The 115,343-nt window shown below is 72.5% G+C and carries 92 protein-coding genes and 1 tRNA gene (2 of these 93 only partly in view); 47 read left to right on the forward strand and 46 right to left on the reverse strand.

Features of this window, described 5'->3' with window-relative positions:
• The 5 genes from ACG83_RS02585 to ACG83_RS02605 form a co-directional block, all read right to left on the reverse strand.
• Positions 1–475 carry the 5' portion of an alpha/beta fold hydrolase gene (locus ACG83_RS02585; protein ID WP_054564535.1) on the reverse strand. 512 nt of this gene lie to the left of the window's left edge, so only the first 475 of its 987 coding nucleotides appear in the window; it begins with the start codon at positions 473–475; its stop codon lies beyond the left edge, outside the window.
• Between the two features lie 136 nt (positions 476–611).
• The gene (locus ACG83_RS02590; RefSeq protein ID WP_054564536.1) at positions 612–956 is read right to left on the reverse strand and encodes an acyl carrier protein; all 345 of its coding nucleotides are present in this window, start codon (positions 954–956) and stop codon (positions 612–614) included.
• Positions 953–6,502, reverse strand: coding sequence for a type I polyketide synthase (locus ACG83_RS02595; protein WP_083472981.1), 5,550 nt, complete (start codon positions 6,500–6,502; stop codon positions 953–955). Before ACG83_RS02595 ends, ACG83_RS02590 begins: the two co-directional genes overlap by 4 nt.
• On the reverse strand, positions 6,495–14,927 hold the full coding sequence (locus tag ACG83_RS02600; RefSeq protein ID WP_063792968.1) for a type I polyketide synthase: 8,433 nt from the start codon (positions 14,925–14,927) through the stop codon (positions 6,495–6,497). The genes ACG83_RS02595 and ACG83_RS02600 overlap by 8 nt, the downstream gene beginning before the upstream one ends.
• Before the next feature lie 2,203 nt (positions 14,928–17,130).
• Positions 17,131–18,102, reverse strand: coding sequence for a LuxR C-terminal-related transcriptional regulator (locus ACG83_RS02605; RefSeq protein WP_369812845.1), 972 nt, complete (start codon positions 18,100–18,102; stop codon positions 17,131–17,133).
• A gap of 521 nt (positions 18,103–18,623) precedes the next feature.
• On the opposite strand from ACG83_RS02605, the gene ACG83_RS45215 reads away from it, so the two are divergent.
• On the forward strand, positions 18,624–19,094 hold the full coding sequence (locus ACG83_RS45215; protein ID WP_054564538.1) for a DUF6458 family protein: 471 nt from the start codon (positions 18,624–18,626) through the stop codon (positions 19,092–19,094).
• 52 nt (positions 19,095–19,146) lie between these two features.
• Here ACG83_RS45215 and ACG83_RS02615 read toward each other — a convergent pair whose 3' ends face one another.
• The 3 genes from ACG83_RS02615 to ACG83_RS02625 form a co-directional block, all read right to left on the reverse strand.
• Positions 19,147–23,271 carry a LuxR C-terminal-related transcriptional regulator gene (locus tag ACG83_RS02615; RefSeq protein ID WP_054565366.1) on the reverse strand — a complete coding sequence of 1,375 codons (4,125 nt, stop codon included), beginning with the start codon at positions 23,269–23,271 and terminating at the stop codon, positions 19,147–19,149.
• 210 nt (positions 23,272–23,481) lie between these two features.
• Complete coding sequence (locus tag ACG83_RS02620; protein WP_054564539.1) at positions 23,482–23,781, reverse strand: DUF4193 family protein; 300 nt, start codon at positions 23,779–23,781, stop codon at positions 23,482–23,484.
• A gap of 548 nt (positions 23,782–24,329) precedes the next feature.
• Entirely contained in the window at positions 24,330–24,707 is a 378-nt protein-coding gene (locus ACG83_RS02625) for a co-chaperone GroES (protein WP_054564540.1), read from the reverse strand.
• Between the two features lie 395 nt (positions 24,708–25,102).
• On the opposite strand from ACG83_RS02625, the gene ACG83_RS02630 reads away from it, so the two are divergent.
• The 6 genes from ACG83_RS02630 (at position 25,103) to ACG83_RS02655 (ending at position 32,694) form a co-directional block, all read left to right on the forward strand.
• Positions 25,103–25,792, forward strand: coding sequence for a hypothetical protein (locus ACG83_RS02630; RefSeq protein WP_054564541.1), 690 nt, complete (start codon positions 25,103–25,105; stop codon positions 25,790–25,792).
• Positions 25,793–26,347: 555 nt separating this feature from the next.
• Positions 26,348–28,516, forward strand: a complete 2,169-nt coding sequence (locus ACG83_RS02635) for a hypothetical protein (RefSeq protein WP_152991241.1) — start codon at positions 26,348–26,350, stop codon at positions 28,514–28,516.
• 259 nt (positions 28,517–28,775) lie between these two features.
• Positions 28,776–29,204 carry an ATP-binding protein gene (locus ACG83_RS02640; RefSeq protein WP_054564543.1) on the forward strand — a complete coding sequence of 143 codons (429 nt, stop codon included), beginning with the start codon at positions 28,776–28,778 and terminating at the stop codon, positions 29,202–29,204.
• A 318-nt stretch (positions 29,205–29,522) separates the two neighbouring features.
• A complete protein-coding gene (locus ACG83_RS02645; RefSeq protein ID WP_054564544.1) occupies positions 29,523–30,530 on the forward strand; it encodes a tellurite resistance TerB family protein in 1,008 nt (335 codons plus the stop codon).
• 67 nt (positions 30,531–30,597) lie between these two features.
• On the forward strand, positions 30,598–31,110 hold the full coding sequence (locus ACG83_RS02650) for an NUDIX domain-containing protein (protein ID WP_054564545.1): 513 nt from the start codon (positions 30,598–30,600) through the stop codon (positions 31,108–31,110).
• A 315-nt stretch (positions 31,111–31,425) separates the two neighbouring features.
• Positions 31,426–32,694, forward strand: a complete 1,269-nt coding sequence (locus ACG83_RS02655) for a YbhN family protein (RefSeq protein ID WP_054564546.1) — start codon at positions 31,426–31,428, stop codon at positions 32,692–32,694.
• Positions 32,695–32,951: 257 nt separating this feature from the next.
• Here the strand turns inward: ACG83_RS02655 and ACG83_RS02660 are convergent, their stop codons facing one another.
• Together ACG83_RS02660 and ACG83_RS02665 are read right to left on the reverse strand one after the other, a co-directional pair.
• Complete coding sequence (locus ACG83_RS02660) at positions 32,952–33,581, reverse strand: histidine phosphatase family protein (RefSeq protein ID WP_054564547.1); 630 nt, start codon at positions 33,579–33,581, stop codon at positions 32,952–32,954.
• A 56-nt stretch (positions 33,582–33,637) separates the two neighbouring features.
• Positions 33,638–34,018, reverse strand: coding sequence for a DUF3618 domain-containing protein (locus ACG83_RS02665; protein WP_054564548.1), 381 nt, complete (start codon positions 34,016–34,018; stop codon positions 33,638–33,640).
• 409 nt (positions 34,019–34,427) lie between these two features.
• Here ACG83_RS02665 and ACG83_RS02670 point away from each other — a divergent pair, with 409 nt between their 5' ends.
• From ACG83_RS02670 to bcp, 5 genes are all read left to right on the forward strand, one after another.
• The gene (locus ACG83_RS02670) at positions 34,428–35,318 is read left to right on the forward strand and encodes a hypothetical protein (RefSeq protein WP_054564549.1); all 891 of its coding nucleotides are present in this window, start codon (positions 34,428–34,430) and stop codon (positions 35,316–35,318) included.
• A gap of 231 nt (positions 35,319–35,549) precedes the next feature.
• Positions 35,550–36,527 (forward strand): SCO family protein, encoded by a 978-nt coding sequence (locus ACG83_RS02675; RefSeq protein WP_054564550.1) that lies wholly within the window; start codon positions 35,550–35,552, stop codon positions 36,525–36,527.
• Positions 36,524–37,066, forward strand: a complete 543-nt coding sequence (locus ACG83_RS02680; RefSeq protein WP_054564551.1) for a MauE/DoxX family redox-associated membrane protein — start codon at positions 36,524–36,526, stop codon at positions 37,064–37,066. The genes ACG83_RS02675 and ACG83_RS02680 overlap by 4 nt, the downstream gene beginning before the upstream one ends.
• Complete coding sequence (locus tag ACG83_RS02685) at positions 37,066–37,869, forward strand: thioredoxin domain-containing protein (protein WP_083472982.1); 804 nt, start codon at positions 37,066–37,068, stop codon at positions 37,867–37,869. The genes ACG83_RS02680 and ACG83_RS02685 overlap by 1 nt, the downstream gene beginning before the upstream one ends.
• Before the next feature lie 347 nt (positions 37,870–38,216).
• Entirely contained in the window at positions 38,217–38,705 is a 489-nt protein-coding gene (gene bcp / locus ACG83_RS02690) for a thioredoxin-dependent thiol peroxidase (protein WP_054564552.1), read from the forward strand.
• Positions 38,706–38,883: 178 nt separating this feature from the next.
• Here bcp and ACG83_RS02695 read toward each other — a convergent pair whose 3' ends face one another.
• Entirely contained in the window at positions 38,884–39,270 is a 387-nt protein-coding gene (locus tag ACG83_RS02695) for a hypothetical protein (RefSeq protein WP_054564553.1), read from the reverse strand.
• 256 nt (positions 39,271–39,526) lie between these two features.
• Here ACG83_RS02695 and ACG83_RS02700 point away from each other — a divergent pair.
• A tRNA-Leu gene (locus ACG83_RS02700) sits at positions 39,527–39,607 on the forward strand.
• Between the two features lie 529 nt (positions 39,608–40,136).
• Here the strand turns inward: ACG83_RS02700 and ACG83_RS02705 are convergent.
• The 3 genes from ACG83_RS02705 to ACG83_RS02715 form a co-directional block, all read right to left on the reverse strand.
• A complete protein-coding gene (locus ACG83_RS02705; RefSeq protein ID WP_235497539.1) occupies positions 40,137–41,282 on the reverse strand; it encodes an RCC1 repeat- and reductase domain-containing protein in 1,146 nt (381 codons plus the stop codon).
• Positions 41,283–41,517: 235 nt separating this feature from the next.
• Positions 41,518–43,425, reverse strand: a complete 1,908-nt coding sequence (locus ACG83_RS02710; RefSeq protein ID WP_235497541.1) for a polysaccharide deacetylase family protein — start codon at positions 43,423–43,425, stop codon at positions 41,518–41,520.
• Between the two features lie 228 nt (positions 43,426–43,653).
• A complete protein-coding gene (locus tag ACG83_RS02715) occupies positions 43,654–44,106 on the reverse strand; it encodes a deaminase (RefSeq protein ID WP_054564556.1) in 453 nt (150 codons plus the stop codon).
• Positions 44,107–44,251: 145 nt separating this feature from the next.
• On the opposite strand from ACG83_RS02715, the gene ACG83_RS02720 reads away from it, so the two are divergent.
• Both ACG83_RS02720 and ACG83_RS02725 read left to right on the forward strand, forming a co-directional pair.
• Positions 44,252–45,373 carry a CaiB/BaiF CoA-transferase family protein gene (locus ACG83_RS02720; protein ID WP_054564557.1) on the forward strand — a complete coding sequence of 374 codons (1,122 nt, stop codon included), beginning with the start codon at positions 44,252–44,254 and terminating at the stop codon, positions 45,371–45,373.
• A gap of 1,103 nt (positions 45,374–46,476) precedes the next feature.
• Complete coding sequence (locus tag ACG83_RS02725; RefSeq protein WP_235497543.1) at positions 46,477–47,793, forward strand: transcriptional regulator; 1,317 nt, start codon at positions 46,477–46,479, stop codon at positions 47,791–47,793.
• Positions 47,794–47,832: 39 nt separating this feature from the next.
• On the opposite strand, the gene ACG83_RS43825 is transcribed toward ACG83_RS02725, so the two are convergent.
• Complete coding sequence (locus tag ACG83_RS43825) at positions 47,833–48,432, reverse strand: hypothetical protein (protein ID WP_054564559.1); 600 nt, start codon at positions 48,430–48,432, stop codon at positions 47,833–47,835.
• 694 nt (positions 48,433–49,126) lie between these two features.
• Here ACG83_RS43825 and murI point away from each other — a divergent pair.
• From murI to rdgB, 4 genes are read left to right on the forward strand one after another with little or no spacing between them, the layout of a single operon-like run.
• Complete coding sequence (murI, locus tag ACG83_RS02735; RefSeq protein WP_054564560.1) at positions 49,127–49,975, forward strand: glutamate racemase; 849 nt, start codon at positions 49,127–49,129, stop codon at positions 49,973–49,975.
• A complete protein-coding gene (locus ACG83_RS02740) occupies positions 49,972–50,718 on the forward strand; it encodes an MBL fold metallo-hydrolase (protein WP_054564561.1) in 747 nt (248 codons plus the stop codon). Before murI ends, ACG83_RS02740 begins: the two co-directional genes overlap by 4 nt.
• Positions 50,719–50,765: 47 nt before the next feature.
• Positions 50,766–51,536, forward strand: coding sequence for a ribonuclease PH (gene rph, locus ACG83_RS02745; protein ID WP_054564562.1), 771 nt, complete (start codon positions 50,766–50,768; stop codon positions 51,534–51,536).
• A complete protein-coding gene (gene rdgB / locus ACG83_RS02750; protein WP_054564563.1) occupies positions 51,533–52,177 on the forward strand; it encodes an RdgB/HAM1 family non-canonical purine NTP pyrophosphatase in 645 nt (214 codons plus the stop codon). The genes rph and rdgB overlap by 4 nt, the downstream gene beginning before the upstream one ends.
• A 163-nt stretch (positions 52,178–52,340) precedes the next feature.
• On the opposite strand, the gene ACG83_RS02755 is transcribed toward rdgB, so the two are convergent.
• The 7 genes from ACG83_RS02755 to ACG83_RS02785 form a co-directional block, all read right to left on the reverse strand.
• On the reverse strand, positions 52,341–53,288 hold the full coding sequence (locus ACG83_RS02755; RefSeq protein WP_054564564.1) for a PLP-dependent cysteine synthase family protein: 948 nt from the start codon (positions 53,286–53,288) through the stop codon (positions 52,341–52,343).
• Between the two features lie 23 nt (positions 53,289–53,311).
• The gene (locus ACG83_RS02760; protein ID WP_054564565.1) at positions 53,312–53,683 is read right to left on the reverse strand and encodes a MoaD/ThiS family protein; all 372 of its coding nucleotides are present in this window, start codon (positions 53,681–53,683) and stop codon (positions 53,312–53,314) included.
• 201 nt (positions 53,684–53,884) lie between these two features.
• Positions 53,885–54,289, reverse strand: a complete 405-nt coding sequence (locus ACG83_RS02765; protein WP_054564566.1) for a Mov34/MPN/PAD-1 family protein — start codon at positions 54,287–54,289, stop codon at positions 53,885–53,887.
• A 234-nt stretch (positions 54,290–54,523) separates the two neighbouring features.
• A complete protein-coding gene (locus ACG83_RS02770; RefSeq protein WP_035953419.1) occupies positions 54,524–55,063 on the reverse strand; it encodes a DUF2017 domain-containing protein in 540 nt (179 codons plus the stop codon).
• 230 nt (positions 55,064–55,293) lie between these two features.
• Positions 55,294–55,584 carry an ATP-dependent Clp protease adapter ClpS gene (gene clpS / locus ACG83_RS02775; protein WP_054564567.1) on the reverse strand — a complete coding sequence of 97 codons (291 nt, stop codon included), beginning with the start codon at positions 55,582–55,584 and terminating at the stop codon, positions 55,294–55,296.
• 148 nt (positions 55,585–55,732) lie between these two features.
• Entirely contained in the window at positions 55,733–56,467 is a 735-nt protein-coding gene (locus ACG83_RS02780) for an NUDIX domain-containing protein (protein WP_054564568.1), read from the reverse strand.
• A gap of 186 nt (positions 56,468–56,653) precedes the next feature.
• On the reverse strand, positions 56,654–58,072 hold the full coding sequence (locus tag ACG83_RS02785) for a nicotinate phosphoribosyltransferase (RefSeq protein ID WP_054564569.1): 1,419 nt from the start codon (positions 58,070–58,072) through the stop codon (positions 56,654–56,656).
• 441 nt (positions 58,073–58,513) lie between these two features.
• Here ACG83_RS02785 and ACG83_RS02790 point away from each other — a divergent pair, with 441 nt between their 5' ends.
• From ACG83_RS02790 to ACG83_RS02825, 8 genes are all read left to right on the forward strand, one after another.
• Entirely contained in the window at positions 58,514–58,708 is a 195-nt protein-coding gene (locus ACG83_RS02790) for a hypothetical protein (protein WP_035953415.1), read from the forward strand.
• A gap of 274 nt (positions 58,709–58,982) precedes the next feature.
• The gene (locus ACG83_RS02795; RefSeq protein WP_054564570.1) at positions 58,983–60,455 is read left to right on the forward strand and encodes a helix-turn-helix domain-containing protein; all 1,473 of its coding nucleotides are present in this window, start codon (positions 58,983–58,985) and stop codon (positions 60,453–60,455) included.
• A gap of 10 nt (positions 60,456–60,465) precedes the next feature.
• Positions 60,466–61,455, forward strand: a complete 990-nt coding sequence (locus ACG83_RS02800; protein ID WP_054564571.1) for an NAD-dependent epimerase/dehydratase family protein — start codon at positions 60,466–60,468, stop codon at positions 61,453–61,455.
• A gap of 160 nt (positions 61,456–61,615) precedes the next feature.
• A complete protein-coding gene (locus tag ACG83_RS02805) occupies positions 61,616–62,050 on the forward strand; it encodes a hypothetical protein (protein WP_054564572.1) in 435 nt (144 codons plus the stop codon).
• Positions 62,051–62,435: 385 nt separating this feature from the next.
• A complete protein-coding gene (locus ACG83_RS02810; RefSeq protein WP_054564573.1) occupies positions 62,436–62,900 on the forward strand; it encodes a hypothetical protein in 465 nt (154 codons plus the stop codon).
• 89 nt (positions 62,901–62,989) lie between these two features.
• Positions 62,990–65,248 carry an ABC transporter permease gene (locus tag ACG83_RS02815; protein WP_054564574.1) on the forward strand — a complete coding sequence of 753 codons (2,259 nt, stop codon included), beginning with the start codon at positions 62,990–62,992 and terminating at the stop codon, positions 65,246–65,248.
• Positions 65,248–66,126: an ABC transporter ATP-binding protein gene (locus tag ACG83_RS02820; protein ID WP_054564575.1), complete on the forward strand. Its 879-nt coding sequence runs from the start codon at positions 65,248–65,250 to the stop codon at positions 66,124–66,126. The genes ACG83_RS02815 and ACG83_RS02820 overlap by 1 nt, the downstream gene beginning before the upstream one ends.
• A gap of 74 nt (positions 66,127–66,200) precedes the next feature.
• Positions 66,201–66,896 (forward strand): ABC transporter ATP-binding protein, encoded by a 696-nt coding sequence (locus ACG83_RS02825; protein ID WP_054565368.1) that lies wholly within the window; start codon positions 66,201–66,203, stop codon positions 66,894–66,896.
• 298 nt (positions 66,897–67,194) lie between these two features.
• On the opposite strand, the gene ACG83_RS02830 is transcribed toward ACG83_RS02825, so the two are convergent.
• Together ACG83_RS02830 and ACG83_RS02835 are read right to left on the reverse strand one after the other, a co-directional pair.
• Positions 67,195–68,538, reverse strand: a complete 1,344-nt coding sequence (locus tag ACG83_RS02830) for an ABC transporter substrate-binding protein (RefSeq protein WP_054564576.1) — start codon at positions 68,536–68,538, stop codon at positions 67,195–67,197.
• Positions 68,539–68,654: 116 nt separating this feature from the next.
• Positions 68,655–70,013: a hypothetical protein gene (locus ACG83_RS02835; protein WP_054564577.1), complete on the reverse strand. Its 1,359-nt coding sequence runs from the start codon at positions 70,011–70,013 to the stop codon at positions 68,655–68,657.
• A gap of 218 nt (positions 70,014–70,231) precedes the next feature.
• On the opposite strand from ACG83_RS02835, the gene ACG83_RS02840 reads away from it, so the two are divergent.
• Positions 70,232–70,696: a hypothetical protein gene (locus ACG83_RS02840; RefSeq protein WP_054564578.1), complete on the forward strand. Its 465-nt coding sequence runs from the start codon at positions 70,232–70,234 to the stop codon at positions 70,694–70,696.
• Positions 70,697–70,909: 213 nt separating this feature from the next.
• On the forward strand, positions 70,910–71,629 hold the full coding sequence (locus ACG83_RS02845) for an ABC transporter ATP-binding protein (protein ID WP_054565369.1): 720 nt from the start codon (positions 70,910–70,912) through the stop codon (positions 71,627–71,629).
• 27 nt (positions 71,630–71,656) lie between these two features.
• Here the strand turns inward: ACG83_RS02845 and speB are convergent, their stop codons facing one another.
• Positions 71,657–72,730 (reverse strand): agmatinase, encoded by a 1,074-nt coding sequence (speB, locus tag ACG83_RS02850; RefSeq protein WP_054564579.1) that lies wholly within the window; start codon positions 72,728–72,730, stop codon positions 71,657–71,659.
• A 91-nt stretch (positions 72,731–72,821) separates the two neighbouring features.
• Positions 72,822–73,715, reverse strand: a complete 894-nt coding sequence (locus ACG83_RS02855; RefSeq protein WP_054565370.1) for an RNA methyltransferase — start codon at positions 73,713–73,715, stop codon at positions 72,822–72,824.
• Positions 73,716–73,853: 138 nt separating this feature from the next.
• Here ACG83_RS02855 and ACG83_RS02860 point away from each other — a divergent pair, with 138 nt between their 5' ends.
• Complete coding sequence (locus ACG83_RS02860; RefSeq protein WP_054565371.1) at positions 73,854–75,230, forward strand: 8-oxoguanine deaminase; 1,377 nt, start codon at positions 73,854–73,856, stop codon at positions 75,228–75,230.
• 481 nt (positions 75,231–75,711) lie between these two features.
• Positions 75,712–77,001, forward strand: a complete 1,290-nt coding sequence (locus ACG83_RS02865; protein ID WP_369812846.1) for an aldolase/citrate lyase family protein — start codon at positions 75,712–75,714, stop codon at positions 76,999–77,001.
• Between the two features lie 282 nt (positions 77,002–77,283).
• On the opposite strand, the gene uraH is transcribed toward ACG83_RS02865, so the two are convergent.
• The 6 genes from uraH to ACG83_RS02895 form a co-directional block, all read right to left on the reverse strand.
• Positions 77,284–77,610 carry a hydroxyisourate hydrolase gene (uraH, locus tag ACG83_RS02870; RefSeq protein WP_054564580.1) on the reverse strand — a complete coding sequence of 109 codons (327 nt, stop codon included), beginning with the start codon at positions 77,608–77,610 and terminating at the stop codon, positions 77,284–77,286.
• Positions 77,611–77,701: 91 nt separating this feature from the next.
• Positions 77,702–79,264, reverse strand: coding sequence for an allantoicase (locus ACG83_RS02875; protein WP_054564581.1), 1,563 nt, complete (start codon positions 79,262–79,264; stop codon positions 77,702–77,704).
• Positions 79,265–79,324: 60 nt separating this feature from the next.
• Entirely contained in the window at positions 79,325–80,767 is a 1,443-nt protein-coding gene (gene allB, locus ACG83_RS02880) for an allantoinase AllB (protein WP_054564582.1), read from the reverse strand.
• The gene (gene pucD, locus ACG83_RS02885) at positions 80,764–83,259 is read right to left on the reverse strand and encodes a xanthine dehydrogenase subunit D (RefSeq protein WP_083473060.1); all 2,496 of its coding nucleotides are present in this window, start codon (positions 83,257–83,259) and stop codon (positions 80,764–80,766) included. The genes allB and pucD overlap by 4 nt, the downstream gene beginning before the upstream one ends.
• Positions 83,256–83,864: a (2Fe-2S)-binding protein gene (locus tag ACG83_RS02890; protein WP_369812847.1), complete on the reverse strand. Its 609-nt coding sequence runs from the start codon at positions 83,862–83,864 to the stop codon at positions 83,256–83,258. The genes pucD and ACG83_RS02890 overlap by 4 nt, the downstream gene beginning before the upstream one ends.
• Entirely contained in the window at positions 83,861–84,751 is an 891-nt protein-coding gene (locus tag ACG83_RS02895; RefSeq protein WP_054564583.1) for a xanthine dehydrogenase family protein subunit M, read from the reverse strand. The genes ACG83_RS02890 and ACG83_RS02895 overlap by 4 nt, the downstream gene beginning before the upstream one ends.
• Positions 84,752–85,105: 354 nt before the next feature.
• Between ACG83_RS02895 and ACG83_RS02900 the strand changes: the two genes are divergently transcribed.
• On the forward strand, positions 85,106–86,476 hold the full coding sequence (locus ACG83_RS02900; protein ID WP_054564584.1) for an ATP-binding protein: 1,371 nt from the start codon (positions 85,106–85,108) through the stop codon (positions 86,474–86,476).
• Between the two features lie 13 nt (positions 86,477–86,489).
• On the opposite strand, the gene ACG83_RS02905 is transcribed toward ACG83_RS02900, so the two are convergent.
• The 5 genes from ACG83_RS02905 to ACG83_RS02925 all read right to left on the reverse strand — a co-directional run bounded on the left by ACG83_RS02905 (position 86,490) and on the right by ACG83_RS02925 (position 92,850).
• Complete coding sequence (locus ACG83_RS02905) at positions 86,490–88,571, reverse strand: adenine deaminase C-terminal domain-containing protein (RefSeq protein WP_054564585.1); 2,082 nt, start codon at positions 88,569–88,571, stop codon at positions 86,490–86,492.
• Positions 88,572–88,986: 415 nt separating this feature from the next.
• Positions 88,987–89,898 (reverse strand): ABC transporter permease, encoded by a 912-nt coding sequence (locus ACG83_RS02910; protein ID WP_054564586.1) that lies wholly within the window; start codon positions 89,896–89,898, stop codon positions 88,987–88,989.
• The gene (locus tag ACG83_RS02915) at positions 89,895–90,641 is read right to left on the reverse strand and encodes an ABC transporter permease (protein WP_054565374.1); all 747 of its coding nucleotides are present in this window, start codon (positions 90,639–90,641) and stop codon (positions 89,895–89,897) included. The genes ACG83_RS02910 and ACG83_RS02915 overlap by 4 nt, the downstream gene beginning before the upstream one ends.
• 272 nt (positions 90,642–90,913) lie before the next feature.
• Complete coding sequence (locus ACG83_RS02920; protein WP_063793006.1) at positions 90,914–91,753, reverse strand: ABC transporter ATP-binding protein; 840 nt, start codon at positions 91,751–91,753, stop codon at positions 90,914–90,916.
• Positions 91,754–91,764: 11 nt separating this feature from the next.
• A complete protein-coding gene (locus ACG83_RS02925) occupies positions 91,765–92,850 on the reverse strand; it encodes an ABC transporter substrate-binding protein (RefSeq protein WP_198955632.1) in 1,086 nt (361 codons plus the stop codon).
• Between the two features lie 414 nt (positions 92,851–93,264).
• On the opposite strand from ACG83_RS02925, the gene ACG83_RS02930 reads away from it, so the two are divergent.
• The 4 genes from ACG83_RS02930 to ACG83_RS02945 all read left to right on the forward strand — a co-directional run bounded on the left by ACG83_RS02930 (position 93,265) and on the right by ACG83_RS02945 (position 96,219).
• Positions 93,265–93,567 carry an urease subunit gamma gene (locus ACG83_RS02930; RefSeq protein ID WP_035952877.1) on the forward strand — a complete coding sequence of 101 codons (303 nt, stop codon included), beginning with the start codon at positions 93,265–93,267 and terminating at the stop codon, positions 93,565–93,567.
• Positions 93,564–93,923 (forward strand): urease subunit beta, encoded by a 360-nt coding sequence (locus ACG83_RS02935; RefSeq protein ID WP_054564588.1) that lies wholly within the window; start codon positions 93,564–93,566, stop codon positions 93,921–93,923. The genes ACG83_RS02930 and ACG83_RS02935 overlap by 4 nt, the downstream gene beginning before the upstream one ends.
• Complete coding sequence (locus ACG83_RS02940) at positions 93,920–95,647, forward strand: urease subunit alpha (protein WP_054564589.1); 1,728 nt, start codon at positions 93,920–93,922, stop codon at positions 95,645–95,647. The genes ACG83_RS02935 and ACG83_RS02940 overlap by 4 nt, the downstream gene beginning before the upstream one ends.
• A gap of 227 nt (positions 95,648–95,874) precedes the next feature.
• The gene (locus ACG83_RS02945; RefSeq protein ID WP_054565376.1) at positions 95,875–96,219 is read left to right on the forward strand and encodes a cell division protein SepF; all 345 of its coding nucleotides are present in this window, start codon (positions 95,875–95,877) and stop codon (positions 96,217–96,219) included.
• On the opposite strand, the gene ACG83_RS02950 is transcribed toward ACG83_RS02945, so the two are convergent.
• The gene (locus tag ACG83_RS02950; RefSeq protein ID WP_083472987.1) at positions 96,200–97,204 is read right to left on the reverse strand and encodes a phytanoyl-CoA dioxygenase family protein; all 1,005 of its coding nucleotides are present in this window, start codon (positions 97,202–97,204) and stop codon (positions 96,200–96,202) included. The genes ACG83_RS02945 and ACG83_RS02950 overlap by 20 nt on opposite strands.
• Positions 97,205–97,638: 434 nt before the next feature.
• Positions 97,639–99,219 (reverse strand): transposase, encoded by a 1,581-nt coding sequence (locus ACG83_RS02955; RefSeq protein WP_054564590.1) that lies wholly within the window; start codon positions 99,217–99,219, stop codon positions 97,639–97,641.
• A gap of 568 nt (positions 99,220–99,787) precedes the next feature.
• Between ACG83_RS02955 and ACG83_RS02960 the strand changes: the two genes are divergently transcribed.
• The gene (locus ACG83_RS02960) at positions 99,788–100,615 is read left to right on the forward strand and encodes an urease accessory protein UreF (RefSeq protein ID WP_054564591.1); all 828 of its coding nucleotides are present in this window, start codon (positions 99,788–99,790) and stop codon (positions 100,613–100,615) included.
• An 11-nt stretch (positions 100,616–100,626) separates the two neighbouring features.
• Here ACG83_RS02960 and ACG83_RS02965 read toward each other — a convergent pair whose 3' ends face one another.
• Positions 100,627–100,839, reverse strand: coding sequence for a hypothetical protein (locus ACG83_RS02965; RefSeq protein ID WP_152991242.1), 213 nt, complete (start codon positions 100,837–100,839; stop codon positions 100,627–100,629).
• 295 nt (positions 100,840–101,134) lie between these two features.
• Here ACG83_RS02965 and ureG point away from each other — a divergent pair, with 295 nt between their 5' ends.
• Positions 101,135–101,899: an urease accessory protein UreG gene (gene ureG / locus ACG83_RS02970; RefSeq protein ID WP_054564593.1), complete on the forward strand. Its 765-nt coding sequence runs from the start codon at positions 101,135–101,137 to the stop codon at positions 101,897–101,899.
• A gap of 64 nt (positions 101,900–101,963) precedes the next feature.
• Positions 101,964–102,854 (forward strand): urease accessory protein UreD, encoded by an 891-nt coding sequence (locus ACG83_RS02975; RefSeq protein WP_054564594.1) that lies wholly within the window; start codon positions 101,964–101,966, stop codon positions 102,852–102,854.
• 106 nt (positions 102,855–102,960) lie between these two features.
• Here the strand turns inward: ACG83_RS02975 and ACG83_RS02980 are convergent, their stop codons facing one another.
• The 3 genes from ACG83_RS02980 to ACG83_RS02990 form a co-directional block, all read right to left on the reverse strand.
• Positions 102,961–103,623, reverse strand: a complete 663-nt coding sequence (locus tag ACG83_RS02980) for a response regulator transcription factor (RefSeq protein ID WP_054564595.1) — start codon at positions 103,621–103,623, stop codon at positions 102,961–102,963.
• A 1-nt stretch (position 103,624) separates the two neighbouring features.
• Positions 103,625–105,076, reverse strand: a complete 1,452-nt coding sequence (locus ACG83_RS02985; protein WP_235497545.1) for a cell wall metabolism sensor histidine kinase WalK — start codon at positions 105,074–105,076, stop codon at positions 103,625–103,627.
• Between the two features lie 121 nt (positions 105,077–105,197).
• Positions 105,198–105,743 carry a hypothetical protein gene (locus tag ACG83_RS02990; RefSeq protein ID WP_152991243.1) on the reverse strand — a complete coding sequence of 182 codons (546 nt, stop codon included), beginning with the start codon at positions 105,741–105,743 and terminating at the stop codon, positions 105,198–105,200.
• A 204-nt stretch (positions 105,744–105,947) separates the two neighbouring features.
• Here ACG83_RS02990 and ACG83_RS02995 point away from each other — a divergent pair, with 204 nt between their 5' ends.
• Positions 105,948–106,646: a hypothetical protein gene (locus ACG83_RS02995; RefSeq protein WP_054564598.1), complete on the forward strand. Its 699-nt coding sequence runs from the start codon at positions 105,948–105,950 to the stop codon at positions 106,644–106,646.
• Between the two features lie 236 nt (positions 106,647–106,882).
• Complete coding sequence (locus ACG83_RS03000; protein WP_235497546.1) at positions 106,883–107,452, forward strand: class F sortase; 570 nt, start codon at positions 106,883–106,885, stop codon at positions 107,450–107,452.
• A 14-nt stretch (positions 107,453–107,466) separates the two neighbouring features.
• On the opposite strand, the gene ACG83_RS03005 is transcribed toward ACG83_RS03000, so the two are convergent.
• Entirely contained in the window at positions 107,467–108,939 is a 1,473-nt protein-coding gene (locus ACG83_RS03005) for a glycosyltransferase (protein WP_054564599.1), read from the reverse strand.
• A gap of 403 nt (positions 108,940–109,342) precedes the next feature.
• On the opposite strand from ACG83_RS03005, the gene ACG83_RS03010 reads away from it, so the two are divergent.
• Together ACG83_RS03010 and ACG83_RS03015 are read left to right on the forward strand one after the other, a co-directional pair.
• Positions 109,343–110,944 carry an MDR family MFS transporter gene (locus tag ACG83_RS03010; RefSeq protein ID WP_054564600.1) on the forward strand — a complete coding sequence of 534 codons (1,602 nt, stop codon included), beginning with the start codon at positions 109,343–109,345 and terminating at the stop codon, positions 110,942–110,944.
• A gap of 7 nt (positions 110,945–110,951) precedes the next feature.
• Positions 110,952–111,620 carry a TetR/AcrR family transcriptional regulator gene (locus tag ACG83_RS03015; protein ID WP_054564601.1) on the forward strand — a complete coding sequence of 223 codons (669 nt, stop codon included), beginning with the start codon at positions 110,952–110,954 and terminating at the stop codon, positions 111,618–111,620.
• An 84-nt stretch (positions 111,621–111,704) separates the two neighbouring features.
• Here the strand turns inward: ACG83_RS03015 and ACG83_RS03020 are convergent, their stop codons facing one another.
• Entirely contained in the window at positions 111,705–112,370 is a 666-nt protein-coding gene (locus ACG83_RS03020) for a TetR/AcrR family transcriptional regulator (protein ID WP_054564602.1), read from the reverse strand.
• 152 nt (positions 112,371–112,522) lie between these two features.
• On the opposite strand from ACG83_RS03020, the gene ACG83_RS03025 reads away from it, so the two are divergent.
• From ACG83_RS03025 to ACG83_RS03040, 4 genes are read left to right on the forward strand one after another with little or no spacing between them, the layout of a single operon-like run.
• Positions 112,523–113,230: a hypothetical protein gene (locus ACG83_RS03025; RefSeq protein ID WP_054564603.1), complete on the forward strand. Its 708-nt coding sequence runs from the start codon at positions 112,523–112,525 to the stop codon at positions 113,228–113,230.
• Positions 113,227–114,003 (forward strand): hypothetical protein, encoded by a 777-nt coding sequence (locus ACG83_RS03030; protein ID WP_054564604.1) that lies wholly within the window; start codon positions 113,227–113,229, stop codon positions 114,001–114,003. The genes ACG83_RS03025 and ACG83_RS03030 overlap by 4 nt, the downstream gene beginning before the upstream one ends.
• Positions 114,000–114,587 carry a cytochrome c oxidase subunit 3 gene (locus tag ACG83_RS03035; RefSeq protein ID WP_054564605.1) on the forward strand — a complete coding sequence of 196 codons (588 nt, stop codon included), beginning with the start codon at positions 114,000–114,002 and terminating at the stop codon, positions 114,585–114,587. The genes ACG83_RS03030 and ACG83_RS03035 overlap by 4 nt, the downstream gene beginning before the upstream one ends.
• A gap of 3 nt (positions 114,588–114,590) precedes the next feature.
• Positions 114,591–114,884, forward strand: a complete 294-nt coding sequence (locus tag ACG83_RS03040; RefSeq protein ID WP_054564606.1) for a cytochrome C oxidase subunit IV family protein — start codon at positions 114,591–114,593, stop codon at positions 114,882–114,884.
• Between the two features lie 130 nt (positions 114,885–115,014).
• On the opposite strand, the gene hpnH is transcribed toward ACG83_RS03040, so the two are convergent.
• Positions 115,015–115,343 carry the final stretch of an adenosyl-hopene transferase HpnH gene (gene hpnH / locus ACG83_RS03045; RefSeq protein WP_054564607.1) on the reverse strand. It continues 679 nt past the right edge of the window, so 329 of the gene's 1,008 nt are visible here — the last part of the coding sequence; its start codon lies beyond the right edge, outside the window — the gene reads right to left on this strand; it ends in the stop codon at positions 115,015–115,017.

The raw sequence follows: 115,343 nt of genomic DNA on the forward strand, positions 1-115,343 counted from the left end.
AGTACTCGACCTCGTCGTCGGTGACCGCCGCGAGCACCTGGGTCAGCGAGCGGGCCATCTCCTCGCCGAGCCCCTCGATGAGGAAGGGCGGCTCGACGAGCGTCAGGCTCGCGACCCGGTCGGGGTTCGCCAGACCGAACGCGAGGGTCAGCGTCGCGCCGTAGCTGTTGCCGACGATGTGGACCGGCCGATCCACATCGAGCTCGTCCAGCAGGGCCGAAAGGTCCGCCAGCGAGTCGGCCATGGTGTAGCCGGTCGGCGTCCGTTCGCTGCGGCCGTGGCCACGCAGGTCGTAGCAGATCACGTCGCACCCCGCGCCGGCCAGGCAGTTGCCCAGCGCGAAGTAGAAACTGGAGATGTTGTCCACTACCATGCCGTGCACCATGACGACGACCGGCGAGTCCGTGCCGGCCCCGCTCTTCGGTCCCAACCGCTGCACATGCAGACGAACGCCGTTGGCGACGATCTCAGCCACGCGCCTTCTCCCTAGCTTCGTTCACAGAGGTTGCCTACGCGGTCCGCTCGGGACCCACACGAGATGAGATTTCGGCCCGGTGCCACCGGACCGCGGAGCGCTACCGGGCTGCCGAGTGGTACCGGGCCGCCGAGTCCTACCGGGCCGCTGACGGTGCGGCGTCGTGGGCGCTGTCGACGATGAAGTCGACGACCTCCCCGACCTTCATGTTGATCACCTGGTCGACGTCCATCTCCGACAGGAAGCCGACGAAGTCGACGTGCTCCCCGTAGGTCTCCCTCAGCCGGTCGGCGAAGGTGACGAACTCGATGCTCTCGAGCTCCAGGTCCTCGTTGAACGAGGTGCCCATCTCGATCGACATGTCGACGATGTACTCCTCGCCGATCACGTCCCGCAGGATCGCCGCCACCTCGGAGAGCACACGTTCCGCGCTGGCCGTCTGGTCCGCGCTCGCGGTGGCGGTCGGCTGGTCGGTGGTCATCGCTGTCTCTGCTCCTTCTGTTGTTGGGGTCGCGGGTCGGCGAACCGCTCCGCTCCGGCCCTCGCCGCCTGTCCGGCCTGCTCGCCCTGTCCGGTCCGTTCGAGCTGTTCGAGCTGTTCGGCCGGTGGGATCTGTCCGGTCCGCTGGAGCTGTGGCGAGGTCCACGCCACGACATAGTTGCCCAGGTAGCCCCCGGCCTGAGCAACCAGCCGGTCGGCAGGCTCGAGATCCGTCCGCGGCCGCCCGGTGGTGTCCATGGTGCGCAGCGCGACCCAGCGCGGCCCGTCAGCGTCACCCCGGCCGCCCGAGATCCGCGCCGACGCAGCCGCGAGGACCGGAATCCGCAGCGGCGCCGGAAGTCCGGGCCGCTCACCCGGCTCGCCGACGGGACGAACCACCACCCCACCGGGACCGTGCGTCACCCCGGCGGCCACCGGCCGGCCGCCCTGAACCGGTCGGCCGACGACGAACCGCCGGGGATCGCCGGCCGGTCCGCTCCCGTCCGGCTTCACCGCCGCGCCCGCCGTCGTCACGCCCGCCGTCGTCACGCCCGCCGTCGTCACGCCCGCCGTCGTCACGCCCGACATCGCCGCGACTGCGCCCGCGTCCGCCGTCGTCGCCTTCGCCGCCGCCTCCTTCGCCGCCGCGAACCGGGCGAACCACACCGCCCGGGTGTCCGGGTCGTCCCCGGCCAGCTCGTCGAGCAGGCGCAGCTCCGGCTCGGCGAGCACGACCGCCTCCGCGGCCCGGTCCCGCCGTTCCACCCGGCCCAGCCCGATGCCCAGGCCTACCCCGGCAGTCGCGTTCCGGCCTACGCCTACATCTACGCCGACGTCCACGCCCGACCCGCGCTCCGGAGCCCCGTCCGCCACGATCGCGACCGCGATCTCCGGACGGTGCGCGGCGCTGACCGCCGGTCGGTGCAACGTGGGCAGCTCGGGCCGGGCCGGTACCGCGGCCACCACTGGCTGGCCCGACGCCTGGTTCGACACGCCGACCTCGATCGGCCAGACCTCGCCGGCCCCGCGCTCCCACCAGTGCCGGCGCACCGCGTCCTTGACCGCGATACGTCCCAGCAGCCAGGAGCGCGCCGCGAGCGGGTTGTGCCGCGCCAGCTGCTCGCGCTCGGCCGCGTCGAGGTAGTGGCGCAGCGACAGCTCCCGGGAGGCCGGATCCCGCCAGTGCTCCGTCACGACCAGCCAGCCGTCCGCGGTGGACTGGCCCTGCGTGTTGGCCTCCGGCGCCATCGCCATCGACCACAGGACGTCGTCCTCGGTGAAACGCCGGTCGGTCCAGCCGCGCACGTGTGCCCACAGACGGCCGTCGGTGTGGCGCAGCTCCATGTCCGCGGTCGCGGAGCGGTCGGTGACCTCCCGGATCCGCCCCAGGTAGGTCAGCTCCGCCCCGGTGCCCGGCTGCGGGCCGAAGAAGCGGATCGACGCCACCGACGCGGGGAAGAGCAGCCAGTCCGACGGGAGGTACTGCATTCCCCAGTAGCCGAAGAACTGGCCGGCGTTGTCGAGCAACGCGCCGCTGGCGTGCGTCACCCGCAGCCGGCCCCGCAGGCCGGTCGGCGCCAGCCCGTCGACGGACTCGATGCCCTGGTAGCCGGGGCCGTGGAACAGCAGCCGATCGTCGTAGATGGCTCGGCCGGAATGCGGCGAGGAGGCCTCGCCGGGGATCACCACCTCGCCCGCCGCCCCCGCGCACGGGGCGAACCCGGTGGAGACGTCGGTCGTCGCGGGCGGTGCCGGGTGGTTCGCGGCGAAGACCACGGTCGCCCGGGTGTAGCCGACCACGTCGACCCTGATCTCGTCCAGCGTGAGCGGGGTGCAGATGATGGTCACCTGCACCGGCGGTTCGATCGCGAGCCAACGGGTGGCGCGGACGTCCTTCACCTCGACCACGACCCGGCCCGGACGCAGCGCGGCGGCCTCCGCGATGATCATCTCGAGCACGCCCGTCAGCGGCACGACCGGGAACAGGTCGGACGGATCGGGCCAGCCCGGCGGCTGCCGGTAGAAGCAGTGGTCGATCACCTCGGGCATCGTCGCCAGCGAGAGCTCGCGGCGCACGGTGTGACGACCGTCGGGTCCGACCGCCACCGGAGCCGACGCGGCCACCGGAGCCGCCGACGCGGCCGGGGCGGACAGCCCGGTCGCGGGTGCCGGGGTGGCCGGGGTCGGTCGCTGGCTGCCCGCCCAGCGGTCCGTGACGGTGGACAGCGCTGCGGAGGTGTCCGCGATCGCGGCGCCCAGTTCAGCCAACACCGGGTGCCCGCCAGTGGCGGGAGCCCCGGTGGTCACCGGGCGGGGGCCGGCGGCGGGCGCCGTGCTCGCCGGACCCGCCGCGCTCGCCGGACCCGTCGCGCCCGCAGGCTGGACGCGGCTCGCCGCGGCGGCCGGCCGCACCCGCGACGCGACCATCGCTGCCGACAGGTCCGGTGCGTCCGGCCCGAGCCGGACCAGCGGGGTTCCGAGCTTCAGGCGCACCTCGCGGGCGGACCGCGACGCGGACACCGCCCTCGCCGGCTGACGGGGACCGCCGCCCGCCCTGTCAGCCGCAGCCGCAGCCGCGGCCGGGGACGCATCCGCAGACGCGGCTGCGGATGCGGGTGCGGGTGCGCGGGCGGGAGCTGAGGTCGCGGGCAGGTCGCCCGTCGCCGGCCTGGCCCGGCAGGGCAGCAGGTCCAGGCGCGGCGCGGCGCCCTCCGCCCACAGCGCCACGGCGACCCGCCGGAGCTGGTCCAGACCGGACCGCTTGGTCGTGTTCGTCACCAGCGACGCATGCTCGTCGCCCGGGCCGCTCAGGGTGTCGTCCACGAAACCGGCGACGCTGCCCATCCCGACCTGGACGAACACGCGGACGCCCGCGCCGTGCAGACTCCGCGCCAGCTCTCTGAACCGCACCGGCTCAAGCAGATGCCGGACAGCGAGCTCCCGGATGTCTGCGTGTTCGGGTGGATACGGAGCCACAGTAGTAGCCGACCATACCGGCACATTCGGGGTGCGCAGGGGGGTGGCAAACAGCCCATCACGCAGCCGCGCGAGGTGCGGACGCAGGAACGGCGAGTGGAAGCCGGAGCGGAAGGGCAGCGTCTGCCCCAGCACGCCCCGCGCACGCAGCCGGGCCAGCGCGGTGTCCACACTTTCGACCCGCCCACAGATGATCGACTGGTGCGGGCAGTTGTCGTGGGAGACGACGATGTCGGGCAGGTCCGCGATCACCTCGGCGGCGACGTCCGCGCCGCAGCCCAGTGCGCCGAACACGACCCCGGGCACCTCCACCGACGCCGGGTCGAAGGCACCGATGAAGTCGTCGGCGTAGTCCTCGGGGATCAGGCCGGCGGAGATCATGGCGTTCCACTCGCCCACGCTGTGCCCACCGACCAGGTCGGGAAGCACGCCGAGGGTGCGCAGAGCCTGGTCGAGGACCCGGCCGACCTGCACGCTGGCGACGCCGTGCAGCCCGAGATCCGTGGTGTCGCCGAGCGCCGGGCGAGACAGCCCGAAGTGATCACAGACGTCGTCGATCCGCGGGGTGAACTTGTCCTCCAGCCCACAGAAGAGAAACGCCAGCCGCGGCGCCGGTGCCGTGGTCGCCGCCGGGGCTCCGGGAGCGGCTGCGGCCGGAGCTGCGGCTGTGGCTGTGGCTGTGGCTGTCCCCGCCTCGGCGAGCAGTGGCGCGGAGGTGAACCAGAGGTCGTTGCGGCCCCGCCACGCGGTTCCACGGGCCGCCACGGTGCGAGCGAGGGCGAGGCGCCGCGGCGTCGGCGCCACCAGCGCCAGCCGGACCGGCCCGCCGGTCGGGGCCTGGGCCGCGTCGTCCCGGCCGAGCAGCACGGCGTCGGGCACGGAGAGCTGTTCGACGATCTCCGCCACCGACGAGCCCGCGAGCAGCAGCACCGGCTCGGCGGCCGGGTCGGCGACCAGAGCCGCGCCCGTCCAGGCCGCGCCGACACCCGCGGCGGCGGCCGCACGGGCCCCAGCGCCGGCCCCAGCGCCGGCCGCGGCGCCGACGCGACCGCCGCCGCCGCCGACGGGGTCGACCGCGCCCACGTGGTCGTCCAGGCACTCCTCGATGACGACGTGGGCGTTCACACCTCCGAAGCCGAAGGCGTTCACACCGGCGCGGCGCGGCGTCGCGCCCACCGGCTCCCACGGGACCGCCGTGGGCACCGGTGCGAACCGGCTGCCCTCGAACAGCGGATGGGGCTCCTCGCAGTGCAGGGTCGGCGGCAGGGTGCGGTGATGCAGCGCGAGCACGGCCTTGATCAGCCCGGCCATACCGGCCGCGGGCATCGCATGACCGATCATCGACTTCACCGAGCCGAGGCCGACCGGACCGGCGCCGGCCGCGTCGTCGCCGAAGACCTTCGTCAGCGTCGCGAGCTCCGCGCCGTCCCCGGCCGGGGTCGCGGTGCCGTGTGCCTCGATCAGGCCCACCGCACCGGGCCGCGCCGGGTCGAGGCCGGCGTCCGCCCAGGCTCGTTCGATCGCCAGGATCTGCCCGGAGGACGCGGGAGCCATCAGGCTCGCGGTGCGTCCGTCGCTGGACGAGCCGGCGCCGCGCAGCACCGCGTAGACCCGGTCTCCGTTCGCCCGGGCGTCGGCGAGCCGCTTGAGGACGATCATGCCGACGCCCTCGCCCATCAGGACGCCGTCGGCCCGGCGGTCGAACGGACGGATCCGCTGCGTCGGCGAGAGCGCGCGCAGCAGGGTGAACAGGCTCCAGAAGGAGACCTCGTGCACGAGGTGCACACCGCCGACGATCATCGCGCCGGCCCGGCCGCTCGTCAGCTCCCGCATCGCGGTGTCGACCGCGATCAGGGAGGAGGCGCAGGCCGCGTCGACCGTGTACGCCGGGCCGTGCAGGTCGAGGCGGTTCGCGATGCGCGACGCCGCCAGGTTGGGCACCAGGCCGATGGACGCCTCGGGCCGCTGCGGGCCCAGCCGGGCCAGGAACGCGTCGACCACCTCGTCCACGGCGGATTCCGGGACGTCCGGCAGCACCTCGCGCAGCGTCGTCGCGAGCTGGTGGGACGTCCGGACCCGCTGCTCCAGGCGGGCGACCCCGGGCCCGACGTACCCGCCGCGGCCGACCACGACGCCGACACGGCCGGTGTCCCCGAGTGCCTCGACACCGCCGGCGTCGTCCATGGCCTCGGCGGCGAGCCGCAGGGCGAGCAGCTGGTCGGGCTCCGCCCAGTCCACCGAGACCGGGACGATGCCGAAGCGCGCCGGGTCGAACGTGGCGAAGTCATCCACGAACCCGCCGCGGCGGCAGTAGAAACCGCCGCCGTCGGGACGCCGGTCACCGCGATCACCGGGACCACCGCGGTCGGGTTCCGCCGCGTAGTACTCGTCGAGGTCCCAGCGGCCGGGCGGGACGTCGCGGATCGCGTCGACCCCGCCGACGATGTTGTTCCAGTACGTGCCCAGGTCGCCCGCGCCGGGGAACAGCGCGGACATCCCGACCACGGCGATCTCGTGCCCGCCGCCCCCGCGATCGGGCAGCGGGCGGCCGGGCGTCGAACGCTCAGGCATGGGACGACGACCCCGCGGACGACGATCCGGCGGACGACGGCCGGGAGGTGAAGGATGCGGCGTCGCCGCACATCTGCACGACCTGGACGGGCGCGCCCGGGACCGGCTCGCGCAGCTCCCTGAGCAGCGCGGCGACCCCCTCGTCAGGATCGATCAGGCCGATGCCGCGGCGGGCGTACTCCCGCGCCAGCTCCTCGGAGACCATGCCGCGACCGGCCGCGGCGCCGGCCTCGACTCCCCACGGGCCCCAGTCGACGCTGACGACGCGGCCGGTCAGACGCGCCGAGGCCCGGTGGGCGAGCACGTCGAGGGCGTCGTTGGCAGCGGCGTAGTCGACCTGCCCGCGGTTGCCGAACACCCCGGCGACGCTGCCGAAGAGCACCACGAAGCCCACATCCGGCCGCAGGGCGTCCAGCAGCGCGCCCGCGCCGTCGACCTTCGTGCGGAACACCCGGTCGAAGGACTCCGGCGTCTTGCTCCTCAGCAGTCGATCCTCCAGGACGCCGGCCCCGTGCACCACGCCGTCGAGGCGGCCGTGGCGGGCGTACACGTCGGCGACGACCGCCGCGACTGCCGCGCCGTCGCGCACATCCACCGCGTGATAGCGCACGGACGAGGCGGCCTCACCCAGCGCTGCCAGCGTCGCGCGGATCTCCCGCTCCGCCAGGATGCGTCCGATCCGCTTCTCGATCTCCGCCGGCCTGCGCACACCGGTCTCGATCAACGCCCGGCGCAACGCCGGGGCGTCCAGGGCGGCCACCGTCGCCGGGTCCTCGGGTCCGTCCGGGATCGGCGTGCGACCCACCAGCTCGACCGCGCAGCCGGTGGCCCGCGCCAGCGCCAGGGCGGTGCGGGCGGTGATGCCGCGCGCGCCGCCGGTGAGCAGCACCACTCCGGAGGCGTCCAGCCCCGCCGGACCCGCCGCGCCGCGGCCGTCGGGCGCCAGCTCCACCGCTCGCAGCTCCGGCGTGATCCGGATGTTCTCCCGATAGCCGACGACAACCGGCGCCGCCGGGTCGAACATCTCGGCCAGCAGCCGCTCCGCGATCCGGCGCGGCGCCGCCTTCGGATGGACATCGACCAGCCTGACCTCGGTGTCCGGCAGCTCATGCGCGAGCGTCCGGACCAGGCCGGCCAGGCCGACGCCCGGCGCCAGCTCGGCGTCGTCGCCGCCACGGCCGAGATCCCCGCCGAGGCCCGTCACCACGAACAGGCGCCGCGGCCCGGCAAGCGCAGCCGCCCGCAGGGCTCCGAACGCCTCCGGAAGGCCACTGCCCACGCTGGCCGGCGAACCCGCCGACGCGACCCAGAACAGGCCGTCCGCACCGGGCTCGGCCTCAAGCTGTGCCACCGCCTCCGCGTTGTCCGCCGAGACGATGCGGACCTGGGCTCCGGCCTGCTCCAGCAGGGAGGACAACGCCAGCCCGATGCCGAGGTCACCCTCGACGACGACGAACCGCGTGCCGGCCAGCGACGAGGCCCGGCCCGCCGCCACGAGCGCGTCCCAGGAGGGGACAGCCGGCAGCGTGACATGGTCGATCACGAATCGCCGCAGCGGGATCCGCGTCACGGGGAGGGCCTCGCCCGCGGCCCGTGCCGTTGGTGCGGTCAGCGTGGCCGGTGCGGCCGGTGTCACTGGCACGGCCGGTGCGGTGACGCGGGCGGCGAACGTCGGATCCGTGGCGCCCCGCGGAGCGGACAGCACACCCCAGCTCTCCGGGGCCAGCGACGCCTGCGCCGTGCGGCCGGCAAGCTCCGCCGGTGACGGCACCGGCACCGAGGCCGACGTCACGGGCGCTCCGTCCAGGACCGCGACGCCCGCGCGCCCGCTGCGGGAGACGGGGGCAAGGGCCGAGGCCGGCGCGGCCGTGGACGCCCGCCCGGCGCCGGCACCCACGGAGACGGGAGCCGGCCGCGCGATCCCGCCGCCGGGCCGGTCGCCGCCGCCCTGCTCGGGCAGCCCCAGCGACCCACCGAACTCCGCGGAACCGCCGGTGCGGCCGGCCGAGACGGGCACAGCACCCGCCCGGCCAGCTCCCGCTCGGCCGGTGTTCCCCGGGCCGGTGCCCGCTGGTCCCGATCCCGTCGGGGCGGAGCCCGCGGAGCCCGCGGAGCCGGAAAGCGTTGGGCCGGAGCCCGCGCCGCCGCCTTCGGAGCCACCCGCAGCCCCGCGCTCGACGATCCAGGAGGCAATGCCCCGAACCGTCTTCACCGCCGCCAACTCCTCCACCACCGACTCATCCACCTCGGACAAACCGGAACCCGCACCACCAGCACCCACACCCGGCAGACCCACCCGCCCGGCAAGCTCCCCGAGAATCTCCGTCCGCTTGATCGAATCAATCGACAGATCAGCCTCAAGATCCAGATCAGGCTCCAGCATCTCCACCGGATAACCCGTCAACTCCGCGATCACCCCGACCACCGACTCGGTCACCACCTCCAGCGACAACCCCGGCACCACCACCGGGACGTCCACCGAAGCCGGAACCGCGGCAGCCGCAACGGTCGCCTCGGCGGGCACCGCGACCAGCGGCGGCACCGCCGGCACGGCAACCTCAGGAGCAGCAGGCATCTCGGGCGCAGCAGGCACCACCGGGGCAGCCGGGTAGGTGGTCAGCGCTCCGTTGTGGTGCCCGTTCGGCCCCGACGACAGCTGCGTCACGCCGTTCGGCACCGGCACCGGCACCGGCACCGGCACAGGCTCGAGCGCAGGCGCAGCCATCGGCACCGACATCGGCACCGCAGCGGTCGCCGGTGTCGGTGCCTGCCGGGCCGCGCCGAGGTAGGTCAGCAGGACATCCCGCTGGGCGGCCACGAGGTCGCGACCGGTCCGCAGGAACTCCAGCATGATCGTGTCGGCCGGGCCCGCCGCGGGCAGCGGCGCCGGGCTGGCGGCCGGAGCCGGGCCGGCCGGCACCGCTGTACCCGCCGGCAGCGCCGGGTAGGCCGCGGGGTCAGGGCCGGGGTGGCGACCGGCGGACGCGGGACCCGCCCCGTTCGCACCAGCACTCCCCGATGGGTGGCCGGGCAGCTGCCCGTCGAACGTCCGAAGATCGCTCATTGGAGAACCTCCCACCGTGTCACCGGGCCTCGCACCCAGCTGTTCAGGATCATGTCGAGGCGCCGGGACGTCGCCACCGGCCCCGGTCACCACTGCCGCGCCGTTGAGCGCCGCCGCTCCATTGGGCACAGCCGCCCCGTTGAGCACCGCCGGCCCGGCCGGCGTGGCTTCCCCGTCCGGTGCCTGTGCGGTGGCGCTGATCCGCCGGGCGGGCAGCAGGCCGCCCGGCAGATGGCCGCCGTCGCTGGTCCGCACGTAGGCACCGTCGATCAGCCAGCCGGGGCGCCGCGGCATCGCGCCGGGGGCGACCACCCGGGTGTCCCGGCCGACGAACAGCGGGGACGGGTCGACATCCGCGCCCGCGACCGCGAGCTCGGCCACCGCGAGCAGCAGCCGTCGCAGGCCGGGCTCGCCGGCGGCGTCGGTCGCCACGACCCGGTGCGGCCGCCCGGCGAGGATCTTGCCGGCGAGCTGGGAGAGCACCCGGCCCGGGCCGACCTCGACGAAGACACGCACACCGGCCGCGTACATGGCCTCGATCTGCTCCACGAAGCGCACCGGGGCGGCGAGCTGGCCGGCCAGCGCCGCGCGGATCTCCGCCGGGGCCTGCGGGTAGGGCCCGGCGGTCATGTTGGACCACACCGGGATCACGCCAGCGCCGACTTCGGTACCGGCGAGCTCGGTGGCCAGCCCGTCCGCGGCAGCGGCCACCACCGGGCTGTGGAAGGCGCACGCGACCGGGATTCGCCGCGACGACAGACCGGCGTTCTTCAACAGTTCCACCGCGGCGTCGATCGCCGCGGTCGGACCCGAGATCACGGTCTGGCGCGGAGCGTTCTGGTTCGCGAGCGCGACGCCCGCGACGGTTCCGTCGGCCGCGGGCGCGCCGAGCACCGCGCGGATCTGCTCCGCTGTCGCGGAGACCGCGGCCATGGTTCCGGGATCGTCCCCGGCTGCCGCGAGAATCGCCTCCGCCCGGGCCCGGCTGAGCCGGACGAGATCGCGCCGGTCGAACACCCCGGCAGCGCACAGCGCCGCCAGCTCTCCGTACGAGTGGCCGGCAACATGATCGGGACGGATCCGCAGGCCACCGAGAAGATCGTAGATGGCGAGGTCGGCGAGCCCGAGGGCCGGCTGGGCGGACCGCGTGTCGGTCAGGGCCGCGGACTGCGCCGCTCGTTCGGCGTCGGAGAAGGCGGCCGGTGGGAACATCGTCGCGGCCACGTCCGGGGCTAGCTCCAGCAGGGACCGCAGCCGCGGGAAGGCCACAAAGAGGTCCGCAAGCATGCCCGGCCGCTGACTGCCCTGCCCGGGGAACAGGAACGCCAGGCTCCCCGCACCGCCCGCACCGCCACCGCCACCGGCGGCACCGCCACCGAGCACAGTCGCGTGATCATCACCGTCACGGACGAACAGGCCGGAGCGGGGCGCGGAGCGCGGGTCACGAGCCCGTTCGATCGCCGCCGGCAGATCATCGAGGTCGTCGACGACGAAGGCGATCTGAACCGCTCCCCCGGCCTCCTCGCACACGGTGCGGGCGAAGTCGCGCAGCCGGAAGGGACGGCCGGCGTCCTCGTTGGCCCGCACCTGGGCCGCGAGGGTGTCCAGGCGCCGCAGTGCGCCGGCCCGGTCGCGGGCACGCACCAGGAACAGTTCGGCCGACCAGCGGTCAAGGCCGTGCGCGGGCTCCGGTGCCTTGTCGTAGGCCGACACGACGACATGGAAGTTCGTCCCGCCGAACCCGAAGGCGGACAGGCCGGCATGCCGCCGCGCCGGTGGGGCGACCCAGGGGCGGGCCTCGTCATCGAAGTAGAACGGGCTGCTGTCGCGGTCCCAGTAGGGGTTCGGCTCGTCCACGTGCAAGGTCGGCGGGCGGACGCCGGTCTCCACCGCGCGCGCGACCTTGACCAGCCCCGCGAGGCCCGCCGCGCACTTCGTGTGGCCGATCTGGGACTTCACCGAGCCGACCGCGCACTGGCCCGTCTCGGCGCCGTGCTCGGTGAAGACCTCGGTGAGCGTCGCGAGCTCCGTCCGGTCGCCGACGACGGTCCCGGTCGCGTGCGCCTCCAGCACCCCGACCTCGGACGGCGAGATGCCCGCCCACGAGTAGGCCCGTTCCAGCGCGAGCACCTGCCCGGCCTTGCGCGGAGCGGTCAGGCCGAGCGCACGCCCGTCGGAGGAACCGGCGACCGACCGGATGACGGCACGGATCCGGTCGCCGTCGCGCTGGGCGTCCGCGAGCCGCTTGAGCACCACCACGGCGACGCCCTCACCAAGGCTTGTGCCGTCGGCGCCGGCGGCGAAGCTCCGGCACCGCCCGCCCGGGGACAGCGCGTGCACCGACGCGAAGAGCAGGAAGTCGTGCACGGCCGAATGTGTGTCGACACCGCCGCACAGCACCAGGTCGGACGAACCGGCCGTGAGCTCCTTGCAGGCCGCGTCCAGGGCGGCCAGGGAGGAGGCGCAGGCGGCGTCCACGGTGAAGTTGAGACCGCCGAGATCGAGCCGGTTCGCCACCCGGCCGGCGATGACATTTGCCAGCAGGCCGGGAAAGGAATCCTCGTCGAGCTCGGGAAGAATCTCCTCGAGCTCGGCCGGCAGCTCCCCGACCCAGGCCCGGTGCGCGGACCGGAACCCATAGGCGGTGGAGAGATCCGAGCCGGACTCCGCGCCGAACACCACCGACGCCCGGCGCCGGTCGAAGGGCCGATCGTCATAGCCGGCATCGCGCAGCGCCCGGGATGCGACCTCCAGTGCGAGCAGCTGGCCCGGGTCGATGCTGCGCAGTGACCGCGGCGGAATCCCGTACGCCAGGGCGTCGAAGGGAATCCGCGGCAGAAAGCCACCCCATTTGGACGGGGTCCGCCGCCCGGCATCCTTCACCACGGAGTCGGGGTCGTAGTAGAGGTCGACGTCCCAGCGCTCGGCCGGCACCTCGGTTATCGCGTCGACCCCGTCGACCACATTGGCCCAGTAGTCCTTTTCGTCGGCGGCACTCGGGAACACCGCGGACATGCCGACGATCGCGATATCGATGGGGCGCGCGGACTCGCGCACGGAAGCGACGGAACGCGCGGCACGCGCCGCCTGTCCGCCGGCATCGGCAGCGTCAGCGGCCTCAGCGGCGGCACCGGCCTCAGCGGCGGCGGCACCGGCAACGTTCGCGCCGGTACCGCCGGTCTCGGCGTCGGCGGGCTGTGCCGGGGTCGGGACGACGGGGACCGCGAGCTCGCCGGCCCGAGCCGAAAGCCGGGCCATGGCCTCGTCGGTCACCTCGGCGTGCAGCCGGCCGATCGTCGTCCGGGCCGACCGCAGCGCCGAGACCTGACCGATCATGAACATGCCCTCGGCGGCCTGTTCGCTCGCGCCGACCGCGACCAGCTCGCCGCCCTCGCGCCGGACACCGCGGCTCGCGATGCGCAGCCGGCCGAGGTTGAGCTGCTCCAGCTCGGCCCACATCTGCTTGCGTGGCACCCCGGCGGCGGTCAGCTCGTCACGGCGGCGCAGGAACTCACGCACATAACCGGACTCCACACAGCGCGTGGCGTGGCCCGGTGAGGTCTCCAGCAGGACCGTGCGGGACGCGGCGATCGCCGCCTCCTGGAAGCCGGGCATGATCGCGCCGTCCTCGACGGCCTCCTCGGTGAACAGATACGCGGTCCCCATCAGGACACCGATCTGGGCACCGCGCTCGACCAGCGGCGCGGCCGCCGCGGCGACCATCGCCGCCGAAGTGGCGTCGTGGATGCCACCGGCGAACAGGATGTGGACGTCCCCGAGGCTCTCCGGCCCGTCCTGCGCACGCCGGGCGAACGCCAGCAGGCCGCTGATCTGCGCCTCCCAGAGCGGGAAGCTCGCCCGCGGCCCGACATGGCCGCCACATTCGCGCCCTTCGAAGACGAACTTGCGCGCGCCGTCCGCCAGGAACCGCTCCAGCAGGCCAGGCGACGGAACATGCAGGAAGGTGTCAATGCCCGCCGCCTCCAGTGGCGCCGACTGGGCCGGACGTCCACCCGCGATCAGCGCACACGGTGGGCGAACCGCGTGCACCGCGTCGAGCTGCGCGGCCCGGACCTCGGGCGGGGCGAACCCGAGGATGCCCACGCCCCACGGCAGGTCACCCAGCAGGTCGGCCGTCTCGGTCAGCAGCGCGCGGGCCTCCGGCCCGCTCATCAGCGCAAGCGCCAGGAACGGCAGCCCACCGGCGCTCGCGACGGAGTGCGCGAACTGCGCGCGGTCGCTGACCCGGGTCATCGGCCCCTGTGCGACCGGGTGGCGAAGGCCCCGGGCCGCGGCGAAGGCCGATCCCGACGCCAGCGGGCGGTGGCGGGCCGCGGCAGCCAGCGAGGAGCGGATCGAGGCCCGCACCGCGCCGACCACAGCACTCGCCGACACGTGCCGATCGGCCAGTTCGGCGGCGAAGGCGCCGTCCTGGCCGATCGGCAGCAGCTGGGTCCGCAGATCACGCCCGCCGAGCCGCGACGCGACGGATCCGGCCGCTGCCGACCGGCCGGCGGTGAGCGCGCCGTCCGAGGCCCGTTCGCCGCCGGTGTCGCGGAAGTCCAGTGCTGGCTCGTCTGCCGACGAGCCGTCCTGGCTGCTCCCGGCCCAGCCCACCAGCGCGGCGACGGGCAGGTCGGGCCGGATGTACACCCGATGTCCGTCGATCAGGGCCGTCTCGCTGCCGTCCATCGCGCGGACAGCCTTCGCCACCTCGGCCGGAAGCTCGACCTCACGCACGAGCGCGAGCTGCGAGTCGAGGACGACCCCGGCCGCACCGCCGGCGACCGCAGCGGCCGCGGTCGCCGGACCGATTCCACCGGCGGCCCACACAGGGGCAACAGTCCCGTCCCGCCGCGTCGCGTTCGCGGCGTTCAGATGCTGTAGCAGAGTGAACGTCGTGAGGTCACCGACCCGCCCCCCGGCCTCGTTACCACGGGCGACCAGGCCATCAGCACCGTCGGCGAGCGCACGCAGTGCGTCCTGGACGGAGAGAACCTCGACCAGCACCCGCCGCCCACCTCGGGCGGCCTCGGCGACACTCCAGGGCGCGTCCACACCGAGCAGCACCGTGTCGACCACGGCGGCCAGGTCACCGGCGAGGTCGCCGACGACCAACGGGCATCCCTGTGCGACCCGCACGCCGAACGGCGCCGAGGACCACGCCGCCGTCGCGGCCAGCGCCTCACGACCGCGGCCGGCGTCAAGGCCGAGATCGAGAACTCCCAGCGCCCCGCAGTGCCCGACCGCGGCGATCAGGTGCGGCGCGGGTTCACCGAACGGGCTGATGACGACGACCAGATCTCGGTCGCCGCGCCGCGCCTGCGCGGGTCGGGCGTGCGCACTCGCTGCGCTGCTCATCGGTGACTCCTCCTGGCCTGGGACCGCCGCACGCGGCGACTACCGGGTTCGGCTGCTGTCAGCGGGGGGCGAAAGCGGTCGGCATGCTGACGCCGGATTCGGGTGGCTACAACCGGCCGGCGGCGGAGAGCCGTGGATGATGTCGTCATGGCCGGGCTGCCACGGATCCGCACGCCTCGCGCTGCTTCAGGCTTGGTGCCGGCGGGGCGATCGGCGTATCGAACAGATGCGGCTCCAGGTGGGGTAGAACGGCGACAACCGAGACGGACGCAATACCGTCAGCGACGATTGGGTCGCGGCGACGCCCCAACCCAATCAGTTGGCCCCTGGCAACGAACGTGCGCGAAATACTAGCCCGCACGTCCTGCTTCCCCGCACCTAGGTGCCGCCACGAAACGATCCCGTGATCCGGCCGGTCACCTGCCTGTCCGGTGTAGGCCATCGGTGGTTCGCCGCCGGTCCGGGCGCGCCGCCACTCCCCCGCGGGCGCGGTGACGGCGGTCACGGACGCATCGTGCGAAGGCACGTTGTTCACCGCGGCGACATAGTCCAGGTGTCGACAGCAGATCCATTTACAACGGACTCGCGACTGATTTCCGGTGCTAACACGGGTTGAAACCTGGCTCTGGTACGGCGCGCCAGATCCGCGATCGAACCCGGCAGGAGAAACCGCACTGGCTTTCTTCGGTCGGGCAACGCACGTGTGACAGCAGACCGCACGGTTTCCCCACGACATGGCATTCATCCAGGTGTTCCTCCGGTCCGTGCCGGAACAGCGGCCCGACGTCCGCCATGAACGGACGGGCGCGCTGACAGCGGACTCGTCTCTTCTGCCCTCCGAACCTGCCGCGCTATGGCCCGTTCAACCTAGTCACTCTTCGGGCACAGCCGCAAGCACAGGCACGGCAGTTTTCCGTCGATGCACCCGGCAACCTCAGCACTGGATCGACAAATGCCCTGTTCAATGCACTGCGGCACCGCGGCCGAAACCAGGATCCGGGTCGCGAGCAGCGATGCTCCGTGCTCTCCGTGAGCATGCGAAACACTAGTCACCGCACCGTTTGGACCACCCGAAGTAACTACACCGTCGTTCACGAGATGCCCGGCGGACAGATCGGGACAGCTCTCACCCGCGGATCAGGGGCGGCTGCGGTGGATGCCGTGGCAAGGGCATTGACGGCGGGCACCGCGGGACTCGTCGGGGCGGTGAGCACTCGTCAGGGCGGCGGCACCACGAAGCGAGAACCCAGGCCGATGCGAGTTCCGCGCTCCCTGGCATGCGGGCCCGGCTGCAGGGGGCAGCGGCGACCACGGTGTCACCCAGCAGGGAGAGGCGGTCATCTCCCGCCGGAACAGCGGACAGGCAGCCCGGCTCCGGCAACCGTGGCCAGGGGGTCACAACCCGCCACGAGACCGCTTCAAGTCGCAATCGACCATGCTGTCGGCCGCACCCTGCCGGCGACGGTAGCTACCCGCCAACGGTGGGACAAGTACGCCTGGGACCTGACCATGCCGAGTGGCCCGATGGACCCCAGACGCGGGGGGACGACAGCTATACCCAACGGACGACCAATCTACCCGGTTCCCTGGCCGACGGCGGCGGCCGACCGGGCGCCGCATCCGGTGCGCCGGGACGGCCCCGGCGCTGGCCGCGCAGGCCGCCGCGCCGGGCCCGGATGCGGTACGGGCCCGGCGCGGCGAGTGCGTGCACGCAGGTATCTGGACGGTCGGCCGCGGCCGACCGGGCGAAGCCGGACCGTGGGCTGGTCCGTATCGCGGTTCCGGTCAGGCGGGCGGAACCGGCCGGTGCGGAGCTGTCCGAGGTGGAGCTGTCCGAGGCGGAGCTATCCGGGGCGCGACCGGACGGTGTCGTCCGGGCCGTGCTGTGCCGGGGCGCGGGTCAGGCGTCTGTCTGGCTGACGTCCGAAGCAGACGGTGCTGGATGCGGACGGTGCTGGATGCGGACGGGTGCAGCTGGAACACGTACTGCTGGAACACGTACTGGCGGAACATGTCCCGGTGGGCCAGGACAGATGGGACGGCTGCCGGTCGGGACGGCGGGGCGACTCCGACGGACAGACAGCGCTGGCTGGCTGCAGGCAGGAACCCGTGCCGGCCGGGGCACGGCCGGGCAGGCGATGCCGGCCATGCGAGCAGCGCCGACGCAGGTGCGGTACCGGAGCGAACCGGACCAGGGCCCTGACTACAACCGGGGCAGCCCCGGAGCCGGCATCGAGCCCATCTCACGCTGCCAGGCGAGGGCGAGCTGGGTGCGGTTCGAGCAGCCCGTCGCCACCAGCGCATGCGTCAGGTGGTGCTTCACGGTGTCGATGCTGATGCAGAGCGCCTCGGCGACCTGCCGGTTCGACTGGCCCTCCGCGACCAGGCGCACGACATCGCGCTCACGGGCGGACAGCTTCGCCGTCACGGCCGGGCCGGGGTTCACGCGGATGTAGAAGCGCAGCAGGTTGCCCAGGTGGCGGGCCAGCACCGCGCCGACAGCCCGGTCCCGCGGGCCGAACGCGCCGGGGCGGGGGTCGAGCAGCGAGACCACGGCGCCGACGCCACTGTTACCGGCGAGCCTGATCAGCAGCTTCGCGTGGATGCCGTGGGCGCGCAGGAAGCGCTCGAGCCGCAGCCGCACCTCGGGACGGTCGGGCACGCCGATCTCGTCCAGGGTGACGAGCCCGCGCTCCCACATGAGCCGCAGGCTCTCCGGGTCGTTGAAGACCTCCAGGCTGCGGTAGCGCTCCAGGAACGGCCCTGCCATCCGCAGCGCGAGGCCACGGCCGGTCGGGCGGGCGTCCTGGAAGGTCGCCTGCGGGGAGGAGCCCAGGAAGAAGGCGGAGTGGCGGTAGCCGAGGTGACGGGCCATGCCGTCCAGGGCGGCCTCACGGAACGCCGGGAGCGAGGCGGCGCGCTCGCAGTCCTCGACGACACGCAGCACGCCGCGCAGCTCCGCCGCGCCCAGGGCCAGGTCACGCGGCACCTGGGGGCCGCGGGCGGGGACCGCCGGCGCCCGGGCGGGAAGCCCCGCCGCGACCGCGCCGGGACGAGTCCGCGCCGCGGGGTGGCCCACCGCAGACGTCGCGGTGATCGGCGCGTGCCGCGTGGCGGGTGCCCGGTGCGGCGCGGGAACGCCGGACGGCCGGGCAACCCCCGCTGATGTGTCCATCGTCACGGCGAGCCGGCCAGTGGCCGGACGAGCGCTGGGGCTACCATCGGGATTGCTGAGCATTCGGTCAGTCACACATGCCTCCGGGGGCAGACCGACACCAGGTCACTGGCCGGTAGTCGCGAATCAGCCGGCGTATTTCCGGCCAAGCTGGACATGTTCGGCAAGCCTAGGGCCGCGACTACCCAGATGCCAGCCTGCGACACCTACTTTCTGGCGCCTGATAAGCCTGACTGGCTTATCTGACTATTGAATCTCAGCTCATGCGCCGTTTACCCGCCAGCCATCGTCAATTGTGACCGCGCCGACACGGCGCGTAACGACAACGACAGGACTCCGCCACCCAAAGGTGCCAGCAACGGCCCTCGAATTGGCCCGGACCGACCACCACCTCCACCTTCGACCACGGGCGTGTAAACGGTCGACACGGAGGGTAGTTTTCTTACCGGTAGCATCTAACTGCTCACATCAAGTCACCAGCCAGGCGTGTGCCGTGAGCACGCCGCTGCGAGGTGAGGCATGTGACGACCGGATTCTCGATCTTCCTGCTCGCCGCCGGGGCGATCCTGCGCTTCGCGTTGTCCTACCGGTTGAACGGCGTCGACCTGCATGCGCTCGGATCGATCATCATGGCCACCGGCGCCGCCACCCTGTTCGTCTGCTTCATCCGGGACCTGCGCACGGCTCGCCGTCGAAGGCCGGCCCCGGTCGCGCGGACGCTGCCCCTGGGCACGCTGATTCCCCCGGAAGATGGCACCGCCGAGTGGAACTGGCCCGCCGCGGAATCCGCGCGGAGCGCCGATCCCGGTGGCCCCGGATTTCGTCTCGCCGACGATGGCACGTCCTCCTGGCACACCCCCCGTCCGGGGATCCCCCGGCCCTGGGAGGACACCGGCCACCCCGGCTACGCCGCCGGCGCCTGCCCAGGGGACGGCGCCGACGACTGGCCCGAAGGTGGTGGCACCTCCGACACGTGGTCGCACCAGCGTTGACCGCACCGGCCGGCGGTCACACCGCGCCGGATGGTCAGAGCAGGCCGGGCGGTCAGAGCAGATGCAGGGCGCGGGCACGGTGGACGGCGTCCCTGCGCCGGGCGACGTCCAGCTTGCGGTAGATGCTCTTGAGGTGCGTCTTGACGGTGTTCACCGAAACGAACATCTCCGCCGCGATCTCCGCGGTGGTGAGCATCGTCGGCAGGTAGCTCAGCACCGCCAGCTCACGCTCGCTGAGCAGATCAGCGGAACCCGCGGAACCAACGCGCGCCGCCCGCCGAGGGTCCCTGCCGGGCCCGCCAGCTCCGGTATCGGTGCCCGCGGTGTCGGGACCGACGTGGACCGACCCGACGCGGTTGGGCACCCCCGCGGCTCCCTGGAAGGCGGCCGGGTTCCGCAGGCCGCCAGCGGCAGCTGTCGCCGCCGACGACGACACACGATCGTCGTCCCAGTACGCCGAGGCTCCCCGGGAGGCCGGGTCCGCGAGCGGCCTGGTCGGCGCGGGCACCACCACCTCGACGGGGCCCGCGACGCCAGCCGGGCCCCACTGGCCGGTCTCGCCGCCAAACCCTGCCTCGCCGCCCCGTCCCGCCTCGCCGTCACCGCCGATCGCAGTGCCCCGGCCGGCCTGGCCGCTCCGGCCCGTGACGCCTCGGGTTCCCTGACGTGGCCAGCCCGGCCCCGCACCGTTCGCGGCCCCTTCGACCCCTTCGACCCCTGAGGCCCCTGCGGGCCCTTCCGGCACGGAGCCGGCGGCCGCGGAGCGCGGTGGTTCCAGTTCCGACGGCCCCACCGTGCCACCACCCGCCGCCTCGCGTGCCTGCGCGTGTCGCGCGGCTGGCATGCGCGAGGCGGGCAGCCCGGGCACCGGCAACCGCAGCGCGCGCCGCCGCTCGGCGGCTCGCAGGCCCGGAAGCCGAGCGGACGGCGTCCCCCTCGACGCCGCGCTGCGGTCGAGAGCCGCGACGAACTCGGGGTGGCTGTCCGCCAGCTCGGGATGAGCGGCCATCAGGCCCAACAGCTCGTCCCCGGCCTCCACGAACGGCGCGACCATCCCCTCGTCCACGGCGAGCGCCATGGCCCGCGCGAGCAGCCCACCGGCTCTGGCGTGGTCGTCACGGCGGGCGGCCGCGACTGCCCCGAGCACGCAGGCCGCCACCAGGCCCGCGCCGCCGTCGTCGGCCCGCAGCAGGGGCGCGAGCACCTCCTCCGCCGACGGCACGTCAGCACAGGCCAGGGCCGAACGCGCGAGGGAGAGCAGGACCTGCGGGTCCGTCGCCGTGCGGTCACCGGCACGCAGCAGTGAACGACGGGCCGCCTCCGGGGCGCCGGTCGCGACGAGCAGGTCCGCCTCCGCCGCCCGGCGCGCGGCCGCGCCCAGCGGCGGGGTGGGGCCGGAGCCGGCAGCGGCGAGCATGCGCCGCGCCGCACGCACCTCGTCGGCTGATCCGTGCAGGAGTCGCAGCCGGGTTTCGCACACTGTCGCGATCTCGACGAGGAACCCGGGGCTCGCAGGCGTGATCGCCCTGCGTGCCGCGGCGAGGCTGCGCTCGGCCTCGACCAGGTCGACGCGCTGCAGATGCACCATCGCGGCGGCGAGGTGGGCCTCGGGCAGACCGGGAACGGTCTGCTGCGCCGAGGCGGGCGTGGCGGCGGGCGTGTCCCGGCCCGCGGCGGCGCCTTCCACCCGAGTGATCACCAGACGTAGCTGGCTCTCGGCCTGCCGCAGCCGGCCGCGCAGCGCATACTGCAGCGCCAACGCCCCCAGGCAGGACGTCTCCACCCCGGCAAGTCCCGCCCGGCGGGCGGTCGCGGCGCCATCGTGCAGCACACTGGCGGCCACCGAGAGCCGGCCGAGCCACAGCTCACCCCGACCGCGGGCGCACAGAGCAACCGCCCGAACACCCTCGTCCATCCGCCGGGCCGGCCGGGGCTGGCTCCTGCGCGGCTCGGCCCGCGGGCCGTTCACGTCGGCCCGCGGACCACCCGGACCGCCTGGACCGCCCGGACCACCCGGACCGCCTGGACCGCCTGGACCGCCTGGACCGCCAACTGTTCCCGGCACCGAGCCGGCCGGCGCAGCTGACACAGCTGCCGCAGCTGCCGCGGTCAGCTGAGTCTGCGACCCGCCCCCAGCCCCGGACGCGCCGGCACGCAGCAACCTCCGGGCGGCCACGATCATTTCCGTGGGCTCTCCGGCCAGCTCGGCCCGATACAGCTCCACGACGTCGATGCGTTCGACCAGCGTCCTACGGCGAGACACGTCGTGGCGCGCCGGGCTCACCGGCAGCCCCGCGCGGGCTGACGACAGGCTCGCGGCACCCGCCTCCAGCCGACCCGAGCGCAGGTGGGCGACCGCCAGCACCAGGTCGCATTCGGGCGACAGCCCGGACGCCCCCGCCGGCACCTCGGCCACCAGCTCGCTCAGGTCGGGCTCGCCCCCGAACAGGATGTCCACCAGCGCCGAACCGTCGACGAGCAGACAGGCCAGGTACCACCAGTCACCGGCGCGCAGCGCATGGCGGGCCGCGTCGGAGGTGCTGTCGTTGGCCGCGAACCACAGGGCCGCACGCAGGTTGAGCTCACGCGGATCCTCGTCCGGGTCGCGCAGCAGCAACCCGTGCAGCATCAGCGCGAACATCCGGTTGTAGCGGTACCAGTCCCAGGCCAGGCCGGCGGATGACCTCGCCTCCGCCGCGGCGACCGGCGACGGCGCGGCAGGCTCCAGCGGTACGAGGAATCCGCCGGTACGGGCGAACTCGCGCAGCAGGTGGACCGCACCCCGCCACGTCGACGCCGGCCCCGGCGTCGGGGCGGCCGCCGCGACGGCGGTACCGCCGGGTGCCGGCGCGCCCGCCTCCCGGTACTCCGGCACACCCGCCGGAGCGCTCCGGGCGTCGATGGCGGCGACGGCCGCGGCGAGCGGGCCGGTGAGCCGTTCCAACACGCTGGTCCGGAGCAGGAACCGACGCACTGGCTCCGCGTAGTCCGCCAGGACCTCGGCCTGCAGGTAGTCGGCGATGGCGGCCCGCGGCCCGCGGGCCGGATCAAGCTCCGGCGGCAGCAGCGGCCTGCCGGATGGCAACGTGCCCTGGCCGGGGTCTTCCGCGCCGGTCACGCCGACCGCGCCGACCGCGCCGACCGCGCCGGCACCAGCCACAGCGCCGCCGACACCAGCCGCGGTATCGGCGGAACCGGCCGCGGCCTCGGCCTCGCCGGCAACAGCATCAGCCTCACCGGCCACAGCATCAGCAGCGTCGGCAGCGCGGGCCGCGGCGAGCCGCAGGCCCACCGCCCAGCCTTCGGTCCGCTTCCACAGGGCCGCGATGGCGGGCTCGCTGACCCGCAGGCCGTGGGCGGCGAGCAACGCCGCCGTCTCGTCCCTGGTGAAGGCGAGGTCCGCCGCGCCGATCTCGGTGACGGTGCCCTCGGCCCGCAGGCGGTGGACACGCAGGACCGGCTGTCGCCCGGCGAGAACCAGGCGCAGGTGCCCCGCGCCCTCGCCCACCAGGAGTTCGAGCCCGGCGATGTCCGCCGGTTCGTGAACCAGATGGGCGTCGTCGAGGATCAGCACGGCCGGCACCGGGAGCTGGGCGAGCTGGTTGACCAGCTCCCGCTGGAACCACTCGGGGTTCGTCCCGGCGGATTCGGCTTCCAGGCGTTCGAGCCGCTCCGGGCACGGCAACGCCGCGTCACGGCGCAGTCCGCGCAGGATCTGCGACCACAGCGACACGGGTGACACGGGTGACGCGGGCGACACGGGCGGCACCGGTGCCCGGCCGGCGGGCATGGAGGAGCGACGACGTCCGATGACAGGGTCGACGCGCAGCCACACGACGGGGTGCGGTGAGCGGCCCGACCGGGCCCAGTCCGCCAGCAGCACCGTCTTGCCGGTGCCGGCGGGAGCGCACACGGCCGTCAGTGGGCCGTCGACCGCCAGGTCAAGGCGTTTCAGCAGCCTGGGCCTGGACACGAGCGGAACAGCCGGCCGGGGTGGGAACACGCGGGCGCCGAGCGCGGGCAGTCCCCCGCCCGCAGGCGTCAGCGGCGGCCTCGGCGCCGCCGCGTCCGCATCGACGGCGGCACTGTCCACACTGTCCACATCAATGGCGGCCCGTCCGGGACCGGCAGCCACCGGACCACCCGGACAGACCTCCGCCTCCCACGCCTCGACCATGTGATCACCCCCGCTCACCATGCCAAGGGTAGTGGTACAGCCACCCTCCGCATTCAGCAACCAGTGAGGCGGTGTCGCCCGCGAGACGGCGGGCCCAGGCGGTCACAGGGGCGTGCGATATCCGGACGGACGCGGACGGTTCCAGAAGCGCCTGGCAGGTGCGCTCTTCTCCGGAACCGTCCGCTCAGCGTCGCGGACCCGCGATCGGTGTCAGGCGGCGCAGTCGGCGCAGACCGTCCGTCGCGGGTCGGCAAGCTGGCTGCGGTGCTGCACGAGAAAGCAGCTGGTGCAGGTGAACTCGTCAGCCTGCCGTGGGAGCACGCGCAGCGAGAGCTCCTCGTCCCGGACGTCGGCGTCCGGAAGATCCAGCTCAGCCTCCAGCGCGTCCATGTCGTCGCCGAGGTCGGCGGCCGCGCCGGCGCGCTGGGCCTTCAACGTCTCCAGGCTCTGTTCCTGGAGCTCATCCTCCTCGACATCCGCGCTCCGCCGAGCGTCGAAGTCACGAGCCATGCCTCTCCTTACCTTTCCTCGTCCTCACAGACCGCGGCCTGTCGACACCGGCATCGATCCGGACCACAGGATCGAGCAAGCACCGTACCTGAACGGCATCGGCTGATCACAATAAGCAGTGGCTCTGGCCAGAGAAGTGGGCGCCAAGCAGATGTCCGCATTCCCCATGCCCCGGAGCCGGTACCCACGGCCACCAGTTCGGAACGCGGATCTCCAAAGCCGCCCGAAGGATACGGGCCAAAGAGTCGCCAGACCAAGCAGGGGCGCTTCGGCGCGGTGTCACTCCCGCCACATCCGGATCTGGATGGGTTGCGCCACGGCCCGTGATGCCCCACCTCGACGCCATGATCGGACGTCGATCGGACCGCCGCGGCGGACGACATCGAGGTGGCGCGGACCACTCTTCGGTGGTGTCGACGGCTCGGATGTGTCAGCACGCGTCGGCACGCCGACACCCGCGAACTGGGCGATCACGGTGACGGACGGCCGGCGACAGCGACCGGGGACAGCGGCCCGACGAAGGTCGCGCCGGCCGGAGCCCCCCCGGGTCAGAGGTAGAGGCCGGTCAATCCGTCGTCGAGACGTTCCGCGGCGACCGCGTGGACGTCCCGTTCCCGCATCAGGATGTAGGTCGTGGAGTGCAGCTCCACCTCGGCCCGATCCTCGGGGTCGTAAAGCACCCGGTCACCGACCTGGATCGTGCGCACGACCGTGCCGATCGCGACCACGTCGGCCCACGCCAGCCGCTTGCCCATCTGCGCGGTCGCGGGGATGACGATGCCCGCCTTCGAACGCCGGTCCGCGGAATCCTCCCGGGGCCGCACCAACACACGGTCGTGCAGCAGCCGGATCGGCAGGGATCCACTCGTCGCGTCGATGCCGACCGCACCCCCGACACCGTCGACATCGCCGGAAACTACGCTCACAGGCTCGGACCCTACCCGCCCGCGGCAGCATCGCCGACCGGATGTAGCCGATTGCCCCACTGCATGCCACCGGGGCCCCCGCACCCAGCCGTCGCGCCCGGACTGTCGCGCCCACCAGAAATGCCGGGGCGGATCCGACAGCGCCCGCCAGCAGGGCCGCAGCAGATCCCCCAAACAACCACAGACACCCCACCAGCCACCACAGACCTACCAACCAGCCCGGATGAGGAAAGGCACCTCAACGCGGTATAAGCTGCCGCCCATCGTCATCCGGGCCCGCACGGCCGGGTGCCGCCAGGCGCGCCGGGGGGGATGCCCGGCACCCAGCAGAAGCGTCCGCGTCGGAAGCCAGGTCAGCCGATCGACACGCACGAGCCAAGGGATGGGGCAAACCAATGGCGCTGAGAATCAGTGTGGACCTCGAGGGGCTGCGCTGGGCCGACCTCTTCCGGTTCGTCGATCTCGCGAGAAGCGGCGGCATCGGTCCGGACGACCAGGTCGACGTCATCACCTACGGCAGCGACCCGATGTCGGTGAGCCTTTCCGCCCGGATCTATCCGGCGTCGGACGGTTTCCTGTCCAGCGAGCAGCCCGAGCTCGGGCCCGGTGACGGCCTGCGCGGCGCGGCACCGCTGTCCATCGCCCCCGGCAGCGGCTCGTCCGGCGGTTTCGGCTACGACGGATCCGCCGACCGCTCCGCGTCGTCCAACGGCAACCACTACCCCTCGTTCGACAACGGCGCCGACCGCTCCGCCTCCGCGGCAGGCAACCTTCCCGCGTACGGACCGCCCGGCTACGACAGCCAGCTGGAGCGGGGCACACCGCCTCCGCCGCCGCCCCCGCCGCCCCCGCCCTCCGGTGGATCGCACTACCCGGCCTTCGACGCCCCGACCGATCGGCTCGCAGGCCAGAGCAACGGCCAGTTCGCCGGTTTCGAGCCTGTGTTCGACCGTTCGCAGGGTGCGAAGGAGCCCGGTGGCGCGGGCGGGGTCGAAAGCCCGTACATCGAGGAGTTCGCGCGTCTCCAGGAAGGCCTGATGCGTCAGGTCCGCCGCGACGGTGAAGTCCGCCCCGACCGGACCTGACCTGACGCCTGACCGAGCAGTGGGGTCAGTGGGCGGGTCCGCGTAACCGGCCGCCCCGCGCCGCCGGACGCACCGGCGCCGGCAGCGCACCTGATGGCCGGCAGCCGCCCCTTGGCCCGCGTGCCCAGCTGGCCCGCGTGCCCAGCTGACCCGCGTGCCCAGCTGACCCGCGTGCCCAGCCCACCGCAGGCCGGCTGACGAACCTGCCTGGCACCTTCGGGTAACCGGCGCCACATGCACCATTCACATGGAGGCCGACCGCGCACGGGCCGGACCGCCCACATATGCCCTGACTAGGGATATTTCGGTGGAATCGGCGGCTCGTGGCACCCATGGCGGCCCACCCGTGCCACCGGGACGCACTCCGCGCCAGGGCATCGGGTGAGCGCATGGAACTTTCGCTCCACGATTGTCAGCGCTGCGTGGCGACGAAAGCACACTGCACATTCAATCGCTTCCGACTTCGTACGCAGATGGTGATGACAACGTCACCAGTTACCCGCTGTGGCGGTGCCGCCCGCACGTATCCGCCCGCAATGGTGCATGCTGCCTTCGATGGAGGACCCGCGCGTAGTCGACGTCGAGCAGTACCACGGTCAGTTGCGCTCGGAACTCGAGATGATCGCGAACGGACCGGTACTGGCCGGACCGCGGATCGTCGAACACATCAATTCGCTGATCGCCTTGATTGGCCTCCATCAACCGAACGAGTTCGACCTGTGCCTGGGCTGTGACCGGCTCTGGCCCTGCGCCACCGTCGTCGCGATCACCGGCGAGCTCGAGACCACCGAGGACGAAGTACCGCCCCGTCCCCTGCCGGTGCCGACCGCATCCCGTACCGGCCCCGGCGAGGTTCGAGGCACGGCGCCGGCCGGGCGCCCGGCCGGCGGCCAGCCTCAGGCCCCGGACCGCATGCCCACCCCGCCCCCGCCTGTCGATACCGGCGCCATACCGCACTTCGACACCGGTTCCATGCCACGCCCAGGCACCGGTGCCATGCCGGCCCCCGCCGCCGCCAGAGACGGCTCCCCGGCCCCAGGCGGCCCTGGCGGACCGGCACGCAGACCTGTCTTCGGCGATCCGCTGGCCGGGATCCGGCGTCCGGGAGCGGGCGAGGCCCAGCCGGCGCAGGCCCAGCCCCAGCCCCAGCCGGCGCAGCCTCAGGCCCATCCCGGGGCGCCCCAGCCGGGCCAGCCCCGGCTCCAGCCGCCCGGACAGCCCGCGCCCGGGCGCCCGCCGATGGGTGTCCCGGAGCCGGAGCGGCGATCCGGGCCGTCGCTCTTCCAGCCCGCGGCCGCCCAGTTCACCGATGGCGGCCTCGGGCAGCAGCACTCCATGCCTCCACATGGGTCGGACGTCGCCAGGGATCCGCGTGAGCGTCAGGCTCCCGGCGGGCCGCCGCCGGCGCCGTTCCCGCGGCCGGCCGCGGCGTCCTACGATCGCCCCGCCGCCGGCCCGCCCGCCGGGCCGATGGGCCAGCCCGTTCCCCCGGGTCAGCTGCCTGAGCCCGCACGCCCAGTGCAGTCCGGGCAGCCGCCCTGGGTCGGGCCGCCGGTGCCCGCAGGGCCGCCCACCCACGCCGGCCAGCCCACCTACACAGGTCAACCCGGCCAGCCAGGCCGGGACGGATACCCGGACCGCAACAGCTATCCGGACCGCAACGGTCAGCCGTTCGCGCGCCCGGCCGCCGCGGCAGGCGCTGGCCGTCCGAGCGGCCCCGTTCCGACCCGGCCGAACCCGGCGGGTCCGACCGCGGACGGCCAGATCCCGACCGGGCAGATCCACACTGGGCAGGTCCACACTGGGCAGGTCCCGACCGGGCGGTTCGCGCCCGGGCAGGTCCCGACGGGCCCCGTCCCCAACGGCCACTTCTCGAACGGGCAGGTTCCGAACGGGCAGGCCTTCACCGGCCCGGTACCCACCGGGCAGATCCCCCGCGGACCGGTCCCTGCCGGCCAGGCTCCCACCGGGCAGTTCCCGACCGGGCAGGTCCATACCGGGCAGATCCCGACCGGGCCCGACGCCCGCGGGCCGGAGCACCGGCAGCCGCCGGCCGCGATGCCGCCTGCCCCGGCACGTCCAGGTACGCCCGAGCCGCAGCGGCCACCCGCCGCCGCCAGGAATCCGAGGGCGGCAGCGGGTGGCGGCGACCGGGTGTCCGTACCTACGTCCCGGCCAGCACCGCCGATCTCCGGCCCGGTCGAGATGACGGCGGCGAGCATCGCGGCCGCGCGGGCCGCCGAAATGGCCCGAGCCGCCGCGGCGGCGGCTGCGGCCGGACCACAGGCTCTCCGGCCCCCGGACAACGTTCGCGGTGCTGATCGGGGAGCTCGCCCACCCGGGGGGCGGCTGGCCCCGGAACGGGGCCGGCACGCGGGTCCGGAACAGCCGCGCCCGCAGGGGTCGCCGTGGAGCAGCCAGGCCACCGAGCAGCGCCGTCCCATCTCTGTTGACGACTCGTGGGCCGGGACGGGCCGCGATCCGGCCCCTCGCCTCGGCCCGGGCGGACCTGGCGGTGCCGGGCAGCCCGGCGCCAGCCTCGGGCCCGACGTCGCGGGACCGACGGTCGGCGGCGGAGGGCCACCGGTGCCGCGGACGGGGCCAGCCACGGCCGGCCCGGGCGGCCAGGGCGGCGCTCAACCGACGAACGCCGAGCTCGAGGCGGTCGCGCGCGCCTGGCTCGCCCGCAAGGACTCCGTGCTGGACGGCATCGATGTGATCTGAGTCAGCAGGACGGGCACCGACGAGTTCAGGTTCTCGTCGCCGGCGACCTCGTACCAGGAGGACACGGCGAGTCCTCCACGCAGCCGGGCCGAGACCAGGCCAGGCTGTGCCTGTCCGAGGACACGGCAGCGCCTGTCCGGGATGTGCCGCTGCATGCCGGGGGAGGTTTGAGGTCTCTCCCCGGGTGGGAGGAACGCGACGCCGGCCCCGCCGTGGCGCCGCTGGCAGGCGAGGATGGACGAAGCCCGGAGGGTGATGTGTGGCCGAAGCGCTGACCGCAGGCTTCGACCTGCACGCTGATCCACGGGCGGCTGGGCGGGCCCGTGCGCTGGTCGCCGATCTTCTCGCGGCGTGGGGTTGCTCGACCGCCTCTGAAGTCGCGAAGCTGCTGGTCAGCGAGGTCGTCACCAACGCTGTCCGGTTCGTCGGGGCCCGTGAGGTGCTCCGGCTCACCGTCGAGTGCGGCTCCGGCCTCATCCGGGTCTCCGTGAGCGACGGCAGCCCGCTCCGACCGGTGCTCAGAGCCGCCCAGGATGACGACGAGTCCGGCCGCGGCATGCAGCTCGTGAGCGCCCTCGCGGAGCGGTGGGGCGTCGTCGACGACCCGCCGTCGATTGGTTGCGGCAAACAGGTGTGGTTCGAGCTGGCGGCGAGCGACTCGGCCGCGATCGCCTGTCACGTGCACTGAGCCGTAGACGCACTGAGCCCGTAGACGCACTGAGCCGTCCCGGCCGTCCTGGGCCGCGACGGACGTCTCGAGCCGTTCCGGGCTCGCTGGACCGTCCCGGGTGTGCCGAGCCGTCCCGGCGAAACGTCGACGCAGGTCGGATCACCCAGTCGGGCGCCGCGTGTTCGCATGGTGATCGCGGCATTCACAACTGCGACTGCGCGCTACCAACTCCTCGCCATGAGTCAGCCAGAATGCGGCATATTTCTCCGTAAGCGGTAGATGATGGTTCGCATACCAGCATCCAGGTGACGACACGACGTCACGATGGGGGGCGGTATGCCGCTGCAGACGCAAGTCGTCGTGGACATCGCTTTGCTCGTCGAACTCGACGACGGACTTGTGGTCCGTGCGTCCGATGACGGCACGCTCCGCTTCCCGGGATGCATTCCAGGCCCGGGAGAATCGGCGCTGGCCGCCGCCGGCCGACTGTTGCGTGCAATGCTGCCGGAGCAGGCCCCGGCCCGGCCAGCCGCGGCCAGACCACCGCTCTCCACCCCGGCCGACACCGCCGACGCGGCGGAAACGGGGGACGTGTCCGGCATCCTGCGGTTCGCGGGCTGCGTCGAGCACACCGACCACGTCAGCCCGGAGCATCGCCGCAAGGTCCTGACGGTGCTCTACGCCGTCGCTCCCGACCCGGCGCACTACCGCGACCAGGATGATCTTCTTCCGGACCTGTTCCTGCTTCGGCCGCACGAGATCGAGTCCCAGGCCACCCTCGCGACGGTCCAGCCGACCGCGGTCGTGCGCGCGGCGCTGGTCTGGTGGTCCGAGCAGTGGGCCTCCTGGCGTGGCCACGCCGTCGAGGACGCGGAGCCGTGGTGGACGATGCTGCGCAAGTCGGTGCGCACCCTGCGCGCTCAGCTCACAGCCCGCAGTGATGTCCTGCAGGGCGAGGCCTTCCGCGACGCCGCGGTGGCCATCTGCGCACTGGTCGCGGTCGCGGACGGCCGGGTGGACCCGGCGGAGCGCGACGCGATGATCCAGTCCATCCACAGCGAGCCTGTGCTTGCCGCCTACCCTCGCGCCGAGCTGGAACAGATTTTCGACCAACATGTGGCGCGGCTGCGCCTCGATCTCGCGGAAGGCCGCCGAGTGGCACTGAACGAGATCGGCAAGGTGCGCGGTGATTCCACCCGCTCGTGGGCGGTGCTCCACTTCGGGGCTGTCGTCGGCCGCGCCGACGGCTACTTCGATCCGGACGAACGCCGGGTCGTCCAGGAGGCCGCAGAGGTGCTGGGCCTGAGCGCAGGCCGGCTCGCCGTCCAGGCGGTCGAGGAATGAGCCTTCTCCACCGTCGACTCCGGCCTGCGGCGCCCCTGACCGTGCATCGTGAGATGGAAAAGGCTCAATGAACCCGCCTCGCCCCGCCCGCACCCAGGGCCACCCGGGGGCGACACCCGAGCCGACGCTGCGTGCCCGGGTCTTCCTGACCCTCGGCAACCGCGTCGTCGTCGCGAACCACCGCGGCCAGCCGTGGTTCTTCCTCCTCGGTGAGCACGTCGCCCCGGGTGAGGGCGTCGAGCAGGTCCTGCACCGGGTGCTGCGGCGCACGGCCGGATTCGAGGTGCGTGCCCTGGACTTCGTCGGCGGCATGGAGCGCCACGGAACCGGTCGCGGGACCGGCCACGAGGCCGCCCACGAGATCGATGTCCTCTTCGCGGGTGCCGTGCCCCGGTACGCCGAGTTCGGCAGCCGCGTCAACGAGGTCGACCTGGTCACCGTCGAGCGGTCCGATCTTCACCGGGTCGAGTTCCGTCCCGCGTACGTCGGCGACGTGATCAGCTCGTGGCTGGCCGACCGCGTACCGCGGTGGTACACCGACGGGGGGTCCACGCGGCCCCCGACCGTGGCGACTTCCTGAGTCCTCGGTCACCCAGGCGGGCCGCCGTAACAGACGCTTGGCGGGGCAGTCGCGGCCATCCAACCGTCATCTCCCGGGTACTTCACACCCAGCGGACCACCACGTCACAGTGAGTTTGGAACGCCCCGTCGCGGTGCAGGACTGCCTGGAGCGGGGTGGAGTCGCGGACAGCGGATCCACCCCACCCCAACCCGCTGTCGGTGATGGTGCGGAGGTAGTCGGCACGAGGAGCATTCAGCCGTCGTTCAGGCACGCGACATAGCGTGAACCCGAACTTCCGGACCGGAGGGGGTAGACATCGAGATCCCGGTCGCGATGAACGCCGACAACACGGCGGCCGCGCCGCGCGTTGTCGGGCCGACGCTGCCCCGCCACAGGCGGGCCGGTGAGCGTGCAACGGGCACGCCTCGTGCCGCAGCGGTACCGGACGAGCGTCCGGTACCGGGCCGCGCCCGCCAGGCGCCGGCCGGCCACCCGCCCCGGGAGGATGAGCTTTCCGCACCGGCCGGCCGAGGCTCCGGCACCGGGCCCTCGCGGCCCGCTGCTTCGGTTCCCGCCGTCTTCGGCGGTGTCGACGCCACCGGCGCCGCCGCGATCGCTCTCGACCTCGGCCGGGTGCGGCCCAGGTTCGGCCTGCGCCGCACCCGGGTACGGATCCTGGTCGCGGCCGCGATCCTCGCGATCGTCTCGATCATGGCGACCAGATTCCGCGAGGATGTCGTCGGCAGCCTCACCGCCGTCCCCGCCCCGCGCTGGCACTGGCTCGCGGTCTGCCTGGTCGCCACCGCCGGCTTCTACGTGGCGCACGGGGTGAGCGTGCGGGCGGCCAGCGGGCTGCGGATGGGGCTCGGTATCGCCACCGCGTCCCAGCTGGCCGCCGCCGCGGCGAACCGGGTGGTGCCGGCGGGGCTCGGAGCCATCGCCATCCATCTGCGTTTTTTCGAGCGACGTGGGATGAATCGACCCGCGGCCCTCGCCGCGGTGGCCTCGCTCAAGGGCGTCGCCTTCCTCGTCCATCTGGCGGGCCTCGCGCTCGTCGCCGGAACCCTGCGCAGCTCAGGCGTCGGCGAGGCGGTGACGGCTCCCGTCCGGATGACGGTGAACGGAATCGGCACCGGCCCCTTCATGGCCGGCGTCGCCGTGGTGGGCGTGGGTGTGGGCTCCGCCGTCGCCCATCCACGAGTACGGTGCCGCGCACGGCCCGCCATGCGGGTCTTCCGCGAGCACCTCGGATCGCTGGCCCACTCACCCGGGCGAACCGCCGTGCTCGTGACCGGCACCGCCGGGACGAAACTCGCCCAGGTCGTCGGCATGGCAAGCGCGGTCTGGGCCTTCGAGGGCGAGCTGGACCTCGCCACGATCACCGCCGTGTACCTGGTCGGTTCCGCCGTCGCCGGCGCGGCTCCGACCGCGGGGAACGTCGGCGCCATCGAGCCGGCCCTGGTCATCGGCCTGACCGCCTCCGGCGGCGCCGGCCCGGCGATGGTGGCCGCGGTGCTGGTGTATCGCCTGATCAGCTACTGGCTCCCGATCATTCCGGGTGTGACCGCGCTGGCAGTGATGCGCCGTCGCGGAGACCTCTAGGTATCTAGGCGCCTCGCAGCCGCGCGGCTCGAACGCCGCAGCCCCATCCCATGCCGTCACACAGCTCCGGCAGTTCGCTCAAGAGCGGCAGAAAGGGCAGAGTCGCCGGATATTCCGCAAGGGTTGAGGATTCTGGTCGCCAGAACGACCACGATCCTCAACCCTTGCCCGGCGGCAGCCACAGGCACGCCGCCCTCTCCAGCAGCCAGAATCCTCAAACGTCTGCCCGTCAGCGACGTCGGATCCGGGTCCGCGGGTCAGATCCGGGTGGAGCCCTCCGCGGACAGGTTGAGCTGGCGCAGCACGGGCGTGTCTCGCTCGAAGCCGAGCTCCGACACGGCGGCGGGCACGATCACAAAACAGGCACCCGCGGTCGGCGGCAGCCGAAGCCATCTGGCGATCAGCACGCGGAACATGTGGCTGTGCCCCACCAACGCGACATCGCCGCGCTCCAGCCAGGGCCGCACCCTGGCGAGCACCAGATCGGCACGCCGCCCGATCTGATCGACGGTCTCCCCCCCAGGCACCTCGCCGGTGAACACCGACCAACCCGGATGGTCCCGGCGGATGGCCGGCGTCGTCAGGCCTTCGAGGTCCCCGTAGTCCCACTCGGCGAGATCCGGCCACACGGCGCGGTCCGCGACAGTTGGTTCGGTGGCCAGGAGCCCCGCCAGGTCCGCGGTGCGGGTCGCACGCAGCCGGGGGCTGGTGGCCACCAGCACGAACCGCCGCCCCGCCAGGAAGCTCCGCAGCGCCGTCGCCTGCCGTTCCCCCTCAGCGGTCAGGGCGATGTCGGTTCGTCCGGTGTGGCGCCCGGACCGGCTCCACTCGGTCTCGCCGTGACGGATCAGAGTCAGGACGCCGGGCCCACCGGACGCGGCAGACACACCGGACGCTCCGGCTCCTCCGGACGCACCGGCTCCCCCGGGCGCTCCGGGCAGGTTCACCGCCTCCGGCGCCGCCGCCGGGCTCCCACGGCCAGCAGGAACACCGCCGACGCCAGCGCGACCCTCTCCCAACGGACCGTGCGCACGACCTCAGTCGGCACGCCCTTGCCGGATGTGCCGGAGCTGCCCGCAGCCGCCAGCCCGCCTTCGGCGTCCTGATGCCCTGCCCGACCGCCCGGCAGTGCCGCGGGCCGTGGCGACGATCCGGCCGGAACGAGGCGCTCGCGCAGCTCGCCGACCTTCACACGGATCTGTTCGTTCGCGCGCTCCGCCACCCGCCTGGGGCTGACGATCTCCGCGATAGCGTCGACGGTCTCGGCCAGCTCGGCGCGGGTCTGTTCGATCTGACGCTGGATGACGGCCGGATCCTGCGGCACCGATGTCGCCCTCTCGGTTCTTGTGCGGGTGGACGGGGCCGGGCTGACGACCCGACTCGATCGTGCCAGACCAGCCCTTCTCCAGCTCGACGAAACGACGCTCCGGTGGCAGGGGCCCGGCCGGTACATCCACCCCACGCGCGGACAATCGCCCACTTTGTCCTGGTCAACCTACCGACGGCCGCCGCCCGACCGATCGGGTGTGAGATGAGGCCCGGACCACCCTGATCGGGGCCGGCTCGCGTCGATCGGGGCCACCCCCGCCACCCCTGCCGCCCGCGTGGCCTCGTGCCGTCCCGCACCGCGCCGGCGTCATCGGTCAGCACCGCCTGCCCCGCGCCGCGTCCTCGGGTCAGCACCGCCCCCTCACCCAGGCCAGTGGTACCGGGCTCGGCAATAGGCTTACCTGGTGCGAGTCGGGCGGTGTGAGGGGCGGTACACCGGCCTCGCACGGTCCCCGGGGCTGGGCCGGCTCGGAGCAGCGGCGCGGCGCGGGCTGGGCTTCGCCGTGCCGACGGTCGCGCTGGCGCTGCTCGCCCACCTGCCGACCACCCACTCCGCGGGGCCGGCAGCGGGCCGTGTGCTGCTCGTCCTGCTCATGCTTGCCGTTCTGCGTGCCGCAGCCGACCTCCTTCGTCCGCGGGCCGTTCGGCTGCAGGGCGTTCAGCTGCAAGGCCTCGACGGCACGTGGTGGTCGGTGCGCGCCTCGACGGGTCGGCCTGTGCTCGGTGCCGTCGGCTCCGTTGCCGGGCTGCTGGCTGTGCAGGTGATGCTGCACGTGGCCTTCACGGCCAGGCCGACGCGAGCGCCGGCCGGCCAGCTGGCCGGGCTGTTGTGCGGGGCCGAGCGGGCCGCCGCGGCCGGCGGCGTGCCCTGGTTCGACGCCTCCCAGCTACGCGCGACGGCTCTCGCGGGCCGCCCGCCCGGTTCCCTGGTCGCCACGACCTCCACGACCGCGGCGGGCGGCGCGGCACGCCTCGGACCAGCGCATCTCGGGGCCCTGCACCTGCACAGCCTCGGGCCGGCGGTTCTCCTCGCACACAGCCTGGCCGCCGCCGTGGTCTTCTGGTGGGCCCGTCACGGCGTCCAGGCGGTCGCCGCCGCCTGCCGGATCCTCGGTTCGCGGCTCCCCACACTGCGCGCTGCCCACGCCCCGACCCTGACCAGACGACGGGTCGTCCGAGCGCCCGCACTGCGCGGGCCGCGTGTCCTGGAACGCCCCTGGGCCGCGGTCGCCTCGCGCGGGCCCCCGGTCGCCGGGTTCACAGCCCTCACAGCCGCCCGGCCCTGCCCGCGGTAGCCCCGCCGCGGCTTCGCCCTGCCGGCGGTAGCCCCGCCACCGCTTGGCCCTGCCCGCGGTAGCCCCCACCGCTTGGCCGTGCGCGGCAGCCCGCGTTCGCCCAGCCGTACCGGCCGGGCGCGGATCGGTCATGCCCGCGATGTCAGGTCAGCCCTGGCCGTCGTCGCCGGCACAGCACCGCCGCGCCCGCGCGGACGGCGCCTCCCGCCCACTGCTCTTCGTAGGAGTCAGGTGCACACCTCCAGCAAGACGACATCCGCAACAACCCCCACGGCCGACGAGGAGGCCACAGCCGCGGCCCGTGCCGGGCATTCACCCGGCCCCCGGCGAAAGTCACGGCACGGCACGGGACGTCCTGGCCGGGTTCGGGTGGCTCTGGCCCTCGGGCTCGCCGTGAGTCTCGGCGCGACACTCGGCGCATGTTCCAGCGGTGGAGACGGCACAGGGGTGACGATCGTCGACGCCGGCGGAACCGGCGACGGGCTACACGGCGTTGTCCCAACAGAACGCTTCGCGAAGCCGGCTCTCGGCCTGACCGACACCGACGGCCGCCCGTTCGACCTTCGCACCCGAACGCAAGGGAAGATCACTCTGCTTTTCTTCGGCTACACGATGTGCCCGGACGTCTGTCCGACCACCATGGCCGACATCGCCGCGGCGCTGAGCGAGGTCGACCGGTCCGTCCGGGACCAGGTCTCCGTCGTCTTCGTCAGCACCGACCCGGAGCGGGACACCGGCGAGGTCCTCGACCGTTGGCTGAAGGGGTTCGACTCGAGCTTCATCGGCGTCCGCGGGCCGTTCGCGAAGGTCCAGAGCGTGGCGGAGTCGGTCGGCGTCCCGCTGGAGGCACCGGAGGTCCAGGCGGACGGATCCGTCCTCGTGACGCATGGCAGCCAGGTCATCGCCTTCGGCCGTGACAACCGGGCGCGGGTGCTCTACCTGGCGGGGACATCCGTCGCCGACTACATCGCGGACCTGCCCGTCCTGACCGCGGAGAAGACCGGGACCACCGCCGGTGCCGACGACGACGCGGCCACGAGCACGGGAAGCCCGGCGAGCCCGACTGACGCCCAGAAGGCCACGTCGAGGCCCACCGGCACCACCGCTTCCACGCCCACCGGCACGGCGGCGGCCACCAGCTCCCCGGCCCCGGCCCCGGCGGCAGCGGCAGCGGCAGCGGCCAGGCCGACTCCGGTGGCCACCGGATGAGCCTCGTCACCGCCCCCAGCCAGCAACGCAACCGGCTGCTGCTCCGACTGTTCTCCACGGTCCTGCGGGTGGGGCTCGGTGCGGTCTGGCTCGTCGCCGGACTCCTCAAGGTCGACGATCCCGACGGCATGGTGCGCTCGGTCCGTGCCTTCCGGATCCTGCCCGAGTCCCTCGTCCATCCGGTGGCCTACGCCGTGCCCTTCGTCGAGATCGCGCTGGGTGTGCTGCTGATCGTCGGGCTCACCGTCCGGCTGGGCGCGTTCGTGTCGGCCGCGCTGTTCGCCGTCTACATCGCCGCCATCTCGTCAGCGGCGGCCCGTGGCCTGCGCATCGACTGTGGCTGCTTCTCCACCGGCGGCGACCTCACCGCCGAGGCACCGACCCAATACACCGAGGAGATCGTTCGCGACAGCGCGCTCCTGCTGGCCAGCCTGTTGCTGGCCCGCTGGCCGGACGGCTTCCTCACGGTCGACCGGCTCCTCGACAGGACGTCACATCCGCCCCTCGACGACGAGGATGACCAGGTTCGGGAGGACTGATGGCAGGCAGCGATCCGGCGGGCGACGGCCCGGCCGGCAAGCGCCCGGCGAATGACGGCCCGGCCGGGAAGCGCCCGGCGAGCGTGAGCGCCGCGGAGCGCCGCGAGCGGGTCGCGGCCGCGCGGCGCGCCGAGGCCGCGAAGGAGCGACGACGGCGCCAGCTCATCATCGGCTCCGTCGTCGCGGGCCTGCTCGTCCTGGCCGCCGTGATCGGCTTCGCGATCCAGAGCTCGCGGGAGGAGTCGAAACCGGTGGTGCTGCCGTCGACGGCCACCGGGCCCGACAACTCCATCGTGGTCGGGCAGGCCAGCGCCCCCGTCACCGTCGACATCTACGAGGACTTCCAGTGCCCGGCCTGCGGCCAGCTGGAGAAGACCACCGGCTCGACGATCAGCGACCTCATCGACGCGGGCGACATCAAGGTCAACTACCATCTGATGTCGTTCCTCGGGCCCGAGTCGGTCCGGGCCGCGAACGCCGCGTCGGCGGCGGCTGACGAGAACAAGTTCAAGCCGTTCCACGACGCCCTGTTCGCCGACCAGCCCACCGAGCACACCGACGGCTACCAGAACGACACCCTGATCGAGAAGGGCGCCTCGGTCGGCCTCACCTCGACGGCTTTCGTGGACGCCGTCCGGAACGGAAAGTTCGACGGCTATGTCGCAAAGGTCGACGAGAGCGCCTCGAAGGCCGGGGTGACCTCGACGCCCACCGTGCTGGTCGACTCCAAGCAGCTCTCCGCGGACCAGCTGACCCCGGACGGGCTGAAGGCCGCGGTGGCAGCCGCCAAGAAGAACGGCTGACACTCCGCCGACCGGCGCCGGGTCCTGCTCGTTAGCAGAGGATCCCCGAAGCCGCCGCGGCGAAGATCAGAGGATTGTGGTCGTTCCGACGACCACAATCCTCCAGTCTCGCTCGGCGGCAGCGGCAGTGGCGGGCGACGGTGGTGGCAGCGGGGAGCCCGTAGCTCGGGACTGCCGCCCGCTCCGGGACGACGAACGTCCTCGACTCCCCGGAGCGAGCCAGACGCGATCATGCGAGTCCTCGTCACACCCCTGAACGGACACGGGTGAAGGGTGCAAACAGGGACACCGGGGGATCACGGCAGGGTGTTTGCCGGCCCGCCGGAGCCGCGACTAGCTTCTCGGACATGACCGAGACCGCCAGCGCCGCTCGCCTCTCCCCCGGTGACCCCGCGCCCGACTTCACCCTGCCCGACGCAGACGGCAACGAGGTTTCGCTGTCGTCCTTCCGTGGCCGCAAGGTCGTCGTCTACTTCTACCCCGCCGCTTCCACGCCCGGCTGCACGAAGCAGGCCTGCGACTTCCGCGACAATCTCAGCCTGCTCAACGACTCCGGTATCGACGTCCTCGGGATCTCGCCGGACAAGCCCGCCAAGCTGGTGAAGTTCCGCGACAACGAGGAGCTCACCTTCCCGCTGCTCTCCGACCCCGACCGGGCGGTGCTGTCCGCGTACGGAGCATTCGGCGAGAAGACCATGTACGGCAAGAAGACCATGGGCGTCATCCGCTCGACGTTCATCATCGACGCCGACGGAAAGATCGAGAAGGCGCAGTACAACGTGCGCGCCACCGGCCACGTCGCGAAGCTCCTGCGGGACATCGGCCTCGCCGACTGACCCGGCCGACCCGGCGCGGCGCAGGCGGCCAGACGGCACCGTCGGTCCGGCGCCGTCTGCCTGACCGGCGCCGCCCGACCGGCCCGGTGCCGCGCTGGATCGGCACCGCGCTGGATCGGCACCGCGCTTGGCCGGCGCCATCCACAGCTCGGTCGGCACCGGCCAGGCCCGGTCCTGCTCAGCTGGCGACGCGCAGGTCCCACTGGAGCAGCACGTTGTCCGGCTGGGCGGGATCCACCAGCACGGGAACCCTCCGGCGACGCTGGCTCGGGACGCGAACCCCGCCACGCCGGAGTCCCGCCGGCACCGCCGCGGCCGGCTCGGCTTCGGGTACGACCGCGCGGCGGATCACCGGGTACGGCTGCTCCCCGGGGCACTCCACCAGCAGGCGCACCTCCGCCACGGTCCCCCCGAGAACCCGGACGCCCGTGTCGTTCACAGCGCTGATCACCGCCATCGCGGCCCTGCCGTTGTCGATCAACCGGCGAGCCCGGTCGCGTTCCTCCTGAACGGAGGCGGACACCTGCTCAGGCTGGTTCCGCGCGGGCTCCGCAACGACGGTCATAGATCTTTCCCCCAGAGGCATCATGCGCCCACCGACGCAGGTACACCCTGCACCCGAACGGGTCCTCCCCGCCGTCGCGTCCGCGACACCACCGGCTGTCCACCTGTTGGTTCCGCGACACCTGCCCGAGACCCCGGGCCCGCACCGGAGGATTTCTCCCGCCTGCCCAGCGGACGCGGCCCGCACGGCGGCGGTGCCGCTCCCCCGGCCGGCCCCTGTCCCGCGATCCGCACCCGGATCGCTAATCTGGACCCACGCGGGAGTGGCGGAATGGCAGACGCAGCAGACTTAGGATCTGCCGCCCTAGGGCGTGGGGGTTCAAGTCCCCCCTCCCGCACCCTGTGATGTCTCGGGACATCGGAGACAGCCGAACCCTCACCGCGGGGGTTCGGCTTCTGTGGTTCTGAGGGCGGGTCCGCGGGCGCGGCCGGTCGCTCTGCGCCAGGCGCACAGGCCCCCAGCGGAGGTCGGGACGCCGAGCGGCGTTCCCATGACAGCGCGTTGGAGGAAGATCCCATCCTCGGCGCTGTCAGGAATGCCGATCTCGCACTGGCGTGTGGCACTCGCGGATCGTGTTCTCGACATGACGAAGCCCGGCCGCAGGTGAGCGCGGCCGGGCTTCGGGAGTCGGTCAGGTGGGCTTGGGTGAATGCCCGCGGCGTCTGGCCGGGGGCCGCGGGCCGTTGAGCCAGGCAGCCGTGGGCGACACGTTTCGCGACGCGGAGGGCGATCGGTCCCCGGGGCCGGTTCCCGGTAGCAGATTCCCCGGATTCCCGCCTCCGCCCAGGAAACAGGTCGGTTACGGGCGGGTGCGCCGTGCTCATCCGGCCAGCGGGTAGGACGGCCGGATGAGCACGAGGCCCGTCTCAGTGCACCGCGTACCCGCTGAGGCCGCCGCCAGCGATCTCACTGACGCCGCTCAGGCCTGTGACCTGGGCCGGGGTCGGGCGGTTGGTGTTGGTGCCGTCGCCGAGCGCGCCGCCGGCGTTGGATCCCCAGGCCCGGACCGTGCCGTCACGGCGCAGCGCATACCCGGTGTAGGCGCCGGCCGCGATGGCGGCGACCCGGGTCAGGCCGGAGACCTGGACCGGGGTCGAGCTGTTCGTCGTGGTGCCGTCACCGAGCTGGCCTACGTAGTTGTATCCCCAGGCCCAGACGGTGCCGTCGCTGCGCAGCGCATACCCGCTGTTGCTGCCGGCCGCGATGGCGATGATCTGGGTCAGGCCGGAGACCGGCACCGGGGTCAGGCTGTCTGTCGTGGTGCCGTCACCAAGCGCGCCGAAGCTGTTGGAGCCCCAGGCCCAGACGGTGCCGTCATCGCGCAGCGCATATCCCCGGTAGACACCGCCAGCGATGGCTCTCACCTGGGTCAGGTTGCTGACCTGCACCGGAGTCGAGCTATCGGTGGTGGTGCCGTCACCAAGCTGCCCGGCGTTGTTGAACCCCCAGGCCCAGGCGGTCCCGTCGCTGCGCACCGCATACCCGGTGTGCATACCGCCGGCGACAGCGATCACGTCGGTCAGGTCGGAGACCTGGACCGGGGTCGAGCGATTGATGGTGGTGCCGTCGCCGACGGCACCGTCACTGTTCTCCCCCCAGGCCCAGGCGGTCCCGTCGCTGCGCACCGCATACCCGTTGTGGGCGCCGGCCCCGACAGCGACCACGTCGACCAGGTCGCTGACCTGCACCGGCGTCAGGCGGTCGGTGGTGGTGCCGTCACCGAGCTCGTTGTGTGAGTTGTCACCCCAGGCCTGGACGGCGCCCCAAGCCATCGCATACCCGGTGCTCTCGCCGGCCGCGACGGCGGTGATTTCGTCTATGCCCAAGACCTGAACCGGCGTCAGGCGGCCCGTGGTGGTGCCGTCGCCGAGCTGGCCCTGGCCGTTGGCACCCCAGGCCAGTACCGTGCCAGGCCCAGGCCCGGTCGCTGTCGCGCCCGTGGGCTGGACGATCACCCCGACGACGGCCAGCACCGCCGAGCACATCCCTGTTCGCCATTGTCGCTGAGACATGCCTGCCTCTTTCTGCCTGAAGGACGGGCCACATCCCCCCTGCAGCCACTCTGTGCACTATTTTTAGTACACAGAGTGTCGATCCGGCCGGATATCTTGACCAAGCGTGCCCGTGTTGTGCCATTACGTTGTCGCCCAGGCGAGTCCGGACGACCGGAACCCGGGATACGGCCTCCCTACGAACGGTCGACGATGCGGCGTGATCACGGGTGGGACCGGAGCGGTCCACGGAGTGTCAGGCAGGCTCCACGATCATCCAGGCGATGGTCGACGCGTCGGACGAGGAAGCCGACGTGATCGTGAAGCTCGTTCCCGCCGTTCTCGCGGAGACAGCTATCGGTTGGGGTGTGCCGACCCCGGACAGGTTCTGGGGCGTCAGGTAGATCCTGCTGTTCGCGGTGACAGCACTCGTGGAGACCGTGGCCGAGCCGCTGGACAACGTGGCGGCACCGAGGCACGCGTTGGTCCCTTCCTTGACCAGGAGCCCGTTTCCGGCATTACTTACGATCAGATCGCCATCCGTCCGGAAGGTCACATTGGCGGCGAGGTTTCCGCTCCCGTCCCGCTGGAGTGTCACGTCCTCGGCCGCGCCGAAATCGATGCCGTCCTTGGCGGCCCCCAATCGCAGACGTTCGGTGCCGTCCTCACTTCGGATCCTGGTCGCGAATCCCTTGATGTTCACGTAGGACCCGCCGCTGCCCGAGTCGATGGTCATCTCACCACCGGCACCGCCCGTGCCGTTGTTGAGCCACTGGTTCGCACTGATGGCCCCTTCCAACGTCGACTCGAGGCGCGCGAAGTACACCACCTGCGACGAGGTCCCGAACAGGGAAAGCCCGTTGTACAGGCGCATTTCTCCGGCGGACGTGACGCCGCCGGACGCAGGTCGGCCGAGCGTGACCGTCACATTCGTCGCGCTGGCCGTGGCAGCGGCCGACATGGTGGCCTGAATGGGCGACACGACAGCCGCGATCGTCGTGGCGACCGGGATGCCGGTACCGCTGATGGAGAGACCCACGTCGTCGGCACGGAACCCCGCGCTCCCCGACAGGACGGTCGTCGAGCCGTTGGTCGTCGTAAAATCAGCGAACACCTGGCGGCGCCCCACAGAGAACCCGGCGAGCGCCAGGAGGTCCTTTCTGAACTCAAATGGCGTTCCACTCGTCGCGTCCACGAACGGCGCGTTCGTCAACTCGTCCAGGCCCAACGAGTAGTTTCCGCCAATTTCGTCGTCGCGGTCCACGATCACCTCGTTGGCGTGGACGGTCGGATTGAATGTGTTACCCTGGGCATCGATCAACGCTCGCGTCGACAGCCATTTGGTCCGCTGGCTCATCGCCCGGTAGAACGTTCCCTGGTCACATCCCACGCCACTCGCGTAGGAAATCAGGTTGGACACCTTGGTCAGCTGCGCCGAATCAATGGCGCCGTGGTGGAAGAGGACGACGACGCTGCGGTTCGCCACAGCCTCGTCGATGTACGCCTTGATATCCGCCTCGGACGGAGCGAGGATGTCTATCCCCGGGACGTTGAACGGATCCGGCGCGTTTCGACTGACGACACCCCGGCTGCACCGGAAGTAATCGTGCCGACGACTGACAATTTCTTTTACCCGGTCGTTCGCCGACCCACCCGGATAGGAGCCCGTCTTGACCGAGAAGCCGAATCTCGTTTGAATCTCGCCGATGGCGGCGCCAAGCAGGAGGTCGAGCGCCACCGGACCATGGGTCGCGTAGTAACTCGCAAGATCCTCATGGTTCTTGCCGTGTGTGGCGATCTCGTGGCCGGCGGCGACGATGGCTTCGACCTGAGACGTCGTGATGTAAGCGTCTCCGTATACAGGGGACGTTCCAGCCTGGTCCACCCAGTCGACCGACAGGAAGAAGGTTCCCCTGATCCCGTTGGAGGCGAGCAGGGAGAAGTATCCCGCCTGACTGTCGTAGCCATCGTCGCCAGCCCAGACCACGAATGGTCCAGGAACATCAGGTGCCAGGCTGGCTGGAGCGATGTCGAACTGCATGTGATTCCCCCAAAGAGGCGCGCTGTTGTAAGCGCTTTTCGTGGAGATGGACCGCTTGCCACGATGACCAATGGCGACGTCTCCCCGCCCCGGGTTGACGAGCCCTTCGGTATTCAAGATCATCCGACGGGGTTCCCTGCATCCGCGAACATGGCGGGCGGGTCAGGGCGGTCCCGACGCTGACCGTGGGTGGGTGTACCCGGCACCGCACGCATAATGGGGCCGCGTTTCCGCCTGTCGTCCTGACCTTGGGACGGCAGGCCGCGGAGGCCACGGGCCGATGGCCTGGACGGCCACCGGGCGTTCAGGATGGCGCGGGCGACGGCCCGACGCGACGGGGCGACCGGGCGGTCAGAGCGACAGGTGGGCGTTCACGGCGCGGGCCTGCTCGGCGAGTTCGGGCAGTTCCACGACGGTGACGCCGGCGGCGGTGAGCAGTTCGCAGCCCTGGCAGTCGGCGACGAAGAGGCTGGGCTCGCGCCAGGCGATGACCACCCGCGGGATTCCCGCAGCCAGGATGAGCTGGGTGCAGGTGCGGGGCCGGGACCTGCGCTGCGAGCAGGGTTCGAGAGTGCTGTAGATCGTCGCGGTGGCGAGCCGCGGGTCGTCGGGGTCGATCTTCGCGAGGGCGGATTCCTCGGCGTGCACCGCGTCGTCGACCTCGCGGGAGTAGCCGAAGGCGATCTCCTCGTTGTTCTCGTCGACGATGACGGCACCGACGGAGTAGGCGCCGGTGGCGGGTGGGCAGCGGTGGGCCAGTTCGATCGCCCGGGTCATCCACCGATGGTCGTCGAGCTGCGGCATGGCGAGGCTCGTCCTTCCCCGCGGGGCCGGTGCCCGACGGAACGCGCGTACCTGCAGGACAGTCTGCCATCCGGCGACACCCTCACGGCTGGCCCCCACCGCAGCAAACCCTCCATCCGAATTGCCCGATGGCTAGGTTCGATGAGTGCTGCTTCCTCTGCAGGGTGTCCGTGTCCTCGATCTGTCCCGGACGTTCCCCGGCGCGTGGTGCACACGGTTGCTCAGTGACCTCGGCGCCGAGGTGATCAGGGTTGAGGCGCCCGGAGTCGGCGACATGCTGCGGGGCCCGACCGGTTCCACACCGGCGCACGTGGGCCTCAACCGTGGCAAGCGGTCCGTCACGCTCGACACCCGCAGCAGTTCCGGGATCGAGGTGCTGCGCCGGCTGGTGGTCACCGCCGACGCCGTCGTCGACAGCGCCCCGCCAGCCACCCGGGCCGCGGCCGGCTTCGGCTACCCGCAGGCGGCGGAGCTGAACCCCCGGCTGGTCTGGGTGGGCCTGTCCGCCTTCGGCCTCGACGGCCCGTACGCCGGCCGTGCCGGGCATGAGATCACTTTCCTCGGTCATTCCGGCGCCCTGACCGCGATCGCGGGGCAGCTCCCCTGGGTGCCGCAGACACCCATCGCCGCGCCGCTGGCAGGCGCGGTCGCGTCGGCCGCCCTGTCCGCCGCCCTCACCGCGGCGGCGCGCACCGGCAGCGGCTGTCTGCTCGACGTGTCGATCGACGATGCCGCGACGTGGTTGCTGGCTGCCAGCCCGGGGCGTTTCGCGGGTATCGACTCCGACGCGGGCTGGGCGGCCGGCCGACGGCTGTACCGGTGTGCCGATGACCGGTGGGTGACGGTCGCCGCCGCCGAAGCACGGACATGGCACGCGCTGTGCCGGGTGCTCGACGCCGACGATCTGGTCGATCGGCTGTGGGCTGACGAGGATGAGCAGGTGACGATGGCCGAACGCTTCGAGAAGGTGTTCGCCACCAGGCCCGCCGCGGACTGGGTCGCGGTGGGCTCCGCGGCGACGATCGGCCCGGTGAACGACGGCGTGCAACTGGTGGACGACCCGCACGTCTCGGCCCGCGGCACGCTCGTGGACATCGCGGGCACCTTGGTTCCGGCGGCACCGTTCCGGCTCGGCGCCGCCGGTGAACGGCAGCCAGCACCGCCGACCGGCCTGCCCACGCTGGGCGAGGACACCGACGACATCCTTCGCGCGGCCGGGGTCAGCGACGAGGAGCTAGCTCAGCTGCGGGCCACCGGAACCATCTGAGCCGGAACCATCTGAGCCGGAAGCACCCGGCTCGTCGGCTTTCAGGGTTGGACGATCCATTCCGCCCCGCACTCGCAGGTCTGGATCCAGGTACGACTGAGACTGCCGGCCGGGCGGCAGGTGAGCGCCTCGGGCTGGTGGGTGCAGGGCACGGCGCCGACCGAGGTGGTCGCGATGGGCGCGCTGCCAGGCCTCGGCCTCGCGGCTGACCGACGCGCCGCGGACGGCCGCCGGCGGACACGGGCACCCACCCGATCAAGCAGAAGAGACTGAAAAATCATGACGTCACCTCCAACGTCGTACCGCCAAGAATAACCGCGGCCCTACGAGCTACGAGACTCGACAGTCGCCGGTGACGGCCGAGTATTCCTCACAGTGACAGCACCCCTGACGCCGTGCCACGACGGAACGTGGTCTCATCGTCCTTTCCCGTATCGGCGATTTCACCTATTCCGGCGCACGTCGAGCAGGTACACATCAGGTTCCAGCTCTTCACAGCACCGGCAGCGCCCCACCCGACCGGCAGGGCGCTACGCCGGTCGTCGTCTCAGCATCGATCGTCAGGCGCGGACACGCTCCGAGCCTGCCACAACACGCCTGGTGCACGATCTCCGGCACTCGGGCATGCCATTCACGGCTCGTGTCGCTGCCCGCCGGATGGAGTGTGGCCGGATGGTGTGGTTGGCGGGATGGGCGGGGACGCCCGCGCGCGAGGCGTCCCAGGTCTTTCCCATTGTGCCCGGGATTTTCCCCCGAAAACCGACCAAGGGCGAAAAGTTCGACTCCCATGCCACCGGAGCGCTGTCACTAACCTGATACCGGTATCCGGCACCGGCGGGCCGCCGCTTTCGACGCCGTCCGGCTGCCCGCCCTGGTTCGGTTTCAGCCTGAACGCCAGTAACGTCCTAATGTTTCCGTAGGATCACCAACGGCACCGAAGTGGGCGGTCGCCACCGCCCACTTCGCTGTCGGGCGAAGCCGATACCGAGAGACCCACCCATCCACGAAACGGGAACTCACATGATCACCACGATGGGACGGCGTCTGCTCCCCGCCGTCAACGGCGGGATCTCCACGCCACCAGCCCGATGACGGGTGGCGCCTTGACCGGCAGCGACTCCCCCGGCGACGCCGCGGCCAGCGGGACCCCGGTCAACGAGGCCCAGGTCGGCAAGGCCCAGGTCGGTGAGGCCCCGCGAGGTGGAGCCTCGCGAGAGGCCAGGACCGCCGGCGAGAGGGAGTGGGCTCGAGTCCGAGGCGAGCTCAGGCGCCGGCGGTTCGAGCTCGCGCTGACGGCGGCCCAGGAGTACCCGGCGGCCTCGCGGGTGGCCGGGACGCCCTTGTTGGCGGCACCGCGCTGGATCCCGCCTCGGCCGCTGCACCTGGCCGACGTCGCGATCGACCTGGACCCCGGCACCACGGCGCCGACCGGATCTCGTCCTGGGCCGGTGACGGGCCGGGGGCCCAGTGGCGAGGGTGTCCGACCGCTGCGTGCCGACGGGCGACGGTACGAGGCCTACACCGCGGTGATGGCCGAGCTCGACCGTCCCGCCGTGTTCGCGGATCTGCCCACCTACCGGCTGCGCGAGGCCGACCTGTCGTTACCGGGACGGAGCGGGCGGCTGACCTTCGGCCGCGGTAGCTACTTCGACGCGATCGACGTCGGCGAGGCCTGCGCGCACGAGTTCGCCGCCCGGGAGCTGGGCGCCCGGCCCGACACCGGCGGGTCGCCCGCTGCGACCGCGGACGAGCTGCCGCTACGACGCGCGGTGGGCGAGCCGTGGGACCTTCTGCGCCGGCCGGCGAACCTGGCGATCAGCACGCTCACGATCCGCCTCGACCGCTCCGCCGACCGCACTCCCGGCAGCAGTACCAGTAGCAGCAGTACCAGTAGCAGCATCCTGCTGCACCGGCGGGATCCGGCGAAGGTCGGTCATGCCGGCGGGCTGCTGCAGGTCGTCCCGGCGGGGATCTTCCAGCCGTCTGGCCCGGCGGACTGGAATGTGCGCAACGACTTCGATCTCTGGCGGTGCATCACTCGGGAGTATTCCGAGGAGCTGTTGGGCACCGCGGAGGAGTACGGCAGCGACCAGCGCCCCATCGCCTACGATGCCTGGCCGTTCGCCGCCGAGCTGACGCGGGCGGCAAGATCCGGCGACGTGCGCGTGTCGGTGCTGGGCCTGGGCGTCGATCCGTTGACCTTCGCCACCGATCTGCTGGTCGTCGCGGTGTTCGAGGCGCCGGTCTTCGACACGCTGTTCGCCAGGCTGGTGACGCTGAACTCCGAGGGCACCGTGCTCGCCGGCGTTCCGTTCACCGCGGCCGGTGTCGAGCGGCTGGTCGGGCAGGAACGGGTACAGGCCGCGGGGGCGGCGCTGATCGCGCTGGCCTGGCAGCACCGGGACGAACTGCTGGCCTGACCGCCGCGGATTGCCAGGGCCGCCGCCGCTCCCGGACATCTACGGCTTCGCGGGGCGGTCCTCGGCCCGGTGGGGGCCGCTCGACGACGAGCGGCCCGAGGCTGACGAGCGGCCCGAGGCCGCGGAGAAGCCGTCGGACGAGTCCGGCGGGATCGTGGCGGCGCTGTCGCGCTCCGCGGACGGATGGTCGCCGCCCCAGGAGAATCCAAAAGGCACCGCGGTGTGCTCGTCCTTCGCTCCAGTGCCGGATTCACGGTGACGCCGGTCCCGGGAGTCGGAGACGTTCCAGTCGTCGTCGGCGCCGTCCGTGGTGTCGCTGCCGGCGTAGTCCCAGCTCGACGACCACGCCTCCGACTGCCATTCGGTGGAGGAGGCCCACTCGCCGTCGGGGTCACGGCCACGGCCGGACCTGCCACGGCCTGGCTGCTCCCACCCCGCACCGGTGGGGCGCAGCGATGCGCAGGCGGACTCGATGACCTTCGGGACCACAAGCCAGGCAGAGATGTTGACCCCCAGGACGACGATGATGATCATTGCGACCAGCAACACCGATGCCGGCGACAGCGGCGCGGCATGTGCGATCAGTGCCCCGACCCCTGAAGCCGGAGCGTCGACCGCCACCGTGATGAACCGAGCCACGGTTGCCTTCCTACGCCTCAGACCGGCCTGCTGGGGTCGATCGACGCCAACCCGACAGTGCCGTAAGGGCGCAGCACCGCAGGTCAGCGGCAACACGGACCACCTCCGGCGGGCCCGCCACCGCCATCCGAGCAGGACTGAGCACCACGGTCCGCAAACACGTGACCTCGACATATGGCGGGGGTTGCGGGCGCTTCGGACGATGCACGGGCGCATGATCGAGGATGCGACTGGGGTGTCACGGGTCGGGGACGGATTGGAACGACCCGGACACCTCAGTCGCGTCCTCAACCTACCTGGTCGATAGCTTTTAGTCACTGATCGACTACAGGTAGTTCTAGCGTACACCCAGTTTGCTCGCCCTGTCCCCCTATGAAGTAACGAGACGGACACATGCAGCAGTACCCACCAATGCCCCAGGGAAAGGATGCTGCGCAGGGAGAGAGATCCATCACTGGAGCGAGGCGGCCGGCGGCCCACTCCCCCTTGCGGGCGGGGTCAGGCCGCCACACGCCATGGCGCCGCCCTGACCCGACACGGCACGAGCTGGACGGGTTCGTCACTGACGGGAATGCGCATCCCGCCCCGCAACGCGGAGCATGTCCATGACGCACGGACTGTCCGGGATCAGACACCGCCCCCGTGACGACAGCCACAGGGTGGCTGACAGGTTTCCGGCTTAGTCTCATCGCTCATGAGTGGCGCGCCCATCGGAGTGTTCGACAGCGGAGTCGGTGGTCGCACCGTTGCGCGCGCGATCGGGGCGCAACTCCCAGCGCGGCCCCCGCTCCACCTCGGCGAAACCGTGAACGCGCCGTACGGCCCGCGACCCGGCGCCGAGGTCCGCCCACCTGCATCGACGGTGCTGGACCAGCCTGCCGCCGCGGGCGTGAAGCTTCTCGTCATCGCAGGCAACTCCGCGGGCGCGGCATGCCTGCGCGATGCCCGGGAACGTTATGACGTACCGGTCGTCGAGGTCATTGTGCCCACGACCTGCCGTGCCGTAGCAGCAACACGGAGTGGTCGGGTGGGAGTCGTCGGAACGGTCGCCACCAACACCAGTCGGGCCTATGAGGACGCTTTTTCCGCGGCCTCCGGGACAGAACTGGTAAGTGTGGCGTGCCCGGCTTTCGGCGCCTTCGTCGTGGAGGGCATCACGTCCGGGCGAGAGCTGCTGGGACTGACCGAGGCGTATCGCGCGCCGCTGCAGGAAGCCGATGTGGACACAGTGATTCTTGGTTGCACCCACTTTCCACTGCTGACCGGTGTGATCGGGCTTGTTCCGGGAGAGGGGGTCACACCCGTGCGCAGTGCGCAGGGGACGGCAGAGGCCACTGACCGGGTACTGGCCCGCCGGGTACCGGCCCGCGACGGCCGCTTCCGCGACCCCGATCTACCACCACCGGCCCATCGGCTCCCGGCTCCCGGCGCCCCGGCCGCGTCCCGGACCCGCCAGCCTCGCCAGACCCGGCCGACCCGCCAGACCCGCCGGACCCGCTCGATCCGCCAGACCTGTCAGGCCCGCCAGGTGGTCGCCCGATGAAGCTCACGATCCTCGGCTGTTCGGGCACCTACCCGGGACCCACCTCCGCCTGTTCGTCCTACCTGATCGAGCAGGACGGCTTCCGCCTCGTTCTGGACGCCGGCAACGGCTCCGTCGGCGAGCTGCAGAACCACTGCGACATCCGCGACGTCGACGCCGTCCTGCTGAGCCATCTGCACGGGGACCACTGCCTGGATCTGGTCGCCACCTCCTACGCGCGGCGCTACCACCCCGAGGGGATGCCGCCCAAGCTCCCGGTCTACGGGCCGATCAACACCCAGGAACGCCTGTGCGGGGCGTTCGAGCGCTGGCCGGACGACTCCCTCGCCGACATCTACGACTTCCGCACGATCGGGCCCGGCCGCCTGCACATCGGGCCCTTCGGGATCGACCTGGCCCGGGTCGCGCATCCCATCGAGGCCTACGGCGTGCGGATCAACGCCGGCGGGAGGACCCTGACCTATTCCGGTGACACCGGGGCGTGCGACCGGCTCGTGCGGCTGGCCCAGGGCAGCGATCTGTTCCTGTGCGAGGCGTCCTTCCTCGACGGCGAGGACAACCCGCCGGATCTGCACCTGACCGGCAAGGACGCCGGCGAGCACGCGACCCGGGCCGACGTCGGCCGGCTCGTGCTGACGCACCTGGTGCCCTGGGGAAACGTGGAACGCACCCATGGCGAGGCCCAGGACGCGTTCGACGGGGACCTGAGCCTGGCCAGCACCGGGGCGGTCTACGAGCTCTGAGCAGCGCCTCGCAGGCCCGGCCGCGCTCGCGGATAGGGTCTCCTCCCGTGATCCGAGTCGATGGCAGGAAGACCGACCAGCTCCGCGACATCACGATCGTGCGGGGCTGGCAGGAGCACGCGGAGGGATCGGCGCTGATCTCCGCTGGGCTCACCAGGGTGCTGTGCGCCGCATCCGTCACCGAGGGCGTCCCACGATGGCGCAAGGGCAGCGGCCTCGGCTGGGTGACCGCCGAGTACTCGATGCTGCCGCGGGCGACCCACACCCGAAACGACCGGGAGTCGGTGCGGGGGCGGATCGGCGGGCGCACCCATGAGATCTCCCGGCTGATCGGGCGCAGCCTGCGCGCGGCGATCGACCTGAAGGCGCTCGGCGAGAACACCATCGCCATCGACTGCGACGTCCTGCTCGCGGACGGCGGCACCCGCACGGCGGCGATCACCGGCGCCTACGTGGCGCTCGCGGACGCCTGCCGGTGGCTCGGACGCCCGTCCGCGATCGTCACCAGCGTCTGTGCGGTCAGTGTCGGCATCGTCAAGGGCGTTCCGATGCTCGACCTCGCCTACACCGAGGACTCCACGGCGGACACGGACATGAACGTCGTCTGCACCGGCGCCGGCGGCTTCGTCGAGGTCCAGGGCACCGCCGAGGGCACCCCGTTCGACCGGGCCGCCCTGGACGAGCTGCTGGACCTCGCGACCGTGGGCTGCAGCCGGCTCACCGAGATCCAGAACGCGGCCCTGGCCCAGCCGGCCCCCGCCGGCCCGCCACGCCCGGAACGCGCCCTCCCCGCGGCGAAGTCGGCTGGTTCGCGGTGACCGCGACCGACACAGGCCCGTGGCGGGTCGTCCTGGCCAGCCGTAACGACGGGAAGCTTCGCGAGCTGGACCGGATCCTCGCCGGCACGGGCCTGGCGATCGAGGTGGTGGCGCTGCCACCCGGCCCCGAGGTGGCGGAGACCGGTTCGACGTTCGCCGAGAACGCGCTGATCAAGGCACGGGACGCGGTCGCCACCACCGGACTCGCCGCGATCGCGGACGACTCGGGGCTCACCGTGGACGAGCTGGCCGGGATGCCCGGGGTGCGCTCGGCCCGCTGGGCCGGTGTCCGCGCCGGCACCCGCACGGACCGGGATGCCGCGAACAACGCGCTGCTGCTGGCGCAGCTCGACGATGTCGAGGCCGAGCGCCGCGGGGCGGCCTTCGTGTGCGCCGCCGCGCTGGTCACCCCCGACGGCGCGGAGCACGTCGTCCACGGCTCGCTACGCGGTCGGCTGCTGACCGCGGGACGCGGCGAAGGCGGTTTCGGCTACGACCCGCTGTTCGTCGCGGACGGCGAGACCAGGACGAACGCCGAGCTCACCGCGGACGAGAAGGACCTGATCAGCCATCGGGGCAAGGCGCTACGCGAGCTGGCGACCGTCATCGCCGACCAGCTGGGCGGCCGACGACCGGCCTGAGGTCAGGCCGGTCGTGCCAACACCGACCGGCCTGACCCGGACAGGCGGGATGCGACCGGGAACCAGGCGCGGGCCGGGCCTGAGGCCAGGCCCGGAAGGACCAGAGCTGTTCGGGCCCGGAGCTGTTCGGGCCCGGAGAGCTTGTTCGGGCCCGGAGAGCTGTTCAGGCCCAGAGCTGGCCTTCCAGCGCGGCCTCCGCCTCGGCGAGGGTGCCCGCGTAGGCACCCGTCGACAGGTACTTCCACCCGCCGTCGCAGACGATGAACGCGATGTCCGCCCGCCGCCCCTCACGAACCGCCCGCTCGGCCTGCCCGAGGGCAGCGTGCAGGATCGCACCGGTCGAGATGCCCGCGAAGATGCCCTCCTGCTGCACCAGCTCCCTGGTGCGGCGCAGGGCGTCGCGCGGGCCGACCGAGTAGCGGGAGGTCAGCACGGACGCGTCGTAGAGCTCGGGGACGAACCCCTCGTCGATGTTGCGCAGGCCGTAGACCAGCTCGCCGTACCGCGGCTCGGCCGCCACGATCGAGATGTCGGGGACGTTCTCCCGCAGGTACCGACCGGTTCCCATCAGCGTGCCGGTGGTTCCGAGCCCGGCGACGAAGTGGGTGATGTTCGGCAGATCCGCCAGGATCTCCGGACCGGTCGTCTCGTAGTGAGCCTGCGCGTTCGCCGGATTGCCGTACTGGTAGAGCATGACCCAGTCCGGGTTCTCCGCGGCGAGGCGCTTCGCCACCGCCACCGCCTCGTTCGAGCCGCCGGCGGCCGGCGAGTAGACGATCTCGGCGCCCCACATCTGGAGCAGCTGGCGGCGCTCCACGGAGGTGTTCTCCGGCATCACGCAGATCAGCCGGTACCCCTTCTGGCTGCACACCATCGCCAGTGAGATACCGGTGTTCCCGGACGTCGGCTCCAGGATCGTCGCGCCCGGGGAGAGCAGGCCGCGCTTCTCCCCGTCCGCGATCATCCACAGGGCCGCCCTGTCCTTGATCGATCCGGTGGGGTTGTCCTGCTCCAGCTTCGCCCAGAGTCGGACCTCGGCGGAGGGTGACAACCGCGGAAGGCCGACCAGGGGGGTGCGGCCGACCGAGTCCACCAGGGATTCGTAACGCATGAGTGGGGACCTGCCCGCCCTGATCAGAGAAGCCGCATGCCCACGGCGGTGCCGGTGGAGCCACAGACCACGACGGAGGCGACGGAGGCACCAGAGGCACCAGAGCCACCGGCCACGGCGGGGAGAATGGTCACATTGTCGCCGTCGCTGATCTTGGCGTCGAGGCTGCCGAGGAAGCGGACGTCCTCGTCGTTGACGTAGATGTTCACGAAGCGGTGCAGCTGGGCCTCGCCATCGCCCTCGCCCTCGCTGGCGATCAGCCGGCCGCGCAGGCCCGGGTGGCGGGACTCGAGATCCAGGAAGAGCGCCGCGAGCGTGTCGCCCGTGCCCTCGACCAGCTTGGCGCCTCCTGTGTAGTTGCGCAGGATCGTCGGCACACGGACCTGGACTGCCATGGTGCTCCTTCCTCGGTTACCGCTGGCGGATCCGCCGCGCGGCGAGCCGCCCACCGTGGGCGGCGTGACACGTCTGCTGCCCGCTTCCGGACAGCTGCTTGCGGACACGTCGGAATCCGACTCGGCCGGGTGCCCATGCTCGCAGGCCCCCGGACCGGATGCCCGAGCCGTCGCGTCCTCTGGGAGAACGTCACAGCGGGGTCAGAGGATTTCCACCTGCTCCTCAGTGACCTCGCCGTCCACGATCCGGAAGGATCGGAACTCGGCCGTCTCCGGATCCCGCGTCGACGCCAGCACGTAGTGCGCATCCGGGATGCTCGCCTGTGAGATGTCCGTCCGCGACGGGTAGGCCTCGGTGGCGGTGTGCGAGTGGTAGATCACCACGGGTTCCTCGTCGCGATCGTCCATCTCCAGGAAGACCCGGAGCTTCTCCGCGTCGTCGAAACGGTAGTAGGTGGGCGAACGCTCGGCGTTGAGCATCGGGACGAACCGCTCCGGCCGGTCCGAGCCGATGGGACCGGCGATGAGCCCGCACGCCTCGTCTGGATGGTCACGGCGGGCGTGGGCGACGATCGCCTCGTAGTGGGTTCGGTCGATGCGCAGCACGCGACAACCGTACGACGCGGATGGGCCGGATCGGGCGTCCATGCGAACACACACCTGACCTCGGCCCGCCTGCAGCAGGTGGCGCCGCGTGAGCTGCGCCCCACTTCCGGTCCGGTCGCCGCACGAGCGCAGGCCGGAACAGGGCCGGCGCCGGGCCGGAACCAGAGCCGGAGCAAGGTCAGAGCAAGGTCAGAGCGAGGTCAGAGCGAGGTCAGAGCAAGGTCGGGAACAGGGTCAGAGCAGGGTCCGCGTCAGCTCGTCGAGCAGCTCGGTCAGGAAGCTGTAGACGGCGGCCATCGGAAGCCGCGGATCGTCCGGACTGAGCCGGTCGAGCTCCTCGGTCGACTCGTCGTCGGTGAGCCCGAGCCGGGTGCCGAGCACCAGCCGCAGGTCGTTGAGCACCGTCAGCCAGTCCTGGGCCGCGGCCTCGTCGAGCAGCAGGACGTCGCCGGGGGCCGGCACCGCGGCCAGCACCCGGGCGGCGGCGTCGCGTTTGTGAGCCAGCGCCTCGTCCGTCCGGCGGCGGCGGAAGTCGCCGGAGGCCATCGGGTCGTCCGGGTAGGGGTCGGGCAACAGCCGTGCCACCGCCGGGTCCTCCGGCGGTGGGGGCGCGGTGTCACGCAGGCCGACCAGCGCCTCCAGCGGATCGTCGACCGGCGGCGGCTGCAGCAGCCCGTCGACCTGCTCCAGCAGCTCGGTGAGCAGCGTCGACTCGAGCCGGGGAAGCCGCAGCTCGATCCCGGCACTCGTCCGCCGGAAACCGTTCACACGCATCCACCCCTGGGTCGTCGCTCGGATGGCCGCCAGCCGGGGAACGCGGTCACCCGCAGGCCGGGCCGACGGCACCGGCCGTCGCCAGCCTACGGCCCACAGCCACCGGGCTGTCACACCGACCGCACCGGCCACACCCACCGCACCGACCGCCACCCGGACCGCACCCGCCGCCCGGGCCGGCACCGCGAATCCGGGCGCGAACCCACGTGACGGCAACCCCGCAGCCACGCTCAGTCCTGCGCGATGGTGGCCCACAGGCCGTAGGTGTGCAGCCGCTCGGCGGCCGCCTCCATCTCCTCGCGGGTACCGGACGTGACCGTCGCCCGGCCCTTGTGATGGACGTCCAGCATGAGCTTCGTCGCCTTCCGCTCGCTGTAGCCGAAAAGCTTGCGGAAGACGTACGTCACGTACGACATGAGGTTGATCGGATCGTTCCAGACGATGGTGACCCAAAGACGTTCGTCCTCGGGGAGGTCTTCAACGTCCTCGACTTCGACCGGCGACACGGCGGTGACGGACACGAGGTCTATTGTTACCCCTCCCGCCCGCGGGCTCACGACCGCAGGCGCACTGCCGCGCCCTCCCGTCCCGCGCACCCGAAGAACTACAAACAGTACGGAACATCGCCCGGCCGACCGGTTCGGACGTCAGAACCGGGCGGAACGGCGGTCAGACCGAGCGGCGCAGCAGTGGCGGGTGCAGGGCCGTCGCCGAACCGAGCCGGTACAGCTCGGCCGGGCGGCCGCCGCCCCGCGGGGAGGACCGTTGCCCGACCGCCACGACGAAACCCGGGGTGGAGAGCACCTTGCGCCGGAAGTTGGGTGGATCGAGCACTACGCCCCAGGCTGCCTCGTACACCCGGCGCAGGTCGGCCAGGGTGAACGGCTCCTCGCAGAACGCCGCCGCCAGCGGCGTGTACTCCAGCTTCCCGCGGGCCCGTTCCACCCCGTCCGCCACGATCTGCGGATGGTCGAAGGCCAGGGTCGGCCCGTCCGCGGAGCCGAGGTCCTCGACCGGCCACCACCGGGCGTGCTGCCCGTCCCGCCCGGTGGTGGGCTGCGGAAGGTTCGGCAGCAGCGCGAGGTAGGCGACGCTGACCACCCTGGTGCGCGGGTCCCGGTGCGGGCAGCCGTAGGTGCGCAGCTGTTCGAGGTGGCCGGTGGTCGTCACCCCGGTCTCCTCGGCGAGCTGGCGCCGCGCCGAGGAGTCGAGATCCTCGTCGGCTGCCACGAACCCGCCCGGCAGCGCCCAGGATCCGCAGAAGGGCTCGGTGGCCCGCTGGCTGACGAGGACGCACAGCCGCCCCGACCGCAGGGTCAGCAGCACGACGTCGACGCTCACGGCGACAGCCGGAATCGCGGCGGCAGCCGGAATCGCGGCGTTCGACGGCGGGTTCGTGGCCACCGGGCAAGTCTGGCCGCAGCGGTGGCGTGCCACCCCGGCGACCCTCCGACTGCGTGCTGGGCCCAAGCTGCCAACGCAACCGGCGTTGCTGCCGGGCAAGATCCGAGGATCATGGTCGCCGCAATGACCCGAATCCTCAACTCTTGCTGCCCGTGAGGTACGAAGATCCTCGACTCTTGCTGTCCGTCAGGAAACGGGTCGGGTTCCATCGCCCGCGACGACTACCGGCAGGCATGGCTGCCCGTAGCGGACGTCCCTGGCCGAGGCCGGCAGTGACGCCAGTGCCGCCCGGTGATGCTCCCGGGCGCGGGTGACACCGGCCGCGCCGACCAGGGTCTCGGCCACCACCGCGCCGGCCCGCATCAGCGGCACGAGCAGCGGCCGGTCCGCGGGGGCTGCTCGGGCCGCGGGATCCACGGCATCCGCGGGAGCCCCGCCGCGGGCCCGGGCCGCTCCCGGCCATTCGCCGCCCGGGATGATGACGTCGGCGACCGCCGATCCGTCCGGGCCGAAACGGCGCACGATCTCCTTGCGCCCGCCACGGGTGCCTTTGCCGATCGAGGTCTTGGCCACCGGGCGGCCATCGGCCTCGACCAGCTTGTAGACGAAGCCGGCGGTGGGCGCGCCCGAGCCGGTCACCAGGTGAGTGCCCACCCCGTAGCTGTCGACCGGCGCCGCGGCCAGGCGGGCGATCGCGTGCTCGTCCAGATCGCCGGTGACGACGATGCGGGTCGCCACCGCACCGAGCGCGTCGAGCTGGGCCCGGGCGGCGCGGGCGCCGGCGGCCAGGTCACCGCTGTCGATCCGGATCGCGCCGAGGCCGGTGCCCGCGGCAGCCACCGCGTTCGCGATGCCGGTGGTGATGTCGTAGGTGTCCACCAGCAGCGTGGTGCCGGCGCCGAGCGCGGCCACCTGGGCGGCGAAGGCGGCCGCCTCGTCGTCGTGGACCAGGGTGAAGGCATGCGCGCTGGTCCCGGCGCTGGGCACGCCGTAGCCGCGCGCCGCCTCCAGGTTGGACGTCCCGGCGAACCCGACGATGTAGGCCGCGCGGGCCGCTGCCACCGCGGCCTGCTCGTGGGTGCGCCGGCCACCCATCTCCAGGCAGGGCCGGTCTCCCGCGGCGGCGACCATGCGGGCGCCGGCCGCCGCGACCGCGCTGTCGTGGTTGAGCACGGACAGCACGAGCGTCTCCAGCAGAACACACTCGGCGAACGTGCCCTCCACCACCAGGACAGGGGTTCCCGGCAGGAAGGGCTCCCCCTCCGCGAATCCGTGGATGTCGCCGCCGAACCGGTAGCCGGCCAGCCAGTCGACGGTCCGGTCGTCGACGACGCCGGTGGACCGCAGGTGCTCTGTCTCCTGCGGACCGAACCGGAACTGTTCGATGGCGGCGAGCAGGCGGCCCGTCCCGGCGAGGACGCCGAAGCGGCGGCCGGGCGGCAGGGAGCGGGTGAAGACCTCGAAGACCGCCCGGCGGCCGGCCATGCCCGAGCGCAGGGCCGCCTGCAGCATGGTCAGCTCGTAGTGGTCGGTCAGCAACGCCGTGGACGTCGGAACCGTGGGCGTCGGAACCGCAGACGTGGCAGACGTCGGGACCGCGGGCATCGGGACCGTGGACGCGGGGCCTGTCGGCGCCGGGGCCGTGGACTGCGGAGCCGAGGACGTCGGGGCCGTGGGGGTCGGGACCGTGGACATCCGGACCAGGTTAGGGACGAGAGCCGCCTAGCGCACCACATCTCGACCGGGCCGCGAGCCGCCGCGCCGGGCGCCGGCCAGGCCGCCGACCGCGGCACCGGAGGCTGCACCTGGAGTGCGCGCCCTGGCATACCCAGCAACACGGCCGGGTATGCCTGAGAGCGGCTCGAAACACTCCTCAGGCTATGTGATTCACGACACAGGTCTCGTTAACGGAGCGTAACCAGGATCGCCCCATCAAGGCGCCCCGAAGCGCAACCAGGGCCTGGGATCGGCCTGTTACGCGCGATCTGGCCGGTACCCACTTAGTTACTGTCCCAAGAACCCCCGGTCCGTGAGATCGTCGTGCGCGTGGACCGAAGCTATGCCGGGGTTTTCCTCGTGGTTGTCGGCGGTGCGCTGCTCGCCCTGCTGGTCGCCGGGCGTCGCGCGGGAGGGAGCCTCGTCCGTGAGGTCTGGGGGCGAATGGGCCTGCTGCGCTGGGTGTTTGTACTGATCATCGTGGTGGTTTTCCTTGATCTGGCGGACGGGGCCGCCAATCGGTGATCACCAGCCGAGGGGCCGAAAGACTCCAGAAGTGCGCCCAATGGCCAAGACGTGGCACCCCGGGGTTTCCACCACGATCACCCGGTCCCGCGCCGGAACGTCGCACTGCGAGTTCACCCCGTCCCCACCCCAATAACAGCAGGTATCGGCGGCGTCGCAGTGCGCTATAAATGATGGATAATGCGCACAGTTCGATTTATGTGTTCACGCCCCTACATGCCTGACTCGTTATGCTCACTTCGCGTTACTCCGACGCCGGACGAGAGGACAGCGGGTGACTGGACAAACCTGGCTGTGGACCCCACCGCGGCCGACTCCAACAAGTGTTGGAATCGGGTCGCTGCTACGGGCGTACCGGCAGGCCCATGGCCTGACCCAGCAGCAACTCGCCGACCTTCTCGGCTTCGACCAGTCCTATGTGTCGAAGGTCGAGAGCGGTCGGCGGGCGATCCACGACATCTCCACGCTGCGCCACATCGCCCGCAACCTCGGACTGTCACCCGAGGACGTCGGACTCGCCCCCGGCGGTCTGGCCGACCGGCGTCGTGAGCCACCGCGCGGCTCGACAGTAGAGAAGGTGGCCGGCAGCCAGCGTGCCTGGCGGCTCACCCGCGACCACCTGAACCACCACCGGATCAGCCTGGCGCGCGCCGCCGCGCGGCTGTACCCGGAGACCTACCGCCTCGGCAACGGCCTGCTCGCCCGCCCCGGCTGGGTGTGGGACACCCCGGTCGACATCAACGACATCGGCCTGCGCTGGGAGGAGGCGGCCGGTGAGCCGGCGCTCACCGGTGCCGAGCCCGAGGCCGACGCGACCCGCCCGCTGGTCGGCGACGGTGGCGCGCAGTCCCGCTACCAGCGCTACACCCGGGCGATGCGCGACCTCGACCGGCCGACCCTCTTCGAGAACCGGCTGAGCTTCCGCCTGCTGGACGTCGCGGAGACCGCCGGCGCCGCCCCGACCCTCACGTTCGGGCACACCACCTACTTCGACGCGGTCGACGTCTGCGAGACCGTGGCGCACGAGACCGCCGCGGCCATGATGGGCGGCGAGCTGGCCTGGCCCGCGCTGCCGTTCCGCCGCCGCATCGGCGACCCGTTCGACCTGGCCGGCCGCGTCGCGCTGCCGTCCATCAACACCCTGACCATCCGCCTCGACCGGGGCAGCGCCAGCTTCGTGCTGCACCGCCGCAGCGCCGGCTCGGTGGCGACCGCGGGCGGGGTCTACCACGTGCTGCCCGCCGGGGTGTTCCAGCCGTCCGGCATCACGCCGTTCCACCACGACGCCGACTTCGACCTGTGGCGCAACGTCATGCGCGAGCTCAGCGAGGAGCTGCTCGGCAACGCCGAGCACGACGGCAGCTCGTCCCGGCCGATCGACTACGACAACGACGAGCCGTTCCGCTCCTTCGAACAGGCGCGCCGGGCCGGTGGCCTGCGGGTCTTCTGCTTCGGGATGGGCCTGGACGCCCTGACGCTGTTCGGTGAAATCCTCACCGTCCTCGTCGTGGAGGCCGACACGTTCGACTCGCTGTTCGCGGACATGGTCCGCACCAACGCCGAGGGATCGGTCGTGTCGACCGGACCGGGCCGCCAGGCGCATGAGGGAATCCCCTTCACCCAGGCCTCGCTGCGCCGGCTGGTGGACACCGAGCCGCTCGCTCCGTCCGCCGCGGCCTGCCTGGAGCTCGCCTGGCGGCACCGGGAGACCCTGCTGCCAGGCCTGCGCTCGCGGGCAGCGGTCTGATCAGGCCGCTGTGCGCATCCTCGTCACCGGCGCCTCGGGGTTCGTCGGCGGTGTGACCGCCGACCTGCTCTGCGCCGCCGGCCACCAGGTCACCGCCCTCGTTCGGGACGCGACAGCGCGGTCGCGGCTGTCGCGGATGGTCGAGGTGGTCCAGGCGGACCTCCTCGAACCGCGTCAGCTAGCCGCGGCCGGCGTCAGCCGCGGGTTCGACGGGGTGTGCCATCTGGCCGCGTTGACCCGGGTGCGGGAATCCCGCGAGACGCCGCTGCGGTACTTCGCCGCGAACGTCACCGGAACGATCAACCTGCTCGCGGCCCTCGATGCGGGCACTCGGGCGACCGGCGTGGCCCCCCGGTTCGTGTTCGGCTCCAGCTGCGCCGTCTACGGGGACGGTGGAACCTCACCGATCCCGGAGACCCGCGCCGCCGCGCCGACCAGTCCCTACGGAGCTTCAAAACTGGCGGCCGAGCAGGCCGTGGCCTATCAGGCCGCGACCGGGCGGCTCGGCGCGATCGTGCTGCGCTCGTTCAACGTGGCCGGTGCGGTCGGTTCGCACTCCGACCGCGACAGCAGCCGGATCATCCCGGCCGCGCTCGGGGTGGCCTCCGGGCGGCGGGACGCCTTCCGGGTGAACGGCGACGGCGCGTCGATCCGTGAGTACGTGCACGTGGTCGACATGGCCCGGGCCTATCTGACGGCACTGCGCGCGGTCGTGCCCGGCCAGTGCACGGTGTACAACGTCGGCTCCGGCGTCGGGGTGAGCGTGTCCGACGTGCTGGCGACGGTGGAGAGCGTGACGGGGCGGGACGTCCCGCGGGTGACCCTGCCCGCGGTGCCCGAACCGCGGGCGCTCATCGCCGACAGCACGCGGATCCGCGCCGAGCTCGGGTGGAACTCACCCTCCTCGACCATCGAGCGGATCGTCGCGGACGCCTGGCGCTCCACCGCCGTGCTCGAATCGGTCCCGGTCGGCCGGGCGGACGTCCCGATCGGCACCTGAGCACCTCAGCAGCCGAGCACCTGAGCACCTGACCGTCCGACCCGTCCGATTGCCCGGCGCGGGTTTCGTCGGTATGCCCGATCGGCCCGGGCCGGCGTGAAACGATGAGCCGACCAAAGCCGAGCCGACGAAGTCGAGCCGACCGAAGGAGAGGGCAGCGGTGGGTCGTCCCTTCCACGTCTATGACTACGAGGGCGAGCATCTGGGGGCGTTCCCGAGCTGGGAACGCGCCCACGAGTGGGCCCACCTGCAGGCCGTCCTGAACGGCGTGCCGACTCCGCTGGAGGTGGAGGACCGGTCCACCTCCAGCCGGCGCAGGGTGTGGGCGGACCGCTGCGAGCCGGTGGGGGCCGGCGCATCGAACCCGGGCGCCCCGGCCAGCACCGGCACCCATGCCCAGGTCCAGTCCGAGGCTCACGTCGACGCCGAGACGGACCTGCTCGCCGCGGGGCGCTGTGCCGCGGTGCGGGCTCCGGTCTTCGCGCCGCCGCACCCCCGGCAGTCGACCGAGTACGCGGACGGTTTCGTCGCGGACGGTGTCCTCGCGGAGGGCGCGCACACCGCTCGCACCGACGCCGCCCGCATCGAGCGGTGACGATCTCGGGCCACCAGACGATCTCGGGCCACCACTTTCCGGCCACCCTCACCATGGGTGGCACACGGACTGCCCTCCGCCAGGAGAATTTTTTCCAACGCAACGTGACAGATTGCCGACCAAAGCGTGGCCCGGCAGGGCATGACAAGACGTTATAAAGCAGGTCATATCCTTCCAGGGAGGCATCCATCACGGCTGCCTCGTGCCCGGTCCTGCCTGGCCGGGAACTGCCCTCGCGCAACCTGACACTCCACCTGGTGAGCTGAGCACACTAATCTGGCGGCTGTCGTCGGGGATTCACCGCACTGCGAGGCACGTTCGACGTGCCTCGCAGTGAATCGGGGGCCGACGGGCACAGCCGAGACGCTCCTTGGGGGAGACGAAAGTGGACGAGCAGACCGCTGCCGCCGGCGGAGCGCGACCGACGTCGCGCCTCGTCGTCGATGTCGTGCGAGCGCTGCGGGGATGGGTGGTCGCCGCAGCCGGCGGCGTTCTTCTCCTCGGCTGCTACCTGGGCGTCTCCAAGGAGACGGACGTCGCGTACCAGCTCCCGTATGTGGTGTCGGGCGGCTTCGGCGGCCTGGCGCTGGTCCTCGTGGGCAGCGCCCTGCTGGTCGCCGACCGGGTGGACGCCAACCAGGCCACGCAGAACCGGCTCGCCGGCCAGGTCGACGACCTGCACACCCTGATCATCGCCGCCGCGGCCAGCGGAGCGGCCGACTCCGAGGCCGCCGACGTACCCGCGCCCGCCGCCCAGGGGCACGACGTCCCGGGCCACGGCGCACCGGGCCAGCCGTTCGTGGCCCAGACGAGCTCCGCCTCCGCGGCCGTCTCCGGCCAGCGGTTCTGAGCCGGCCCCGGACGACACCATGGGCACCGTCGACCCGGGCGCGGGGCCGCTGACCGGCCCGTCCCCGGCACCTCCCGCGGAGTGAGCGGATGACCAGTATCGATCTCGCGCTCACCGCCATCTCGCTCGGGGCGATCGCGGCCCTGTCCGGTATCGGCGTGCTGGTCACCTACCGGACCAACGGCGTTCTCAACTTCGCCCAGGGCGGCATCGCCACCCTGGTCGCCTATGTGTTCCGCGAGATGGTCGTCGAGTGGGGCCTGCCGATCTGGCTGGCCGCGGTCCTCGCGCTCGCGGTGCTCTCCCCCGGCATCGGCCTGCTGCTGGAACGGCTCGTCTTCCGCCCGCTGGCCCGCCGCCGTGCCTCGGCCGCGGAGTCGCTGGTCGCCAGCCTCGGCGTCCTCGTGCTCACCCTCGGTATGACCGCGGGCATCTGGGGCCTCGGCTCCCGCGGCGACGCACCGAGCATCTTCCCTGCGGACACCGTCAAGATCGGTGACACCCGGGTCGGCGTGGACGCCCTCGCCGAGCTGGCGATGGTCGTCGTGTTCTGCGTCGTCCTCGGCATCCTCGGCGCGAAGACGAAGTTCGGCCGCCAGGTGCGGGCCGTCGTCGACGACCGGCAGCTCGCCGAGCTCTCCGGGGTGCCCGCGGACAAGGTGGCGGCGGCCGGCTGGGCGCTGGGCACCACGATGGCCGGGCTCACCGGCATCCTGCTGGCGCCGCAGTTCCGGCTCACCCCCTACGGTCTGACCCTGCTGGTCCTGGAGACGTTCGCGGTCGTGGTGGCCGCCCGGCTGGCGAGCCTGCCGGTGGCGGTGCTCACCGCACTCGGGATCGCCGTCGCGCAGAGCGAGCTCAAGCAGGTCACCCTGGACGGCGACGCGGGAACGGTCCTCACCGTCCTGCAGTCGAACCTGTTCATCGTCATGCTGCTGGTCCTGCTCCTCGTCGTGCCCAGGCTGCGCGAGCTCGGCAACGGCGACTCGGGCTCCACCGGGAGCTTCTCCAGCCGGGGCGCGCCGCCGTCGGGCCCGGTGAGCCGGGATGAGGCCCGCCGCGACGTCCTCGGCAAGCTCGGCGGCGCCGCGCTGCTGATGGCGCCGATGACCTTCGCCCCGGCCGACCTGCGCTCGGCGTTCATGGTCCCGGCGCTGGCACTGATCTTCCTGTCGCTGGTGATCCTCACCGGGTACAGCGGCCAGCTCTCCCTCGGCGTCGCCGGCTACGCGGGGCTGGGCTCCCTGTTCACCCTGAAGCTCGCCAACGGTGACCTGTTCGGCCTGCCGGCCGTCCCCGGCATCTGGGCCATGTTCCTCGGCGCGATCATGGTCGCACCGATCGGACTGATCACCGGCTGGCCGGCCATCCGCCGGCGCGGCCTGGTCCTGGCGCTGACGACCTTCGCCGTCGGCGCGGTCGTGAGCCGCTTCGTCTTCGAGCAGCCGGACTTCGCCTCCGGCCTGTACGTGGACCCGCTGGAGCTCTTCGGCGCCGAGCTGGGCGACAAGGCCTTCTACCTCTTCGAGCTGTTCTGCCTCGGCCTCGGCCTGCTGGTCGTCCGCAGCCTGCACCATGGCCGGATCGGCCGGGCGCTGCTGGCGGTACGTGACCACTCCGAGGGTGCCGCGGCGGTCGGTGTGGACGTCCGCAGCCTCAAGCTGCTCGCCTTCACCATCTCCTCGGCGGTGGCCGGCCTCGGCGGCGCGCTGCTCACCTTCAGCGCGTCGTCGTTCTCCACCGACGACTTCGCCCCGATGCAGAGCCTGCTGTGGTTCACGGCGGTGGTCGTCTTCGGCGCGGACAGCGCCGCCGGCGCCATCATCGCGGCCGGCTTCATCGTCGCCATCGACGTGCTCGCCCCGGCCGGCTCGTCGATCCTCGCGGTCGGCATCCTCGCGCTCTCGCTCGGCTGGCTGCCAGGCGGGCTCGCCTCCGCGGTCCGGGGCGGCATCGCGTGGGTCGCCCGGGTGCTGGCGGACGAGTTCGTGCCCTCGGCGCACACCACCCACGCCGCGGCCAACCGGCTGACCCGGGCCGGCGGGGCCGTGCCGGGCATAGCCGGCGCGGCCGGCGCCACCCGGCACGGGGCCGCCGGATCCAGCGCGTCCGGCGGGTCCGGCGGGTCCGGCGACAGCATTCGGATCGTGCTGCCCGCCGGTGCGCCCAGGCCCACCCCGCTCGGCGAGACGCTGCTCATCGCGGTCGCGAACCACACGGCCCGCAGCGGGCTGACCCTCGACATGCTCCCCAGCGCGCGGGCGGGCGAGGCGGACTCCGTCGAACGCCAGGGCCTCTCCGGGCCGCGGCCACACCTGCCCGCAGTTCCGGTTGAGAGGGGTGCCTGATGAGCCGCAACGACCTGTCGGCGCGTGGCCTCGTCCGCCGCTACGGCGGCCTCACCGCCGTCGAGGACGTCGACATGGACGTCCCCAGCGGCCAGATCACCGGCCTCATCGGACCGAACGGCGCCGGCAAGTCCACCCTGTTCAGCCTGCTCACCGGGGTGGAGCAGCCCGACGAGGGCAAGGTCCTCCTCGGCCAGCGCAACATCACCAGGATGAGCCCGGACGCCCGGTCCCGACGCGGGCTGGTGCAGACCTTCCAGGTGCCGTCGCTGTTCCCCAGCCTCACCGTGGCGGACAACCTGCTCGTCGCCGCCGAGAACCGGCGCCGCGACTACGCCGGCGACCTGCTCGGGTTCAGGGCACGCGGGCGCAGCGGCGCGCTGCAGATCGTCGACGACGTCCTGACCTCCCTGCAGCTGGAAGACGTCCGGGAGAGCATCGCCGGCACCCTGCCGACCGGTGCGCTGCGGCTCGTCGAGTTCGCCCGCGCCCTGTGCGCACGCCCCGACGTGCTGCTCCTCGACGAGCCCGCCAGCGGGCTGGACGCGGCCGAGACCGAACGGTTCTCGGCGCTGGTCCGCCGGATCGCCGACGACGGAGTGGCGATCCTGCTCGTCGACCACGACGTCGACCTCGTCTTCAAGGTCGTCGACCGGGTGTATGCCATGGTCGGCGGCCGGGTCGTGGCGGAAGGCGCACCCGCGGCCGTGCGCGCGGACCCGACCGTGCAGTCGGTGTACCTGGCGCAGGGTCCGCTGACCTCGAAGAACACGGGTGCCTCGCCGTCGGGCGGGCCGTCAGGGGGCGGACCGCCCGCGGACAGCCCGCCGACCGGCGGTCCGCCCGCCGTGGCCGTGTCGTCTGGAGAGCTTCGTTGACCGCCAACCCCGCCGCGATCGGCGACACCCACACGGCCGTCGACCCGAACGGCGCGCCCACGGCCGAAGCGGGCCTGCCCGCCGTCGAGCTGCGGCTGGAGAACGCCCGGGCCGGCTACCGCACCATCGAGGTCCTGCACGGCATCGACATGGCCATCCCCTCGGGGGCGGTGACCGCGCTGCTCGGCGCGAACGGTGCCGGCAAGAGCACGACGCTGCGCACCATCGCCGGGCTCATCCCCCTGCGCGGCGGCTCGCTGACCTGGCGCGGTGAGCAGATCACGAAGATGACCACGACGAACCGGGCGAAGCGTGGGCTGATGCTCGTCCCGGACGAGCGGGCCGTGTTCGCGACCCTGTCCGTCCGCGACAACCTGCAGATCATCGCCGAGGCCAGCGGTCACCCCGACATCACCCCCGCGCTGGAGGCGTTCCCCCGGCTACAGGAGCGCCTGAGCCAGCGGGCCGGCTCCATGTCCGGCGGTGAGCGGCGCATGCTGGCCCTCGCCCGCGCGCTGCTCGCCCGCCCGTCGGTACTCATGGTGGACGAGCTGTCGCTGGGTCTTTCCCCGAAGGTCGCGAGCGAGCTGTTCGCCTGGCTCGGGACGGTCGCCGACGCGGGTACGACCGTGATCCTCGCCGACCAGTACACCGAGGAGGCGCTCGCCCTGGCCGACATGGTGTACGTCCTGCATCGCGGCGAGATCACCTTCGCCGGTACGCCGGCCGAGCTCGGCGCCAGCGAGCTGCTGGCCGCCAGCGCTCCCTAGGGCCGAAGGGCGCCAGCAGTCACTCAGCCTGAGGCTCAGGCCTCAGGCTGCAGGCCTGGCCTCTGACAAGATCTGAGGATCCTGGTCGTGCTCACGACAAAAATCCTCAGATCTTGCCCGGCAGCGACAACATGCCCGACCGCGTCTCGGAGCCGCGCCCCGAAGAGTTGGGCATTCTGGTCGTTCCGACAACCACGATCCTCAACTCCTGCGCTTCAGCAACAGCAGCCCGGTGGGGCCGGCGCCGTAGCGGCGTGTGCCGGGCCCGGATCGGGCTCCGGCACACGCCGCGTCAGGTTCAGGCTGCCGGGTAGGGCAGATTCTTGACCGTGTAGCAGTTGGTGTTCATGTCGCCACTTTGCGTCAACCAACCGCCCTTGCCACCGTTGGCGGTGTCCTGCCAACGAGCCACATTGAGGCAGTTCTTCGACTCGGCCGGCGGCTGCTGGTCCTTGACGAAGTCACGAGCCGTGAGCAGCCCGTTGCCGGTGTACGGCTCGTTGCGGTTCATGTACGTCTCGACGCACTCGCGGGTCAGGTTCGCCCCGCAGGACGCCATCGCGTCGGTCAGCCACTGCGCGGAGGCATAGCCCTCGAGCATCCACTGGTTCATCTTCGCGACGCTTTCCGGCTCGTACGTCGCGACTGCGTCCTGGAACGCCTTGACCGCCGGGATCGAGGCGTCCGAGAAGGTCGCCGACTGGGTCGTCGCGTAGACGAGGTTGCGGCACTGCGGCGAGTTGGCGTAGAGCGTGCCGACCGAGCTCGACATGCCCTGCGCGGTGGTCACCTTCGCCTTCAGCGGGACGCCCTGGCGCTCCATCGACTCGCAGAGCTTGGCGTTGCCGGTGTCCTCCATCGCGTCGAACACGATCTGGACGCCCTGCTGCTTCATGTGCTGCGCGACCGAGTCCCAGTTGGGCGCGGCGAGGTTGATCGGCTCCTCGACCACCTTGTAACCCTCGGCCCGCAGGCCGTTGGCGATCTTCGTCGCGTACCGCTCGGACTGGGCGATGCTGTAGTAGACCACCGCCGCCGTGGTCGCGCCGAGCTTCTCCTTGTACCAGCGGTACTCCTCGGTGCCGCCGTACAGGTTGCCGTCGAAGCCGGGCCGGCGGCCGTCCCGCGGGTAGTCGCTGCCGTAGATCGAGTACAGGTGCGGGTACTGGTCGTACTGGACACCCACCGGCTGGCCGCCGATGTCCGGCACGCCCTCGGAGTTGATGTACTGGCCGCCGGCGTAGTCGAAGGCCGTCACACCGGCGAGGGCGAACACCTTCTCGTCGTCGACCAGCTTGTGCGCGCAGGCGACGTTGTCGTCGCCGGTGCTCTTGTCATCGCACGACACCAGGGTCACCTTGCGCCCGTTGACGCCACCCTTGGCGTTGAGCGCCTCGAAATAGGCGCGTGCGCCGTAGAGGGACGCCGAGAACGTCTCCGGCCCCAGGCCACCGCTCATGCCGGTGATGTTGCCGATCTTGATCTCGGTGGGCGTCACACCGGTGTCGGACGCGGTGTTGGCCGAAGCAGCACCGGTCTGCGTACCTTCGCCGGACGGAGCCGAGTCACCCGCACGGCTGCCGCAGGCGACGAGCGCCAGGGAGGACAGCACGACCCCGGCGACGAGCGCTCTCGCTCGCATGAATTGCACTCCTCTGATAGGTCGGCGGCGCTCACACGCCACCAGCTCTGCGCGGGCCTCGCCGGTCAGGCTACCGACAGCGACGACGCTGTCGGCAACAGGACCGCTACCTGCCGTCAGGCTCGTCCAGCGCCCCGCACGAACAACCGACGCCACCACGTACGACGAACCGGCGGAGCAGCCGGGCCACCGGCATCCTCCGCACTCACGCCAGCGGTGAGATCCTCATCACTGATCGGGGGCTCCGCGACCACGACCGCGGATTCCGCCAACGGTGCCCGATCGCCACCCGCACTCGCGCCCAGGGCCAGCTCACCGTCTACGGCGTCGCCGTTCCCCGTGTCACCGTCGGCATCAGCGGCCCGGCCCGATGACAGCACGTCACCGGCGGGTTCGGTCGGCGCGGGCGGCGGAACCGACACGGGGGCGGCCTCCGGGACGGGGGCGCCGCGGCCCGCGGCCGTGGTGGTGGCCGTGATCGCCGCCACCGTCTCGTCGATCGCCGCGATCACCTGCCCGAGCGCCAGAACCGCGTCCACACCCTGCGGTGTCTCCCCGCCGGTGGCCCCATCCCGTACGAGCGCCGCCTGGGAGACCGCCTCGATGGAGGGGGCCACGGCGGCCTCGACTGCGGCGACGAGCGCGTTCGAGGCCGCCGCGGCCTCACTGACCGGCACCTCGTCAACCGGCACCTGATCGACCGGGGCCGAGTCCTCGACGGGCACGACGCTCTCGACGGGCGCGACATCCTCGGACGGCACCTCGTCGACCGGGACCACGTCCTCGACGGACACGGCCTCCTCGACCAACACCACGCTCTCGACCAGCACCACGCTCTCGACGGGCGCGACATCCTCGGACGGCACCTCGTCGACCGGGACCACGTCCTCGACGGACACGGCCTCCTCGACCAACACCACGTCCTCGACCAGCACCACGTCCTCGACCGGCTCGAGCACCTCGACGGGCTCCGCTGCCGCCTCGTCGGCGAGGGACTCCTCGGACACACGCGCGCTCGGCACAGCGACCTGGGACGAGGCCGGCTCCGCACCAGTCGCCGGCTCGGGTTGAGCCACGGGCAGGTCACTGGCCTGCGCTGCTACCGGTAGCGCCTCGAAGGGCTCCGCCGACACCGCTGTCTGCGCCGCGCCCACCGGCACGGGCGCGCTCACGGCCACCACGTCCGGCTCGGCCAAAGCTACGTCCGGCTCAGCCACCGCGCCCGGCTCGGCCGATGCGACGTCCGGCTCGGCCACCGCGACGTCCGGCTCCGCGGTCGGCGTCACCAGCAGCCGGTTGAGGATCAGGCCGCCGGGACCGGGGCCCCGGTCCAACTTGCCCTGCGCAGCGAGACGCCGGCATGCCTGGTTCACCGTTGCACGATTCGCGCTGATCGCCGCGGCCAGCGAGCCGTCATCCAGTCCGTCGGGAATCAGCGCGAGCTGCTCGAGAATCCGGTAAGCAACAGTAGCCACATTTGGGGACGCTATACGTTATCCCCGCTCCTTCCCGCATCGGGGGTGCGTAAGACCAGCGGTACTGCGTGGGTGGCCCGGTTAGCCCGGTCGGTCCCGGGAACGCCCAAGGTCGAGACCGGCCAGCGCACCCCGGGTCCGAAGCACCAGCGGTCTGGCCGTCCGCAAGCGTTCACGCCGCATCAGCTCGGCCGTTCGCACCGGAACAGGAGGCAGCGATGACATGGCCCGCCTCGGACATCCAGCCGGACCTCGACGTCCTTGACCTGGACAGCAACTCACCGCTGGAACGCGCCGAGATCACCGACAGCGACGACCTCGGGTCGACCGACGCGGGTCTCGACCCGCTCGACGACAGCTGGGATCCGCCGGACACGCCGAGCGGACTGGTTCGCAATCCGATCACGCCGAGGGAAGAGCGTTCGTCGTCCTTTGATCGTCAGCTTGCCGCCGAGGTCCCTGACCCTGATCCATACGCCGAGTCGGAAAGTGGCGATGCCGGCGCGGACGACAGCGATTTCTTCGCCGAAGGTTCGTCGAACATCGCGGCGTTCGACGACACGAACTCGGACCAGGTTGTCGAGAGCAGTGACGGTGCCCACCGCCGCCACCGACCAGCCGATGACGAGGCGTGGCGGCGTACCGCCGAAGAGGAAGCACTTCACCTCGACCCGCGTTCCTGACCGTTCCTGAGTGTTTCCGGCGCGGCCAGCGTTCCCGGCCCGGCCCCGCGTTCCAGGCCCGGCCCGTTCATAACCGCCCGCCCAACGGGAATCCATCCGCAGCCGACCCGCGCGGCGCGGCCGAAGGGCCGGCCGAACCCGGCTACGACCGGGGTGAGACGGTCGTTTTCACCCGGTACGCACCAGGCTGGGCCGGGCGGCTGGGGGGTGGGCATGGCGGAGGGCGGCCGTCGCACCGGCCAGGTTGATCTGATCGGGCTGAGCCTGCGTTTCGGGGGCAGGACCGCGCTTGACGACATCAGCCTGACGATCAACGCCGGTGAGTACTTCTGTCTGCAGGGGCCGCCCGGCAGCGGCAAGACATCCGTGCTGCGACTGGTCTCCGGGGCGGAACAGCCGTCGGCCGGCCGGGTCCTGCTCGACGGCGAGGACCCGGCCTGCAGACCCAGCTACCGACGCGCCGTCAGTGCGATCTTCGGCGGCTACACGCTGTTCCCTTTCCTGGATGTCGCCGCGAACGTCGCGTTCGGGCTGCGGCACGCCCACGGCCCGGCCGGCCCCGGCCGCGCCGAGACGTCAGCGCGGGTGCGCTCCGCGCTCGCGGCCGTCCAGATGTCGGAGTACGCGCGGCGACGCCCGCCGCAGCTATCCGGGGAGCAGCAGCAGCGGGTGGCGCTGGCCCGCGCGCTGGTGGTCCGGCCACGGATCCTGCTGCTCGACGATCCCCTCCGGGCCATGGACGAACGGTTGCGGCCAGTGCTCCGGGAGGACCTGCGGGCCGTGCAGCGTCAGGTCGGGCTGACCGTCGTGCACACCACCGTCGACCGTGACGAGGCACTGGCCCTCGCCGACCGGGTCGCCGTACTACGCGACGGACGGATCGTGCGGGTCGGCACGGCACCCGAGGTGCAGGCGGAGCCCACGGCGGCCTGACCGGCCGCGGACAGGCCGTACGGCGGATCAGCTGTGCGGCGGCCGGCCGGGCAGGTCCACCGTTCCACCGGCCTCGGACCTCCGCCGGTGCGCGAGCGCGGCGAAGATCTCCAGCGCGACCCGGTGCGCGCTGTTCACCGTCGTGTCCGCGTGGTCGTACGGCGGCGAGACCTCGACGATGTCCGCCGCGACGACCGGGGCGTCGAGCGTGATCTGCCGCACGGCACGCAGCAGATCGGCCGGGGTCATGCCGCCCGGTTCGGGGGTTCCGGTGCCGGGCGCGAATCCCGGGTCGAGCACGTCGATGTCGACGGAGAGGTAGAGCGCGCGGCAGCCGTCGACCGCCTGCGCGATCGCCTCGGCGATGACCTCACGACTGCCGCGTTCCCAGATCTCGTGCATCAGATGCCAGCGCATCCCCTGCTCGCGCATCCAGGCGAAGACGTCCGGGGGTGGCCAGTACCCGCGCAGCCCGACCTGGACGAAGTTGCGCCCGCGCACCGCACCGGACTCGATCAGCCGCCGCATCGGCGTCCCGTGCGAGGCCAGGTTCCCGTCGATGATGTCCGCGGTGTCGGCGTGCGCGTCGAAGTGCAGCAGCCCGACCTCGCCCCAGCCGACGGCCTCGGCCACCCCGCTCGCGGCGGGCCAGGTGATCGAATGGTCACCACCGATGATCACCGGACGGATACCGAGCCGGGCGATGTCACCGACCTTGGCCCGGATGTTGCGGTGTGAGGCCTCGGTCAGGCCGTGCGGGCAGTGCGCGTCACCGGCGTCGACGACGTCGAGCCAGTCGAAGATCTCGATCCCGAGGTCGAGATGGTAGGTGCCCGGGTTGTAGGCTTGTGCGCGCAGCGCCCGCGGCCCGAACCGGGCACCGGGCCGGTGCGTCGTGGCGATGTCGAACGGCGCGCCGACGACCGCGACGTCGGGACGGCGCGCCCGCAGCTCGTCGAGGCCGGGCATCCAGGGCCGGTCCGCGAAGGTGGCGAGACCGGCGTACCCCGGCGCGTCCGGCCCGGGGTCATCCGCCGACGCACGCGCGCCCGTCGCACCCGCATAGGGCGGCACCGGCGACGGTTCCGGGCCCTGCGCCATGAGTACCGCCCCACTCCCCGCCACTGTCAGCCGTCAGAGCATCACCCAACACCAGTCTGCGCCTTCACCCGCCACGGCACGCGGCGATCGGTCACTGGGCAGGCCCGGCCGGCGCGGAGGGTGCGGAGGGCACGGACGGTGCGGGCGGGCGGAGCCCGAGCACGTAACATGCGATCGCGGCCGTCGCGGCGACGTTGAGGGAGTCGACACCGTGGGCCATCGGAATCCGCGCCCGGCGGGTCGCCGTGGCCAGCACCTCGTCGGTGAGGCCGCTGCCCTCCGTCCCCAGCAGCACCGCGACCCGGTCATCCGGTGCCGCCCAGGCCGCCGTCAGCTCCTGCGCGTCGGCGGCCGGCGTCAGCGCCACCACCTCGAAACCAGACATGCGCAGCAGGGACAACGCCGCGGGCCACGGTTCGAGGCGGGCATAGGGCACGGCGAAGACCTCGCCCATCGACACCCGCACCGACCGCCGGTACAGCGGATCGGCGCACCGCGGGCTCAGCAGGACGGCATCCATGCCCAGGCCGGCGGCCGACCTGAAGATCGCGCCGAGGTTGGTGTGGCTGACCAGGTCCTCGCAGACGAGCACCCGGCGCGCGGTGGCGAGCAGCCGCGCGGCGTCGAGCGGCTCCCGGCGGCACATCGACGCCAGGGCCCCGCGGTGGACCTCGAACCCGGTGATCGCCGCCAGCACCGCCGGGCCGGCCACATACACCGGCGCGGCGGGCTGGCCGGGCGACGGCCGGGCCCAGAAGCCGGCCGGGACGCCGTGACGCCGCGCCGGCGACACCAGTACCGAGCGCGGCTGGTAGCCCGCGCGCAGCGCCCGTTCGATCACCCGCTCGCCCTCGGCGATGAACAGCCCCTGCTCGGGTTCCCGGCGCCGGCGCAGCGCGACGTCGGTCAGCGCCACGTAGTCCGAGACGCGCGGGTCGGCCGGGTCGTCGATGACGACGACCGGCCCGTCACCCTCGGCCGTCAAGCCGTCCTCATCCACCCCGGCACCGCCCGACTGTCATATCCACGAAACCCACGACCTGCAGAATCACCGCCCATGAGCACACCCGGCACCGCCGACACCAGCCCCTCCGACACCAGCGCCGTGCCCGGGGAACGACCCATGGCCGACCTTCTGGTGATCGGCGCGGAGCTGGTCGCGACGGTGGACGCCGAGCGGCGCGAGATCCGCGGCGGCTGGGTGGCGATCACCGACGGGCTCGTCAGCGCGATCGGCGGACCCGAGCAGACACCGCCCGCCGCGGCCCGGACGCTGCGGGCCGACGGCTGCCTGGTGACGCCAGGCCTGGTGAACACACATCACCACATCTACCAGAACCTCACCCGCTCCTTTGCGCCGGCGCTCGGCGGCACTTTGTTCAACTGGTTGAAGACGCTCTATCCGCTGTGGTCCCGGCTGGATGAGGAGGCCGTCCACACGTCGGCGTACGTGGGGCTGACCGAGCTCGCGCTGGGCGGCTGCACGACGACGACCGACCACCTGTACGTCCACCCGCGCGGCGGCGGCGACCTCATCACGGCCGAGATCGCGGCCGCGCAGCAGCTGGGAATGCGCTTCCACCCGACCCGTGGGTCGATGTCGCTGTCGGTGAAGGACGGCGGGCTTCCACCGGACTCGGTCGTCCAGGAGCCCGACGAGATCCTGGACGACTCCGCCCGGCTCGTCGCCAAGCACCACGACCCGTCGCACGGGGCGATGGTGCGGATCGCGCTCGCACCGTGCTCTCCCTTCTCGGTGAGCCCGGAGCTGATGACGGCGACCGCGGAGCTGGCCGAGGAGCTCGACGTCCGCCTGCACACCCATCTGGCCGAGGATCCCGAGGAGGACGACTACTGCCTGGCCGTCTTCGGACGGCGGCCGATCGACCAGTTCGCCGAGGTCGGCTGGGGCAGTGACCGAGCCTGGGTCGCCCACTGCATCTGCCCGAACCCCGAGGAGATCGAGCGCCTCGGGACCTGGGGCACCGGGGTGGCCCACTGCCCGAGCAGCAACATGATCCTCGGCGGCGGGCTCGCCCCGGTCGCCGAGATGCGCGCCGCCGGCGTCCCCGTCGGGCTGGGCTGTGACGGTTCGTCGTCGGCCGACTCGGCCTCGCTCTGGCTCGAGGCGCGCACCGCGATGCTGCTCGGCCGGCTGCGCCAGGGAGCCGGCGCGATGTCCGCCCGCGACGCCCTGGAGATGGCGACCCGGGGCGGGGCGGCCTGCCTCGGGCGCGCCGGGGAGATCGGCGTCCTCGCGGTCGGCTCGGTGGGCGATCTGGTCGTCTGGCCACTGGACGGAATCGCCTACGCCGGAGCCCTTTCCGATCCGATCGACGCCTGGCTGCGCTGCGGGCCCACGGCTGCCCGCCACACGGTCGTGGCCGGGCGCACGGTGGTCGAGAACGGCCTGCCAGTCGACTCCGACCTGCCCGAGATGCTCAGCCGTCACCGCCGCATCGCAGCGGGCATTCAGGCGGCGTTCGAGAATGCAGGGTAGCCGTTACTCCGTACACGGCCCATCGGCGCACCGATCCGGCCCCTGAACATGGCTGGTTGCACCCGCTTCGGCGCAGTATCCTGGCAGGGAGCTTGCAGTTCCGGACCAACAGCTCGCGTTCGGCGCTCGGCCTGACTGTTAGGGCATCAATGCCGTCATGACCCTCGGCCGCGGCACGAATCGCGTTCCAGGCAGCCGCCGTCGGCGCCACCCGCCGAATCCCCCGATCGGCGCCGAACGCGCCGGCGGCGGCGTCATTCACGCCGCGCGCTCCGGCCGCTCGGCACTCCGCTCGGCACTCCGGCCGCTCGACTTCGGCCGCTCGGCGGCGCACTCCGGCCGCTCGGCGCCACGCCAGGTCACCTCGGCACGCCAGACTTCGGCCGACGCGGCACTCCTGCCTCGCCGCGCGCCACTCCACGCGGCCGGCAGCCGGCAGCCATCGACAAGCGAACGCGACAAGCGAACGAGGTTCCCCACGGTGCAGGCACGTCCCCAGATCCGACCCGACGGTGCGGTCGTGCCGACGCTGTCAGCCGACACCACCGCGGCGCTCACCGCGACGCTGGGCCGTCTCGACGCCGAACTGGCGGCCCGCCACCCGGGCGATCCCGGCACCCGTCAGCCGGTGCACACCTGCTACGTCCCGGCCGACCGGGTTCACCCGGACATCGTCGGTGAATGGGGCCGCGCGGCCCGCGAAGCGCTCACCCGGCACGCACCGGATCCCGACACGCTCGCGCTGGTCACCCTGGGCGGGTCGGCCGCGGCCCTCGCCGCGGACGTGTACACGCATGTCAGCCGCACCCTGGCAGCGGAACCGGTCCAGGACCTCAGAGTCGACCTGGAGGACGGCTACGGCATCCGCGCCGACAGCGCCGAGGACGCGGACGCCGTAGCCGCGGCCAGGGCGATGCGGTCCGCGGCCGCCGCCGGCACGCTGCCCGCCTGCTACGGCCTGCGCCCCAAATCGCTCGACGCGGCCGTGCGGGCTCGGGGGCTGCGCAGCCTCGACCTCTTCCTCACCACCCTGGCCGGAGACGACGGACCGCCACCCGGCCTGGTGGTGACGTTGCCCAAGGTCAGTGCGCCGGAGCAGGTGGTGGTCTTCTGTGACGTCCTGACGTCCCTTGAACACCAGCTCGGTATCGGGCCCGTCGCGCTGGAGATCCAGGTCGAGACGCCGGCCGCGGTGATGGGCCTGCCCGCGCTGGTCGCCGCCGCGCCCGGCCGGCTCACCGGGCTGCACGTGGGCACCTACGACTACTCCGCGGCGCTCGGCATCTCCGCGGCCGACCAGGCCAGCGATCATCCGGCCGTGGAGCTGGCCACCGCGCTGATGCAGCTCGCGGCGGCGGGCACCGGCGTCCGGGTCGCCGACGGCTCCTCCAACCTGCTGCCCGTCGGGGCGGCGGCGGACGTCCACGCCGGCTGGCGCCGTCACGGCGAGCTGGTCCGCCGGGCCTGGTCACGAGGTCTCTACCAGGGCTGGGACCTGCACCCGGCGCAGCTCGTCAGCCGGCACGCCGCGGTCGCGGGCTGCCTGCTGCGCGGGCTCCCCGACGCGCTGCGCCGGCTCGCGGACTACGCCGCCGCACGCGCCTCGGGCTCCGTCGCCGACGAACCCGCGACGGCACGGGCCCTGGCCGGCCACGTGCTGCGCGCGCTCGACGCGCATCTGTTGGACGACACGCGGCTGCGCACCGCCGGTCTGGACCGCGCGACGGTCTCCCGGCTGGGTGGGCGGCCGCCCGAGGCCCGACCGCGCTGACCCCGACCTGGGGATTGTGGCGGGATGCGGACACCACCCGCTGTTAGCCGGCGACCGTGAGGAGTCGGGGGCGCTGAAGAATGGGAAGATCAAGGAATTTTGGTCGTCAGGACGACCAAAATCCCTTGATCTTGTCCGGTAGCAACCACCAGGCGCGGTCGCGAGCGGACTCCGCCGCTCCGCCGGGTTCCGCCACCACGCTCTGACAGCGACAGCCAAAATCGTCAGATCTTGTCAGCCAGCAATCCGGTCGCCGGTCGCCGTCGCTGTCCGGGTGCGCGGTCAGCTGCCGCGGTAGGTGGTGTATCCGAAGGGCGCGAGCAGCAGCGGGACATGGACGTGCTCGGCCGCGTCCTCGATGACGAACGCGACCGCGACCTCGGGATGGAAGGCCGAGTGCCCGGCGGTGTCGAACAGCAGCCGCCAGGTGCCGGCGCCGTCCGCCGGCAGCTGCGCCACCCGCCCGTCGCCGTCCGTGACGGCCTGCGCGACCGGGCGCCAGCCCTTCACCTCACCGTCGAGGGTCAGCACAGCCCGTTCGAGACGGACCGGAACCCCGACGGCCGGTTTCCCGACGCCGGTGTCCAGCACATGGGTCGACAAGCTCACAGGCACCGCCTTCTCCGGCCGCCGCGAAGCCGGAGCTGCGCCGCGGCCTCGTCACGTCGCCGTCACGTCGCCCGGGGCCGGGCGACGGCGGTCACTCGCCGGTGATCAGGTGGCGCAGGCGCAGCGCCGTGATCTCGGCCTGCTGACCGGCCGCCACGCGAAGCTCGGCGTCGGGCTCGTTGGCCATCCTCTCGCGAAGCAGGTCCAGCATCTCCTCGGCGCCACGCCCGGCGGCCCGAACCAGGAAGACGAACCCGAACCGATCCTCGTAGGCGGCGTTGCCCTCCGCGAGCGCGCGGCGGACCTCGGCACTCGCCTGGTCGAGCGCGGCCTGCTCACGCCGGGGGGCGTCGATGGTGACGATGGTGGCCCGGGACGACGTGGGCGGCGTCGGCGCGGGGGCCGGGCGCTCCCCGATCCGGGGATGCGCGGTGAACGCCTCGAGCCAGGCCGAGTCTGGCAGCGCCCACCACTCCTGCTCGGCGGCGGGCAACAGCGCCGCGAGGGTGCCGAAGGGCCGGCGGGCCACCACGGCGTCCGCCCAGTCCTCGGAGCCGCAGCAGGCCAGGAGCTCCTCCCGGGCGGCCGCGGTGGCCAGCGAGTCGAACCAGCGCATGGCCAGCCCCTCACGACCGGCCGCCGTCGGGTTGCCGAGCAGCCGCAGCCGGGCCAGCCCGCCGTCCGGGATCGCGTCGACCCGGATGTGGGTGGCCTCGGCCGGTACCTCCAGGTCGAAAAGGTGCCGGGTGTTCGGCTGGACCCTGGTCCGGGGCATCAGCGGGCGCCACTCGGGGACCGCCGCGAGGCCCGCCGCGGCCACCTCGCCGTCCCCCGCCTCCGGGGCGTTCGCCGCCCACAGGGCGACCGCGCGGGGCGCGTTGCCGCGGAAGTGCCGGGTGTCGACCTCGGCCCGCACCACGGTGCCCTCGGTGGCCAGCCGCACCACCGCCCAGTCGTGCCCCTCGCCGCGCCGGCGCCGGGTCTCCCACCCCTCGCCCATGACCCGGGCCTCGCCGGAGGCGTTCAGGTTGTGGCGGTCGCCGTAGTGCATGTCACTGGCGGCGACCACGACACCGCCCAGGTAGGCGGCGGCGAGATCCGAGGTCACCCGGTCGAGCAGCCGCGGGTCGGGAACGACCACGCCGTGCACCCGCAGGCGGGCCACCCCACCGTCCGGGTGGATGGTCAGCCGCAGGTGACTGATCCGGAACCGTGCCTCCTCGGGCACGGCGAGGACGTTGACCGCGTCGGCCGACACCGGCGTACGGCCCACTAGCGGCACCCAGGTGACCGAGTCCTCCGCGACCTCCTCGGCGGACGGATAGCCGGCCAGCGTCGCGCCGTGCAGCTCGACCGCCTCCGGAGCGTTGCCGGTGAAGTGGGTCGTGTCGACGGTCACGGCGTGCACGATGCCCGGCGCGCCCAGCCGGACGATCGCCCAGTCCGAACCGGGCAGGTCACGGCGGCGCCGGGTCTCCCAGCCGTCGGTCCACTGGCCCCGCTCGGTGAACACCCCGGGACGGACCACCGGGGCCTCCGGGAGGAGCATGCGTTCCGCGTGCGCGAAGAACTCGTCGTTCACCGCCACGACCGAGCCCCCGAAACGGGCCGCGGCCAGGTCGACGAGGTTCGTCAGGTCGGGCGCATCAGACATTCGAGAACTCCTTCGACATGCTTCCCTGCTTCACCGAGCTTCACCGATCTTGACCGTGTCTCACCGTGCGAGCAGCCGGCCTCGGACCGGCCGGTCGCCGTCGGCGCGATGCCCCCGCAGATAGGTCGCGAGCACCGCTCCTTCGAGCGTTCGTCCAGCGTATGGCGTCAACGGATGGCGGTGGCTCAGCAGCTGCGGGTCGACAACGAAGCTCGCGTCGGGGTCGAGGACAACCAGATCGGCGTCCGCGCCCACCGCGATGCGGCCCTTGGAACCGGCCGGAGCGCTGCCACCACCGCCACCACCGTGGCCGCTGCCGCTGCCATCGCCGCCCGGGGCGGGCGTGCCCAGGCCCACGAGGTCGGCCGGGCCCGAGCACATCCAGCGGGCGACGTCGACCAGGCTGTGGCCGCGCCGGCGGGCCTGGGTCCACACCGCGGGCAGGCCGAGCTGGATGGAGGCGATGCCGCCCCAGGCGGTCCCGAAGTCCCCGGTCTCGACCGACTTCAGCGCGGGGGCCGCCGGCGAGTGGTCGGTGACCACCCCGGCGAACAGACCGGCCGCGAGGCCGTCCCACAGCCGATCCAGGTTCGGGCGCTCACGAATGGGCGGGGCGCACTTGAAGATGGTGGCACCATCGGGGACCTCCTCGGCGACGAAGGTCAGATAGTGCGGGCAGGTCTCCACCGTCAGGGGCAGGCCGGCCTCGCGGGCGGCGACGACGTCGTCGAGCGCCTCGGCGGCGGCCAGGTGGAGCACGTGCAACCGGGCCTCGGTCGACGCGGCGAGGGCGGCCAGGGAGGCCACCGCGGCCTTCTCCGCGGCCGGCGGACGGGACCGCAGCCAGCTGCTGAAGGCCCGGCCCGCCGCGGCGGGCGCACTGGCCAGGACCGCCGGCGACTCCGCGTGGACGACCGTGAGGGCGCCCATCCGGGCGGTGTGCCGGGAGGCCGCGGCCAGCACGTCCATGCTCACGTGCGGAAACTCCTCGACCCCGGACGGGGCCAGGAACGCCTTGAAGCCGAAGACGCCGGCGTCGTGCAGCTCGGCGAGGTCGTGCAGCCGGCGCGCGTCGGCGCCGATGACGCCACCCCAGAACCCGACGTCGACCGCGATCTGCCCGGCCGCGGCGGCGCGCTTGACCGTCAGGGCCTCCAGCGACGTGGTGGGTGGGATGGAGTTCAGCGGCATGTCGATGATCGTCGTCACGCCGCCCGCCGCCGCGGCCCGGGTGGCGGTGGCGAAGCCCTCCCACTCGGTGCGGCCCGGCTCGTTGACGTGCACATGCGTGTCCACGACCCCGGGCATGAGCACCAGGTCCCCGACGTCGGTGACCGCCGCGTCGGCGGGGACGTCCGCCGGCGCGGTGACGGCGGTGATCCGGCCGTCGGTGACGTGCACGGCCGCGGGGCGTTCGCCGCCCGGCAGCACGACCCGGCTCGACCGGATCACCTCGACCGCCTCGGGCAGCACCGCCCGACCGGGCCCCGGCATACCGCTCATCGGTGTCCCTCCCTCACCACGGCCTCGGGCCAGCCCACGGCGTCCGGCCCATCCGTGGCCGTGGCCCTGTGCGCGGCGTCGGGCCGATCCGCGGAGGCCGCCGGCGCCGCGCCCACCGGGTCGTCCGGGTCTGCCAGGTCGTCCCGGTCTGCCAGGTCGTCCCGGCCTGCCAGGTCCACCAGGTCGACCGGGCGCACCGGCACGCGGCGCAGGTCGCGGCCGACCGCATCCCGGATCGCCGCCACGATCGCGGCGGTGGCCGTGCAGGTCGGGGTCTCCCCCACGCCCTTCGCTCCGTACGGCGAGTCGGGCTGGGGGTAGGTCAGTGCGACGAAGTCCAGCGCCGGCACGTCCGCGGCGGTCGGGAGCAGGTAGTCGTGCAGGGTCGGGTTGGTCACCACACCGCCCACGGTGACCAGTTCCTCCATGACCGCCAGCCCCAGCCCCTGGGCGGTGCCGCCCTCCACCTGGCCGCGCAGCGACAGCGGGTTGATCACCGTGCCGCAGTCCTGTGCCAGAGCCAGCGCGACGACCCGCACCAGGCCGAGGTCAGGGTCAACGTCGACCACCGCGCGGTGCGCGGCCGCGGCGAAGGCCACGTGCGGATCACCCTGGCCATGCTCGTCCAGCGCGGTCGTGCGCCGGTGGTGGAAGGTGTACTCGGCCTCGACCGGACCGGCCGCGAGCGCCTCGGTCAGGGCGAGCCTGGTCCCCGTCTCCGCGCCGATGATCTCTCCCCCGTCGATCACCAGCGCCCGTCGCGGCGACTCGACGACCTCCGCCGGCAGGCCCAGCGCCCGCGCGACCCGGGCCAGCAGCCGGTCGACCACGGCCACGCAGGCGCCGCGCACCGCACCGCCGCTCATCCAGGTCTGGCGGGACGCACTCGTCGACCCGGCGCTGCCGACCCGCGTGTCGGCGGGCAGCAGCTCGATCCGTTCCACCCCGAGCTCGGTGCGCGCGATCTGCCCGGCGATCGTGACGAACCCCTGCCCGACCTCGGAACACGCGCTGTGGACGGTGGCGAACGGCTGCCCGGCGTCGTCGAGGGCGAGCCTGATCCGCGCCGTGGACGAATCGTCCATCCCCTCGGAGAACAGCAGGTTCTTGTAGCCGAGCGCGTAGCCGACCCCGCGGCGGATCCGGCTGATCCGCGCCCCGGCGGCGCGACCGCCGGGACGGGCCGTCCGGGGGGTGTCCTCGGTCAGGCGGGGCGGCAGCGGGCGGGCCGCGACCGCCTCGATGGCCTCGCGCGCGGGCAGTGGCGGCCCGACGACCTGCCCGGTCGGCAGCACATCACCGGGCACGAGCGCGTTGCGGACCCGTAGCGCGACCGGGTCCATGCCCAGCCGGTCGGCAAGTCGGTCCATCTGGGCTTCATGCCCGAAAGCGACCTGCGGCACGCCGAAACCACGCATCGCACCGCACGGCGGGTTGTTCGTCCGGACGACGAGGCCGTCCAGCCGCGCGTGCGGCACCCGATACGGGCCGGCCGCGTGCGTGACGGCGTTGGCGAGCACGGCGGGCGACGAGGAGGCGTAGGCCCCACCGTCCATCACGACCCGGGCCTGGACGCTGACCAGGTCACCGGACGGGGTGGCGGTGTGGCGGAACCACATCCGCGCGGGGTGGCGATGCGGATGTCCCAGGAACGACTCGACCCGGTCATAGGCGATCCGCACCGGCGCACCGGTGGCGAGCGCCAGCAGGGCGCCGTGGATCTGCAGGGTCACGTCCTCGCGCCCCCCGAACGCGCCGCCGATCCCGGCCAGCTCCAGCCGGACCAGCGCCTCGGGCAGCCCGAGGCAGGCGGCGATCTGCTCGCGGTCGGAATGCAGCCACTGGGTGGCGACCCACAGGTCGATCCCGCCGTCGGCGGCCGGGACGACGAGCGCCGCCTCCGGGGCCAGGAAGGCCTGGTCCTGCATTCCGACGACATAGCTGTCCTCGACGACCACGCTCCCAACGACTGCGGGATCGCCGTGCCTCAGCGTGATCTCCCGGAAGACGTTGCCGTCCGGGTGGACGAGCTCCGCACCCGGTTCGAGGGCGCGTTCGGGGTCGACGAGCGGCGGCAGCGGCTCGTACTCGACCTCGATGGCGGCCAGGGCTCGCCGGGCGGTCGCCGCGTCCACCGCCGCCACCGCCGCCACCGGCTCGCCGGCATAGCGGGTCTCGGCCGCCGCGAAGACCGGCTGGTCACTGACGATGAGCCCGTACGTCGCCAGCCCGGGGACGTCGGCCGCGGTCACGACGGCGGCCACCCCGGGCAGAGCCGCCGCGGCGGCGGTGCCGAGCCTTCTGATCCGCGCCCGGGGGTGCGGTGAGCGCAGGGTGCGGGCATGCAGCATGCCGGGCACGCTCAGATCACCGACGTAGCTGAAGCGCCCCTCGACCTTGCTGACCCCGTCGGGCCGCGGCTCCGAGCGCCCGACGCCCCGGTGGCCGCCGGCCACACCGATCCGCCCGGCCATGCCCGCCTCGCCTGTCATGCGCCGTTCGTCCATCTCACGGTCCCCGTGGTGGCGGCGGCCTGCGCCCGGCTGGCCTGGACGTCCCGCACCGCCGCGATGATGCGGCCGTAGCCCGTGCACCGGCAGACGTTCCCGGCGAGCGCGTCGCGGATCTCGTCCTCGTCGGCACCCGGTCGGCGACCGAGCAGGTCCGTGACCGCCACGACCATGCCCGGGGTGCAGAACCCGCACTGGACGGCGCCATGCGCCAGAAACGCCGCCTGGATGTCGGCCGCGGGCCCGCCGGCACCGAGACCGGCGACGGTGACCACACGCGCGTCCACGGCGTCCGCGGCGAGCACGGTGCACGCGAGCACAAGCCGATCGTCGAGCAGGACGGAGCAGGAACCGCACCTGCCCTGCTCGCAGGCGTCCTTCACCGCGGTGACGCCGAGCCGCTCCCGCAGGACGGTGAGCAGCGACTCCTCGATCCGGGCGTCGGCGACGACACGCCGCACACCGTCGATGTTGAGGCGGTAGGAGAGCGAGAGCACACCCGCGCTCACCGCATCCGCACCCGCGCTCACGCCGCCCCCACCCGCGCCCACGCCGGCGCTGTCAGGGCCCACGCCACCCGTGCTCACGCGGCCTCCTCATGCCGTGCCGGCCCGAGGCACCGGGCGAACGCCCGGGCCGCGAGCACACCGCCCGCGTGCGCCCGGTAGTCGGCCGGGTGGCGCGGGTCCTCGGGCAACGGCGGTGCCGCGCGCAGCACCTCGGCCGCCAGCTCACCGAAACGGCGGGCAACCGCGGGGGAGGCGGTTCCGGTCGACCAGTCGACCTCCTCGCCGGCGAGGCGCTCCGCCTCGGTCACCCGCCAGGGCCCGGCCGCCACGCCACTCACCGCACAGCACACCCGTTGACGCACTCTGTCCACCAGGAACGCGCAGGACACGAGCGCGGGAAACGCCGCCTGCCGCCCGCCGATCTTGAGGTAGGTCTGCGGGCCGCTCGGGCGGGCGATCCGCACCGCGGTGACCAGTTCGCCGGGCTCCAGGCCGTCGCGCAGCAAAGCCGCGATGCCGGTCGCACGGGGCCCGCGCGCCGAGGCGAGCAGGATCTCGGCCTCCGCGGCGGTGAGAAACGTCAGCAGGTCACCGCGCGGGTTGGCGGAGCCGAGCGCACCGCCGACAGTCGCGCAGTTGCGGATCTGGACCGACCCGACCACCCGGGACGTCGCGGCCAGCCCGGGCGCGAGCGACCAGCCCGCCAGCTCGGCGTAGGTGACACCGGCGCCGACCGTGAGCGTGTCCGCACCGGCGCCGCGCGCCCGCAGCTCCAGCACCCGGCGCAGCGCGACGATCACCGCGGGCTCCCGGCTGCCGGCACGCAGTGCGGGGACCAGATCGGTGCCGCCGGCCAACAGCCACACGCGCCGGCCCGCGCCCGCCTCGGCGGTGAGCGCCCCGACAGCCTCGCCGACGGTTCGCGGCCTGTGCATGACGGTCGGCGGACCCCCAGGCGTCGTCATGTGGCCGACGATAGTGCCGCCACGTTACGGCGACGGAAAAGATCAGCACTGAGAATCCCTTGGTTCAGGGCTGAAAACATAGCGGCACGCCAATTCGTGCAGGGTCTGTCACCGACCGGCGAAAATGTTGCGCTGCGCAGTAGGCCTTTTCTGCCATCGGAGAAGACTCAGTACGGAGGTGTCCGGCGGACGGCAGGTCGGCCCCCGGTACCGAGGCGATGCCGCGGATATCCGACACCGGAACCGCCCCGGTCGGCCGGGTCCCCCGACTACGATGTGATCAGGCCGCGACACCGGGCGACCAGTGGTCACCCGGGCGCTCGGGGGCGGGCCGGTGGCGGAAGGTGGTGCCTGGTGCAGAACAGCACCGATTCGTCAGGCGAGTCGATGAGCGACCCCGACGAAACCCTTCCCCGCCACGACCTGCCGGGCGGGCGGCCCGGTCCTGGCTTCACCTGTGTGTTCTCCAACCCGCCGGTTCCGGCCGTGCAGAACGCGCGGGCCACGCCGGGCCCGCCGCCGAATCCCGACTTCGCCGCCCGCCGCACGTCCGCGGGCTGGCAGGATCTCGACCCGCGGGAGTTCGACCGGCTGCGCCGGCTCGTCGGGGCCGCCGGTGGCCAGGGCGACGGGGCGCTCGCGACGATGTCCGACGAGCAGATCGCCCGCTCGCTGGGAGTGGTCGTCACCGAGGGCGGCCACCCGCAGGTCCTCGCCGGCGCCGTGCTGCTGTTCGGGCGGCCGGAGGCCGTACACCGCCACGTTCCCCAGCACGAGGCGGCCATCCAGGTCATCGGCCCGGAGACCGGTGAGCCTGGTGCGGCCGGTGAGCCCGGCGCCCGGATGAACGACTTCTTCCGCTGGCCGCTGCTTCGCCTCACCGAGGAGCTGCTCGCCCGTTTCCGGGCCCGTAATCCCAGCCGGGAGATTCGCTACGAGCTGGTTCGCACCAGCGTGCCCGCCTACGCCGAACAGGCGTTCCGTGAGCTGCTCGCCAACGCCTTCGTGCACCGTGACTACCGGGCCGTCGGCGCCGTCCACACGCAGTGGACCAGCGAGGGAATCGAGATCACCAGTCCCGGTGGCTTCGTGGACGCCGGCCGTGCGCCGCACACGTCCGCGCTGTCCGTACGGCCGCCCCGGCCGCGCAGCCCGCTGCTGGCGGACGCGTTCCGCCGGGCCGGCATCACCGAGCGGTCCGGGCGGGGCATCCGCCGCGCCTACGCGGCGCAGCTGGCCGGCGGGCTCGCCGGGCCGGACTTCCACCGCTCGACGGCGGACTGTGTGATCGCCGTCCTGCCGGCCCAGGAGGCGGATCTCGCCTTCGCGCACTTCGCGCTCGGCCGTTCGTCTGCCGGGAGCCCCCTGGAGCTGCCCGACCTGCTCGTCCTCACCACCGCCCTGCGCGACGGGCCGCTGCGCACCGCCGACGCCGCCGAGCTGCTCGGCACCGGCAAGGAACAGGCCCGCCGGCAGCTGACCGGCATGGTCGGCCGCGGCCTGCTGGCCATCGACGGCGACCGTGGCACCCGGGTCTGGGCGCCGTCCCCCGACGTGCGGCGCGCGCTGCGTGAGGCGGCGTCCCAGCTGCGGCCCCGCCCGGCCCCCGGGCCGCGCACGGCTACCGGGTCGCGCGCCTCCTCCGAGCCCCGCACGACCTCCGAGCCCAGCCCGGCCTCCGGGGCGCGAGCGGCTTCCGGGGCACAGGCGGCCCCCGGAATCTGAGCGCCTGTCCGGCTCAGGGGCGGATGTACAGCTCCCGGCCGAGGCGGGCGATCGTGCGCAGCGGTGAGGCGAGGCGGCAGCCGAGCTCGCGGGCCTTGCTGTCGACCGCCGCGAGCTGACCGAGCACCGCCTCCCAGGGGGCGTCGCTCATCAGGCCCGCCACCGGCAGCGGGCAGGCGGCCAGCACCCAGCCACGGTCCACGACGACGAACCCGCCGCCCATCCCCTCGAGCGCCCGGGCCGCGGTCAGCATGTCCGCGTCGCCGGCCCCGACGATCACCAGGTCACCGGGGGCCGAAGCCGCGGACGCCCCCAGCGCCCCCCGGGTGAGCCCGATACCGCGCACCATGCCGACCCGTACCCGGTCGGCGCGCCCCGTCCGATCCAGAACCGCGATCTTGAGCAGGTCCCGGGACGGATCGGCGACGACGACACCGTCGCGCAGGGTCGGTTCGATCCGGACGACGCTCACCCGCGGCCGGTCCCCCTGCCCCCCGGACGCGTCGATGACCACCGGGGATGGCACCGGCGCCAGCAGCGCGGCGGACGTCATGCCGCCGTCACCGGGCACGCTCACGTCGACGACACCGAGGCTGGTGTCCCGGCGCCCGCCCCAGTGCATGCAGGGCGAGGTGAAGGATCCGGTGTACAGCCCCGCCGGCAGCCGTACGGACGACTGGGCCCAGTCCGGCGCGACATCGAGGTTGTCGAACAGCGCGCGACCGCGTTCGGCCGCGATCCGGCCGCCGGCGATGACCACGTCAGGCGGGACACCGGCGGTCAGGTCCCGCACGATCTGCAGGTCGGCGAGCCGGGCCGGGGCGATCAGGCCGAGCACGTGATCGAGGCCGAAGGCGCGGGCCGGATCGAGGGTGGCTGCCAGGACCGCGGTGCCGACACCGCCGCCCGCCCGGATCTGGGCCCGGACCTGGTCGTCGAGGTGGGGGAACGCGGACGCGCCGGCCAGCGGAGGTGCCGGCATCTCCAGGCCCGGGAAGGCGGTGACCAGGTGCGGCACGGGCGCGGTGAGCGGAACGGGCCGTTGCGGGGGGGCCGGAAGCCCACCGGCCAGGCCTTCGAGGGGGTTCACCTGCCGGGGCACGGCCTGGGAGATGAACCCGCTGTCCACACCGGGCCCGACACCGACGCTGACCCCGGGTCCAGCGACACCCGAACCAGCGGCACCCGAACCAGCGATGCCGGCACCAGCAGCAGCGGCGACACCGGCACCGGACTCCGTGGCCGAACCGGTCCAGGGCTCGGCGGGATCAGCGCCCCACGCCTCGACCGGCCCGCGGGGCAGCACCCGCATCGGTGTTCCGGTGCCCAGGACCAGCGCACGGCCCGGCGTGCCGTACATCTGCTCGATCTGCGCGGGATCGGTCAGCACGGTCACCGTGCCGCGGGGCACGACAAGCCTGGCGAGCTCCCCGGGAGAGAGCAGGGTGCGCTCGACCGACGTCCGGGCGTCGACGTAGGCAGGCAGGACGAAACGGCCCGCCGCGTCGAGGCTTCGGCGTGCCCCCAACGCGCCGGGGCGGGTGATCGCGGCGATGTAGCGGCCCGCGATGATCACGTCACGCCGCACCAGGTCACCGGTCTGGACGACCAGCACGACACCGCCGCGGATGGCGAAGTCGGCCTCGGCCTGCCCCAGCGCAATGGCCCGCAGACGTTCGATCTCGGCCGGGGACGGCCCGAGGGACTCGCCGGCCCGCGCGGCTGCCGAGGTCAGGTGTGGGCGCGGCGCGAGCAGCGCGCCGCCGGTCGCGCTGACGTGGCCGGTCGCGCTGACGTGGCCGGTCGCGCTGACGTGGCCGGCGGTCCCGCCGTCGCGCGGTGCGGGACGGCGGCGGGCCGGCCCTCGCCGTGCGCCCGGTGCCGCCAGCGGCATCGCAAGCGGGGGAAGGCCGGGGAGCGGGCCGACAACAGGGCGATCAGGCCCGGCTCCCGGCGCGCCTGACACCGGCGGAGGGGAGATGGACGCGGCGACCGGGGTGGCCACCGGCACGGCCGCGGCCGCCTGCGCACCGCTGGGAGGCGCGCAGGGGTAGAAGGCGTCGACCACGGGGTCGACGTCCCGCTCAGCGGCCATGACGCCCTCCGGAGCTCACCGGCCGGCCCCGCCGGCTACCCGGTAACGAATGCACGCGCTGAGACTTCGTTGGGACGGGTCGACGATGAGCCTTTTCCATCCTCGGCTCCGGCCTGGCGCGACAGCGCCCGACAGGCGTGAGATGGAAAAGGCTCACTGACCACGCCATCACGCGACCACCCAGGCACGTTCCGACGCACTGCTCTACACCCGCATTCTCGTACGAGACGGGGACTTCGCGTGGTCAGGTGGCCCAAAGCAAGCAGTGCAATATGCGCCACATCACAGTGGGTGACCAAAAACAGGCGTGGACGGTCGCCAAGGGTAACCAGTGGCGGCTACGTAACCGTGGTGACCATCCTGCGTAACCGTGGCGACCCATCCCGTCGGACGTCCCAGCCCCATCCGGGACGGCTCAGGCGCGCCGGGAGGGCGCCGGGCCGTAGCGGGCGAGGACGACCGCCTCCACGAACCCGACCAGCGCGTAGATCGCCACGCTCGCCACGGTGATCAGCACGGTCGCCGCCCACACCCCGCCGTAGTCGAACGTCTGCTGCGAACGCTGCATGAGGTAGCCGAGCCCCTTGCCGGTGGCCAGCCACTCCGCGAGCAGCGCGCCGATGACCGCGGACGGCACGGAGATCCGGGCCGAGACGAACAGCGCGGGCAGCGCGCTGGGCAGCGACACCTTGCGCAGCACGGTGAACGGGCCGCCGCCATAGGCCAGCACGAGATCGGCCGCCGCGCTGGACGCCGACCGCAGCCCGAAGACCAGGTTGACCAGGGACGGGAAGAACACGACGATTCCCGCGATCACGGAGACCGCCAACAGGCCGCGGCCGAAGATCAGGGTGAGCAGCGGCGTCATCGCGACCAGCGGCACCGACCGCAGCATCATCGCCACCGGCATCAGGGCCTGTTCGACCGAACGGCTGAGCACGAACGCGATCGCGATGCCGAGGGCGGCCACCGTTCCCACCGCGTACCCGACCGCCGCGTCACCCAGGGTGTGCCACAGGCCATCCAGGATGACGTCGCGGTTCTCGGTGGCGTCCGGCGCGGTGAACAGGTACTGCCAGACCGCCTGCGGGTCCTTGGCGACCAGCGGGTTGAGGTCGAAGACCTCGATGAACGCGTACCACAGACCGATGATCACCCCGGTGGAGGCGACCACGGACAGCAGCGTCCGCCCGATCCGGGTGGCGATCGCGCCCGCGACCGAGTGCCCCCGCCGACCGCGGGCCACGCCCGCGGCCCCTGCTGCCGGCGACGGCGTCGGTGGCGGTGGCGGTGACGGTGCGCCCGCGTCGACTGCGGCCGTGCTCATCGGGCACCTCCGGGATTGCCGCGGGGAGCCCACGGCATGAGCAGCCGGGCCAGCAGGGCCGTCACCGCGTAGCCGAGGCCGGCGATGGCGGACGCCACCATTGCCAGCGCCCAGGTGCGGGGAACCTCCAGGGCCTGCTGCGAGTGGACCATCGCGATGCCCAGGCCGCGGTCGGCACCGAGGAACTCGCCGATGATCGCGCCCAGGATCGCGGCCGGGGCCGCGATCTGCAGCGCCGCGAACGTGCTCGGCAACGCGGCGCGCAGGCGGACGAAGCGCATCTGGTCGATGACCCTGCCGCCGCTCGCGCGGATGACGTCCAGGCTGGCCTGGTCCGGGGCCCGCAGGCCGAGCAGCGCACCGACCAGCGTGGTGAAGAAGACCGAGATCCCGGCGAGCGCCTTCTGCGGGGTGCTGCCGTCGAACACGGTGGTCAGGATCGGGCCGATCGCGATGATCGGCAGGCAGTAGGAGGCGACACCGATCTGGAGCAGCACCCGCTCGACCACGGGAACACCGAAGAACAGGATCGCCAGCCCGATCGCCAGGCCGTTGCCGACCAGCCACCCCTGCGCGGCGATCGACACCGTCGCGGTGGCCGACCGCCAGAGCAGCTGCCGGTCCTCCCACAGCGCGCGGGCGACCTCCCACGGCGTCGGAACGACACCGCCACGATCAAGGACGGTGACCGCGAGCAGCCACCACAGTGCGATCAGACCGGCGACGCCGACCGCGCCGCCGATCCACCCCGGCGCCGCCGGCCGAGCCGCTGAAGGGCCACCCGCTCGCCTGGCTGCCGCGGGGCCGTCCGCCCGTCCGGCCACCCGGTCGCCTGTGCGTCCGGACGTCTGGCCGACCGCACCTGTCGTGCCGGCCGCCGCGTCCGGCCCGGTGTCGCCCTCGCGCGGGTCCGAGTCGGTGGTCGGCACCGAGACCGAGACCCAGGAGGCCGGTGAGGAGGCCGACGACGCGCTCAGAACCAGGTCGGGAACCTCGGGCGGCGCGCTCGGATCGCTCATCCAGAGGCCTGCGCGGGCTCACCGGGACTCGCCCCGGCGAACAGGACGGTGGAGAGCAGGTCGTGCAACTCGTGGAAACGCGCCGTACGCAGCATCTCCGGTGTCCGCGGGCGCGGCAGGTCGATGCTGACCCGGGCGGCGATCCGTCCGGGCCGGGCGCTCATCACGGCGACGGTGTCGGAGAGGATGACCGCCTCCGGGATGGAGTGCGTCACCAGCACCGTGGTCGTCGCGCGCTCGCTCCAGATCCGCAGCAGCTCGAAGTTGAGGCGCTGGCGGGTCATGTCGTCCAGGGCGCCGAACGGCTCGTCGAGCAGCAGCACCTTGGGCTCGACGACGAGGGCCCGCGCGATCGCGACCCGCTGGCGCATACCGCCGGACAGCTGGGCCGGCCGGGCCCGCTCGAACCCGGTCAGGCCGACGAGCGAGATCAGGTCACTGATGACCTTTCGGTCGGCCTTCATCCCGCTGACCTCCAGCGGGAGCCGGATGTTCGCCTCGACCGACCGCCAAGGCAGCAGGGCCGAGTCCTGGAACGCGATGCCCAGGTGGTGTGCCCGGCGTGCCACCGCGGGTGCCTCGCCGTGCACGAGAACCTGGCCCTCGGTGGGCGCCTCCAGGTCCGCGAGGATGCGCAGCACGGTCGACTTGCCGCAGCCCGAAGGCCCGATGAGGGTCAGGAAGGAGCCCGCCGCGGTCGACAGGTTGACGTTCTCGAGCGCGACGACCTGGCCGCGGCCCATACGGAACTCCTTGCGGAGCCCGGCCACGCTCACCCCGGATCCGTCGGATGCGCCCGCCGGGTCCGGGGCCAGGCCGGGAGCCGTTGCAGGCATGGCCGGGGTCATCAGACCAGGTCCGGCTTCGCTGCGTAGATCTCCTTGATGATCGACAAGTCGAACAGCTCCTCCGCGGTGATGGCCACGCCAGCGATCCCGAGGGTCCGGATGTTCTCCTCGACCAGTTCGTCGGTGATCGTGAACAGGCCGTTGGCCTTGGTGTCATCTGTGAGGACCAGCTTGTTCTGGTCCTTGCTCTCCAGGACCTGCTCGTCCTCGTCCAGGCCGAGGTCCTTACCGTAGACAGTCGCCGCCAGGTGCGCCCCGAGCGTCGGATCTGCCAACGAGTCCTTCCAGCCACGAATATCGGCGGTCAGCACCGCCTTGATCTTGTCGCGCTCCTTCTCAATCGATTCCGTACGGACCATGTAGGTCTCGGAGACCAGCGGGTAGTTGTGGTCGGCGAGCAGGAACGAGGTGACCTCGAAACCCTTCACCCGCAGCAGGTTCGGCTCGTTCGTGACGAACGAGAACCAGCCGTCCACCGTGCCGGTGGTGAGCGGCAGCGGGTCGAACTCGACCGGCACCTTCTCGATGGATGACGGGTCGATCGAGTTGGCCTTGAGGAAGGACGACCAAACACTCTCATTGGTCGCCTGAACGCCGATCTTCTTCCCGATCATGTCCTCGGGGCCGGAGAGGGGCTTGTCGGCCATGGAGACGATCGCGAACGGGTTCTTCTGATACTGCGCACCTATGATCTTGATGGGCGCGCCGTTGAGGATGGCGTTACCGGTGATATCCGGCGCGGAGATCCCGATGAAGGCCTTCCCGGTCGCCACGTCGGTGTCCTGCGGCGTCGCCGACGGACCACCGGCCATCAGGTTGACCTTGGAGAAGCCGGCCTCCCGGTAGTAACCGCGCTGGTCAGCGATGTAGGCGCCGGCGAACTCGACGTTCTTGATCCACGAGAGGCGCATGTCGAGCGTGCCGAAGCCGCCGCCCCCCGCAGCCGCACCCTCGCTGTCGTCATCACCGCAGGCGGCCAGCAGGCTCCCGCCGCCGAGCGCGAGCAGCGCGGCCCCGGCCGACGCCCCCAGACCCGAGCGCAGGAAACCGCGCCGATCCAGACCTCTGGTGCTACCTGTTGCCACACTAGCCCCCATCGAAAGCCCCCGATCGAACGCGCCCACGGCCCCCCGCCGCACCGTTCCCATCCGGCCGGCCCGGGCGGTCCCACGGAGGCTAGAAAGCACGCGTATCCGAGTTATCGCGGTCACGTGAATTGCCAGTAACCACCATGAGGACGGGAGATACCCTACCCGTCCGGAAATCACCGACCGAGCCGGAGAAAACCGATCAAGAGGTCGGCGATGTCACCAGAACGGCAACCGTTCGAAACCGATCCGAAATGAATACATGGCTCGCGCCCATGCGATCGACACAGCGCGTCTGATCTCGTTGCGGCCAGGTTCACCATCAGTGGCGTGCCGGTATCGGCGCACGGCACACCGGTGCCGATGGTGGCACTGTGGTGGCGGTGTGCGGTGCGTGTAGGCTCCGCGATCGTGCTGCTGAGCCCGCATGAACAGGAACGTCTGCTCATCCATGTGGCCGCCGGCCTGGCCCGCGAGCGCCGCGCGCGCGGGCTGCGGCTGAACTACCCGGAGGCGACCGCGCTGATCACCTCCTATCTCCTGGAGGGCGCTCGGGACGGGCGCACCGTCGCCGACCTCATGGCCGCCGGGAGGACCGTGCTCACCCGGGAGGACGTGATGGAAGGCGTCCCGGAGATGCTGGCCGAGGTCCAGGTCGAGGCGACGTTCCCGGACGGGACGAAGCTCGTCACAGTCCACGAGCCGATCCCTTGATCCCCGGCGAGATCGTCACCGCCGCCGACCCGGTGCGGCTCAACCCGGGCCGGCCGACCCGCACCCTCGTCGTGCGCAACACCGGCGACCGGCCGGTCCAGGTCGGATCGCACTACCACTTCGCGGCCGCGAACCCGGCACTCGACTTCGACCGGGAGGCGGCCTGGGGTTTCCGGCTCGCCGTCCCCGCCGGTACCGCGGTGCGCTTCGAACCGGGCGCCGAGCGCGAGGTCGAGCTGGTCGAGCTGGTCGGCGCGCGCGTCGTGCCGGGGCTACGCCAGGAATGGGCCGGCCCGCTCGCCGACCGGCACCCAACCGGTACGCGTGAAACCGAGCCTGGAGAGGGGCGAGGATGACCGAGCTGCCGCGGTCCCGGTACGCGACCCTGTTCGGCCCGACCGTCGGCGACCGGGTACGCCTCGCGGACACCGACCTTTTCATCGAGGTCACCGAGGACCTCAGCCGCGGCCCGGACCACGCGGCCACCGGCGACGAGGCCGTGTTCGGCGGCGGCAAGGTCATCCGCGAGTCGATGGGCCAGGCCCGCGCCACCCGGGCCGAGGGCGCGCCCGACCTGGTGATCACCGGTGCGGTGGTGCTCGATCACTGGGGTGTCGTCAAGGCGGACGTCGGCGTCCGCGACGGGCGGATCGTCGCCCTCGGCAAGGCCGGCAACCCCGACATCATGGACGGCGTCCACCCGGATCTGGTCATCGGACCCAGCACGGAGATCATCGCCGGGAACGGGAAGATCCTCACCGCCGGCGCGGTCGACACCCACGTGCACTTCATCTGCCCGCAGCAGGTCCCCGAGGCGCTCGGCGCCGGCATCACCACCCTCATCGGCGGCGGCACCGGCCCCGCGGAGGGCACCAAGGCGACCACGGTCACCGCGTCACCCTGGTACCTGCAGCGGATGCTGTCGTCGATGGACGGCTGGCCGGTCAACGTCGCCCTGCTCGGCAAGGGCAACACCGTCAGCGAAGCGGCGATGTGGGAGCAGCTGCGCGCCGGCGCCGCCGGCTTCAAGCTGCACGAGGACTGGGGCACCACCCCCGCGGCCATCGACGCCTGCCTGCGCGTCGCCGACGCCTCCGGGGTGCAGGTCGCGCTGCATTCGGACACCCTCAACGAGGCCGGATTCGTCGAGGACACCCTCGGCGCCATCGCCGGCCGGGCCATCCACGCCTACCACACCGAGGGCGCCGGCGGCGGGCACGCGCCGGACATCATCACCGTCGCCTCCCACGGCAACATCCTGCCCTCGTCGACGAACCCGACCCGGCCGCACACCGTCAACACCCTCGACGAGCACCTCGACATGCTGATGGTCTGCCACCATCTGAACCCCACGGTGCCCGAGGACCTCGCGTTCGCCGAAAGCCGCATCCGGCCGTCCACCATCGCCGCCGAGGACGTCCTGCACGACCTCGGCGCGATCTCGATGATCGGCTCGGACTCTCAGGCCATGGGACGGATCGGCGAGGTCGTGCTGCGCACCTGGCAGACCGCCCACGTCATGAAACGCCGCCGCGGGCCACTGCCCGGCGACGGCGCCGCGGACAACAACCGGGCCCGGCGCTACGTCGCCAAGTACACGATCTGCCCGGCAGTCGCGCACGGCCTGGAGGCCGAGATCGGCTCGGTCGAGGTCGGCAAGCTCGCCGACCTGGTCCTCTACGAGCCGGCGTTCTTCGGGGTTCGGCCGTCGCTGGTCATCAAGGGCGGGTTCATCGCCTGGGCGGCGATGGGCGACGCGAACGCCTCCATCCCGACGCCGCAGCCGGTACTGCCCCGGCCCATGTTCGGCGCGGCCCCCGGGCCCGCCGCGGCCGGCTCGCTGATGTTCGTCGCGCCGGCGGCGCTGGAGGACGGTCTGGACGCCCGGCTGGGCCTGGCCACACCGATGGTCGCCACCGCGAACGTCCGCCGCCGCGGCAAGGCGGACCTGCCGGAGAACACCGCCACCCCGGACATCCGGATCGACCCGGACACGTTCACCGTGCGCGTCGACGGCGAGGCCATCGAGCCCGAGCCGGCCACCGAGCTGCCGATGGCCCAGCGCTACTTCCTGTTCTGAGGCGCCCGTCCGGGCCAGTTCGCCCAGTCCGGCGGCGCGGGGCCTGCACTGGGCTGAGGCTGGGCTGGGACTGGGCTGGGGCTGGGTCCGACCGGTCATCGAGCGCCGCCGTGCCGCCGGTCCGCTTCCGGCAGTGGTCCCGTCCCGGCGTGTCGCCCTCCGGCGCCGCGTTCTGTCGGAAATCATGTGGACTGCCCGCCATGGCCCGGCACAAGAGAGGCACATCGATGGACGCGACCACGCCCCGAAAAGCCCGGACGCGAGCCACCGTTCCCGCGATCGCCCCGACGACCTACGACGACTTCCGCCAGCCCGTCGACCGGCTGTGTGACGGCATCCCGATGCTGGTGGATCTCGATCACGGCGGCGAAACCCTGGAGCGCAGGTTCCTGGACTTCGCCGCCGGGGCCGTCTACGCGCTGTCCGGGCACATCGAGCGGATCGCCCCGCACGCCTATCTACTGATGCCACGCGGTGTCGAGCTACCTCCCGAGGACGTCCACCACCTGCGCGAACAGCACCTGGCCAGCCGGCACGCGCCGGCGCCCGGCATCAGCGTGCGGCGTTTTTGATGAACTGCCGCCGGTAGGCCGCCTGCTCACCCGCGAAGAACGAGCCGCGGACATGGCGGCGCCTGGTGTCGTCGTCGGTCGCCCGCGCCGCCGAATGCCACAGGTAGCCGTCATGCAGCAGGACGTCTCCCCGCTCGGCGTAGACGGCGATCTCCCCCGGCACCTTCTCGAAGCCCAACGGCATCTCGAACGGCGGGGCGGTGTCGGTGTATCCCCCGGTCGGGCGGGCGTCGGCGGGAACCGGCACCCCGTTGACGTTGCGGTAGGGGGCCGGTGTGGCCCACCGGTGGCTTCCGGGCACAACCCGCAGGAAGCCGTTGGCCGGGCTCGTCGCGTCGATGTGGACGGTGATGGCCAGACCGGGCCAGACGTCCAGGCTCGGCATCGCCTGCCAGTCGGAGTGCCAGCCGATGCGGGTGTAGCCGGACTCCCGCCCCGGTCGGGCGTCCTGGTAGACGACCCCGGTCTGCTCCGAGCCGCTGAGCCAGATCCGGGCGCCGATCAGCCGGCGGATCACCCCGGTCAGGACCGGGCCGTCGGCCGCCTCACCCACGGCGGGCGCGAGCTCCTGGATGTGCTCGACGTAGTTGACGAACCGCTCGGCCTTCGCGGCATCGTCGAGGTACTGGTCCTTGAGGTACTGCGTGGAGCCGTAGCGAGCCGACAGGTCGCCGGTGAGCACACCGGCCTGCGCGGCCTCGCACTCCTGCTCCATTCGGGCGATGAGCTTCTCCCCCAGCAGATCACGCAGGATCACAAAGCCGTGCTGCTGGTAGAACGCCTCGATCTCATCCAGATCCAGGTCCGTAGCCGGGTTCGCGGCCCGAACCCCCGCCCGCTCCGCGGCCCGGTCCGCGGCCCGGTCCGCGGCCGGTGTCGGCTCCGGGCCCGGCCCACCGGCCGCGCCCGGAGCACTGGCCGCGCCAGGGGCACCGGCCCGGAAGACCCCGGGCTCGGCGAACGGTGTGAGTACGGACGATCCCATCCACTGCCTCCAGCGACGCCTCGGCACCCACACCCACCGGGCCAGGCACGGCCGTGGACGACGGGCAACCGCAGATCCAGGAACTGCCGGTCGGCCTGGACCGCCCGACGGTCTGCCGCCCACTCTAAAAACACAGTGTTACGCCCGTTGTCACCTCGGGCCGATCGTGACCGTGGCGACTACCCGGCCGATCCTTCTGGTCGAGGAGTCCTCGCCGAAGGCGCCCGCCGATCCCACTCAGGGGATCCCGCACCGCCGCGCAGCACCAGCAATCCACCTCAAGATGGACAAAAGGGGCGCAATTTTGCCTGGCAACGCACAAGAACGAAGGATTTCGGTCGTCGGAGAGCCTGTAGCAAATTGGTGGCGGGGATTCGGGTGATCGTTGGGTGTGCGGGTCTGGTGACCTGCCGCCGGCCGAGGCCGGGCCCCGCTTAGCTGGTGGCTGGGCGGGGGCCGGTGGCGCGGTGGAGTTTGAGCAGGTTGTGGATGGTGCAGGTCAGGACGAGTTCCGCGCGGACCGCGGCCATGCCGCGGCGACGGAACCGGCGGAGCCCGGTGACGTCCTTGATCTGTCCGTTGACGGGTTCGATGGTCGCGCCGCGCTGCTTGTAGCTCTCACGCCCGTCGGGAGTGAGGAGCCTGCGGGTCATCTGTTCCCGGGTGGTGGCGTCGATGTCGGGTGGCCCGTCCGGGATCGGCTGGCGGGTCAGGGTGCGTCGGCTGGCGGTCGCGATCAGCCGGTCGGGTCCGGGATGGGTCGCGGCCCGCGGGGACCAGTAGCCACTGTCCGCGACGATCAGCCCGATACCCCTCGGCCGGCCGCGGGTCAGGCTCACGGGCAGGGCCGCGGTGGCGGTCTGGGCGGCGTCGGCCATCGGGAGGTACTGGGCGACGTCGTTGGTCTGGTCGGTGACGTCGGCGGCGAGGATGACCTGACCGGAGCAGGCCACGAGCTGGGCGTTGTAGCCCTGGATCCACCCGCGCCGGGTCGGCATGACCCGGCTGTCCGGATCGGTGACGTTGACGTGTCGGGCCGGCCGGTCGGCCTGGGGTTTCTCCGCACGTGCGGCGGCGGCCTCGGCGGCGGCGAGAACGGCGGCGGCGGCGCGGACCCGGTGGTGTTCCTCGGGTGGGACCGGCCGGCGGCCGGCCCGCCGCCCTGCCGCGGTTCTCGCTTCCCGCCGGGCGGTGGCCTGGTCGTGGTGGGCGCGGACCTCGGCCAGGACCCGAGCGTGGACCGCCCGCGCCTCGGTGACCCGGTCGACGCCGGCGCCGGGCCGCCCGGCGCCCCGGCGGCCGGTGGCGATCACCTCCGGTCGGGGTGCGGGGGGTTCGTCCTCGTCGTCGGGTCCGTCGCGCCGGTCGAGGTGGTCGAGCGCGGCCCGTAGCCGGGCCCGGCGGCTGGTCCGGTCGGTGAGCTCGGTGGGGAGTTCGTCCCCGACCCGGTCGGCGAACAGGGTGTCCTCCGCGGTGTCGGTGGCGACCTGTTCGGCCACGATGTTCTCCGCGAGGCGGGCGAGTTCCCGGTCGATCCCGGTCCGGGTCCGGTTCGCTCCCAGCGACGCGTTCGCCTCGATCTTCGTGCCGTCCAGCGCGACGAGGCCGAGGCGGACCAGTCCCGCTCGTGCGCACAACGCCAACACCTGGGTGAACAGCCCGGCCACCGTGTCCTGGCAGCCCGCGACGAACCGGGAGATCGTGGCATGGTGCGGGAGGTCACCGGCGCAGATCAGCCGGAACGCGACATCGACCTCGCACAGCCGTTGGATCCGCCGGGACGAGCGGACCTGCTGCGACCAGGCGTAGACGACCAGAGCAAGGAGCATGTCCGGGTCGTACGCCGCCCGCCCGACCCCACCCGTGCGGTACCGGGCGTGCAACCCCGACGTATCGAGCTCGGCGACCAGATCCAGCAGGAACCACACCAGATGATCGTCCGGGAGCCAGTCGGTCATGTCCGGCGGGAGCAGGAACAACTGATCCCGCCGGACCGGCCGGTACCCACGCGCCATAAACCCGATCATCCCGGACAAAACATGATCACCCGGGTAGTGACACCTCAATTTGCGACAGGCTCCGGAACGACCGAAATCGTTCACTCTTGCGACTCGCCAAACCGGGCCACCGAGCTGCCGGGGTCTGGGGGCCGGGCTGCCGGCTATCGGGAGTCCGGCCGCGTTGCCGGCGGTCAGCGCCGCTTCGACGATCGGTGCGAACCACCCGAGCCCGACGATTTCGACGAGCTCGAGCCCGAACTCTTGCGGTCGCACTCCCACTCGTGGTCGTCGTCGTCCCAGTCCGCCACGTAGCCGGCCTTACAGGTCGGCTTCGGCGGACGATCCGAGCAGGCGGCCACTCCCGAGGACACCGCCAGTGCCCCCACCAGGGCCAACGCGACGCGCGCATTTCCGCTGCGGCGCAGGCCCGGACGGTGTCTCTGCTGCATCGACATCGGCCGAGACTGGCATGGCCGGGCGCCGAGCGTGGGCGACATGTCGCAGAAGCGACCTGACGCCGATCCGTCCACGCAGGCCGGGGGCGGGCCGAACGGCCCGAGCGTGGTGGACAAGGATAGGTGGCATGAATGCGGATCCGACCACGACAGGTCACGTAGAGGCACGGGCCGCCTTGCTACTGCTGGCAGACGGTCGACTGCCCGCGGGCGGCCATGCGCATTCCGGCGGGGTGGAGGCCGCCGTGCTCGGTGGCGACATCACCGGGCTCGACGACCTCGCCGAGTTCCTGCGCGGCCGGCTCGCGACCGCGGGCCTGCTCGCCGCCTCCTTCGCCGCAGGGGTCTGCCGCGCGGTCCACGCCGCCGCCTCGGCCGCCGCAGCCGCCTCTGCCGGCCCCGCCAGCCCCGCCGGCCCCGCCAGCCCGGCCAGCCCGGCCCACGCGGCCGGCCCCGCCAACCCGGCCGGCCCCGCCCACGCGGCCGGGACGAAGGGCGTGCCGCTGCTGGATGTCCTGGCGGCGTTCGATGACGAGGTCGACGCCCGCACTCCGTCGCCGGCGCAGCGTGCCGCCAGCCGGGCGCAGGGCCGGGCGCTGATGCGGGTGGCCCGGGCCGCCTGGCCGGTACCCGCCCAGCCGAGCGCACCGCATCACTGTGTGGCGCTCGGCCTGGTCGCCGCCGCCGCCGGCCTCGAACCACGCGACGCGGCCCTCGCCGCCGCCCACGCCTCGGTCAACGGCCCGGCGACGGCGGCCGTCCGGCTCCTCGGCCTCGACCCGCTGGCCGTCACCGGCCTGCTCGCGGAGATCGCCGCCTCGGTGGACAGCACCGCCTTCAAAGCCGACCAGGCGTCCCTCGGCTCCCCCGCCAGTCTTCCCGCCGGCAGCGCACCGCACCTCGACCTGCTCTCCGAACGGCACCGGACAGCCCAGGTCCGCATGTTCACGTCCTGAGAGCCTGGTCTTCAGGTCGGGCCGGGGCTGCCGGACGGTGCGCTCGCGGCGAAGGCGGCCGAGGCCAGCTCGCGGAAGCAACGCAGCGCGTCGTCGCCGTCCCGAAGACCGAGTACAGGACGGTGGGCGACGCGCCGATCGCCGTCGTCACCAGGCCGGGACGGCGCCTGAAGCCGGGACAGGGCGACGCCGGCCGGGATGCAGACATCGCCGCGTGCAGACATCGCCGCGGCACCAGCGTTCGGGCCGCGGGTGCCACCCGAGGGGCTCCCCGTGCTCATCCGGTCGGACGAACACGGCACCGCCGGTGTCCCGAATGCTATTGATCATGTACGCGTGTCCGTCCCCAGGGGCACGTGAGAGAGGCATGTGAGTCGGGCTGGTGCTGGCGGGCGTTACGCTTCGCACGCAGGGCCGGAGCAGGCAGACGGGCAAACACGCAGGCAGGCGGGCCACCGAACGCAGCACACCGAGCACCAGCGGGACACCCGGCACAGGCAGGAACAGGAGCGACGACCGGTGCACCTTGATCACGATCGACGTGGCGCGGTAGGCGGCTCACTGGTCGACGGGGTAGGCCTACCCTCGCCCAGCTCCGCGACCGAGTCGGGGCCACGCTGGCAGAGCCCGCCCGGCACGCCCGCCGGGCCGCCGCCGACCGACCGCGCGCTTCGCGTCGGAGTCGGCGGTCCGGTCGGGAGCGGCAAGACGGCGCTGGTGGCGGCGCTGTGCCGGGTACTGGCAGGCCGGGTCCGCCTCGCGGTGGTGACGAACGACATCTACACCACCGAGGATGCCGACTTCCTGCGCGCCGCCGGGGTCCTCGACCCCGTCCGGATCCGAGCCGTCGAGACGGGCTGCTGCCCGCACACGGCGATCCGGGATGACATCACGGCCAACCTCGACGCGGTCGAGGACCTGGAGGCCGAGCTCGGCCGGCTCGACCTCATCCTGGTCGAGAGCGGCGGTGACAACCTCACCGCGACGTTCAGCTACGGCCTGATCGACCGGCAGATCTTCGTGATCGACGTCGCGGGCGGCGACAAGGTGCCCCGCAAGGGCGGGCCCGGCGTCGCCAACAGTGACCTGCTGGTCATCAACAAGACCGACCTCGCCCCGCTCGTCGGCGCCGACCTGGAGGTCATGGCCCGCGACGCGGCCGCCATGCGCGGCGAGCGCGCGGACCGCCCGGTGCTGTTCACCAACCTCCGCTCCGACACCGGGGCCGCGGACGTCGCCGACTGGGTGCTCGCCCAGCTGCCGTCGCCTGCCCACCCCCGCTGAGCCCGCGCCGGTGACAGCAACGGCGGCGCCAGCGACGGGAACGCCGGCGACGGCGACGGCGAGAGTGACGACGCCCGATCCCGCCCCGACGACCAGGCTGTCGACCCCGTCCCGCACAGCCGTTCGGGCACGCGCGGCCCTGCGCGTCGAGCTGGACGCCGACGGCACCGCCAGGATCGCCGAGCTGCGGTCCGCGGTGCCTGTGATCCTGCGGCGCACCGGCGGGTCGGGGCGAGTGGTGGTGATCCACCTCGTGGGTGGTGCCGGCGGCCCGCTCGCCGGCGACGACCTCGGCCTCGACATCGCCGTGGGCGCGGGGGCGCACCTGGTCGTGCGGTCGGTGGCCGCGACCGTGGCGCTGCCCGGTCACGGCGCCGGTCCGTCGACGTTCGCGGTGCACGCACAGGTCGGCCCGGCGGCGGCGCTGAGCTGGCTCCCCGAGCCGACCGTGGTCGCCGCCGGCGCCCGGCACCGGATGACCACCGAGATCACCCTCACGCCGGACTCGTCGCTGCGCTACCGCGAGGAGATCCTGCTCGGCCGGTTCGGGGAGCCGGGCGGCAGCCTGACGACCTCACTGCGCGTGGACGTCGACGTCGACCGGGAAGCACCCCCGGCACCATCAGTGCACCCGGCGTCTTCGGTGCCGCGGCGGCGGCCGCTGCTGTGCCAGGAGCTCCGGCTGGGCCCGGACCTGCCCGGGGCAGCCGGTCCGGCCGTGCTCGCCGGCGCGCGGGCCATTGGCTCGGTCCTGGTCGCGGGCCCCGCTACCAGCTTCGATTCGGCTGCCGGTTCCGGCTCGGTGGCGGACGGGGTCGCTGCGCTGCGGCTGGCCGGACCGGGTGCGCTCGTCAGCGCGCTGGCAGGCGACGCGGTGACGCTGCGCCGCCGCCTCGACGCACTGGCCGGACCGCTCACCGGCGACCTGGCCGACACCCCCGCCGACACCCGGTAACGCCTACGCCTTGAACTGCCGGCTCCTGGCACTGCCGGCTCCTGGCAGCGCCGGCTCCTGGCAGCGCCAGGACCGGTGGCCGCGACGGGCCCGCGAGCCGGGTCCGTCAGGCTTCCAGCCGGTACCCCATGCCACGCAGGGTGGTGATGCAGCCCGCACCGATCTTGCGGCGGAGGTAGCCGACGTAGACGTCCACGATGTTGCTGCCGGGGTCGTGGTCGTAGCCCCAGACCGCCGAGAGGAGCTGTTCGCGGGCGAGCACCTGGCCCGGGTGGCGCAGGAACATCTCTGCGAGCAGGAACTCTCTGGCCGTCAGGTCGATCGTCCGGCCGCCCACCTGCGCCTGGCGGGTGCGCAGGTCGAGGCTGACATCCCGGACCCGCAGCACGGTCGGCTCCGGCGCCCGGTCGCCCCGCAGCCGCAGCCGGACGCGGGCCAGCAGCTCCTCGAAACGGAATGGCTTGGTCATGTAGTCGTCGGCTCCGCCTTCCAGCGCCGCCACCGTGTCACGCACGCCGTCCCGCGCGGTCAGGACGACCACGGGAGCGGCCACGCCGGCCCCGCGCAGCCGCCGCAGCACCGAGAAGCCGTCGATGTCCGGCAGGCCCAGGTCGAGAACGACCAGGTCGATGCCGCCCTGCAGGACGAGGTCCAGCGTGGACGCCCCGTCGCGGGCGCAGACCGTCAGGAACCCGTTGGCGCGCAGGCCCTTCTCGATGAAGGAGGCGATGCGGGACTCGTCCTCGGCGATCAGTACCCGGTGGGCCACGTCAGTCACCCTCCCGAGCCAGGTCACGCCCCCGGGCGGTACCCACCCGCGCCCCACCGGCCGGCCCCTGGCGAGGCACCGTCAGCTCGAAGGTCGCGCCGTCGCCGGGCTCACCGAGCACGCGGACGTCCCCGCCGTGCGCGATCGCGATGGCGCGCACGATGGCCAGGCCGAGCCCGGCGCCCTCGGACGACCCACGACCGGGCTGACCGCGCGCAAACCGCTCGAAGATCCGCTCCCGGTCCCCGGGCACGACCCCCGGCCCGGTGTCGGTGACCCAGAAGCACACCCCGTCGGCGTACGGGCGGGAGCCGAGGCGCACCTCGTCGCCGGTGTCGGTGTTCTGCACGGCGTTCTGCGCGAGCTGGACGACCGCCTGCGTGACACGGTGGCGGTCCATCACCGCAGTGCCCGGGCACGTCCCCGCCAGTCGCCACCGCCGCGACGCCAACGCGCAGACCCGCGACATCAGGTCATCGGTGAACGCGGTCAGGTCGACCTCCGCGACCTGGAGGAAGTCGGGCCGCCGGGCCTTCGCGAGCGTCAGCAGGTCGTCGACCATGCGGCTCATCCGGTCAAGCTCGTCGGTGACCAGGGCGACGGTCTCCGTGCGTTCCGCCGGGTCGTCGGAGAGCAGTTCCAGATGCCCGCGGATGATCGTGATCGGGGTACGCAGCTCGTGCCCGGCGTCGTCGACGAACGCCCGCTGGGTCGCGAAGGCGTCCTCCAGGCGATCGAGCATGCCGTTGAACGTGCGCGCCAGCTCCGCGATCTCGTCCCGGCCCGCCACGGGGATCCGCCGGGAGAAGTCCGTGTCACTGATGACCTGGGCGGTGCGGCGCAGCTCCCGGACCGGAGCGAGTACCCGGCCCGCCACCAGCCAGCCCCCGGCTCCGGCCAGGGCGAGAGCCGCGAACCCGACGATCGCCAGCACCCGGACCACCTCCCCGACCTCGGCCCGCTCCCGGTCGACGAAGACCGCCGCGGCGAACACTCCCCGCTCCGGCGCGCCCGCCACCTGGACCGGGACCGTGGCGAACCGAACCTCGCCGGCCGGCGTCCGTATCGTCCCGTAGCGCGGCTGCGGGTCCGCGGCGAACGTCGCGACCACCTGCCGGTCGCTGTCCAGGCGGTAGACCGGCTCCTCGGCGCTGCGCCGGAACGGCGCGCCGTCGACGAGCGCGAGCATGGTCTCGTTGGGCCCCGGAATCGTGCGCTCCAGATGTGCCTGGAGCAGGTCACGCACGTTCGAGAACGGCTGGGACGTGCGCGGGTCGACGGAGGCCGTCGCGAGCCGGCGCAGCTCGGCGACCTGGCGGGCCAGGCCACGGTCGACCCGCTCGTCCACCCGAGCCAGCAGCACCTCGCGCGAGACCAGCACCGACCCCGCAAGGGCCACGGCCACCAGCAACACCTGCCAGCCGAGGATCCGCAGGCGCGCCGAGGTCGTCACGTGCCGCGTGGCACGGCGTGTCCGGAATGGCCTCACGGCCCACCAGCCTGGTCGAGGCAGCCCTCGGCGCGCATGTGACGCTGATGAGAACTCACTCATCTCCGCGTCGTGAACAGCTCGGTCACGGGGTCGGGCTGGCCCGCGGGGACGGCACCGTGACCGCCGGCTCGGGCCAGGCCGCCGGCTCCGGCGCCGCCGACGGCTCGGGCGCCACGGCGGCCGGCAGCGGACGGACCGTCACCGCCGGGACTCCGCCGAGGGCACCGGCGCGCGCCAGCTCCTCCGTGCCATGGCGCGACTCGGCCATCTCCGCGAGCCGACGCCGAGCGTCCTCGTCCGGCACGGCGCCGGGCACCGCCTCGGTAGGCATCGGCACCGGCTCGGCGGAGACACCGCCCGGCCCCGGCGTCGGCGTCGGGACGCCCGCGGGCAGCAGGATCGGGCCGCCGAGATCAGGCGGCGGCGGCATGCTGCCGCCGGTGACCGCGACTCCGAACCCGGGTACGACGATCGCCGCCGCGACCACCGCGGCCAGCACGACACCCGGGGCCGCCGTCGGCAGCCTGCGGCGGATCTCCCTGGAGGTGGCACGGACTCGGGTGGCCGGCCGGTGGCGCCCGTCACGCCGAATGCGCCTCATAGCCACAAAGGCTAACGGGATGTTCACAGACGTCTCCACCGCACACGCTTCTCCGGCACCGCGCCGCGGACACTCCGTCAGGGCGCCGCGGACTCGCCGCGCCAGGCGGCTCCGGAGCCGATGAGAAGGCTCTCACCGGGGGCTCACCCCCAACCCACGGTCAGCGACGAGTGTCGTTCCCATGCCGGGGGTCGCCGCGGCACGGGACTACCGAAGCGAGGTCATGACTCGATGGGTCACAACACTGATACTGACGATCGCGCGGTTCATCGGCGCACCGGCACCGGGCACGGCCGGGGTGCCGCGGGGCGCAGGGTGCCGCGGGCCGGGTCCAGGCTGCTGGGCACGGTCGGGCTGGCCGCGGCGCTGGTCGGTGCCGGCGCTGGTGCCGCACACGCCGCGGGCACCACGGCCGCCCCCAGCCCGGCACCGAGGCCGGCCTCGGTAGCCGGGCCGGCCGCGGCCCCGCCTTCGGTTCCCGCCAGCGCCGGCGACGCGGCTGCCGGGGCCACCACCGTCCCCAGCCCCCGGGCCGAAGCGCCCCTGCCCACGGCGCGAGACGCCGCCCCGGTGCCGACGGAGGTGGCGGTCCCGCCTACCTGCGATCGGGCGGGTGCGGGGGCGTCCCCGGCGGAGCAGGCCGCGGCCCGTCAGCGCTGCGCCGACGCGGCCCTCGACGGCGACTCGGCCCTTCCGGTCGGCGGCATCGACACGGGCGCCGGTGGCACAGCGAGCACGAGCACGGGCACGGCGACCGCACCCGCCACCCTCGCGGCCGGCCGGGCCGGCGCGACCGACGCGGCCGACGCGGCCGGCCAGACAGGTCTCGCACTGGCCGCGGGCGGCACTGGTCTCGGCGCGCTCGCTGCCGTCGGCGCCACGCTCACCGGCCTCGGCCTACGGCGGCGCCGGGCCGGGGCCGCCGACTGATCGTGGCCGGAACGGGAGCCGGGCACGCGCCCCGGGGCGAAAGCTGGGCGCGGCCCCGAGACATGGCCGGGACCGGGCGCGAAAGCCAGAGCGGAACCGGGGGCGGAAGCCGGAACGCGGCGGAACCGGGCCGGCCATGGCGGCGGCGCTGGCTGCCCGCGGCGGCGCTCGCGGCCCTGCTCCCCTGGTCGGTGTGCTGCGGTGCGCGGCCGGCGGAACGGCCGACCGCACCATCGGTGAGCGGGACCGTTCCGGCCAGCCGGCCGGTGCGGGACGCGGCCCCCACCGGCGGCACGCAGGCCGCCGGTGGGGGCCTCACCCCGGGCACAGCCGCACGGACGAGCACGGGCCTGGGCGCGGGTCAGGTCGCCGAACCGGTGCGGGTCCGGATCCCGGCGATCAACGTCTCCGCGCCGGTCGTGTCGCTGACCCTCGACGACAGCGGACGGCTGCGAGCCCCGTCCAGGTTCGAGGAGACCGGGTGGAACGCCGCCGGCCCGGAGCCGGGCGAGCCGGGCACAGCGGTGATCGCCGGCCACGTGGATTCGCGGACCGGCCCGGCGGTGTTCTTCCGCCTGCGGGAGCTCGCCGCCGGTGATCGCGTGGAGGTCGAGCGGGCCGACGGGACGTCCGCGGTCTTCGTGGTGCGCCGGCGGGCCTGGTTCCCGAAGGATGCCCTGCCCGCCGCCGAGGTGTACGGCCCCACCGGCGCGCCGGAGCTGCGGCTGATCACCTGCGGCGGTGTCTTCGACCGGGCCCGGTCAAGCTACCGGGACAACCTGGTGGTGTTCGCCGACCTGCCCTGACCCGGCCGGCCGGGTCAGGGCTCCTCGCCGGTCCGCCGGCCGGCCTCGATGCGATCATCAGCCCGGTCCGGGACGGGGCCGCCCTCAGGCTGCTGCGACGTCCCGGTGTTCTCGGTGCTCTCGGTGCTCTCGGTGCTCTCGGTGTCGTCGTCCGCGCGCTGGCGGACGACGACGTTCCCTGCCTGCGCCGCCGGCTCGGCCCGCTGGCCGGCCCGCTTTCCTTCGGGGGCCGCGTAGGTGCGCCCCTTCCACGCGGCGCCCCGGCCGGCCCGGTGCCGGCGGGCGGAGTCGATGGTCATGGCGAGGTAGAGCGCGGCGGTGAAGGGCAACGCGAGTGCGCTGCGCGCCGGCTGGCCGTAGTACCGCAGCATCGGCGTGTAGGTGGTGATCATGATCGACCAGGCCAGCAGGCCGGCGGCGGCGACCGCGACGTCACCCGCGACGATCCCGACCACGGTCGCGGCCACCGGCGCCACGAAGACCACGGCGAGCCCGAACACGGTGCCGACCAGCAGCAACGGAGACCAGAAGAGCTGCGCGTAGGCGGTACGCGCCACCATGTCCCACAGGTCCGCCAGACGCGGGTACGGCCGCCGGCTGGACACGTGGTCCGCGAGCCCAAGCCAGGTTCGCCCACGCTTGTTCTTGATCAGCCGAGCGAGCGTGACGTCGTCGATCACGGCGTCCCGGATCGCCTCGATGCCACCGGCCTCGATCAGCGCCCGCCGGCGGACGAGGGAACATCCCCCGGCCGCCGCGGCGACCCGTGATCGCGGATTGTTCGACCACCGGAACGGATAGAGCATCGCGAAGAAATAAACGAAGGCCGGGACGATCAGCTTCTCCCAGCCGGTGCTGACCCGCAGCCTGGCCATCTGCGAGACGAGATCCAGCCGATGGTCGGTCGCCGCCCGGACCAGCGCGCGGACCGAGCCCGGTTCATGGCCGATGTCAGCGTCCGTGAGCAGCAGGAAGTCCGCCGGGCCGGCCGCGGCGACGCCGTGCCGGAGCGCCCAGAGCTTGCCGGTCCAGCCGGCGGGCGGCTCGCTGGACCCGATGACGGTCAGGGTCACCGCGCCCCCCGAGCCGGCATCGTCCGGACCGGCATTGTCCAAGCCGGCACCGTTCAGGCCGGCACCGTTCAGGCCGGCACCGTTCAGGCCCGCACCGTTCAGGCGGTCGGCCGCGGCCTGCGCGGCCAGCTTCTGGGCGATCTCGCCCGTCCCGTCCGTACTGGCGTCGTCCACCAGGACGATGCTCAGCGGGCCTGGGTAATCCTGGGTCAGCAGCGAGGTCAGCGTGAGGGGCAGTACGTCGGCCTCGTCCCGGGCGGGGACCACCGCGACGACCGATGGCCACTCGCCGGACGGTTCCGCCCCGTCGGCACGCGGCAGCCGCTGATCCGTGCGCCAGAAGAACCCCCAGCCCAGCGCCAGAAAGACCCACGAAGCGAGCGAGATCAGCGCGATCACCAGCAGTGGAAGCACGCCAGGCAGGATGCCACACGGCCACGCCCCCCGGACTCGCCAGGACGGATCAGTCCCGCACCGTCCCGGCTGGTGCGCCATGGCGCTGTCACACCCCGCTTCCCCCAGTCCGCCCGGGTTCCGAACGGGCTCCGAACGGGGTTGCGCGAGCGCAAGGTCACACCGAGAAGGGCCCTGATTTTCGGTTTTGGGCTCGCTATCGACTCAGACAGATGCTTTACTAAATTTAGTTGTATGAACCAACCAAGGGAGGTTCGTCACGTCGACCTCGACGACTTCGCCCGACCTGCCGGGCGGCCACAGCCCCAGCGCGACCAAGCGCGCACCGAAGACCCGCAGGGACACACCGGAGGAGCTGCGCCAGCGGAAAGCCAGCCCGGCCGGGCTGACGCACAGGGAGACCATGCTGGCCCTCACCGGCCTGCTGCTCGCCCTGTTCGTCGCCATGATCTCGTCGACGGTCGTGACGAACGCCCTACCGAAGATCATCTCTGATCTGCACGGCAGCTCGACCAGCTACACCTGGGTGGTCACGGCGACGCTGCTCGCGATGACCGCCACCACACCTATCTGGGGCAAGCTGGCGGACCTGTTCAACCGCAAGCTCCTGGTCCAGACCGCACTCACGATCTTCGTCCTGGGCTCGGTGCTCGCCGGGATCTCGACGTCCACCACCATGCTCATCTCCTTCCGGGTGGTGCAGGGCATCGGCGTCGGCGGGCTGTCCGCTCTGGTGCAGATCGCGATGGCCGGCATGATCGCCCCGCGGGAGCGGGGCCGCTACAGCGGCTACCTGGGCGCGACGTTCGCCGTCGCCACCATCAGCGGCCCGCTGATCGGCGGCGTGATCGTCGACGTCCCCGGGCTGGGCTGGCGTGCCTGCTTCTACCTGGGCCTGCCCATCGCCGTGGTCGCGTTCGTGGTGCTCCAGCGCACGCTGCAGCTGCCGTCCGTGCGCCGCGACGTCTCGATCGACTACCTCGGCGCGACGCTGATCGCCGCCGGCGTCAGCTGCCTGCTCATCTGGACGTCGCTGGCGGGATCGAGCTTCGGCTGGGTCTCGGGTGAGTCCGCGCTCCTGCTCGGCGGCGGTCTGGCCCTGCTCGCGGTCGCCGTGGCGGTCGAGGCGCGGGCGAAGGAGCCGATCGTCCCGCTGCGGCTCTTCCGCGACCGGACCATCGTTCTCACGATCATCGCCAGCGCCTGCGTCGGCACCGTGATGTACAGCGCCAACCTGCTGTTCAGCCAGTACTTCCAGCTGGGCCGGGGCAAGAGCCCGACGCTGTCGGGTCTGCTCACCATCCCGATGGTCGGCGGCCTGGCGATCGCCTCCCTGATCGCGGGGCGCATCATCACCGAGACCGGCCGCTGGAAGCGCCTCCTGGTCCTGGGCACGATCCTCATCGGCGCGGGCCTGGGCCTGCTAGGCACGGTCAGCGACCACACGCCGCTGGTGACGGTGTCACTGTTCGCCTGCCTGATGGGCGCGGGGCTCGGAATGGTGCAGCAGAACCTGGTGCTCGCCGCCCAGAACTCCGCCTCCGCGGAGGATCTGGGGTCCACGAGCTCGGCCGTGGCGTTCTTCCGCAGCCTCGGTGGTTCGGCCGGTGTGGCGGCCCTCGGCGCGGTGCTCAGCACCCACGTCAGCAACGCCACGATCTCCGGGCTGCGCGCAAACGGTCTGCCCGCCGACACTCTTGGGGACGGACGCTCCGTACCCGACCCGTCCAGGCTGCCCGACGCGGTGGCCTCGGTCGTGCATCACGCCTACGGCCTGGGCGTCGCGGATGTCTTCCTGATCTGCGTCCCGCTGGCTGTGTTGGCGCTGCTCACGGTCCTGTTCATCCCCGAGGTGCAGCTGAGGTCCGGCGCGGGGGTTGAGAAGGTCGAACGTGTAATGACGAAGCTGCCGGCCCGCGACCGCCACGACGACGGTCTCGATCCGGATGTGGAACTGGCCGCCTGGCGGCCGACGGCCGGTGCATCGCCAGAACCTGCACCATAATCAAGGGGTGACACGCAGCCGTCGGCCCGAACAGACGGGCGATACCCGTCAGGTACTGCTGGCTGCGGCCCGCCGCAGGTTCGCCGAACAGGGCTATGCCGCCACCGGCACCGAAGAGATAGTCGCGGACGCACGGGTCACCCGAGGAGCGCTGTACCACCACTTCCGGGACAAGGCCGACCTGTTCCGGACCGTGATGGAACAGGTCGCCATGGAGGTCGCCGAGCAGCTTGTCGCGGGTGAGCTCGCCCGCGGTGCCGAGCTGCCCAGCGACGCCTGGACGCAGCTGCGCACGGGCTTCCAGTCCCTGCTCGACATCTCGACCACGGACAGTGACTTCCAGCGCATCGTGCTCATCGACGGCCCGGCGGTCCTCGGCAACGACGCCTGGGACCAGCTGGTCGAGCAGCACGGCTACCGGCTGCTCTCCGAGTGGCTCGAGCGGGCGGCGGCCGAGGGCCGCATCGATCCGCTGCCGGTCGCTCCGCTCACCCGACTGGTCGCGGCGCTGCTGTCCGAGGCGAGCCTCTACACCGCGCGGGCCGCGGATCCCGACCGGGCCCGAACCGAGGTCGGGATCGTGCTGGACCGCCTGCTGCGCGGTCTCGGTCGCCGTGGCGGCGACCTGGCCGACCAGCCAGCGGTCAGCGCCGGCGCCCCACATGGCCACGTCTGATGCCTGACGACTGACTCCCACCGACGACCGACCCCCCACCCGGGCGGGGTTCGGCCGGTCGGGTGCCTGCGTCCGCCGAGCGGCTCAGTCGGGCAGGTTCAGCAGGCGGCAGGCGTAGCGGAAGACCTGTTCCCGCAGGATCCGCGGATCGATCGCGGCGAGGCCGGGCTGGCCGACCGCGGTGATGACCCCAACCAGTATCGCGGCGGGGATGCGCGAGTCGTTCTCGCGCTCCTCGCCGTCCACGCCGGCGCGGTCGGCGCGGTCGGCGCGGTCGGCGCCGGCGTCCACGCCGCCCGCGCCGGCGTCCTCGTTGACGAGCAGCGTGTAGATGCGCTCCGTCAGCCCGCGGAACGGCTCATGCTTCATGAGGATCCGCGTCATCACCGGGTCACCGCGCCACGCGCTGACCCCCGCGCGGTTTCGCACCGCGAAGTCGATCAGCTGCTGTAGCAGCACTCGACGCGCCTCGACCCGGTCCTGCGCCGCCTCGGCCCGCTCGACGGCGGCCTCGAGCGGGACCGAATGGTAATCGGCCGTGGCGATGACGATCTCTTCCTTGGTCCTGAACTGGTGGTAGATCGCCGCCTTCGTGACCCCCATCCGGTCGGCGATCATCTGCAGCGTGGTGCCGGCGACCCCGTTGTCGGCAAAGAGGTCGAGGGCGGCGGTGAGGACGCGGACCTGCGCCGGGCTGTAGCTGATCTCAGCCAGGCGGAGGGCGGGCCGGGCCGTGGTGGTCGGGCGCATCGCCCCAGGCTAGTTGCCCGGCGAAACAGCTGGATAGCCGGTCAGCTAGTCGACTGCCCCAGGACCGGTGACCTGCATTTGTTGCCGGCTACCCGGGCCGGATAGCCGATCAGCTAGACAGCTGGATAGCCGATCGACTACTCTGCCGCCCCATGAGACCTGTGAACGGCGAGCGGATCATCTTATGGACGCTGCCCGCAGCTGCGGTCCTGTGGGTCGCCGCGTTTTTCCTCTTCCCCGGTTTCCTACCGCCGATGTCGCCGCGCTCCTCGGCCGACGAGGTCGCGGCCTTCTACCGCGAGAACACCGCCCGCGTCCGCTACAGCATGATTGTTTTCAACTGGTTCTGCGTGGCGCTGATCCCGATCCTGATGCTGATCGTGGAGCGGATGCGCGGTATGGCGCAGCGAACCCCGGTCCTGCGCTACTGCATGATCGGCTGCGCCGGCGCCGCACCCATCGCCTTTCTCACCGCGAGCGTGTTCTGGCTCCTGGCTGCCTTCCGGCCCGAGCGCGCACCGGAGCTCACCCAGCTCTACAACGACCTCGCCTGGATCACACTGACCTGCGGAGTTCCTTTTCTGGTGGCGCAGAGCCTTTTCCTGGCGGTCGCCATCTACCTGGATCGGCAGGAGACCCCGGTCTTCCGGACATGGATCGCGCATTTCAACATCGCGGTCGCAGTCGCGCTTGTTCCGGCGGGTTTCGCGGGCCTGGCGCACAACGGCGTTTTCGCCTGGGACGGATTCCTGTCGTTCTGGGTCCGGAACAGTGCCATCGCACTCTGGATCATCGTGATGTCGGTCGTTCTGGCCCGGGCGGTACCGCGTGACGGCGCCGCGGCCGAGGCCACCGCATGAGGCCCTTCGCCCGGGGCGACAACCCGAAGCGTGAGCTCTGGCTGATGTGGTTCGCGGTCCTCGCGTTCTACCAGCTGTACACAGTCGTCTTCTTCGTGCTCACCCGCACCCAGCCACCCGGCAGCCCGTCGTACACCGCGGCCGAGGTCCCCGGCTGGTTCGCGAGCCATCATGACGGGCTGCTCGTGGGGCTCGCGCTGATCTTCGTTCTCGGCGGCCTCTCGGCGACGTCCATCGCCCTGATCACCTACACGATCCGGCGGATGTCGGTCAGCCGCGCGTTCGCCTACTCCTACCTGATTCTCTACTCGGTGAGCGCGGTCCCGGGCTTCCTGTTCATCTGCGTGGCGCTGACCGCCGGAGCCATGCGGCCGGAACGCGACCCGCGGTTGCAGCAGTGGCTCTACGACCTCGGATTCCTGTCGTTCTCCGGCACCATGGGCGTCTTCCTCGTCGGCTCCCTGATATGGATGGCGGCGATCCTCCTCGACCGCAACCGGGTCTTCCCGAAGTGGTTCGGCTACCTGAACCTCTGCAACGCCGTCACCGAGGTCGTCGTCGCACCGGCCTGGATCTTCGACCGCGGTGTCTTCGCCTGGAACGGACTGATCGCCTGGTGGATCAATGTGGTCGTCTTCGGGATCTACACCGGCGTCTTCATCAACCTGCTGCGAAACGTGATCATCCGCGAGGACTTCGGTACCGGCCCGCTGCCCGACCTCCCGCCCAGGCGGGCCCGCCGGAACACGGCGGCGGCGGAGGCGGCCTCATGACGACCACGCAGGCGCCGCCAACCGAGGCGGCGAAGGCGCGGCGGGTGCCCGGCCAGCCGGACATGTGGGTCCTCGTTCTCGTCGAGTCCCTCATCTTCACGTCCTACTTCGGCGTGTACCTCTTCTACCGTGCCCAGCACGAGGCGGCCTTTCTCCAGGAGCAGGCGCACCTCGACCTCTGGCTCGGGATCATCGACACCATCGTTCTGCTGACAAGCTCGTGGTCGGTCGCCCGCTGCGTCCAGAACGCACGCGCGGGCCGTTACCAGGCGGCCGTGCGGGACGCCTGTGTCACCGCCGCGCTGGGTCTGCTCTTCCTCGCCCTCAAGATCGCGGAGTGGGCCGGGCACATCACCGCGGGCCACACCCTGACCAGCGGCGAGTTCTTCACGCACTACTTCTTCCTCACCGCGATCCACGCCGTCCACCTGCTGATCGGGCTCGTCGTCGTCGGCATCGTGATCCGTCAGCTCGCCGATCCCCGGCGACGCGACCAGCAGGTGGTCGAGACCTGCGCCACCTACTGGCACACGGTCGACTTCCTCTGGGTCCTGATCTTCGCACTGCTCTACGTCGCGAGGTGATCCGTGCTCAGCGCATCGAACAAGAGGCTTTTCGCCGCCTGGATCGTCCTGTCAGCCATCACGGCCGCCTACCTGTGGATCGATCATTCCGCGGACGATCACGGCACCCCGGTCGCAAGCACCTCGGCCACGGTCGGCGCGATCGTCCTCGCCCTGGTCAAGGTACGCATCATCATGCGTGAGTTCATGGAGGTCCGGCACGCGCCGCGCCTGCTGTGCCGGCTCACCGATCTGTGGGTGGTGCTCATGGCGGCCGGGTTGCTCGGCATGTACTTCGCGGGCAAAGCCGTCGCCTGACCCGCGCCCCCGAAAAGAGCGATGCCGCCCCGACCCTGGACGGGTCGAGGCGGCATCGTCACTTCACGGTCTGCGGCGCACCGGCCTCATTACGCCAGCGCTGACGCCGTTACGCCGTTTCGTTCGAGGCTCAGGCGCCCATCCGCGCGGCGCGGATCGACTCCTTGAGCGAGCCCATGGTGGCCAGCACGGCGGAGGTCTCGTAGCCACAGTGCGCCATGCAGTTGGCGCAACGCGGGTCCTTGCCCCGGCCGTAGGCCTCCCAGTCGGTCGTCTCGACGAGCTCCTTGTAGGAGCTCACGTAGCCGTCCGACATGAGGTAGCACGGCTTCTGCCAGCCGAAGAGCGAGTAGCTCGGAATTCCCCACGCGGTGCAGGACAGTTCCTTCTTCCCCTCAAGGAAGTCCAGGAACACCGGTGAGTGGTTCAGACGCCACCGCTTGCGACGGCCGTCGCCGA

The sequence above is a fragment of the Frankia sp. R43 genome (assembly GCF_001306465.1).
Lineage (GTDB): Bacteria > Actinomycetota > Actinomycetes > Frankiales > Frankiaceae > Parafrankia > Parafrankia irregularis.

Excerpts from the sequence above, each read along its gene's own strand:
- ACG83_RS02590 (WP_054564536.1), bottom strand. The coding sequence starts at position 956 with ATGACCACCGACCAGCCGACCGCCACCGCGAGCGCGGACCAGACGGCC.
- ACG83_RS02595 (WP_083472981.1), bottom strand. The coding sequence starts at position 6,502 with ATGCCTGAGCGTTCGACGCCCGGCCGCCCGCTGCCCGATCGCGGGGGC.
- ACG83_RS02600 (WP_063792968.1), bottom strand. The coding sequence starts at position 14,927 with ATGAGCAGCGCAGCGAGTGCGCACGCCCGACCCGCGCAGGCGCGGCGC.
- ACG83_RS02605 (WP_369812845.1), bottom strand. The coding sequence starts at position 18,102 with ATGGACACATCAGCGGGGGTTGCCCGGCCGTCCGGCGTTCCCGCGCCG.
- ACG83_RS02615 (WP_054565366.1), bottom strand. The coding sequence starts at position 23,271 with ATGGTCGAGGCGTGGGAGGCGGAGGTCTGTCCGGGTGGTCCGGTGGCT.
- ACG83_RS02620 (WP_054564539.1), bottom strand. The coding sequence starts at position 23,781 with ATGGCTCGTGACTTCGACGCTCGGCGGAGCGCGGATGTCGAGGAGGAT.
- ACG83_RS02630 (WP_054564541.1), top strand. The coding sequence starts at position 25,103 with ATGGCGCTGAGAATCAGTGTGGACCTCGAGGGGCTGCGCTGGGCCGAC.
- ACG83_RS02635 (WP_152991241.1), top strand. The coding sequence starts at position 26,348 with ATGGAGGACCCGCGCGTAGTCGACGTCGAGCAGTACCACGGTCAGTTG.
- ACG83_RS02645 (WP_054564544.1), top strand. The coding sequence starts at position 29,523 with ATGCCGCTGCAGACGCAAGTCGTCGTGGACATCGCTTTGCTCGTCGAA.
- ACG83_RS02650 (WP_054564545.1), top strand. The coding sequence starts at position 30,598 with ATGAACCCGCCTCGCCCCGCCCGCACCCAGGGCCACCCGGGGGCGACA.
- ACG83_RS02655 (WP_054564546.1), top strand. The coding sequence starts at position 31,426 with ATGAACGCCGACAACACGGCGGCCGCGCCGCGCGTTGTCGGGCCGACG.
- ACG83_RS02680 (WP_054564551.1), top strand. The coding sequence starts at position 36,524 with ATGAGCCTCGTCACCGCCCCCAGCCAGCAACGCAACCGGCTGCTGCTC.
- ACG83_RS02685 (WP_083472982.1), top strand. The coding sequence starts at position 37,066 with ATGGCAGGCAGCGATCCGGCGGGCGACGGCCCGGCCGGCAAGCGCCCG.
- bcp (WP_054564552.1), top strand. The coding sequence starts at position 38,217 with ATGACCGAGACCGCCAGCGCCGCTCGCCTCTCCCCCGGTGACCCCGCG.
- ACG83_RS02695 (WP_054564553.1), bottom strand. The coding sequence starts at position 39,270 with ATGACCGTCGTTGCGGAGCCCGCGCGGAACCAGCCTGAGCAGGTGTCC.
- ACG83_RS02705 (WP_235497539.1), bottom strand. The coding sequence starts at position 41,282 with ATGTCTCAGCGACAATGGCGAACAGGGATGTGCTCGGCGGTGCTGGCC.
- ACG83_RS02710 (WP_235497541.1), bottom strand. The coding sequence starts at position 43,425 with ATGATCTTGAATACCGAAGGGCTCGTCAACCCGGGGCGGGGAGACGTC.
- ACG83_RS02715 (WP_054564556.1), bottom strand. The coding sequence starts at position 44,106 with ATGCCGCAGCTCGACGACCATCGGTGGATGACCCGGGCGATCGAACTG.
- murI (WP_054564560.1), top strand. The coding sequence starts at position 49,127 with ATGAGTGGCGCGCCCATCGGAGTGTTCGACAGCGGAGTCGGTGGTCGC.
- ACG83_RS02740 (WP_054564561.1), top strand. The coding sequence starts at position 49,972 with ATGAAGCTCACGATCCTCGGCTGTTCGGGCACCTACCCGGGACCCACC.
- ACG83_RS02755 (WP_054564564.1), bottom strand. The coding sequence starts at position 53,288 with ATGCGTTACGAATCCCTGGTGGACTCGGTCGGCCGCACCCCCCTGGTC.
- ACG83_RS02760 (WP_054564565.1), bottom strand. The coding sequence starts at position 53,683 with ATGGCAGTCCAGGTCCGTGTGCCGACGATCCTGCGCAACTACACAGGA.
- ACG83_RS02770 (WP_035953419.1), bottom strand. The coding sequence starts at position 55,063 with ATGCGTGTGAACGGTTTCCGGCGGACGAGTGCCGGGATCGAGCTGCGG.
- ACG83_RS02785 (WP_054564569.1), bottom strand. The coding sequence starts at position 58,072 with ATGCCCGCGGTCCCGACGTCTGCCACGTCTGCGGTTCCGACGCCCACG.
- ACG83_RS02815 (WP_054564574.1), top strand. The coding sequence starts at position 62,990 with ATGACCAGTATCGATCTCGCGCTCACCGCCATCTCGCTCGGGGCGATC.
- ACG83_RS02820 (WP_054564575.1), top strand. The coding sequence starts at position 65,248 with ATGAGCCGCAACGACCTGTCGGCGCGTGGCCTCGTCCGCCGCTACGGC.
- ACG83_RS02830 (WP_054564576.1), bottom strand. The coding sequence starts at position 68,538 with ATGCGAGCGAGAGCGCTCGTCGCCGGGGTCGTGCTGTCCTCCCTGGCG.
- ACG83_RS02840 (WP_054564578.1), top strand. The coding sequence starts at position 70,232 with ATGACATGGCCCGCCTCGGACATCCAGCCGGACCTCGACGTCCTTGAC.
- ACG83_RS02845 (WP_054565369.1), top strand. The coding sequence starts at position 70,910 with ATGGCGGAGGGCGGCCGTCGCACCGGCCAGGTTGATCTGATCGGGCTG.
- speB (WP_054564579.1), bottom strand. The coding sequence starts at position 72,730 with ATGGCGCAGGGCCCGGAACCGTCGCCGGTGCCGCCCTATGCGGGTGCG.
- ACG83_RS02860 (WP_054565371.1), top strand. The coding sequence starts at position 73,854 with ATGGCCGACCTTCTGGTGATCGGCGCGGAGCTGGTCGCGACGGTGGAC.
- ACG83_RS02875 (WP_054564581.1), bottom strand. The coding sequence starts at position 79,264 with ATGTCTGATGCGCCCGACCTGACGAACCTCGTCGACCTGGCCGCGGCC.
- allB (WP_054564582.1), bottom strand. The coding sequence starts at position 80,767 with ATGAGCGGTATGCCGGGGCCCGGTCGGGCGGTGCTGCCCGAGGCGGTC.
- pucD (WP_083473060.1), bottom strand. The coding sequence starts at position 83,259 with ATGACAGGCGAGGCGGGCATGGCCGGGCGGATCGGTGTGGCCGGCGGC.
- ACG83_RS02895 (WP_054564583.1), bottom strand. The coding sequence starts at position 84,751 with ATGACGACGCCTGGGGGTCCGCCGACCGTCATGCACAGGCCGCGAACC.
- ACG83_RS02905 (WP_054564585.1), bottom strand. The coding sequence starts at position 88,571 with ATGGCCGCTGAGCGGGACGTCGACCCCGTGGTCGACGCCTTCTACCCC.
- ACG83_RS02910 (WP_054564586.1), bottom strand. The coding sequence starts at position 89,898 with ATGAGCACGGCCGCAGTCGACGCGGGCGCACCGTCACCGCCACCGCCA.
- ACG83_RS02920 (WP_063793006.1), bottom strand. The coding sequence starts at position 91,753 with ATGCCTGCAACGGCTCCCGGCCTGGCCCCGGACCCGGCGGGCGCATCC.
- ACG83_RS02940 (WP_054564589.1), top strand. The coding sequence starts at position 93,920 with ATGACCGAGCTGCCGCGGTCCCGGTACGCGACCCTGTTCGGCCCGACC.
- ACG83_RS02945 (WP_054565376.1), top strand. The coding sequence starts at position 95,875 with ATGGACGCGACCACGCCCCGAAAAGCCCGGACGCGAGCCACCGTTCCC.
- ACG83_RS02950 (WP_083472987.1), bottom strand. The coding sequence starts at position 97,204 with ATGGGATCGTCCGTACTCACACCGTTCGCCGAGCCCGGGGTCTTCCGG.
- ACG83_RS02955 (WP_054564590.1), bottom strand. The coding sequence starts at position 99,219 with ATGGCGCGTGGGTACCGGCCGGTCCGGCGGGATCAGTTGTTCCTGCTC.
- ACG83_RS02960 (WP_054564591.1), top strand. The coding sequence starts at position 99,788 with ATGAATGCGGATCCGACCACGACAGGTCACGTAGAGGCACGGGCCGCC.
- ACG83_RS02965 (WP_152991242.1), bottom strand. The coding sequence starts at position 100,839 with ATGTCTGCACGCGGCGATGTCTGCATCCCGGCCGGCGTCGCCCTGTCC.
- ACG83_RS02995 (WP_054564598.1), top strand. The coding sequence starts at position 105,948 with ATGGGTCACAACACTGATACTGACGATCGCGCGGTTCATCGGCGCACC.
- ACG83_RS03010 (WP_054564600.1), top strand. The coding sequence starts at position 109,343 with ATGCTGGCCCTCACCGGCCTGCTGCTCGCCCTGTTCGTCGCCATGATC.
- ACG83_RS03020 (WP_054564602.1), bottom strand. The coding sequence starts at position 112,370 with ATGCGCCCGACCACCACGGCCCGGCCCGCCCTCCGCCTGGCTGAGATC.
- ACG83_RS03025 (WP_054564603.1), top strand. The coding sequence starts at position 112,523 with ATGAGACCTGTGAACGGCGAGCGGATCATCTTATGGACGCTGCCCGCA.
- ACG83_RS03030 (WP_054564604.1), top strand. The coding sequence starts at position 113,227 with ATGAGGCCCTTCGCCCGGGGCGACAACCCGAAGCGTGAGCTCTGGCTG.
- ACG83_RS03035 (WP_054564605.1), top strand. The coding sequence starts at position 114,000 with ATGACGACCACGCAGGCGCCGCCAACCGAGGCGGCGAAGGCGCGGCGG.